Source organism: Candidatus Nitrospira nitrosa (assembly GCF_001458735.1).
Lineage (GTDB): Bacteria > Nitrospirota > Nitrospiria > Nitrospirales > Nitrospiraceae > Nitrospira_D > Nitrospira_D nitrosa.
This window is the reverse complement of the sequence record NZ_CZQA01000001.1, coordinates 345,292-457,391: the sequence shown is the minus strand read 5'-3', so window position 1 is coordinate 457,391 and position 112,100 is coordinate 345,292. Positions and strand designations below refer to the sequence as shown.

Annotated in this window: 115 protein-coding genes (2 of these 115 only partly in view); 45 read left to right on the top strand and 70 right to left on the bottom strand. The window is 55.6% G+C overall.

The window, feature by feature from the left end; genetic code table 11:
- Positions 1-2,718: the 5' portion of a transcription-repair coupling factor gene (gene mfd / locus COMA1_RS02180; RefSeq protein WP_090743126.1), read on the bottom strand. Its footprint begins 732 nt before the window's first position; the window shows 2,718 of its 3,450 coding nt (coding positions 1-2,718); its start codon is at positions 2,716-2,718; its stop codon lies beyond the left edge, outside the window.
- A 24-nt stretch (positions 2,719-2,742) separates the two neighbouring features.
- Complete coding sequence (gene rfaE2 / locus COMA1_RS02175; RefSeq protein WP_090743122.1) at positions 2,743-3,225, bottom strand: D-glycero-beta-D-manno-heptose 1-phosphate adenylyltransferase; 483 nt, start codon at positions 3,223-3,225, stop codon at positions 2,743-2,745.
- A gap of 214 nt (positions 3,226-3,439) precedes the next feature.
- On the opposite strand from rfaE2, the gene COMA1_RS02170 reads away from it, so the two are divergent.
- Positions 3,440-6,628, top strand: a complete 3,189-nt coding sequence (locus tag COMA1_RS02170; RefSeq protein WP_176697783.1) for a response regulator — start codon at positions 3,440-3,442, stop codon at positions 6,626-6,628.
- A gap of 30 nt (positions 6,629-6,658) precedes the next feature.
- On the opposite strand, the gene COMA1_RS02165 is transcribed toward COMA1_RS02170, so the two are convergent.
- The 11 genes from COMA1_RS02165 to COMA1_RS02115 form a co-directional block, all read right to left on the bottom strand.
- On the bottom strand, positions 6,659-7,345 hold the full coding sequence (locus tag COMA1_RS02165; RefSeq protein ID WP_090743117.1) for a SprT-like domain-containing protein: 687 nt from the start codon (positions 7,343-7,345) through the stop codon (positions 6,659-6,661).
- Complete coding sequence (locus COMA1_RS02160; protein ID WP_090743114.1) at positions 7,342-8,331, bottom strand: GSU2086 family protein; 990 nt, start codon at positions 8,329-8,331, stop codon at positions 7,342-7,344. The genes COMA1_RS02165 and COMA1_RS02160 overlap by 4 nt, the downstream gene beginning before the upstream one ends.
- A complete protein-coding gene (locus COMA1_RS02155) occupies positions 8,315-8,893 on the bottom strand; it encodes a D-sedoheptulose-7-phosphate isomerase (RefSeq protein WP_090743111.1) in 579 nt (192 codons plus the stop codon). The genes COMA1_RS02160 and COMA1_RS02155 overlap by 17 nt, the downstream gene beginning before the upstream one ends.
- A 98-nt stretch (positions 8,894-8,991) precedes the next feature.
- On the bottom strand, positions 8,992-9,708 hold the full coding sequence (locus COMA1_RS02150; RefSeq protein WP_090743108.1) for a M48 family metallopeptidase: 717 nt from the start codon (positions 9,706-9,708) through the stop codon (positions 8,992-8,994).
- Entirely contained in the window at positions 9,708-12,848 is a 3,141-nt protein-coding gene (locus tag COMA1_RS02145) for a type I restriction endonuclease subunit R (protein ID WP_090743105.1), read from the bottom strand. The genes COMA1_RS02150 and COMA1_RS02145 overlap by 1 nt, the downstream gene beginning before the upstream one ends.
- 178 nt (positions 12,849-13,026) lie before the next feature.
- Complete coding sequence (locus COMA1_RS02140; protein WP_090743102.1) at positions 13,027-13,287, bottom strand: hypothetical protein; 261 nt, start codon at positions 13,285-13,287, stop codon at positions 13,027-13,029.
- Positions 13,269-14,600: an ATP-binding protein gene (locus COMA1_RS02135; protein ID WP_090743099.1), complete on the bottom strand. Its 1,332-nt coding sequence runs from the start codon at positions 14,598-14,600 to the stop codon at positions 13,269-13,271. The genes COMA1_RS02140 and COMA1_RS02135 overlap by 19 nt, the downstream gene beginning before the upstream one ends.
- Before the next feature lie 58 nt (positions 14,601-14,658).
- The gene (locus tag COMA1_RS02130; protein WP_090743096.1) at positions 14,659-15,015 is read right to left on the bottom strand and encodes a four helix bundle protein; all 357 of its coding nucleotides are present in this window, start codon (positions 15,013-15,015) and stop codon (positions 14,659-14,661) included.
- A gap of 6 nt (positions 15,016-15,021) precedes the next feature.
- A complete protein-coding gene (locus tag COMA1_RS02125; protein ID WP_176697782.1) occupies positions 15,022-16,248 on the bottom strand; it encodes a restriction endonuclease subunit S in 1,227 nt (408 codons plus the stop codon).
- Positions 16,239-18,638, bottom strand: coding sequence for a type I restriction-modification system subunit M (locus COMA1_RS02120; protein ID WP_090743090.1), 2,400 nt, complete (start codon positions 18,636-18,638; stop codon positions 16,239-16,241). The genes COMA1_RS02125 and COMA1_RS02120 overlap by 10 nt, the downstream gene beginning before the upstream one ends.
- Before the next feature lie 99 nt (positions 18,639-18,737).
- Positions 18,738-19,874, bottom strand: coding sequence for a cell envelope integrity TolA family protein (locus COMA1_RS02115; RefSeq protein ID WP_090743088.1), 1,137 nt, complete (start codon positions 19,872-19,874; stop codon positions 18,738-18,740).
- A gap of 239 nt (positions 19,875-20,113) precedes the next feature.
- Here COMA1_RS02115 and COMA1_RS02110 point away from each other — a divergent pair, with 239 nt between their 5' ends.
- Positions 20,114-21,370, top strand: coding sequence for a TIGR02710 family CRISPR-associated CARF protein (locus COMA1_RS02110; RefSeq protein WP_090743085.1), 1,257 nt, complete (start codon positions 20,114-20,116; stop codon positions 21,368-21,370).
- Between the two features lie 237 nt (positions 21,371-21,607).
- On the opposite strand, the gene COMA1_RS02105 is transcribed toward COMA1_RS02110, so the two are convergent.
- On the bottom strand, positions 21,608-22,705 hold the full coding sequence (locus COMA1_RS02105) for an acyltransferase family protein (RefSeq protein ID WP_407921310.1): 1,098 nt from the start codon (positions 22,703-22,705) through the stop codon (positions 21,608-21,610).
- Positions 22,706-23,456: 751 nt separating this feature from the next.
- On the opposite strand from COMA1_RS02105, the gene COMA1_RS02100 reads away from it, so the two are divergent.
- Both COMA1_RS02100 and COMA1_RS02095 read left to right on the top strand, forming a co-directional pair.
- Positions 23,457-23,870 (top strand): acyl-CoA thioesterase, encoded by a 414-nt coding sequence (locus COMA1_RS02100; protein WP_090743079.1) that lies wholly within the window; start codon positions 23,457-23,459, stop codon positions 23,868-23,870.
- Positions 23,871-24,068: 198 nt separating this feature from the next.
- Positions 24,069-24,662, top strand: a complete 594-nt coding sequence (locus tag COMA1_RS02095) for a protoglobin domain-containing protein (RefSeq protein ID WP_090743076.1) — start codon at positions 24,069-24,071, stop codon at positions 24,660-24,662.
- Positions 24,663-24,780: 118 nt separating this feature from the next.
- On the opposite strand, the gene COMA1_RS02090 is transcribed toward COMA1_RS02095, so the two are convergent.
- The 14 genes from COMA1_RS02090 to COMA1_RS02030 form a co-directional block, all read right to left on the bottom strand.
- Positions 24,781-25,674: a methyltransferase domain-containing protein gene (locus COMA1_RS02090; RefSeq protein ID WP_176697781.1), complete on the bottom strand. Its 894-nt coding sequence runs from the start codon at positions 25,672-25,674 to the stop codon at positions 24,781-24,783.
- Positions 25,671-27,842 (bottom strand): OmpA family protein, encoded by a 2,172-nt coding sequence (locus tag COMA1_RS02085; protein WP_090743070.1) that lies wholly within the window; start codon positions 27,840-27,842, stop codon positions 25,671-25,673. The genes COMA1_RS02090 and COMA1_RS02085 overlap by 4 nt, the downstream gene beginning before the upstream one ends.
- A 360-nt stretch (positions 27,843-28,202) precedes the next feature.
- Positions 28,203-28,529 carry a hypothetical protein gene (locus COMA1_RS02080; protein ID WP_090743067.1) on the bottom strand — a complete coding sequence of 109 codons (327 nt, stop codon included), beginning with the start codon at positions 28,527-28,529 and terminating at the stop codon, positions 28,203-28,205.
- 632 nt (positions 28,530-29,161) lie between these two features.
- Positions 29,162-29,338 (bottom strand): hypothetical protein, encoded by a 177-nt coding sequence (locus COMA1_RS20865; protein ID WP_176697780.1) that lies wholly within the window; start codon positions 29,336-29,338, stop codon positions 29,162-29,164.
- A 146-nt stretch (positions 29,339-29,484) separates the two neighbouring features.
- Positions 29,485-29,946 carry a hypothetical protein gene (locus COMA1_RS02075; protein WP_141654183.1) on the bottom strand — a complete coding sequence of 154 codons (462 nt, stop codon included), beginning with the start codon at positions 29,944-29,946 and terminating at the stop codon, positions 29,485-29,487.
- 457 nt (positions 29,947-30,403) lie between these two features.
- The gene (locus COMA1_RS02065; RefSeq protein ID WP_141654182.1) at positions 30,404-31,111 is read right to left on the bottom strand and encodes a hypothetical protein; all 708 of its coding nucleotides are present in this window, start codon (positions 31,109-31,111) and stop codon (positions 30,404-30,406) included.
- Complete coding sequence (locus COMA1_RS02060; protein ID WP_176697779.1) at positions 31,059-31,799, bottom strand: N-acetylmuramoyl-L-alanine amidase; 741 nt, start codon at positions 31,797-31,799, stop codon at positions 31,059-31,061. Before COMA1_RS02060 ends, COMA1_RS02065 begins: the two co-directional genes overlap by 53 nt.
- Before the next feature lie 183 nt (positions 31,800-31,982).
- Positions 31,983-32,429 carry a hypothetical protein gene (locus COMA1_RS02055; protein WP_090743051.1) on the bottom strand — a complete coding sequence of 149 codons (447 nt, stop codon included), beginning with the start codon at positions 32,427-32,429 and terminating at the stop codon, positions 31,983-31,985.
- A gap of 338 nt (positions 32,430-32,767) precedes the next feature.
- A complete protein-coding gene (locus tag COMA1_RS02050; RefSeq protein WP_090743048.1) occupies positions 32,768-33,310 on the bottom strand; it encodes an IS30 family transposase in 543 nt (180 codons plus the stop codon).
- A complete protein-coding gene (locus COMA1_RS22095) occupies positions 33,279-33,359 on the bottom strand; it encodes a helix-turn-helix domain-containing protein (protein ID WP_141654269.1) in 81 nt (26 codons plus the stop codon). Before COMA1_RS22095 ends, COMA1_RS02050 begins: the two co-directional genes overlap by 32 nt.
- A gap of 112 nt (positions 33,360-33,471) precedes the next feature.
- Positions 33,472-33,795, bottom strand: coding sequence for a hypothetical protein (locus tag COMA1_RS02045; RefSeq protein WP_090743045.1), 324 nt, complete (start codon positions 33,793-33,795; stop codon positions 33,472-33,474).
- Between the two features lie 120 nt (positions 33,796-33,915).
- A complete protein-coding gene (locus tag COMA1_RS02040; protein ID WP_090743043.1) occupies positions 33,916-34,158 on the bottom strand; it encodes a hypothetical protein in 243 nt (80 codons plus the stop codon).
- 339 nt (positions 34,159-34,497) lie between these two features.
- Positions 34,498-34,806 (bottom strand): DUF2442 domain-containing protein, encoded by a 309-nt coding sequence (locus tag COMA1_RS02035; protein WP_090743039.1) that lies wholly within the window; start codon positions 34,804-34,806, stop codon positions 34,498-34,500.
- A gap of 69 nt (positions 34,807-34,875) precedes the next feature.
- The gene (locus COMA1_RS02030) at positions 34,876-35,463 is read right to left on the bottom strand and encodes a thermonuclease family protein (RefSeq protein ID WP_090743036.1); all 588 of its coding nucleotides are present in this window, start codon (positions 35,461-35,463) and stop codon (positions 34,876-34,878) included.
- 212 nt (positions 35,464-35,675) lie between these two features.
- On the opposite strand from COMA1_RS02030, the gene COMA1_RS02025 reads away from it, so the two are divergent.
- Positions 35,676-35,906, top strand: coding sequence for a hypothetical protein (locus COMA1_RS02025; RefSeq protein WP_090743033.1), 231 nt, complete (start codon positions 35,676-35,678; stop codon positions 35,904-35,906).
- Between the two features lie 312 nt (positions 35,907-36,218).
- On the opposite strand, the gene hemL is transcribed toward COMA1_RS02025, so the two are convergent.
- The 3 genes from hemL to COMA1_RS02010 all read right to left on the bottom strand — a co-directional run bounded on the left by hemL (position 36,219) and on the right by COMA1_RS02010 (position 39,085).
- A complete protein-coding gene (gene hemL, locus COMA1_RS02020) occupies positions 36,219-37,502 on the bottom strand; it encodes a glutamate-1-semialdehyde 2,1-aminomutase (RefSeq protein WP_090743030.1) in 1,284 nt (427 codons plus the stop codon).
- Between the two features lie 564 nt (positions 37,503-38,066).
- Positions 38,067-38,627 (bottom strand): barstar family protein, encoded by a 561-nt coding sequence (locus COMA1_RS02015; RefSeq protein ID WP_090743027.1) that lies wholly within the window; start codon positions 38,625-38,627, stop codon positions 38,067-38,069.
- Between the two features lie 26 nt (positions 38,628-38,653).
- Entirely contained in the window at positions 38,654-39,085 is a 432-nt protein-coding gene (locus COMA1_RS02010; RefSeq protein ID WP_218055289.1) for a ribonuclease domain-containing protein, read from the bottom strand.
- 330 nt (positions 39,086-39,415) lie between these two features.
- Between COMA1_RS02010 and COMA1_RS02005 the strand changes: the two genes are divergently transcribed.
- From COMA1_RS02005 to COMA1_RS01980, 6 genes are all read left to right on the top strand, one after another.
- A complete protein-coding gene (locus tag COMA1_RS02005) occupies positions 39,416-39,880 on the top strand; it encodes a hypothetical protein (protein WP_090743023.1) in 465 nt (154 codons plus the stop codon).
- Entirely contained in the window at positions 39,880-40,527 is a 648-nt protein-coding gene (locus COMA1_RS02000) for an HAD family hydrolase (RefSeq protein ID WP_090743020.1), read from the top strand. Before COMA1_RS02005 ends, COMA1_RS02000 begins: the two co-directional genes overlap by 1 nt.
- The gene (locus tag COMA1_RS01995) at positions 40,524-42,197 is read left to right on the top strand and encodes a M16 family metallopeptidase (RefSeq protein WP_245630814.1); all 1,674 of its coding nucleotides are present in this window, start codon (positions 40,524-40,526) and stop codon (positions 42,195-42,197) included. Before COMA1_RS02000 ends, COMA1_RS01995 begins: the two co-directional genes overlap by 4 nt.
- Positions 42,194-43,666, top strand: coding sequence for a M16 family metallopeptidase (locus COMA1_RS01990; RefSeq protein ID WP_090743017.1), 1,473 nt, complete (start codon positions 42,194-42,196; stop codon positions 43,664-43,666). Before COMA1_RS01995 ends, COMA1_RS01990 begins: the two co-directional genes overlap by 4 nt.
- A gap of 112 nt (positions 43,667-43,778) precedes the next feature.
- Positions 43,779-44,621 carry an MBL fold metallo-hydrolase gene (locus COMA1_RS01985; RefSeq protein ID WP_090743014.1) on the top strand — a complete coding sequence of 281 codons (843 nt, stop codon included), beginning with the start codon at positions 43,779-43,781 and terminating at the stop codon, positions 44,619-44,621.
- A 242-nt stretch (positions 44,622-44,863) separates the two neighbouring features.
- Positions 44,864-45,844, top strand: coding sequence for a site-2 protease family protein (locus COMA1_RS01980; RefSeq protein ID WP_141654181.1), 981 nt, complete (start codon positions 44,864-44,866; stop codon positions 45,842-45,844).
- Between the two features lie 308 nt (positions 45,845-46,152).
- On the opposite strand, the gene COMA1_RS01975 is transcribed toward COMA1_RS01980, so the two are convergent.
- The 4 genes from COMA1_RS01975 to COMA1_RS01960 form a co-directional block, all read right to left on the bottom strand.
- Positions 46,153-46,848, bottom strand: coding sequence for a PEP-CTERM sorting domain-containing protein (locus tag COMA1_RS01975; protein ID WP_176697778.1), 696 nt, complete (start codon positions 46,846-46,848; stop codon positions 46,153-46,155).
- A gap of 597 nt (positions 46,849-47,445) precedes the next feature.
- Positions 47,446-47,847, bottom strand: coding sequence for a putative toxin-antitoxin system toxin component, PIN family (locus COMA1_RS01970; RefSeq protein ID WP_176697777.1), 402 nt, complete (start codon positions 47,845-47,847; stop codon positions 47,446-47,448).
- 413 nt (positions 47,848-48,260) lie between these two features.
- Positions 48,261-48,605, bottom strand: a complete 345-nt coding sequence (locus tag COMA1_RS01965; protein ID WP_090743006.1) for a DUF2442 domain-containing protein — start codon at positions 48,603-48,605, stop codon at positions 48,261-48,263.
- Positions 48,586-48,822 (bottom strand): DUF4160 domain-containing protein, encoded by a 237-nt coding sequence (locus COMA1_RS01960; RefSeq protein WP_090743003.1) that lies wholly within the window; start codon positions 48,820-48,822, stop codon positions 48,586-48,588. The genes COMA1_RS01965 and COMA1_RS01960 overlap by 20 nt, the downstream gene beginning before the upstream one ends.
- 154 nt (positions 48,823-48,976) lie before the next feature.
- On the opposite strand from COMA1_RS01960, the gene COMA1_RS01955 reads away from it, so the two are divergent.
- From COMA1_RS01955 to COMA1_RS01920, 8 genes are all read left to right on the top strand, one after another.
- On the top strand, positions 48,977-49,729 hold the full coding sequence (locus COMA1_RS01955) for a zinc ribbon domain-containing protein (RefSeq protein ID WP_090743000.1): 753 nt from the start codon (positions 48,977-48,979) through the stop codon (positions 49,727-49,729).
- Between the two features lie 219 nt (positions 49,730-49,948).
- Positions 49,949-50,038, top strand: coding sequence for a K(+)-transporting ATPase subunit F (kdpF, locus tag COMA1_RS01950; RefSeq protein ID WP_090742997.1), 90 nt, complete (start codon positions 49,949-49,951; stop codon positions 50,036-50,038).
- The gene (gene kdpA, locus COMA1_RS01945) at positions 50,038-51,834 is read left to right on the top strand and encodes a potassium-transporting ATPase subunit KdpA (RefSeq protein ID WP_090742994.1); all 1,797 of its coding nucleotides are present in this window, start codon (positions 50,038-50,040) and stop codon (positions 51,832-51,834) included. The genes kdpF and kdpA overlap by 1 nt, the downstream gene beginning before the upstream one ends.
- A 32-nt stretch (positions 51,835-51,866) precedes the next feature.
- Complete coding sequence (gene kdpB / locus COMA1_RS01940; protein WP_090746745.1) at positions 51,867-53,990, top strand: potassium-transporting ATPase subunit KdpB; 2,124 nt, start codon at positions 51,867-51,869, stop codon at positions 53,988-53,990.
- Between the two features lie 40 nt (positions 53,991-54,030).
- Complete coding sequence (gene kdpC, locus COMA1_RS01935) at positions 54,031-54,603, top strand: potassium-transporting ATPase subunit KdpC (RefSeq protein ID WP_090742991.1); 573 nt, start codon at positions 54,031-54,033, stop codon at positions 54,601-54,603.
- 126 nt (positions 54,604-54,729) lie between these two features.
- Complete coding sequence (locus COMA1_RS01930) at positions 54,730-57,423, top strand: sensor histidine kinase (protein ID WP_090742988.1); 2,694 nt, start codon at positions 54,730-54,732, stop codon at positions 57,421-57,423.
- A gap of 48 nt (positions 57,424-57,471) precedes the next feature.
- Positions 57,472-58,164 (top strand): response regulator, encoded by a 693-nt coding sequence (locus tag COMA1_RS01925; protein ID WP_090742982.1) that lies wholly within the window; start codon positions 57,472-57,474, stop codon positions 58,162-58,164.
- A gap of 164 nt (positions 58,165-58,328) precedes the next feature.
- A complete protein-coding gene (locus COMA1_RS01920; RefSeq protein WP_245630811.1) occupies positions 58,329-59,558 on the top strand; it encodes an outer membrane beta-barrel protein in 1,230 nt (409 codons plus the stop codon).
- Positions 59,559-59,581: 23 nt separating this feature from the next.
- Here COMA1_RS01920 and COMA1_RS01915 read toward each other — a convergent pair whose 3' ends face one another.
- The 4 genes from COMA1_RS01915 to COMA1_RS01900 form a co-directional block, all read right to left on the bottom strand.
- Positions 59,582-60,304 (bottom strand): hypothetical protein, encoded by a 723-nt coding sequence (locus COMA1_RS01915; RefSeq protein WP_090742979.1) that lies wholly within the window; start codon positions 60,302-60,304, stop codon positions 59,582-59,584.
- A gap of 13 nt (positions 60,305-60,317) precedes the next feature.
- Positions 60,318-62,090, bottom strand: a complete 1,773-nt coding sequence (locus tag COMA1_RS01910; RefSeq protein ID WP_141654180.1) for a DUF2207 domain-containing protein — start codon at positions 62,088-62,090, stop codon at positions 60,318-60,320.
- Positions 62,091-62,098: 8 nt separating this feature from the next.
- A complete protein-coding gene (locus COMA1_RS01905; RefSeq protein ID WP_090742973.1) occupies positions 62,099-62,659 on the bottom strand; it encodes a LemA family protein in 561 nt (186 codons plus the stop codon).
- 106 nt (positions 62,660-62,765) lie between these two features.
- The gene (locus COMA1_RS01900) at positions 62,766-63,302 is read right to left on the bottom strand and encodes a hypothetical protein (RefSeq protein ID WP_176697776.1); all 537 of its coding nucleotides are present in this window, start codon (positions 63,300-63,302) and stop codon (positions 62,766-62,768) included.
- Positions 63,303-63,349: 47 nt separating this feature from the next.
- Here COMA1_RS01900 and COMA1_RS01895 point away from each other — a divergent pair, with 47 nt between their 5' ends.
- From COMA1_RS01895 to COMA1_RS01880, 4 genes are all read left to right on the top strand, one after another.
- Positions 63,350-64,717, top strand: coding sequence for a M20/M25/M40 family metallo-hydrolase (locus COMA1_RS01895; protein WP_090742968.1), 1,368 nt, complete (start codon positions 63,350-63,352; stop codon positions 64,715-64,717).
- A 315-nt stretch (positions 64,718-65,032) separates the two neighbouring features.
- On the top strand, positions 65,033-65,362 hold the full coding sequence (gene cutA, locus COMA1_RS01890) for a divalent-cation tolerance protein CutA (RefSeq protein ID WP_218055288.1): 330 nt from the start codon (positions 65,033-65,035) through the stop codon (positions 65,360-65,362).
- Between the two features lie 131 nt (positions 65,363-65,493).
- The gene (locus COMA1_RS01885) at positions 65,494-66,519 is read left to right on the top strand and encodes a M23 family metallopeptidase (protein ID WP_090742965.1); all 1,026 of its coding nucleotides are present in this window, start codon (positions 65,494-65,496) and stop codon (positions 66,517-66,519) included.
- Positions 66,520-66,686: 167 nt separating this feature from the next.
- Positions 66,687-68,369 (top strand): formate--tetrahydrofolate ligase, encoded by a 1,683-nt coding sequence (locus COMA1_RS01880; RefSeq protein WP_090742963.1) that lies wholly within the window; start codon positions 66,687-66,689, stop codon positions 68,367-68,369.
- 107 nt (positions 68,370-68,476) lie between these two features.
- Here COMA1_RS01880 and hflC read toward each other — a convergent pair whose 3' ends face one another.
- The 9 genes from hflC to COMA1_RS01835 form a co-directional block, all read right to left on the bottom strand.
- The gene (hflC, locus tag COMA1_RS01875) at positions 68,477-69,337 is read right to left on the bottom strand and encodes a protease modulator HflC (RefSeq protein ID WP_090742959.1); all 861 of its coding nucleotides are present in this window, start codon (positions 69,335-69,337) and stop codon (positions 68,477-68,479) included.
- Complete coding sequence (hflK, locus tag COMA1_RS01870; RefSeq protein ID WP_090742956.1) at positions 69,334-70,458, bottom strand: FtsH protease activity modulator HflK; 1,125 nt, start codon at positions 70,456-70,458, stop codon at positions 69,334-69,336. The genes hflC and hflK overlap by 4 nt, the downstream gene beginning before the upstream one ends.
- A gap of 190 nt (positions 70,459-70,648) precedes the next feature.
- Complete coding sequence (locus COMA1_RS01865) at positions 70,649-71,470, bottom strand: ATP-binding cassette domain-containing protein (protein WP_090746737.1); 822 nt, start codon at positions 71,468-71,470, stop codon at positions 70,649-70,651.
- 14 nt (positions 71,471-71,484) lie between these two features.
- On the bottom strand, positions 71,485-72,348 hold the full coding sequence (gene pstA / locus COMA1_RS01860) for a phosphate ABC transporter permease PstA (RefSeq protein WP_090742953.1): 864 nt from the start codon (positions 72,346-72,348) through the stop codon (positions 71,485-71,487).
- Positions 72,341-73,219 (bottom strand): phosphate ABC transporter permease subunit PstC, encoded by an 879-nt coding sequence (pstC, locus tag COMA1_RS01855; protein WP_090742950.1) that lies wholly within the window; start codon positions 73,217-73,219, stop codon positions 72,341-72,343. Before pstC ends, pstA begins: the two co-directional genes overlap by 8 nt.
- Positions 73,176-74,039, bottom strand: coding sequence for a phosphate ABC transporter substrate-binding protein (locus COMA1_RS01850; protein WP_090742948.1), 864 nt, complete (start codon positions 74,037-74,039; stop codon positions 73,176-73,178). The genes pstC and COMA1_RS01850 overlap by 44 nt, the downstream gene beginning before the upstream one ends.
- A 35-nt stretch (positions 74,040-74,074) precedes the next feature.
- Positions 74,075-75,112 (bottom strand): arsenosugar biosynthesis radical SAM (seleno)protein ArsS, encoded by a 1,038-nt coding sequence (gene arsS, locus COMA1_RS01845; protein WP_090742945.1) that lies wholly within the window; start codon positions 75,110-75,112, stop codon positions 74,075-74,077.
- Positions 75,113-75,132: 20 nt separating this feature from the next.
- Entirely contained in the window at positions 75,133-75,507 is a 375-nt protein-coding gene (locus COMA1_RS01840) for an ArsR/SmtB family transcription factor (RefSeq protein WP_090742942.1), read from the bottom strand.
- The gene (locus tag COMA1_RS01835; RefSeq protein WP_090742939.1) at positions 75,507-76,694 is read right to left on the bottom strand and encodes a methyltransferase domain-containing protein; all 1,188 of its coding nucleotides are present in this window, start codon (positions 76,692-76,694) and stop codon (positions 75,507-75,509) included. Before COMA1_RS01835 ends, COMA1_RS01840 begins: the two co-directional genes overlap by 1 nt.
- Before the next feature lie 299 nt (positions 76,695-76,993).
- On the opposite strand from COMA1_RS01835, the gene COMA1_RS01830 reads away from it, so the two are divergent.
- From COMA1_RS01830 to COMA1_RS01815, 4 genes are read left to right on the top strand one after another with little or no spacing between them, the layout of a single operon-like run.
- Positions 76,994-77,464 (top strand): heavy metal-responsive transcriptional regulator, encoded by a 471-nt coding sequence (locus COMA1_RS01830; protein ID WP_090742935.1) that lies wholly within the window; start codon positions 76,994-76,996, stop codon positions 77,462-77,464.
- Positions 77,465-77,494: 30 nt separating this feature from the next.
- Positions 77,495-77,860 carry a mercuric transporter MerT family protein gene (locus COMA1_RS01825; protein WP_090742932.1) on the top strand — a complete coding sequence of 122 codons (366 nt, stop codon included), beginning with the start codon at positions 77,495-77,497 and terminating at the stop codon, positions 77,858-77,860.
- 33 nt (positions 77,861-77,893) lie between these two features.
- Complete coding sequence (locus COMA1_RS01820; RefSeq protein WP_218055286.1) at positions 77,894-78,238, top strand: heavy-metal-associated domain-containing protein; 345 nt, start codon at positions 77,894-77,896, stop codon at positions 78,236-78,238.
- Between the two features lie 43 nt (positions 78,239-78,281).
- A complete protein-coding gene (locus tag COMA1_RS01815; protein ID WP_090742929.1) occupies positions 78,282-78,653 on the top strand; it encodes a carboxymuconolactone decarboxylase family protein in 372 nt (123 codons plus the stop codon).
- Between the two features lie 2 nt (positions 78,654-78,655).
- Here the strand turns inward: COMA1_RS01815 and COMA1_RS22090 are convergent, their stop codons facing one another.
- The 4 genes from COMA1_RS22090 to COMA1_RS01795 all read right to left on the bottom strand — a co-directional run bounded on the left by COMA1_RS22090 (position 78,656) and on the right by COMA1_RS01795 (position 82,037).
- Positions 78,656-78,823, bottom strand: coding sequence for an HDOD domain-containing protein (locus tag COMA1_RS22090; RefSeq protein ID WP_176697775.1), 168 nt, complete (start codon positions 78,821-78,823; stop codon positions 78,656-78,658).
- A gap of 30 nt (positions 78,824-78,853) precedes the next feature.
- Positions 78,854-80,398: a DUF4403 family protein gene (locus COMA1_RS01805; RefSeq protein ID WP_090742922.1), complete on the bottom strand. Its 1,545-nt coding sequence runs from the start codon at positions 80,396-80,398 to the stop codon at positions 78,854-78,856.
- A 250-nt stretch (positions 80,399-80,648) separates the two neighbouring features.
- On the bottom strand, positions 80,649-81,506 hold the full coding sequence (locus COMA1_RS01800) for a DUF1295 domain-containing protein (protein ID WP_245630809.1): 858 nt from the start codon (positions 81,504-81,506) through the stop codon (positions 80,649-80,651).
- Between the two features lie 174 nt (positions 81,507-81,680).
- On the bottom strand, positions 81,681-82,037 hold the full coding sequence (locus COMA1_RS01795) for a DsrE family protein (protein ID WP_090742919.1): 357 nt from the start codon (positions 82,035-82,037) through the stop codon (positions 81,681-81,683).
- A 237-nt stretch (positions 82,038-82,274) separates the two neighbouring features.
- Here COMA1_RS01795 and COMA1_RS01790 point away from each other — a divergent pair, with 237 nt between their 5' ends.
- Positions 82,275-82,484 (top strand): hypothetical protein, encoded by a 210-nt coding sequence (locus COMA1_RS01790; RefSeq protein WP_090742916.1) that lies wholly within the window; start codon positions 82,275-82,277, stop codon positions 82,482-82,484.
- A gap of 497 nt (positions 82,485-82,981) precedes the next feature.
- Here the strand turns inward: COMA1_RS01790 and COMA1_RS01780 are convergent, their stop codons facing one another.
- The gene (locus COMA1_RS01780; protein WP_218055284.1) at positions 82,982-84,574 is read right to left on the bottom strand and encodes a sigma-54-dependent Fis family transcriptional regulator; all 1,593 of its coding nucleotides are present in this window, start codon (positions 84,572-84,574) and stop codon (positions 82,982-82,984) included.
- A 210-nt stretch (positions 84,575-84,784) separates the two neighbouring features.
- On the opposite strand from COMA1_RS01780, the gene COMA1_RS01775 reads away from it, so the two are divergent.
- From COMA1_RS01775 to COMA1_RS01740, 8 genes are all read left to right on the top strand, one after another.
- The gene (locus COMA1_RS01775; protein WP_090746724.1) at positions 84,785-85,354 is read left to right on the top strand and encodes a carboxymuconolactone decarboxylase family protein; all 570 of its coding nucleotides are present in this window, start codon (positions 84,785-84,787) and stop codon (positions 85,352-85,354) included.
- Positions 85,355-85,428: 74 nt separating this feature from the next.
- Positions 85,429-85,803 carry a DsrE family protein gene (locus COMA1_RS01770; protein WP_090742913.1) on the top strand — a complete coding sequence of 125 codons (375 nt, stop codon included), beginning with the start codon at positions 85,429-85,431 and terminating at the stop codon, positions 85,801-85,803.
- 70 nt (positions 85,804-85,873) lie between these two features.
- Positions 85,874-86,473, top strand: coding sequence for a pyridoxamine 5'-phosphate oxidase family protein (locus COMA1_RS01765; RefSeq protein WP_090742912.1), 600 nt, complete (start codon positions 85,874-85,876; stop codon positions 86,471-86,473).
- 56 nt (positions 86,474-86,529) lie between these two features.
- On the top strand, positions 86,530-87,774 hold the full coding sequence (locus tag COMA1_RS01760; protein ID WP_090742911.1) for an ABC transporter substrate-binding protein: 1,245 nt from the start codon (positions 86,530-86,532) through the stop codon (positions 87,772-87,774).
- 137 nt (positions 87,775-87,911) lie between these two features.
- Positions 87,912-88,592 (top strand): Crp/Fnr family transcriptional regulator, encoded by a 681-nt coding sequence (locus tag COMA1_RS01755; RefSeq protein ID WP_090742909.1) that lies wholly within the window; start codon positions 87,912-87,914, stop codon positions 88,590-88,592.
- Between the two features lie 121 nt (positions 88,593-88,713).
- A complete protein-coding gene (locus COMA1_RS01750; protein WP_090742906.1) occupies positions 88,714-89,001 on the top strand; it encodes a hypothetical protein in 288 nt (95 codons plus the stop codon).
- A 299-nt stretch (positions 89,002-89,300) separates the two neighbouring features.
- On the top strand, positions 89,301-90,068 hold the full coding sequence (locus COMA1_RS01745) for an SDR family NAD(P)-dependent oxidoreductase (protein WP_090742903.1): 768 nt from the start codon (positions 89,301-89,303) through the stop codon (positions 90,066-90,068).
- A gap of 102 nt (positions 90,069-90,170) precedes the next feature.
- A complete protein-coding gene (locus COMA1_RS01740) occupies positions 90,171-90,479 on the top strand; it encodes a carboxymuconolactone decarboxylase family protein (protein ID WP_090742900.1) in 309 nt (102 codons plus the stop codon).
- Positions 90,480-90,621: 142 nt separating this feature from the next.
- Here the strand turns inward: COMA1_RS01740 and COMA1_RS01735 are convergent, their stop codons facing one another.
- A complete protein-coding gene (locus COMA1_RS01735) occupies positions 90,622-91,104 on the bottom strand; it encodes a sterol desaturase family protein (RefSeq protein WP_141654179.1) in 483 nt (160 codons plus the stop codon).
- 284 nt (positions 91,105-91,388) lie between these two features.
- On the opposite strand from COMA1_RS01735, the gene COMA1_RS01730 reads away from it, so the two are divergent.
- From COMA1_RS01730 to COMA1_RS01710, 5 genes are all read left to right on the top strand, one after another.
- Positions 91,389-91,724, top strand: coding sequence for a BufA1 family periplasmic bufferin-type metallophore (locus tag COMA1_RS01730; protein ID WP_218055283.1), 336 nt, complete (start codon positions 91,389-91,391; stop codon positions 91,722-91,724).
- A 192-nt stretch (positions 91,725-91,916) separates the two neighbouring features.
- Positions 91,917-92,237 carry a BufA1 family periplasmic bufferin-type metallophore gene (bufA1, locus tag COMA1_RS01725; protein ID WP_090742893.1) on the top strand — a complete coding sequence of 107 codons (321 nt, stop codon included), beginning with the start codon at positions 91,917-91,919 and terminating at the stop codon, positions 92,235-92,237.
- Positions 92,238-92,265: 28 nt separating this feature from the next.
- Complete coding sequence (gene bufB / locus COMA1_RS01720; protein ID WP_090742889.1) at positions 92,266-93,111, top strand: MNIO family bufferin maturase; 846 nt, start codon at positions 92,266-92,268, stop codon at positions 93,109-93,111.
- Positions 93,095-93,868, top strand: a complete 774-nt coding sequence (locus COMA1_RS01715) for an HvfC/BufC family peptide modification chaperone (protein WP_176697774.1) — start codon at positions 93,095-93,097, stop codon at positions 93,866-93,868. The genes bufB and COMA1_RS01715 overlap by 17 nt, the downstream gene beginning before the upstream one ends.
- Positions 93,865-94,398: a DoxX family protein gene (locus COMA1_RS01710; protein ID WP_090742883.1), complete on the top strand. Its 534-nt coding sequence runs from the start codon at positions 93,865-93,867 to the stop codon at positions 94,396-94,398. The genes COMA1_RS01715 and COMA1_RS01710 overlap by 4 nt, the downstream gene beginning before the upstream one ends.
- 92 nt (positions 94,399-94,490) lie before the next feature.
- Here the strand turns inward: COMA1_RS01710 and COMA1_RS01705 are convergent, their stop codons facing one another.
- From COMA1_RS01705 to COMA1_RS01695, 3 genes are read right to left on the bottom strand one after another with little or no spacing between them, the layout of a single operon-like run.
- Positions 94,491-95,261 (bottom strand): DUF3047 domain-containing protein, encoded by a 771-nt coding sequence (locus tag COMA1_RS01705; protein WP_245630807.1) that lies wholly within the window; start codon positions 95,259-95,261, stop codon positions 94,491-94,493.
- 56 nt (positions 95,262-95,317) lie between these two features.
- The gene (locus COMA1_RS01700; protein ID WP_245630805.1) at positions 95,318-96,898 is read right to left on the bottom strand and encodes a mercuric reductase; all 1,581 of its coding nucleotides are present in this window, start codon (positions 96,896-96,898) and stop codon (positions 95,318-95,320) included.
- A 45-nt stretch (positions 96,899-96,943) separates the two neighbouring features.
- Positions 96,944-97,726: a TVP38/TMEM64 family protein gene (locus COMA1_RS01695; protein ID WP_090742880.1), complete on the bottom strand. Its 783-nt coding sequence runs from the start codon at positions 97,724-97,726 to the stop codon at positions 96,944-96,946.
- A 325-nt stretch (positions 97,727-98,051) separates the two neighbouring features.
- Between COMA1_RS01695 and COMA1_RS01690 the strand changes: the two genes are divergently transcribed.
- Entirely contained in the window at positions 98,052-98,753 is a 702-nt protein-coding gene (locus COMA1_RS01690) for a Crp/Fnr family transcriptional regulator (protein WP_090742878.1), read from the top strand.
- A 55-nt stretch (positions 98,754-98,808) separates the two neighbouring features.
- On the opposite strand, the gene COMA1_RS01685 is transcribed toward COMA1_RS01690, so the two are convergent.
- The 12 genes from COMA1_RS01685 to COMA1_RS01630 all read right to left on the bottom strand — a co-directional run bounded on the left by COMA1_RS01685 (position 98,809) and on the right by COMA1_RS01630 (position 107,288).
- A complete protein-coding gene (locus COMA1_RS01685) occupies positions 98,809-99,009 on the bottom strand; it encodes a DUF2934 domain-containing protein (RefSeq protein WP_090742874.1) in 201 nt (66 codons plus the stop codon).
- A gap of 269 nt (positions 99,010-99,278) precedes the next feature.
- On the bottom strand, positions 99,279-100,055 hold the full coding sequence (locus COMA1_RS01680) for a TVP38/TMEM64 family protein (protein WP_090742871.1): 777 nt from the start codon (positions 100,053-100,055) through the stop codon (positions 99,279-99,281).
- 16 nt (positions 100,056-100,071) lie between these two features.
- Positions 100,072-100,725 carry an acyloxyacyl hydrolase gene (locus COMA1_RS01675; RefSeq protein WP_090742868.1) on the bottom strand — a complete coding sequence of 218 codons (654 nt, stop codon included), beginning with the start codon at positions 100,723-100,725 and terminating at the stop codon, positions 100,072-100,074.
- 173 nt (positions 100,726-100,898) lie between these two features.
- Positions 100,899-101,642: an NAD(P)H-hydrate epimerase gene (locus COMA1_RS01670; protein ID WP_090742867.1), complete on the bottom strand. Its 744-nt coding sequence runs from the start codon at positions 101,640-101,642 to the stop codon at positions 100,899-100,901.
- 58 nt (positions 101,643-101,700) lie between these two features.
- Entirely contained in the window at positions 101,701-102,000 is a 300-nt protein-coding gene (locus COMA1_RS01665; RefSeq protein WP_090742864.1) for a hypothetical protein, read from the bottom strand.
- 179 nt (positions 102,001-102,179) lie between these two features.
- Positions 102,180-103,166: a hypothetical protein gene (locus COMA1_RS01660; RefSeq protein WP_090742861.1), complete on the bottom strand. Its 987-nt coding sequence runs from the start codon at positions 103,164-103,166 to the stop codon at positions 102,180-102,182.
- A gap of 79 nt (positions 103,167-103,245) precedes the next feature.
- Positions 103,246-104,238, bottom strand: coding sequence for a DUF3179 domain-containing protein (locus COMA1_RS01655; protein WP_218055282.1), 993 nt, complete (start codon positions 104,236-104,238; stop codon positions 103,246-103,248).
- Between the two features lie 15 nt (positions 104,239-104,253).
- A complete protein-coding gene (locus tag COMA1_RS01650) occupies positions 104,254-104,772 on the bottom strand; it encodes a carboxymuconolactone decarboxylase family protein (RefSeq protein ID WP_141654177.1) in 519 nt (172 codons plus the stop codon).
- Positions 104,736-104,981, bottom strand: coding sequence for a hypothetical protein (locus COMA1_RS01645; RefSeq protein ID WP_090742855.1), 246 nt, complete (start codon positions 104,979-104,981; stop codon positions 104,736-104,738). Before COMA1_RS01645 ends, COMA1_RS01650 begins: the two co-directional genes overlap by 37 nt.
- A 159-nt stretch (positions 104,982-105,140) precedes the next feature.
- Complete coding sequence (locus COMA1_RS01640) at positions 105,141-105,329, bottom strand: type II toxin-antitoxin system HicB family antitoxin (protein ID WP_090742852.1); 189 nt, start codon at positions 105,327-105,329, stop codon at positions 105,141-105,143.
- Between the two features lie 204 nt (positions 105,330-105,533).
- Entirely contained in the window at positions 105,534-105,854 is a 321-nt protein-coding gene (locus COMA1_RS20860) for a hypothetical protein (protein ID WP_090742848.1), read from the bottom strand.
- A 561-nt stretch (positions 105,855-106,415) separates the two neighbouring features.
- Positions 106,416-107,288 (bottom strand): PEP-CTERM sorting domain-containing protein, encoded by an 873-nt coding sequence (locus COMA1_RS01630; protein WP_090742844.1) that lies wholly within the window; start codon positions 107,286-107,288, stop codon positions 106,416-106,418.
- A gap of 699 nt (positions 107,289-107,987) precedes the next feature.
- On the opposite strand from COMA1_RS01630, the gene COMA1_RS01625 reads away from it, so the two are divergent.
- A complete protein-coding gene (locus COMA1_RS01625; protein ID WP_090742841.1) occupies positions 107,988-108,512 on the top strand; it encodes a hypothetical protein in 525 nt (174 codons plus the stop codon).
- Between the two features lie 205 nt (positions 108,513-108,717).
- Positions 108,718-110,577 (top strand): RecQ family ATP-dependent DNA helicase, encoded by a 1,860-nt coding sequence (locus COMA1_RS01620; protein WP_090742838.1) that lies wholly within the window; start codon positions 108,718-108,720, stop codon positions 110,575-110,577.
- A gap of 348 nt (positions 110,578-110,925) precedes the next feature.
- Here COMA1_RS01620 and COMA1_RS01615 read toward each other — a convergent pair whose 3' ends face one another.
- On the bottom strand, positions 110,926-111,147 hold the full coding sequence (locus COMA1_RS01615; RefSeq protein WP_090742836.1) for a hypothetical protein: 222 nt from the start codon (positions 111,145-111,147) through the stop codon (positions 110,926-110,928).
- 568 nt (positions 111,148-111,715) lie between these two features.
- Here COMA1_RS01615 and COMA1_RS01610 point away from each other — a divergent pair.
- A protein-coding gene (locus COMA1_RS01610; protein WP_090742833.1) for a DUF2868 domain-containing protein crosses the window boundary here: on the top strand, positions 111,716-112,100 show its 5' end (the start). It continues 1,112 nt past the right edge of the window; 385 of the gene's 1,497 nt are visible here — the first part of the coding sequence; it begins with the start codon at positions 111,716-111,718; its stop codon lies beyond the right edge, outside the window.

Sequence of the window (112,100 nt, the reverse complement as noted above, 5' to 3'; positions counted from 1 at the left end):
CTGATCACCTCCCCGTCCGACCCGCCCACGCAACTGGTACAGTTGCGCGAGTCCAAAAAGATCGGCGCGGTTCACGATGATCGTATTCGCGCTCGGGACGTCGAGTCCGGACTGAATGATGGCCGAGGCGATCAGAATGTCGGCCTCGCGCTTCACGAATTTCAGCATGACGGCTTCCAACGGCTTGGCGTCCATCTGCCCGTGCGCCATGACCATTCTGGCCTCAGGAATCAGCTGATGCAGCCAGGCGCCGATCCGCTCCATCGTTTCCACACGGTTGTGGACAAAGTAGACCTGCCCGCCTCGTCCAAGCTCGCGCAGGACGGCATCCCGTACAGCTTTCTCGCTGAACCGAACCACCTCTGTTTTGATGGCCAGCCGTCCAGCTGGAGGGGTGTCGATGATCGAGAGGTCTCGGACACTCGACATGGCCATTTGTAGGGTGCGTGGAATGGGCGTGGCGGTCAACGTCAAGACGTCGACCTGTGTCCGAAGTTGCTTGAGTCGCTCCTTGTGTTTGACCCCGAACCACTGTTCCTCGTCGATGATGACCAGACCGAGATGGCGAAACGTCACGTCCTTCTGCAACAGTCGGTGAGTACCGATGACGACATCGACGGTTCCGGCCGCGACATCCTTCAGAATGGCTTTCGTTTCCCTGGGCGATTGGAATCGTGAGAGCAGTGCGACGCGCATGGGAAAGGGGGCAAACCGTTCGGCAAAGTTTTCATAATGCTGGTGGGCCAATAGTGTCGTGGGAACCAGGACCGCCACCTGCCGATCGTGCTCCACCGCCTTGAAGGCGGCGCGCATGGCGACTTCGGTCTTTCCATACCCCACGTCGCCGCACACCAGGCGGTCCATGGGTTTAGTTGATTCCAGGTCTCGGCTGATGTCTGCGATGGCTTTGAGCTGGTCGGCGGTCTCCTCGTATTCAAACGCGGCCTCGAATTCGTGGTAGAGAGTCGTGGTTACGCCATAGGCATTCCGTTTCACCAGCTCGCGGTTGGCATAGAGGTCGATGAGTTCTTGGGCCATTTCTTCGATGTCTTTCTTGACTCGGGCGGTCGTCTTGGCCCAACTGGTGCCGCCCAATCGATCGAGTCGAGGAACATGACTCTCGGCGCCGCTGTATCGTTGCACTTGATTCAATCGGTCGAGCGGAACATACAGGGTATCGCCGCCTGCGAACTCTAGGATCAAGTAGTCACTCTCGAAGTCTTGGACCGAAAGGCGTTTCAGGCCCCGATACTTCGCGATGCCATGTTGCACATGCACGACGTAATCGCCGACGCTCAGGTCTTCCAACGAGGACAGGAACGTGGCGGTTCGACTTTTGGGTTGAGGTTTATGGCGCGCGCCTTTTGCGAAGAGTTCCTCTTCAGTCAGGAGGGCGAGCCGGAGTTCTCCGGATAGAAACCCTACCGAGAGATCTCCATGCAGCACATAAAACGGCGATTTGCCGGCTCGCTGGTTTGACCAGGTGGAGGGATTCCAGGATTCGGCCGGTAGGTCATGTTCTCGGAGGAGGGCGAGCAGGCGATCGACTTGCCCCCGGCTTCGGGCAACTAGGACCACCCGATGCTCACCGCGGAGGCCCTCAAGTAGGCTCAGTGTCTGGCTGAAGGCGGTGCCTCTGATCCCAAGACCGATACTGCCAGGAAGCTGGGTGGACCATGAAAAGGTCGGCTCCCAGGATGAGTCCGGGGCTGCCAGCGGTTCCAGCGCCATCATCGGGCAGGCGGCAATCCGTTGTTGGATGCCGTCCCACGTGAGAAAAAGACGCTCGGGTGACGGATAGGGATTGGCAATGTCACGATCGACGTGACGGAGGTATCCGTCATCGATTTTGCTCCAGGCAGCCTCACAGGCCTTCTTCAAACTCTCCGGTTGATCGAGAGCGAGGGAGGGATCCGAGCCAAGATAGTCGAACAACGTGTCCATGGCCTCATAGAGGTCAGGACTTCGCCATTCTGCATCGGGAGGAACCGGTGCAGTCGCGTCCTGGGTTTGTGAAGGCCTGATAAATTCTCGTGCGGGTAAGACCCACCCCTCGTTCAGTTTTTCAATCGATGTTTGGGTCGCCGGGTCAAACAGCCGCATCGATTCGACTTGATCCCCTAGAAATTCGACTCGGACCGGGTTCGGGTAGGCGGTCGAGAAGATGTCGACGATTCCCCCACGAATGCTGAATTCCCCTGGAATTTCCACCACGGAAACCCGCCGGTATCCAATGCGAAGCAGGCTTGTGACCAAAGATTCCCGTTCGAAGGTTGCACCGGTCTTGAAACGAATCACCGCTTCCTCGAAAAGCGAGCGTGGGATCACACGATGCATGGCCGCAGCGACGGAGGTCACGAGAATCGTGGGTGGCTTGATCAACAGGCGATGAAGCGTCGTCATTCGCTGTGCAATCAACGCGACATGTGGTGCCGTTGCTTCATAGGGGAGGGTCTCCCATTCCGGGAACCAGGCGAGGCCTTCGACAGGTTGTCCCATGAGCGAATGGAAGAAGTGCAAGTCATTGAAGATTCGTTCTGCGGACTCGTCACTTGCGGTGAGCACGACCCATGGGCCGGCGTTGTTGTGAGAATGACGGCGGAGACGGTCCAGTAGTGTGACGGCGCAAGCCGAAGTCGGGCCATGCGCCCCGAGTAGGCACACACGCGCCTGCTTGTGATCGAGGGCCGATCGAAGTGGGACAAGCCAGGTGGGCATGTGAGCGGTGGTATCAGACACGAATTACGTCGCGGTTGAGCGGATACGTTGAAGGAGTTCAGTGGTTGATAGGCCGGGAACCAGCGGGATCGTCCTGACGATGCCGCCGCGGGCTTCGACCACATTGCGACCGACGATCCGGTCGAGGGGCCAATCCCCACCTTTTACCAGGATGTCCGGCTGGATAGCCGTGATGAGCTCAAGGGGGTCCGGTTCGTTGAAGATCCCGACATAGTCGACACAGGCCAAGGCCGCCAGCACTTCGGCTCGCTGCGCTTCTGGAACGATCGGCCGGTCCGGCGCTTTTTCTAACGCCCGAACAGATGTATCACTATTCACCCCGACCACGAGGACATCGCCCAGTGCCCTTGCCGCTTGGAGGTATCGAGTATGCCCGATGTGCATCAGGTCGAAACACCCGTTGGTGAACACGATGCGCTTCCCCTTCGTCCGATCCATGGCCAGAAGGTGGAGAAGTTGCTCTCGTGGCAGGATCTTCGAGCTCATGGCCCCATCATACCTGGCTGCCGGTGCGAGTGAAAGAGCGATTCCTGCCGTTTGAGCAGGGTATCGTCCGGGGAGGCTCCGGATGACGGAGAGCCTGTTCAGACGGTGATCATCGGCTCAAGTTCTCACCTAACGAGCCGATACGGCACATAACGGAGTGTAGGGGCTGGTACCAGTCTGGCCGTAGGGTATGGGTGTATCCGGAGTCTTGCCGATGAGTGATGGGGACATAAACCTGTTTTGGGCTATTGGCCTTGTCAATCTCCTACTGGTCGTTCCCCTGATTGTCTATCTCGTACAGCTATTGCACCGGGACCGGACTCGTCGACTTCAAGCAGAAAACGAGAATGCTCGGCTCCAAGAAAATGAACAAAGACTCAGGAGTATCCTGGAGGCTGAGCCGCAGGGGATCCTGGTGGCGGGACTCGACCATCGGGTCGTCCAGATTAACCCCGCCGGATGTTTGCTTTTCGACGCCGGGTTTTCAGAAGAAATCATTGGCCGCGATCTCCGGGATTTTGTCCATACGGGTGATCATCAGCAACTCGACGACCTGCATAAGGCTGCCCGCGAGGGACGTGAAGCCCGTGGACGGTGCAGACTGGTTGGATTGTCTCGTCAAATTCGATGGGTCGAAATGACCACCGTTCCGCTTCCAGCTGAAAATGGGTCAATCGGATCTGTCCTGAGCGTGCTTCAAGATGTGACAGAGCAAAAGCGTGCCGATCGTCGCCAAGCTCTCCAGCATGCAGTGGCGAAAGTACTGGCGGGGTCCTCTACGGTTGAGCAAGCCATCCCGGACCTCTTGCAGGCGATTGTGGTCAGTCTGGATTGGCAGGTCGGGTTGTTCTGGAGAGTACAGGACGATCGACGATCGCTTACCTGCGCGCATGGGTGGTCCGTTGATTCGACGGTGGTCCAGGAGTTTGTACGCAACAGCCGGCAACAGGATCACGGTCCAGGCTCCGATCTGCCGGGGTGCTGTTGGGCGCGTGGTGAGCCCTTGTGGATTGAGGATATGACAGGAGCTCCCTTCTTTACGCGTGAGTCTCTTGAGACACCAGGGGTGCTCCGTGGAGCCTGTGCCTTTCCGATTTGGCTCAGAGCCAACGTCTATGGCGTGATGGAATTCCTCAGCCGAGAGGTTCAGGCGGAAGATCGGGATCTGTTACGCGCGTTGGGCACGACCGGAAGCCAGATAGGCCTCTTCGTCGAGCGGACCGAAGTGGAAACGGCGTTGCATCAGAACGAGGCCCGCACCAGCTTGATAATCGACACGGCCCTCGATGCAGTGATGACCATGGATGAAAGCGGTTGTATTACGGAGTGGAATGCCCAGGCGGAACAGATCTTTGGGTGGTCTGCGCTGGAGGCCATCGGGAGAGATGCCGCCGACACGCTCTGTCCGCTGTCCCATCGCTCCAGCTATCGAGCGTACGTTCAGTGCCTGCTCCAGTCTCGGGATGTGCCCACCGCTCAGCGACTGGTAGAAATGATCGGGCTTCGACGAGACGGCCGGGAATTCCCCATGGAACTCGCCATGACTCCGTTGACGATCGAGGGGACCACCATTTTCAGCGCATTCATTCGAGATATCACCGGACGAAAAGAAGCGGAGCAGGCGCTGAAAATTTATGCGCAGCAAATGGAGCAGATCAATCATCAATTAGACGGAGCGTTGAGGGAAGCCAAAGCTGCAACCGAGGCCAAGTCTCTGTTTCTTGCCAGCATGAGCCACGAAATTCGAACGCCGATGAATGGGGTGATCGGGATGACCGGGCTCCTGTTGGACACCCAACTCACGGAGGAGCAACGTGAATATGCTGAAACGGTGCGGACCTGTGGCGACCATCTGTTGACGATTATCAACGATGTCCTTGATTTTTCCAAGATTGAGGCTGGGAAACTCGATTTGGAGACGATTGCATTCGACCTTCGTCTCGCGATTGACGAATCGCTGGATCTTGTGACGGAGCGAGCGTCCTCAAAAGGACTCAATCTGGCTTGTCTGTTCCATGCCGATGTGCCGAGACATTTGCTGGGTGACCCAGGCCGTCTCCGTCAGATCGTCATGAACTTGGCTTCGAACGCGATCAAGTTTACCGACCAGGGAGATGTCGTGGTGGAGGTGACCGTTGAAGCTGAGTCGAATGAAGAGACCACGATTCGTGTGGCGGTCACGGATACGGGGATTGGTATTTCTGAAGCGGCCCGTGAACGGCTGTTTCAGTCGTTCAGTCAGGCCGACGGATCTACGACAAGGAAGTACGGCGGAACCGGTCTCGGTCTTGCGATTTGCAAACGTTTGGTCGAGTTGATGGGGGGAGCGATCGGAGTGACGAGTCAAGTAGGAGTCGGGAGCTGCTTCTGGTTTACAGTGAATTTGCGCAAGCAGATCAGCGGGTCGCATGTGATCGAGAAGGATTCCGTCTTGTTGGCCGGTCTCCACATCCTCATCGTGGACAGCAAAGCCATCAACCGAAAGATCTTGGAGCTGATGACGAAAAAATGGGGCATGCAGCCGACGCTCGTCACGAGTGGACCCGAAGCGCTCATGGCCCTAAGTCAGGCACACCGTCAACCGGCATTTGATCTTGTCCTGTTGGATGTGGATATGGGACCAACGGACGGACTCGAATTGGCGCGCACCATACGGACCCAAACGGGAGGGACCGAAGTTCAATTGGTGCTGCTGACCTCGTTCGGTCGGCGGGGAGATGCGAAAACCGCTAAAACAGCCGGGATCTCCGCATACCTGACGAAGCCAATTCGTGAGCGGCAATTGCACGATTGTCTCGTTGCAGTCATGACGCAGTACGCTGCGAGAGCCGGCGTGTCGGCGGTGAATCAACCGGCTCCCCTCATTACTCGTCATACCCTTGCCGAGACGAAAGCCAACGTGGACCTTCGCATACTGCTGGCTGAGGATAACGTCGTGAATCAGAAAGTGGCGGTCCGCCTCTTCCAACGATTGGGGTATCGTATCGACGTGGTGGCCAACGGGCGGGAAGTGGTCGAAGCGCTGTCTCGGATACGTTACGATGTCATCTTCATGGACTGTCAAATGCCGGAGATGGACGGCTTTGAAGCGACACGAGTAATTCGAGAGCGTGAAGCGTCAGGAGCTGTTTCTAGTTCCGAGTTCCAGGTTTCAAGCCAAAGACCGGTTCATTCGAGCCTCCAACCTGAAATTCGAAACTCGAAACCCGAGACTCCCCATCGTGTGCCGATTGTGGCCTTGACTGCGAACGCCATGCAGGGAGACCGTGAGCAATGCCTGGCTGCAGGGATGGATGACTATCTTTCCAAGCCGATTTCGGTCGAGGACTTGGCGACTGTCCTTGAACGCATAAAGAATGTACGTGAGTCGTCCCGATCAGAGAAGAACCGGGAAGCCGCGTAGCAAGGGTGCCTTCCGTATGCTTCGCTCCTGTCACGCCAGTTTGAGCGTCAACTGCTCCGGTGATCTGGTGGGGTTTTGTGGTGGTCGCGGTTGCGCGCGCGCTTCAGAAGCCTGATCAGCGGATGGGTGGTGATCCTTTTTGTGCTGCACCGGTTCTGAGGTGAGCTCTTGCAAGGTTCCTCGGCAGGCTCCGCAGTGATGTCGTTGAGGCTGGATCGTTTTCCGTTGCCGCCGATAGAGCTGCCCGCAGTCGAGGCATTGCCAGGAGAATCTCGACAAGGCGATGACTTCCTTCTCCAGTGAGTGGTACGTCGTAACCGCAACCTCTCCTGAACGATTGATCTGGGTCATTTTTTTTAGGAATACCAGTCCGTGGTCAGGCCGCCGTTTGAGAATATCAAACTGCCATTGATGGATCATTTCATGCGCGAGGGTGTTGCGTAGTTCCTGCTCGATAGACAGTGTCCGGTGAGCGAGTTGTTCGAACAGCAGAAGTGAGAGGCGAATCTGGCGGCAATTCCGATGCGTGAAGGCGGCTCGTGGGCCTCCGCGACTACTGAACATCCCGACCGAGGAGGTCAGGCGACGACTCCAGAGGATCGCAATCGGCGGGAGCGAGCTGGAAAAATATTGCGCATTCAACTGCTGCCAATAGGCTTGTAATGCATCCGAAGACGGGAGGCCTGAGGTGGGTGAAGCAGTTGAGGCCGGTTTCATCCCAGTTCCTCCAACACTGCTGCCGCGAGCAACGGCAACATAATCTCATGGTGCCCGGTCAATGAATAGCCATGGCCGCCTTTTTGTGTCGGACGTCGCACGACGTTGGTCTGAGGGCGGTAATGAACCAAGAAATCCATATTGGCGGTGGTAATGTTCGAAATCGGATGACCAAGGTTTCGCCCTAACGACAGCGTTTTGAGAAAGACCTCCGGAAGAATGACGGAGGATCCGATATTGACGTACACCCCGCCTTCCATCTTGGCAACCACGGCCGTCAGGCGCCGAAAGTCGAGCAGCGACGTGGCCCCGATGGCGGCTCCATCGGCCGAGGGGTGCATGTGGATAATATCGGTTCCGACCGCGACATGGACGGTGACCGGTATGCCAAGCCGAACGCCGGTGGCGAGAATGCTGGTCTTGCGATTCGGGAACTGATGGGCCGCGTGGTTCATGTAGTTCCCAATGGCTTCCCCTAATCCATGGCCTGCCGAGGCGCCACGGCTGATGGCGTCGTTCAAGATCCGTCCCGTCTCCTCCGCCATACCAAACCGACCTTCATCGATTTCCGCATCGACTTCCTCGGAGGTATGCCCCATGAGGGCCAGTTCGAAGTCATGAATAATCCCCGCCCCGTTCATGGCCACTGCTGTGACGATCCCCCGTTCCATCAAATCCGTGATGATTGGGGCGAGCCCTACTTTGATGACATGGGCGCCGATTCCGATGATCACGGGACGGCGCTTGCGATGAGCCTTGACGATGGCTCGCGTGACGGCCCGCAATGACTTGACTCCGAGGATATCGGGCAAGCCGTCGCAGAACGTTTTAAAAGAATCGCCACGTTTCCACGGCATCGCAAAGTCGGAGACCCGGACCTTGCTGTACCGTTTCTTCAATGGATAGGTCTTGAGATCCGATACATTGATCGGGGCAATCAAGGCAGGACGGCGTGCTGGAGTTGTCCGGTCAGGGCGTGTTCCCAAGGAGATGATCCTCTATCAGCTCACATAGGACATGACCGAGCGTAATATGACTTTCTTGGATCCGGGATGTCAGGGTGGACGGCACGATAAACGGGTAGTCGACAAGTCCGGCTAGCTTGCCTCCAGATCCGCCGGTCCAAGCCACGGTGATGAGTCCGCATTCACGCGCCGCCGTGACGCCTTTCAGGACATTGGGAGAGTTCCCGCTCGTACTGATGCCGATGGCAATATCGCCCGTTCGACCATGCGCTCGAACTTGGCGGGCAAAGAGCTCTTCATACCCATAATCATTGGCAATGCACGTGATCGCGGCGATGTCCGTCGCGAGGGCGATCGCGGGGAGAGGCACCCGGTCGCGCCGATAGCGTCCGACGAATTCGGCGGCGATGTGTGCGGCATCCGTGGAGCTTCCCCCGTTGCCGAAGAGCAGAACTTTGTTGCCGTTGTCGAAGGCCTTGGCGATGAGTGTGGCGACTTGCACGATACGATCGACATGCGCTCGTGCAAATTGCTGTTTGACGTCGGCACTTTCTGTAAAAGCCTTCAATACCACTGTTTGCATGGGCGCGATTCTAGGCGAGGCGGCTCAGCCTGTCAAACTAAGGTCAGATCTGAGAAGTGCGCACAGAAAAAAGATACGCAGATCTTGGGATCTTTACGTTAATAGCTCCATGTCTCATGTCGAACCGGCAAGCGGTTGAGTACCCCACGGTAGAACTGCCACTTCGGCATAAAGCGATTCATCAAGGCAATGAATCGTTGCGTGTGAGTCGGCTCAATGAGATGCGCCATCTCGTGCACGACGATGTATTCAAGACATTCCGGTGGCTTCTTCGTCAACTCTGTGTTCAGGCGAATATGCCTTGCCGTGGGGTTGCAGCTTCCCCATTTCGTTTTCATCCGTTGTACAAAGAAGCGGTTGACCGTCACTCCTATCAGTGGTTGCCACTTGGTAATCAGAAGAGGCACGGCTTGCTTGAGTTGCTCGCGATACCATTCCTCGAACAGCGCCTGCTTCCTTTCCTCGCTCGTTCCAGGGCGCACATGCAGGAGAATGCGGCTATGCTTCAGTTCAATAGACGGTGCCTCGTCGTCTTCCCGCACCGTGAGCAAGTAGCGCCGTCCCCAGAGATAATGGCTTTCGCGATTGAGATATTCCCGAGGAGTTTCTCGTTCCTGCTCCCGCAATTTCTTTTGTTGCTGCTTGATCCAGCCCAACTTTGAAACGGCAAAGACACGGATGGTATCGAGACTCATGCGCGCCGGGGCAGCAATGCGCACGTGTCCGTTCGGGGGATAGACACTGAGATGAACGTTCTTAATGTCCTTCAGCACGACATCCGCCGTGATGTTGCCAAGCTGCACCTGCGCCATCATCAGTATTCTCTCTGCGCTTTGACGATGAGAAAGATGCGCTCCACCTCAGTCTCATCCCGCAGCAGGTCATACAGCGCCTGCTTGATCACTTGCTCGCGTGTCTGAACTCCGCGCCAGCCATCGTGACGCACCTTTTTCACAGCCTCGTCGATCTTCAACGCCAGTTTCAATGTCGGATCACCGGCAATCCTGTATTCGGTCTGCGTTTCCGCAGCGCGATCGGCATCCGGATGTCTTCCGTGGGTAGCCTTGAGGTTGTTATAGAGCGCCCGTAGAGCCGGGCTCTTCTTGAGCGGCTCCGGCGTATCCTCTGCCTGCCCGGCCTCCACTTGTTTGGCGAGGTCGGCAATGCGTTTCAGATACTGCTCATACTCGATAGCCTTCGCCTTGCGCGCAGCAATGATCTCGTCCAGCAACGCCGACATGGTCTCGTAGTAGGCGGGATCGTTCAGATGCTCCTTGATGATTTTGCGACGCACGTTGTTCTCGATGGTCTCGGCAATCGCATCCTTGTTGCCTCTCAGGCCGCCGAGCTGCGTGGCGATGGCATTTCCGATTCCGGTCTTCACGATCAGGTCAAGCAAAGGCATCTCATCGAAGGGGGAAATCTTTCTCGGCTCATCCGCCTCGATATAGGTATCGATGAGATGGCGCATATCGGCTTCGTAGGCCTTGAGGTCGAGACTCTCCCCGCTAGCCTTTCGTACAATCTCGCGGACATTCAGATACTGATCCATCTGCTGCTTGATACGGCTGATGTCGGCTGCACTGTAGCCGGCAAGATCGAGTTCATCAGCGATGTTCGCGTAGGCGCGCACTAGGGCGACGGTTGCCTTATAGAGTGCGGCCCGTTGCGGTTCCCGTTCTTGGAGGTCAGCCGGAATCTCCGTGTTCCCACAGAAATAATGGATATGCTCCAGCTCCCCTTTCGGAGGAGCCACCGGTTCGCACAGGAGATCCAGAGTCTCCAACGCTTGGTCGAGCCGCTCCTTGCCTTTCTTCAGCCGGTCTTGCAGCAGAATCTCAGGGGCAGCTCCCCCGGCACTGTGATCTAGCTCGGAGCTATAGACTTGTAGAGCCCCAGTGCCCTTCTCGTTGACCAGTTTCTTGAATAGATCCTTGTAGTCCACGATGTAGCCGTAGTCTTTGTCCTCACCGTCAAGACGATTGGTGCGGCAGATTGCTTGGAACAATCCATGGTCCTGCATCGATTTATCGATGTAGAGATAGGTGCAAGGAGGCGCGTCGAATCCGGTGAGCAGCTTGTCCACGACCACCAGTAATTTCATGTTCGCCGGTTCCTTGACGAAGAGGGCTTTGGCCCACTCCTCGTACGTTTCGGTTTTGGTCATACCCGGCTTCGCGTCAATATCTTTCAGTAGCTCGGTATAGATGTTGAAGATGAACTGCTTGTCGGTTTCCGTGTTCGCGCCGACTTCTTCCTTGGTCACGTCCTGAGCATGGGGATTGTAGGAGGTCACCACCGCGCACCTGCCCTTGAAGGGGGTTTTCTGAAAGAGCGTGAAATACTTGCAGGCTTCATAGATGCTTGAGGCCACGAGGATAGCGTTCCCCCGTTCACTGGATAAGCGCGGCTTCACCCCGAAATCGAAGACGACATCACTCACCACCCGATCCATGCGGGACTTGGAGCTGAGCACCTGCTGCATCGTCCCCCACTTTTTCTTGAGTTCATCCTTCTGCCAATCATTCAGCCCCTTGGTCTTGGCCTCGAACCAGGCGTCGATCTTCTCTTGAGAACCCAGGTGCTGATCGATATCCCGCGCCTCATAGACCAAATCGAGCACCACCCCGTCCTCTACACCCTCGCTGAACTTGTAGGTGTGGATGTATCGGCCGAATACTTCGTGGCTGGTAGCCCGATCCTTGGCGAGCAGCGGCGTCCCGGTGAAGCCGATGAAGACGGCATTCGGCATGAGTGCCTTCATCACCCGATGCAGCTTGCCGCTCTGCGTGCGGTGGCACTCGTCCACGAACACGAACACCTCGCCCACGGTCCGGCTGGGCTGGGCCTCCAGGTCTTTGATAAAGGCGTCGAAATCATCCACGTCCTTGCGGCCGAACTTGTGGACGAGTGAGCACATGAGACGAGGTGTCGCACGGCCAAGCTGGCTCATCAAGTCGCGACCGCTGCTGGTGCGTGTGATCGGCTCGCCGACATCGGTAAAGACCCGTTCGATCTGCTTGTCCAGTTCGTCGCGGTCGGTGACGATGGCCACGCGGGCATGGGGGGAGTTCTCCAGAATCCACTTGGCCAGCAGCACCATGACGATGCTCTTGCCGCTTCCTTGCGTATGCCAGATGATGCCGCCCTTGCGTTGGCGTACAGCGTTCTGCGCGGCCTTGATGCCAAAATACTGGTGCACCCGTGGCAGCTTTTTGATTCCGCCGTCGAAGAGCACGAAGTCATGGATTAGCTCGATCAGCCGGTCCTTCGCACACAGCTTGAGCAGATACTTGTCCAGCTTGAAGCGGGAGTTGTCCTGCTCGTCCTCTTTCCACTTCAGGAAATACTTCTCCTGCGTGCCGATGGTCCCGTATTGCAGACCTTCCGAGTCGTTCCCGGCGAAGATGAATTGCATGGTGCTGAAGAACCAGGCGTTGAACTCAGGCTGTTGATTGGAAAGGCTTTGGCGGATACCGTCGCCAATGGACACGCGGCTGTTCTTGAGTTCGATCACGCCGACCGCAATGCCGTTGACATACATCACGAGATCGGGCCGCCGCTCGTGGGTTCCCTTGAGCGTGATTTCTTCGGCTATCGCGAAGTCGTTCTTCTCCGGCTCATGCCAATTGATGAGATGAACGGTCTCCGTGACCTTGCCTGCCTCGATCTTGACCGGCACCCCGTAGCGGAGAAGCTTGTAGACAGCCTGATTGTTTCCGTAGAGATTGCGGCTGTGATTGTCTGCCTCGGTCTTCAGTAGATACAGTGCCCGGCTGATCTGGGCTGAGGTATAGCCGCTCTTAGTGAGGGAGTCGGTGAACAGCCTTTCTTCAATGTTGCTGTTGCCCTCACGGTCGGTCCAGTCACCGAGATAGCGGTAGCCTAGCTCGTCGCGGAACAGAGCAATGACGCGATTCTGCGTGGCTTGCTCAGGTTGACCGATGTGAGTCATGCGTTCACCGGTTGATCTCGTCCTGCAGCGTTGTCAGAGTAGTCATGATGTCGTCGAATTTCGGGATGGTTTAAGTAGCAATTGATGGATGTCGACCTCGCAGAACTCAGCCATGAAATCAACTTTGGTGAATGCCCAACCCCTCACCACGGCCATACACCATGAAAAGTACATTTGTTCAATTGGTTGCATGTCTATAGTGGGAGATATTTTTCAGGAAAATGAGCATGTTTTCGTGAAAACATGCATGGGTCTGAACAATAGCAGCACGGGTTTCATCCAACCTTTCATCCAACTTTTCACCCAACCGGTTTTGGCCGGTCCAGTCGCCCAGGTAACGGTAGCCCAATTCCTCCCGGAACAGCGCGATGACGCGGTTCTGCGTGGCGCGTTCAGGCTCGCCAACCGTCCCGAAGGCACTCACTTCAGCACCTCCCATCTTCCAGCTTTGGTTGGACCCACGTGCCTGATGCGCCCCTCGGCCCTTAATTTGCCCAAGTGGTATTTCACGCCGTCCGTGCTCAGGCCGAAGCGTTCGGCGAGCGCATTGCGAGTTAATGTAGGGTCGCCGTGTAGCGCCGCCAAGATCTTGTCCCTCGTCGTTTCTTGGGTAGTTTCTTGGGTAGTTTCTTGGGTAGTCCGCTGAGCCCCTTCGGCATAGGGAAACACGGCCCACAGTCCGGCGGCCTCCGCGCGGAACTCCGGCGCCGGCGTGCGGGCAATGCTGCAGGCCTCCAAGATTCGCTCGATGCCACGGCCCCAGGCCTCGATCATCCCGGCGCGGAAGAACGCATTGGCAACATTCGGATTGAAAGGCTCCGACGAATGCTTGCCGAGCAGGCGCGCAAGAGTCCAGGACGCCGGTAATTGGCCAGGGTTCCAGATCATCAATTTATCGGCGTACACGCTGACTTGGACCGGGATCGCGCTGGCGTAATCCTTGTGAACCAGGGCATTGAGTATCGCCTCGCGCAGCGCGGCCTCGGGTACCGGATAGGTCTCGATGCGCTGTAATCCCTCGTAGGAAATCAGCGCCTTCATGTATTTGAGCCGAATCAGTTCGACCGCATGATTCACCTGGGAAAATAGGTCACCGCTGATAACGTCCTGATAGCGCAGATCGGTATTGCTCTCGAAGAACCCGATCTTCACGTAGGCGCCACCGAAAAACCGCTCGGGCAAAGGGTGAAACAGCATGACGGCGGCGCGCGTCAAATACGTGCCTTCTCGCAGGTGCAGCTTGTCCAGCAGCACACCATCCGGCTCCTTGATAATCGTTGCGGACAGGCGCCCGCTTCGCGCCGCCTGCGCGCGGAAGAACGCGAGCGCCTTCTTATCGAGGTCTTTCAGTGCGACGCCGGGAAGCGGCACCCCGTCCCAGGTGCGGCCGTGCTTGCGCAGCAGCAATCGCTCCAGCCCCGCACCCTTGAGCATCTGATTGGTGCTGCCGCTGCGATAAAAATATTCGCCTCGGTAACTGATCGCGTTCGGATAGGGCGGCACCACGATCTCAAGATATTCTCGCGGGGCCTTCCCACGCAGGTTCACATCCACCATGATGCCAAGGATGTCGCGTACCTTGTTGGGCAGATCAACCAACAATTTCTTTGCATCAGCAACGCCCGAAACCTTGCCGAGGTCGTTCTTGCCGATGACGAGCACCCCGCCCTCGGCGTTGGCGAAACCCGAAATCCATTTCAGGTATTCGTCCCGCCAGGACTCCTTCCATTCGATGTGCTGGGTCTCTTTCATGCGAGGCACATTAATGGAGAATTGATAATGGAGAGATGAAAATGCTCGTCATTCATTTTCAATTCTTAACTGTTCTGGATGTTTTTACTATCGAGACCAGAAGTTTGACGAGTTCTTCGCTATCCATTCGGATGGACTCAAAGCCCTGCGCAGCGATGTATTCGGACTGATAGAGCAACTCCAGCCAGTAAAGGGTTTCGTTGGCTTCCTTGAGCGCAATATTCATTTTGTGCGTGAAGTCGGCTTTACTTTCCGCATGTTCCGCTTCGCGCACCAACGCGCCAATGGCTGTGCCGCTGCGTAATACTTGCTTTGATAAGACATACTCCTTTTTCTCGCCTTGCAAGTGTTTCGTCAACGTCACCACTCGGAGCGCGAACGCAAACGATTTCGCTTTGACGACATTCTCTTTCATTCTCGATTATTCATTATCCATTCTCAATTTATTAGCCGGATACGTCCGGTTAATAACTCCTGCATCATGCCCTGCTTGAGCTGGCGGGCTTTGGCGGGCTTTGGCGAGCTTGGCTTTCAGCGCGACAATCTCGGCGTCCATGTCGGAGAGGATGGCGGCGATCACGGCTTGTTCGCCCAAACCTGGGAGACGAACCTGATAGGCCTTCCGGATAACGCTGGGATGAGCCTTAATGAGATAATCGAAGCTCTTTCGGCTATGCAATAGTTGCAGCTGTGCGGCGAGAAACTGGCTATTAAGCTTCACGGGGTCCACGCGCATGAAACCACAAACATTGGTTACTGAAAACTTGTGTCTGGGACGATAAAAGAAATTTCCTCCACCATCGACAGACCAAGTAATCAATTCTTCATTAAACATGAACTCGCCGTAGCAGCCAAATAACCCGTTGTTATTCACCGACGAAGAATAGATGGGGTAATCACCTGGCACTCGCTCAATATCATTTTTCGAGATAACCTTTCCTCTTGAAAGTTTCACCAACTTGGCTTTTTCAAGTTGTTCTATGGTGTAAGCCTCCCACTTCCCGCTGAATCCTGGCAGACGCTTCTTGCCGGTGAGGAGTTCCTGCATGGCGCCTTGTTTGAGCTGGCGCTTTTTGGTGAGGAGTTGCTCCAGCGATTCGATGAGGACATCCGCATCGCTCAGCGCCTCGGCAATAGCTTCTTGTTCGGCTTTGGTGGGTGGGAGGGGGATTGGGATAGTTTCAAACTTGTCCTTTGGCAGATGAGCGATGCTAGTTTGCGTGACAAAGTTCAGCAAGAAACCAGTTGAGGCCAACCGTTGAAGTATGTTCAACATCAGTTGCACGTTGTAACCGCGAAGTGGCCGCAACCGATGCAATGCCTTCTGATAGTAGCACTCCTCGATAGGCTGCTGCCAAACCGTCGCCCGACCAATCTCTCCTCCTTCGCACACAAGTAGATCGCCCTTTCGGAGACGGAAGCGTTGGAGGTCAGAAGGAGTCAGCTTGATCTCACCGATATCAGTTAGGTCAATTTTCCCCCACTGAACAGCCCGATTACCCAAGAACGGCTTTGGCACGCCAACGTTCTTTTCTGCATCGAGCATCTTGCCAAGCTGAATAGAAAACTCGGCACCCACCGACGAAATAGTCCAATCCTCCGGGATTACCCCTAGCTCGGTCTGCTTGTAGCCGGATCTTACTTCCACGAGAACCCCATCTTCTTCAGGTGGCGGTTCACCTTGGCTTCCAGATCGGCCACGCGGTTGACCATCTGAGGCATTGGGGTCTCGTAGCATTCGGCCAGTTCTTTCACGCGCTGGGTGAGCTGCTGGCTCACACGGTCCATCTCGCTGTGGATATCTCTGTCGAGCGCCGCGAGCCACTTGTCGTCCACCACCAGGGTCTTGATCTCAGTCTCCGTGAGCGTCGGATACTTGGCGTAGGCCTTGGCGTCGAGCGATGCCTCGGCCTCCTTGAGGCGCTTCTTGAAATCGGCCTCTTCGTCGCTGAGTTTCAGCCATTCGTTCAGCACGGCTGCTTCGTCCTTGGCGTCCTTATCGCCTTTGATTTCCTTCAGGCGTTTGGTGACCTCCGCCTTGTTCACCTTGTCGAGTTCGGAGAACGCCCCTTCTTCGCCTCCGTGCTCTTCCTCTAATTCCGTGAGGCGAGCGCTGACACCCTCCAACTCCGCCGTGAGCTGATCGATAGCCTCCTGCTCCTTGGCAAAGTAGCGAGCGACGATGAGCGACTTAGGCACAAGGTCGCAGGTCCAGCCCTTATCTTTCTTCTTGCCCTTCTTGTCCTTCTCAATGATGCGAGTGGTCTCGGCCTTCCAGCCGTCTGCGGTGATGAGGTAGCAGTCGTCCTGCATGGTCCCGGCCCAGTAGTCCATGAGGTGCTGATAGACATCGTACCTATCGATGAGCGGCTGACCGACGTAGTGGGCGAGCAGGTCTTCGGATAGCTTGCCGATGAGTTCCTTCGGATGGAATCCGGCCTTCAACTGCCGGAGTGACTGGGCGGTCTTGTCCTTCCACGTCGCAAAGTGGGCGTTCATCCTGCCGATGAAGGCGGCGAATTCAGGATGCTCGTAGATCGTGGTCTTGATCGCCGACTTCTCCACGGCTAGGTCGAGGTAGCCGGACCGGTTGGCCTTGAAGAGGGTCTGCCGGAGCTTGGGACACACATCCCAGTAGCGCTGAAGTGCCTCCACATCCGCTTGTGGAATGCCGCCTTTCAGGTGGCTTTCGATGTCTTGCAGGTCTTCCGTCTGCTGGCTGTCGATGTAGCGAGGCAGATTGAGGTTGAACTCGTTCTTCTCGATCTCGTCCACACTCACCATGCGGGAGTACTTCGGCATGTCGAGGCGCTTGTTGAAGACATCCACGATCTGATGAATATCCTGTGCGCGGAGGCGGTTCTTCGGACCGTCTTTCATGAAGCCGGCGCTGGCGTCGATCATGAAGATGCCTTTGCGGGTGTGGGCGTCCTGTTTGTCCACGACCACGATGCAGGCCGGAATACCGGTGCCATAGAACAGATTAGCAGGCAGACCGATGATGCCCTTGATGTAGCCCTTGCGAATCAGATTGCGGCGGATGTCGGCCTCGGCATTGCCCCGGAACAAGACACCATGGGGCAGGATGCAGGCGCCTTTGCCGGTGCTCTTCAGCGAGCGGACGATGTGGAGCAGGTAGGCGTAGTCGCCCTGCTTGGCCGGCGGCGTGCCGAAGGGCTGGAAGCGCTCGTACGGGTCGTGCAGCGGATCGAGGCCGGTGCTCCACCGTTTGTCGCTGAAAGGCGGATTGGCCACGACGTAGTCGAAGGTCTTGAGGGTATCACTGTCCTTGAACTTGGGGTCAGCCAGTGTGTTGCCCTGGACAATCAGCGCTTCAGCATTGTTGTGCAGGATCATGTTCATCCGTGCGAGGCCGGCTGTGGTGGCGTCCTTTTCCTGGCCGTTGAGTGTAAGCTTTGTCTTGGCCTCATCGGCGACCTTCAGTAGTAGCGAGCCTGATCCGCAGGTAGGATCGTAGACGGTACTCGAGGCGCTGGTCTTCGCTTCGCGGATGCCGATGACCTGCGCGATGATTCGGCTCACTTCAGCGGGCGTATAGAACTGGCCCTTGCTCTTGCCGCTCTCCGTCGCGAAGTGCCGCATGAGGTATTCATAGGCATCGCCCAGAATGTCGTCGCCTTCGGCGCGGTTTTTTGAGAAGTCGAGGCGCTTGTCCTCAAAAATGGCGATGAGGTCGGTCAGCCGCTTGACCATTTCAGGGCCACTGCCGAGCTTGTTCGCATCGTTGAAGTCCGGCATGTCGGAGAGCTTGTTGCCGTTCGCCAGCGGGGCGATGATCTTCTTGTTGATCTGATCGCCGATATCCGGCTTGCCCTTGAGCGCCACCATGTCCTTGAAGCTCGCGCCCTTGGGAATGGTGATCGGGGCGTACGGGACGTCGGCATACTTATCGCTGATGTATTTGATGAACAGGAGAACGAGGACATAGTCCTTGTACTGGCTTGCGTCCATACCGCCACGCAACAGGTCGCAGCTAGACCAGAGAGAGGAATAGAGTTCGGATTTCTTGATGGCCATGGATCAAGCTTCTGAACGAAGAAAATGTTCCGAAGAATACCCCTTTCCAAGCAGGAAATCACCACAGCTCAAAGGCCGGGAGACTCAAAGTAGGCGTCATTATTGGGACGGTTCGCGGATTAGTGGATCAAGCCGATCGGCATGCTGATGGGCCCACGAAAGCCAGTGCTCTGCCGGGCTTCCCGGCTGGATCTCCCCATGCTTGGCAATCAGCATTTCTTTGAGAGCGGCCAGATACCCTCGAAGCTGCTGTGCCTTGGCCCAATTGACCGCTTCCTGTTCCAACGCTTGTCGTCGGGCCGATTCCTCTTGCCGCTTTCGCGCTTCTTCCTCACGCTTTTGCTGAGCTTCACGTTGTGCTTGATGTTCCAGTTCACGTTTGAGCCGGGCTGCTTTCACTGCTTCTGCCGCCCTGAGTAGTCCGACGATAAACTCATTCAGGTAACCTTCGATTTTTGCCGTCTTGCCATCGCTCCAGTTTTTTTGAAGCCCATCAGCCCACACTTCTGTGATCTTCAGGGAAAGGGTGCCGGTCGGTGTATATTGGTAGCGCTGTCGTTGCCACCACTGTTGCGTTAGATCCTTCTGATCGGGATGGTTTATCCGCTGAAATCGTTCTTCGAGCCCAAACGTGATCGGCTCTCCATTGATGCGGACACCCAGTGTCTTGTGATAGCCCTGCTGAATTCCGACCGGATACCCACGCGATTCAAGCGCTTTAAAGAGGGTGTCCATGATCCGCAGCGCTCGGCCTAAACTTGTGGGGCTCACGCGTATGTTGCGCTGTTTGATGTTGCCTGACCAAATAGCACCGTAGGCATCCACTTTCGGTGATCGCCACTCGGCCAAATGTTCTTTTAGTAATTGATGCGGGTTGGTCAGTCGGTCTGGCACAACAATCTTCTGTTCAGGAGCCTGCTCCGCGATGATCCGTTGCGTGGCATCTTCTGAGAGTGGCGCCACAGATTGGGGTCTGATGGTGCGGTGAATGGTGACCCCCTGCTTGGCTGGGTCAGTGTTTGGTGGGAGCGGCAGTTGTTTGACGGTTTTTCCGGTCTCCTTTCGTCGCCAATACCCACGCCGAGGGTAGGGCACATTCAACTTCTTGCAGATCTTGGCCAAAGCAACATCTGAAATGCCGTACTCTTTGGCGAGTCTGGTCATGGGTGTCGACCACACCTGATCGTATAAGGCTTGCCGAGTTACTTCTATCCCGTTGCGGCGCGTATCGAACATCGTTCACCTTCCCGTTCTAGATAGTTGTGGGTTGCCTAACAGAAGGAGAGTGCAAATTCTTAGTTGACCGTAAAACGAGGGGAAATCGGACGGAGCGAATCTTCCATTTCTGATGTTTCAGAGAGCGTGTCTTTGGAGGATAGGGCATGCAATTTGTGACAGATACTTGCGTTGATTGCCGTTGTACACCTGTCAACCGAATTGAATGGGAATAGAGCCAGTGGTATAGTCGTCGCGCTATGGCGCAAGATCAACCCATCAAGGCACTCGTGGTGGCATTAGTCGATGATGCTGCGGCCGCGGCGTATTCGATCAACCGGCTCAAACCTGAGGCCTTGTGTTTTGTCCTGCCGGAAGGCAGCAAGTCGCTGGTTGAGTCAGCCGTCCAGCCGAATATCGATCAGATGCCCAAGCGGTGGGATTGGATCGTGCTGGAAGATGTGACGGAGTTTTCATCAACCTTCAAGACGCTCGCCTCCTCACTCCCGGAATTGTTTCGGACCTGGGCCATCCAGCCAGGTGAACTGGTTGTGGATATGAGTGGAGCCAAACCCGCGATGGCGGCCGCGCTCACGTTGGTGGCCGTGCCCTGGACCTCTCGTGTGGTGGCGTTGGTCCCAGCTCAAGAGGGGCAGGAGGATGACCGCGTTGACGTGAACGGGAAGTCCTTTATCTGGACCCACAGCAATCCCTGGGATGAACAGGCGGCCGTGTCACGTCGTGACGGATGTGAGCTGTTCAACCGCGGTCTCTTCCCCGCTGCCGCCAAGACTTTTCGCGATGTGGAGGTGCGGGTCAGCGGTGGGCAGAAGCCGCTGTATCGGGCATTTGCGGATTTGGCTGAGGGGTATGACTTGTGGGAGCGGTTTCACTATCGTCAAGCGTGGGAGAAACTGAAGACCGCCACCAAAGCTCTGGAGATGGCGTCACTCTGGGGTGGGCCGCCCGGCTTAAAGGCCATCATCCCTCCGATTAAGGCCAATGCCGGTTTTCTTGAGAAACTCGTGCTCGATCCGGCAGAAGTCAAGGAGTCGCTGATCCTGGACTTGTTGGCCTCTGCCGGGAGACGACTGCATGCTCGCCATGATCCTGAAACAGCTATGACGGCGCTCGTCCGGGCGCTGGAGGTCTGTGCTCAAGTCCGTCTGTATAAATCACACAAGATCAAGAGTTGGGATGCGCTGCCTGCACAACTGCCAGCTGCGCTTCAGGAAGTCTGTCAGACCTGCTACCTCGAAGATATCGACGGCAAGTACAAGTTGCCACTCCAGGCGCAGTTTCGTGTCTTAGCCGGCTTGGGCGATCAGCTCGGGCAAGCCTTTCTCAGGGAATGGCCGAAGATGAAGCCGTTGCTTGATGCCGCCAATCACGCTGTCCTGGGGCACGGCTTCGAGCCCATCAAGTCTGAGCGGGTCCAGCAGCTGTATGAGGTTGTGCTTCGACTGACGGGTGTTGTGGAGTCGTCGCTGCCAAAATTCCCCGTTCTGAACTTATGAGTTTTCGAATAGAATGCTTCGGCAGTGGACTCCCCAATAAAATGAATCATATGCGAATCATTTGTGCGGTACCCGCTGTAAACTCATTTGCCGGTAGTTCGAATTTCTAGACTCCCCCTACGATTCTTGTGTTGGATGTTCCGTAGGCATACACATATATATTCTGACGGCACGCTTCAAGCGTGAATAACAAAACAAGATTCGCCATAGTCACAAATGCCGCTGATTTTAGAAATCTCATTGGTTGTGACAACTTCTCGGGCATAAACCATTTTCAAACCAGCGCGCACGCAAACGATGTGAGACTTGCAGTATTGGTTGCTCAACCATCCGATAACCTATCCACCCATAACCCACAACGACCGCCAGCATCATGATGCAGGCAAGCACATTGTCTAACAAGCTGTTTGGCGCCGGAGATGCTATCAGCCATAATCGGCCAATTGCAGAAAGAACGAGAACATGAGACAGGTAAACCGTATATGAAATGTCACCGATGAATTGCAGTGATTTTGGAGCGGCTAATTTATGAAATTGTTCCAGTGTTACAACGGAGAATACGAGAAATCCGTACAGAGTACCAATGATGCCCGCTCGCAATATGCCTTCTTGTTTTAGAATATCGAAACCATAAATGATAGGAAGTCCAATCGATAGAACAAAGACAATTGTCAAGACGGCGTTACGCGCAGACAGTTTTGGAGCATGCTCTTTGGAAAGAGAGATGCCAGTCAATGCGCCGATGATGAACTCAAGCGAATATGGATGAAGAGCGATACGGGCAGTTGCTGACAAGTCAGCAACTGTTACGAGTAGATTGAGTATCGTGACGATTGCTCCCCATACGAGCAATGATGGGAATAGGAAGCGTTCATGAAATCTTAAAAGAATGGTGAATGCGAGATAGAACCATAATTCGTGAATGAGTGACCAAGCAACCATGACAAGCGGTAGGTGGTTGCTAGGTAATAAAAGAAAAGAGGAAATAAGCTGGGCTTGATGCCCTTGCGAGGAATTGACCCAATTGGGTTTGACTAAGAACACGGCAGCCGTCAAAAAGAAGTAGAACCAGTAAGTTGGATAAATGCGGGTAATCCGTCCCCAAAGAAACCGCATTATTTCGCTGCTGCGTTCGAAGCGACCTTCCGTTACGGTAACCATAACAAAACCGCTAATCACAAAAAACAGATCAACGCCTGATTGCCCGACACGTAACAAATCGGGAAGTAGTATGTCTCCACCGGAGTATTTTTGTTCGATGGATAAAGAGTGAAACGCTACGACGCCTAGAACGGCAATGCCTCTGAGCGCCTGAAGTGATGGCAATTTGTTCATGGGAAAGATAAACAGCCTAACTGTAAATCTGTCATAGGGGGGCAGCGCAGGTGTCTCTGTGGTCACAGGAGAAGCAACTCTACTTGAAAACCAAACGCTCGTCCAATATTGCTGGCCAGCCATCACAGGCTTTCCTGTAAAGTCTGCCTCTTGTAAGTAATCTTGCTTTGTTCCGTTCCCTGCCACTAAGGATACGCATGTTGTCGCATCCCCGTTCTTAGACTCGGCTTTTAATTGTTGCGGGTTGTCTGCGGCTTCAGGCGGATTCACGCGCTGCTGAAGCCAGCGCACCGAGGAGTATGTGGGTAAGAAGAATGGAGCGAAGCGTCATAGCGGAACCTCCGAGAAGGAAGGACGGGCTCTGGAGCGTGACAAAGTCCAGCCTAAGGCTAGGGGTCAGAATAAGCGGCAGAATACCATCAGCTCTCATATGCGACAATTGCCTTGCCTCGACAGTCCGACTTACTAGTTCTTCGGATTTCTTTCTGGCTGTCAGGGGTATCCCATGGTGCTGAGAAATGATCTTTAGAGAAGTGACCGTCGGTAGCAAGTCAGAAACCACACTACCCAAACCGAATCGCTTGAGGGAAGGTGAAATTCTTGGAGACTGGCGCAAGCAGGAATGTCATACCCAAGTGGACTCTGCTACAATTCCACGCCGTTTTTGAAACGCTTGCGATGAACGGGACAAGAAGTAATCGAAAAATCACTGAAAACTCACTGTAAAGTTATAAATGAACAAGGTAAACAGTTGGAAATAAAGATTTACTACGAAGATACCGATTGCGGTGGGGTCGTCTACTACGCCAATTATCTGAAATATTTTGAGCGGGCTCGGACCGAATACCTCGAGATGCGTGGGCATTCGGTGACTGCGTTGATGGAGCAGGGCATTATCTTTGTTGTCGTGCGGGCAGAGGTGGACTATTGCTCACCTGGTCGGTATGGAGACACGTTGGTCGTCGAAACGGCAGTCGACGATGTGACTCGAGCGGCGTTGACCTTTTCACATGTCATCCGTGAGAAAGTGAGTGGGCGTGTCGTGGTGAAAGGCTCAGCTCGGTTGGCGGCGACGGACGGCAACGGCAAGGTAAAGCGTCTGGACAAGGTGATCATCGCCGCGATACAGTCGGAGCCGCATACTGTGGAGAGACCTCATCCGTAATGTGCACTGCGAGGAGCCAGCGGCCGTCCGTTGCTTTCCGCAATGGACGAACGACGGTCCCCACGTTTGGCCCTGTTCGGTCATCGTTCCATGATGAGCGCGGTGCCTGGATCTAGCGGCTGCTCTCAGCCAGCGCGTCGTCGCCATGCCCTGATTTGTGAGAGCGGCCATTGCAACAAGATGAAAGGAGTGTCCCGTATGAGCCAGCAGATTCCCGGATATACCTATGGCACCTCGGCGGTCACAAAGTCGCCGGTGAGCCTTGCCGATTTCGAGCTGATGAAAAAGAGTGCGTTGTTCGGCGACGAGGACGTGAAATATTTACGTCTCTCGCATGACGTGGTGAAGGACCAGGTGGAAGCCATTTTGGATGTGTGGTACGGCTTTGTCGGGTCCCAGCCGCATCTGCTTCAATCGTTCCTTGGTAAGAGCGACGGCAAGCCTCTCGGCGACTATTTGGGTGGAGTGCGTAAGCGGTTCGGCCAGTGGATTCTCGACACCGCCCGTGCAGAATTCGATCAGAAGTGGCTCGATTATCAACATGAGATCGGCCTGCGTCATCATCGTACGAAGAAGAACCAGACGGATGGTGCGTCAGCGTCGGCCGCGATCGTGCCGTTTCGCGACCTCTTCGCGCTCATCTTTCCGGTGACCTTTACGCTGAAGCCATTTCTTGCAAAGAAGGGCCACTCGGCCGAGGAAGTCGAGAAGATGTATGCCGCATGGATAAAGTCTTGCCTGCTTCAGCTTACGCTCTGGAGCCACCCGTACGTGAAACCCGGCGATTTCTAAGTGCAGGTTCAAGCGAATTGTGGGGACATTCTCACCGAAACCGAGGTAGTACGTGGAGTGGTTGAGGATGTCCCTCCTGTTCTTGCTCGATTGGAGAAGGCTTGCGGTCAGGTATGATTCAAGAGAGACTTCGCTGGCCCCAGCAGGCGTGGATCGGGGCCGTCATCAACCAATAAGATGGGTCGTTCAGCGGGGCTGTTAGCGAGTCATACTCCTTATCGCGATCTTCTGTGAGGCTCCCATCGGCCTGTTCGGAAGCACGGATTCCTTCCAAACTTTGTCGCCACCACAGTCCCCACGGGCTATCGCTCCTGACAACCGATGCACTCGCCTTATGGCGGAGATTGACCAGGCCACAGCGCTCAAACAGGACCGGAAGTTTCCGCCCAAATAGTGGGTCATACCCTCGTGCGGTCCACCACTCACCGTTCTTCCAGGCACGATGATACGGTTCATAGTGAGGATGCGCAGGGTCTACAGGGGCGACCAGACCCCAATCACCATCCTCGTCAATGAGCCATCCCCCTGGCCGCAAGCACTCCACCATACGGCGAATGGCGTTCTCCTGTTTCCCGGCCAGCCAGAAGAGCAGGAGGCGAGCACAGACCAGATCAAATGAGCCGGGGCCAAGCTCGTCCAAGGGATCGCTCAGAATGTTGTGCCGGCGTATGTCGAGGTTTGGGATACTGAGGCGTTGAAGGTAGCTGGTGTCGACATCAGTGGCGACCACCCGGCCATGTTCACCAACTTGCAGGGCCAGCCATTTCGCCATGGATCCACGGCCTGCACCTACTTCAAGACACCGCCACCCTGGCTGGACCAAGGTGCGTCTTTGACGGGACAGCGGGTCGAAGATCTCTTCGAGCAGGCTGAGCCGTTCATCTTCCACTTGTTGACGGCCTTGTGCCGAAAGGCGATAGCCGGGAAGCGATCCACCTTTACCCGATGGAGGTGGATGGTCTGCCAACGTGGCAGGAAGAGGCAGAGGGTCCTTCCCTGTCGAGGAACTCACGGCCGACGAGGCGAACTGAGTGAAATGGATTGGGGTGGCTTCTTCCCCGTTTGTAGCTTGCCGTGAGCTGAATGCCCTGCTGTGGATGAACTCACGACGATTTCGATTCGTCGGTTTCTGTTCCGGCTTTCATCGTTGTCGGGTGACTTCGCTGTCGTATACACGACAGCTTTGACGCGGTCGGCATCGACCCCGCTGTTGATGAGGGCTTGGCTGGCATGCTCGACGCGGGCGCGCGAGAGCTCCAGGTTGTCCTTAAACAGCTTTCGTGCGTCGTTGCGGATCGGCTTTGTGTCGGTATGGGTGGTCACTTCGATGTTCCGATAGCGAAATTTCTGCAACACCGTCCCGATCTGCCCAATCAGTGAGTTGCCGCTCGGTGTGACGGTGGCTTCCCCTGGGGGGAATAACTCACTGCTGATTAACGCGAGCGTGAGGGCGGTTCGCTCCTGTCGCAGGGCCACGGTGCCTCGCTTCAGCTCCTCTCCCAGCGTGCCGGAAAGCGCTTCGCCGATCTTGGTCAGGTCGATGCCTCCGGCGTCCGTTCCATCTCCAGAAGACGCACCCGGAATGGGGAGATCGGTCACCGATAAATTACTGTCGGGAGGGAGCTCGGCGACGGGATTTTGAGCGGCAGGACTCACTTCCAGGGAAGGGAGGGCTTCATCCGGTTTCGGCAAGCTCCGTTCAAGGTCCTCCAGTAAGCGTTTCGTGCGCGCAATCTCGGCATCTCGATCCATCAACATCGGACCGAGATCCGCATATTTTTGTGTCACTTGTTTGAGATTGTCCCTGATCTGCCCCAGCTCTTGTTCTTTCCCAACCATTTGCTGTTCGAGTTCGGTGACACGGCGTTTGATCTGTGCGGGGTCCTGCTCCTTCCCAGCCGTCTGCTGTTCAAGTTCAGCGATGCGGCGTTTGGTCTGAATCAGTTCCTGTTCCTTCGCAGCTGTCTGTTGCTCCAATTCAGTTGCCCGCCGTTTGGCTTGCGCGGATTCAGACTCTTTCCCAGCCAACAATTGCTCAAGGTCGGCGATCCGTCGTTTGGATTGAGCCGGGTCCTGCATCTTCCCAGCCGTTTGCTGTTCCGTTTCGGCAGGCTTGCGCTTGGCCTGAGCTGACTCCAGGTCTTTCGCTGTCATCTGTTGCTCGAGGTCGGTGATACGCCGCTTGGCTTGTGCCAGCTCTTGTTCTTTCCCGGCGGTCTGTTGTTCAGCGTCGGCGGTCCGACGTTTCGCCTGGGTCAGGTCCTGCTCTTTGCCGACCAGTTGCTGCTCAAAATCGGTCGCCCGGCGCTTGGCCTGCGTCGATTCGTACTCCTTCCCAACGATCTGTTGTTCGATCTCAGCGACACGCCGTTTGACTTGGGCGAGGTCCTGCTCCTTCCAGGCCATCTGCTGTTCGGCTTCCAGCACCCGGCGCTTCGTTTGGGTCAGGTCCTGCTCTTTTTTTGTCAGCTGTTGCTCAAGGTCGGTGACACGGCGTTTGGCCTGCGCCGATTCCTGCCCTTTTCCCGTGGACGCCATCTGCTGCTCGACGTCGGAAATACGGCGCTTGGCTTGGGCGAGTTCCTCAGTTTGTGCCGCAAGGTCTTCTCGAAACTTTTTGGAGTTTTCGTGAACGCTGGCACGCAGGGTTGCGATCTCACTCTCCTTGGCATGGAGCTGGATAACCAGTTCGCCGATCCGTCGTTTGGCAGTTTCCAGATTGCCTTCAGCAAGTTGTCGTTCCAACTCATCGATACGTTGTCTCGCCTGCTGGAGACTATTCCGCGTGGTGCTCAGCTCCTGCGACAGCTCTTTTTCCGAATGTCCCCTTGGCGTGGAATCCTGTTCTCTTTGAGCCAGCTGAGCGACGAGCTGCGGCTGATCCGTTGATGGTTTCTGGGCGGCTCCAACTCCGGCGGTCTGGATGAGGGAGGCCTGTTCGTCCACGGACAAGCGACCCACTGCTCGAGGTCCGATCTGCTCGTGTGGATCGGAAGGGATCTCGGCTGTGGGAGTCGGGAACGAAATGAAATGAGGTGTCAGAGGCTTGTGCGCATGATCCGGCCGTGATTCAGATGTGGCGTGTATCACAACCGATGGAATGCCGGCCACCGCGAGCAGAGGATTCTCGCAAAGCAGGGCAACAAGTCCGATCATGAAGATGAATACTGTGCTGATCATGTCTCACTCCCAACGATGCGGTGACTGTTCATGAGGTCAGATCCTACCGGAGACCGACGTGTCATGCCATAGGATGTGTCTCTCAAGAGACCAGGGGGCATCACAGGTCAGCGTACCTGACACGAACGGGAATGCGATGTCGGACGTACATGAAACAAAGGCGCTTGGCGATCCTATCGTCTTCCTGATTTGCTTTGCAACCCACGAGATTCACGCGATGGGTTCAGGGGGGAGACTAGCCCTCAACAGCTTCATGTGGATGGACCTCCGCAAGAGGGCATGGTTCGTGAGTCGTGACGGGCGAGAACGGTGCGTGTCAAGCGAACGGGTTCGTGTGCTCAGTTTCCGATGCGGCCACGCTCAATCGACAGGGTACAGATTGTCTCGCGTCGTGACCCGTTTTTGGCGCTCGACCACCACGCCAGTGCACTGATAGCCCTCTTGATTCAGAAATGGGAACATCAGGAGGAGGATATTGGAATTCACTGTGACATCGTCCGGATTCAACCGAACGCGTTGCTCACGTGCCGCCAGCTTCAGATTCAGAAAGCACCCTTCTTTCGTGTATCCATTCGCGGTGACTTTCCCGAGCTGACCGGCTCCTCCTGGCACCTGGTCTGTCTGTGAGGCACAGGAGAATAGCAACAACGAAGCGAGGATGCTCAATACTCTGACGGCTGAATGCATACGAGACCTCAACAGAGTTTCAACGTTCACTGTGTCTCATGACCCGAGTGAGCCATGAGGGAAGACCGTCCTGGTTTAGTCTGGCAGGGACTCCTCTGAGAGGGGTGGATCGCACACCTTGAGAGATCCCACGAGATTGTCAGAGAAAGATCAGGAGAGAGTCAAGCGGAGAAAGCCCCTTGCGTGGCGCAGGGAGGGATATGATCCTTAGTCCGGTACTTTCAGGGTTGATCTGACGGGCTTAACATATAGTCGCCATACCCTGTGGATAAGGCTGTTGATACTGAATCATTTTGGAGAACAATCGAGCCTGTGGCGTATTGATTTATCACCTTGCCTATTTATTGTGCATCCGCACGAGATGAAAGTTGCTACAACTAATTGTGGTTTTAGCGGCCATTGTGACCATTTTCACGCATTCCTAGATGTGAGTGCTCAAGAATGCCGACGGTTTTTGGCTAAGGGTAGCGAATGCAACCACCCTTGAAGCTATCCACAGGATTGCCGGAGTTTTTGGGATTTTCCGTCTCTTGTGTATACCTAGTGTCCTGTTTCAATCTGTCATGGGCTTGTTGAAAGAGGGGTGGCCTCCCCTTACCCGAAGGCGATGGGGCTCGATGGCCGAGCCAGCCCTATTTTTTTCGATACACATTGAGCCCGATTTTCTCTTGCCTATCTGGGATGGAGACGTTGCCCTCCGTTGACGCGACAATGATTGTTTTGCCTGTTGAGGATGGGCCGAACTCTTTCGAAAGATCCACTTTGATGGTTAAGACAGTACCGTCAACGCTCATTTCGACGTTCTTCATGATCTGCTCCTTTTATGGCTCAGTGTGAGGTTGGGTTTCTCGGTTTCGAGGAAATCGACGGAATCATGTTTCAGCTTCCTGGTTTTATCGTTTCTCGATAGAGCAACAAGCGCTAAACGGGTGTTTGTTTTAATAGAGTCGTCCCGTCAATGGACTAGCGTCGTGCCGGCGAGTTTTTTGGCGATGCCGGGTAAATGGCCTTGGGCGTCCGCACCTTGAAAGCTGAACGTCAGGACGAAACCAGAACATTGGGTATAGCCGGTTCCCCCAGGGCCTTTGCCGTTTCGAAAATCACCGACGACCATGTCGCCTCCTGTACAAACCGGGAAAGTCGTTCGCTTGAAGGCAGGATTCTGCATGTAGAGCTCTATCATCTCTTTGGTTTCTGCCGTGGTTTCGCTCTGTAGCTCACGGTGCACATAGATCGACAGCACTTGGGCATTAGGCCATTGCCATGCACAGCCTTCACCCGTTCCCATTCTGGACTGGACGGCCGATAGCTTCGGAGATGTGAGTAAGCTGCAGACTTGAGCCGCCATAGGGCTTTCGGCGTGACTCGGGGACGCGATCAGCAGTCCACAGAGGACGATGAACTGTCGGAGCTTCATGTTGCGTGTTCCCATGAAAATAAGGTCAGCGGTCTCCATGTATCAATGGCACAGGATGAACCATTTGCGGGAATTGTAGTCCCTTGGGGCCTTCCGATCAATGACTGTCTATGAGGATGCTGAAAAAACCCGCCAGCAGCGTTCTCACGTCACTCAGAGGTTCAGCGTACCGAAGCTTACGCCTCACCTCTTTGCTCACTGTGGCCTTGCTGGACAACCTTTTTGAGCATCCTCAAGTTCTTGTGGCATGAGTACGGCATCGAACATCTCAACGACGTTCTTGGCAATAACCGAGTTTTTATGCAACCCGCTATGAGCGGCCCCAGGAACGAGGCCAACTCTGAGGCTACTCGGTTCAAAGCAGGTATTTCGTGGGCAATGGTTCAAGATCTTCCCATTCATATGGTTCACCCTCGTGAGGTTGGCCACGCATGATTGGCGGTGCTACTGCCGTGACTTAAGGGCTTGGGGCGAGTTGTGTGATTGAGATCAGTGTGATCGTGGTGGTCCGGGATTCGCCGTTGTGTCTATTTCTGATGCTGACGACGACTTCGCGTGGCTGTGATCCCCATTGCTCAAATACGAGATTCGCGTCAGAACCGTGCTTGGTATGGGGTATGCCCAATCGTTCGCCGGATTGGACATCATAGCCCCGTATGCGTTGAGAGCCGCTTGCCGGCAAGTAGTCGTATGCGAGCACTTGACCATCGTTTGCCCAATGAAAGCTCAGAACCTCTCCCTCCGTGACCACGTCGATTTCTTGTGCCGCCCTTGTACGAAGGTCCAAGAGGCCCACGAGCGTATGGTGGTCCATCGTGGAAAATGCTGCAAATCGCCCATCCGGTGATACCTGAACAAGATCGAATCGTTTTGGATGGAAATACAGGCCGGGCGCAATCTTGGATTCAGTCGGGAGGTGTTTCACCGTGAATTGATCAGAGATGGCTGGATCAACGGAGGTGATAACCAGGGCTTGCTGATCCGAGGAAAGGTTCACGGATGAGGGATTAACCAGAGGCACCGGGTTGCAGGCCAACAAGCAACCACTGATTGCGAGGATGCCTGCGGAGGGCCACTTGCCGGCACAATCGGTCATCGGACGAGTGGGTCGCTCAGAGCCCAGGGATGGGCTGCGCTGTCGCACCAGCCCAGAAGTAGTTCCCATCAACGTCTTTGTACCAATGGGCATTGCCGTTGACGCTAAGTCCATTGCTCGTCCAGCCTTGATACTGTAGCCGCCTTCCGCCTTTGATCGTGCGGACAAGGGGAGCGGCTGATGTCGGAGCTTTTTCACGGATGTTGAGGTCGACGCGAGTTTGTACGATACCCGGTTTCTTCACAAAATTAAACGTGGACGGACTCTGTTGGATGTCCTTGGCCATGTCGACGAGCTGGTCGAGATCCACTTCCAGACCAGGGCACGTCTTGTCCGCGCGAATCTCGCGATGGCCGATGATATGATCGCGATCGCAAGGGATCGCCCATCGTCGGCTAATGGCCTCAATCAAACCGGCACTGGCCTTGTACAGCGCGTCGGACCAGGGGCTATCTTCTGTCCCTTCGTGCTCAATTCCGATCGTATACCAATTGGGGTTCACGTCGGCCTTCAATAATCGCCACGTCGGAGAGACGATGCGGCCTGCGTGCCACGCTCGATCGCTTTCTCCTACGTATTGATGAATCTCGCCGGACTTCCCGATCCCATAATGAGCGGACACACCCGATTCCTCATTCGTGAACCACGCGTCTGTCCCCTTGAGTGTGCCCTCCATGATATGAATGACGATGGCTTCCGGTCTGTACCCCTCTCGCCCTTTGTCCTTGTTGGGACTGCCGATCCATTGAATAGCCATAAGTGTCTCCTCAATACCCTTTCGCATACTCTGAGTGCCTGCAAGGGGGAGATTCTGTCCCCATTCTGAACGCTACTGGTAGTCATCCTCAAGCGCTTACCAGCGACCATAAGCCTGAGAGTCCCACGTTAAGTGCGACCGCGATGGCTCATCGCAACACGTTTAAACCATTAAACCACACGACTAGGACACGATAAACTGCGCGGTCCCTCTCAAATATACAGCTGAGTACAGAAGTTCTGGCCCCGGTGGCGGTCCGGCGATTGTTGTTGGAGCAGTCGTTGTGATGCCGAGCACCTTCACTCGTGCCCCGTTGGATTGCGGCATGACCGTTACGGTGGGCACGATCAGCGAAAATGAAACGGTGCGGAGATCGGGAACAACTTCGAGCGTGACCGTGACGATCTCACCCAACGCCGTCTGTTCGATCTGAATGTCATCACCCCGGAAGGTGAGACTCCGCAGATCATCCCGATAACTGAGAATCGGCCCTCCTAGGATACTTGTTGTGGAATAGGTGACATGAATGGTCTTGCTGCTGAGCTCAAATAAGTTGGCGCGTGTAAATCCTTCCATGGTCGATCCCCCCGTACAGCGAACGCGATGAAAAAGATAGTCCTGTCGCTTCATTGACATCATTGTCTGCAGACATTCTCAAATGGATGTCCTTAAAATTTAGATGTGCAATAAGCAGACCTCTATGCAGTTGCCATTTTTCTGGGGATTTGTCGCGTTTCCACACTGAGCTGTATGGCGATGAATCGAATTCGATACAGACTGAATCTCATTCGATACATATAGACCTATCGTCCAACCTCCTTGTGAGGGTTCTCTTTCCGCTTTGGGTGGGCGGGCTCAAGTTCCAACTGCAAGGGGTGAATGAGAGCGCAGTTGCGCGTGGATCTCCATCGGCCTCGCAAAGCCGAGGCATTTCCGTGGGCGCGTGTTGAGCTGATGGACAATGACATTCACTCCCGCTGGGTATCACCCGATGGATCCGTGCCCTTCGGCAAGTATCGGTATGGCTGGCCATTGGTATTCTCGTTGGTCCCGCGTTGCCAGGGGCCGTGCGGATCGGCAAAGAGCATCTGGATCGCGAGGCGGGGTGCCGACTGCTCATGGTCCACTATCCCTTTGCCCCGATCATAGGTCAGCGTTTTCCGCGGTGGGGTGGGCACATGCGGGAGCTTCTTCGTAAAGCCCCGATACGCACCGGCGGCAACCGTGCTGTCCATGCGGACCAGCAGCACTAGGCGCGTCGTCCGTTCCACTTGGGTGCCCACGGCCGAGCCATTGTGGGCATCTTTCAGCAAGTCGCCTTCCCAGCAACCGGGGACGGTCTGGGTGGCGACGTCGGCAGGCTGTTCGGTGATCGGGGTCATATTGAGAATCTGGCCCCGGCGGTCTTGGCCGCGCACCCGATGGCGACGGGCCTTGCAAGCCTGCCACAAGGGAGCCACTGATTCGCTCCGCAGCGTTTCACGTGGCAACACGTACAGCGCCGTATACATGGTTTCTGGCCACTTCCCGGCTCAGGGTACTCGGGGCCCGTCCTAGGATCCGCGCCGTCGTTCAGAGCGAATGCGTGTGGGGCAGGCCTAGCCCCAGGGTCTTCCTTCCTCGGGTGTCGGTGTCGATCCTGAGTGTGGGGTATGAATGCCTAGGCAGCAACTCATGTTTTGCAGCCGTGGCCTGTCTTCACGGGCAGTCTACGGATATCCGAGCATCCTTCTTTGGGCTGTTCAGCAAGGGGCTGTTCAGCAAGGGGCTGGTCATGGCATCGTTTGAGCAGTGCGGTGAATAAATCGTCGAGTGCCATCAATGCCTCTCCCACGACATGACGAGCTTCTCGTTCTGAATATTGTAAAGGAATCAGTCTCCGGCGCTGCCATCTCTGGAGCAGAAACGTTCGCCCAATTTGGGCATAGGGTCGTTCACATCCCATCACAAACTCTCGGCCTTGGTCATCTTCGAGAATGAACCCTTTCACATTCATTTTGGCTCTCCCAACTCTCCCGGCAGTGTTCGCTTCTGGAATGTCTGTAGAATCTGCCGGTTCTCAACATGTTTTAGCCTGTGCGGTGATGGCCTCAAGACGGGATGCTTCCTTGCCTCGTCATGAGAGAACTGTCGGAAGACCGGGACGTCGGAAGGCGCCGATGACAACCGATACGTTGTCTACTTCGGACCACGACAGTCTCGCGATCTCCGGTTCGGTGCCGAGCGATTGAAGCAGCAGGAGAATCCCGAGAAACGCGGCGATGATGGCAGGCCAGACCATCGAGAGCGCGCTAAGGATAAACGCGAGAGTGATTGCTGTAAACACAATCTGGACGAACTGGCTTTTGAGCATGATCATGGGGTTCTCCTTCGTATGCCCTTTCGGTACATCATCAATCTGGTGATGGAGTTTTTGTCATGATAAAGCCCCGCAACAGGTCGGCTATCGTTAACCGGATATTTCAGAAATTGGTCATCCTGTTACAGCTCATTGCAGCTGCGCATAACCATCGATTCTGAGGACACGAGGCACCGTTGAGAATACACTTCGCATGAACCATGCCTTGGTGCATTCTCAGGGCGTAGTAATCTTTCAAAGAGTTATCAGTGGGCATATTGCGTAATAGAGCGTGTATGCGTATCTTTTTCGATCCAGTGAATCAGAAAGGATTCATCGAGAGGGGTAAGAGGCTGTCCCTTAGGCTGTGACGGATCTTGTCTTCGTTCGTCGAGCGGATTGTCTGGATGGGTGCGGTTTCACAAATGTGAGGGGGAAGTATCGTGCCCGTTTGACGGGGATCTCAATATTCAGATCCGGCCAATACAGAATGTCGGGATGGAGTTGCACCACGTGGTTGAGCTTTATTGAAGAGGCGGTTCGCAGTTGAGGGAATTCGAGAAACGAAACAAAGAGCTCACTGTTGTTGGTCAACAGCCAGAGTCCATGCGTAGAGACAAGGGTTACATTCACTTTCAAATCGGTTTCGCTTTGGATGAGAGGTTGCATCTGGCTGCTCCTTGGAAAAAGGCATGTTCACTCTTGGTCGAACCTGTTCGTGAATCATGCTGATGTCAGCTATCCTGCTTTTGATAGTCCTTCACTTCGCAGAATACCGGCGACATTTTGTCCATTCACAAACACATCGGCGATGAGGCGATGGTAGACGTCACGGCCCTGTGGCACGATCCGAATAGAGCCACTGCGCAAGAGCTCGTCCAGCCGTTGTTTGGCGGCCGGCCCCGCCGGCTCATTCATTTCTGGTGTATCGATGCCGCGCAGTCTGATGCGCTCGCCTCCAACGCGAATGGTGTCTCCATCGACTGCCCGTACCTGGAGGGTGCTCAGTAGTCTCATCTCGTGTCGTGTGCTGGATCGAAGAGTAGAGGGCCGAATAGATTTGTGGTCGGCTCTCAACTTGTACCGTCCTTTGGGATAGCGTTGTGGGCGGCTGTCCGGTGGGCGCTTGTGTCGTGGCTGTTTGTAGGTGGGGAGCCGATCAGAACGGTCTTCGTTCGGCGAGGGATACCAACAGAGGTCACATTGCTGGTTCAGGGTTGATCCAAGGTCGGACTGTTCAAGCCGCGCTGCAGAGGCGCTTGATGATATCTGGAGAGACCACCAGCCGATGAGTACCCAGGTTGTCAGAATCAAATACGGTTTCATGGTGTACTCTAGATAAGAGCAGGTGTTGTGCCAGGTTCAGACCAATTGACAATGGTCAAAACGGCATGCTGGAATGGTTCCCGTGAAGGTGTGGATGGCTGATGGTAAGTGGCTTATGGCATGAACAAAGAAGATCACGTTTCTGCGTGGTTGGGTATGTTCTTAGCTATTCTCTATCAGTTCTTGGTTTCATGTAATGGAGGTTTCAAGCCATGGATATGATGGGACGGGTGGGGTTGATTGAAATTCCTATGCTGATCGCCCCCGATCAGAAAGCCTGGATGGATCGCATGATCAAGGAAGGGAAAATTGCCATTCCACCCGGGGGGACGTTGGAAAAAGGGTCGTTATATTCAATGTTTGTCCGCATGCTGCTCCATAACGCCATGGAAGAGCAGAAGCGGCAAGAAGCTATGGAAGCAGAAGATGAAGATGATGAATAGTAAGGGGAGCGAGCGGTGAGTAGAGACTTCTAGAGAAGCACGCCTGAATCTAAACAGATACGCCCTGTATCTATTTGGATTCAGATATCTGTCTCAGGAGGGGACCACTAACAGGTTGCGGGAAAACTCGTTTTGACCTCTGTAGCTGTCTCAGCGATCGAGGGATAAGAGGACTCTGAACAGCTCAGCAGGATGCGCAAAAATGCTGTCCGGCAAGGCCGTAGCGAGCGAAGAGGCGAATCCTACTCAGTGCCGTACGGTGAGCTTCTGAGCGATGCGAGAACGCCGCTGGCGGACTTTATCCGCATCCAGCTAAAGCTTCTTGAATGCAACCTGGGCCGCGCGGATGGTTTTCTCGATGTCTTGCGCACTGTGGGCAGTGGAAAGGAATGCCGCTTCGAACTGAGAGGGGGCAAGATAGACGCCCTGCTCCAACATGTGGTGAAAAAACTGGCCGTACCGTTTTGTGTCAGATTGTTTTGCCGTGCTCCAGTCCACCACCGGGCCTGGAGTAAAGAAGGTCGTCAGCATCGATCCGACGCGTGTTTGCGTCACGGGAACTCCTGCCCGTTTTGCGGCTTCACCGATGCCCTTGGCGAGGGTCACGGATCGTTGCTCTAACTGCTTATAGACTCCCTTCCCCCGTAATTGCTTCAGCGTCGCCAATCCAGCTGAGACGGCCAGGGGATTTCCCGAGAGGGTTCCTGCCTGGTAGACCGGTCCAACTGGGGCGATGAGATCCATGATATCTTTCCGTCCGCCGTAGGCACCGACAGGCAGCCCTCCCCCGATGATTTTCCCTAATACCGTCAGGTCCGGCTTGATGCCATACAGCGCTTGAGCTCCGCCATAATTCACGCGAAAACCTGAAATGACTTCGTCAAAAATTAATAGGATTCCATGCTCGGCAGTCAATTGTCGAAGAGCCGGCAGAAAGCCCGGTGCGGGCGGTACGACACCCATATTGCCTGCGATTGGCTCGATGATGATGCAGGCGAGTTGCTTGTGATTCGCTTTGATGAGCTCTTGAACAGTCCGAATGTCATTATAGGGTGCGGTCAGGGTGTGTTTCGCGAAATCCTCAGGCACACCTGGTGAGTCCGGAATTCCCAATGTCGCCAGACCTGAACCGGCCTTTGCCAATAAATAGTCGCTGTGTCCGTGGTAGCACCCTTCGAACTTGATGATTCCAGTGCGTTGGGTGAACCCCCGAGCGACACGAATGGCGCTCATGACGGCTTCGGTTCCAGAGCTGACCAACCTGAGTTTTTCCATCGATGGGAATGCGTGGCGAATTTCTTTCGCCAGCGCGACTTCCAATTCCGTCGGTGCGCCGTAACTGGTGCCTTGTCCAGCCGCCTTCTTGATCGAAGCAATGACCGCTGAATGGGCATGCCCCAGGATCATCGGCCCCCAAGAGAGCACGTAATCGATGTAGACATTCTTATCCACATCGTAAAGGCGCGATCCTTTCGCACGTGCGATGAAGCGCGGCTGTCCTCCCACCGAGCGGAACGCCCGGACAGGGCTGTTGACGCCGCCTGGAATCAGCTGTTGGGCTTCCGTAAAGAGTTTGGCAGAGCGGGATGTCTTCATAACGGGGGCGCACCCTACCATGGAGGACGAGAGTCGGTCAAGAAACTGGAGGGTAGGTCATCGGATATCAGTTCCTTAGAAGGCCAAAAAATGTCGATAGGATCCACTTCTTATCAATATGGATACAGCAGAAGGCGGGGTCTTTCGATCGAACGGTCAAATTCCTTTGTAATTGTCTACTGGGTTGTCAGGTATGGCTGGCGGCGCGATTCTTGCTGTATTTACATATGGAAAGTGAGATGGCCATGAAGGTTATTTGTTCTTGGTGCCGAGGGGAAGGTCAGGATGGTTTCGTCGGGGAAAAAGCGCCGTTTGATGATCCTCGGGAGACGCATAGTATCTGCCTCACACATGAAACAGCAGTCAGGGCTCGCTGGGAGGCGCGTCGACAGACGACAGGGGGCTTGTCCCTTCCTGCCAGGCTTATCCGAAGTCCTGCCTGCTGTATGAGCTAGTTGGTGCTCTTTACACCGCAGTTGGGGCGGGACTCTCAAACGGCTGGTTCCTGCGGGTCTTTTTGATCTCTGCCTGCCGTATCAGACTCTGAACAGCTTTGGCGGAACTCTATTTCTTGGTGGGTTTCTGCTTAGAAGTCGCGGAGCGTGTTCGGACTGGGTTTTCTGCAGACTTTCTCTGCTTTGTGGCGCTGAACTCTTCCAACTCCCACCGATGTCGCGTCGACTTATCCTGTGCCGTCACGGCAAACACCGCATGAAACGGGGCGCTTCGACCGTCCGCCGTTTGTCCCTTGCTCCAGGCTTCTCCGGCGTCGTTGAGGACTTCCAGCAGCGTTTCATACTCCTCTTCGTCATTGGGGAGTACCGCCTGGGCGTTCGAAATGAGGAGAATGTAGCCTTTGGCGGGTAGCCACTCGAAATCGGCGAGACATTCTTCCAAGGCATCCCAGTTGTGCCCAAAGTATTCCGGGAAGGACAATGCCTGCGCGAATTCATCGAAGAGGCTCGATGTCGTTCGACATTTCTTGCCCTCGATCGTGCGCACCAGAAATCCGGCGGGAGCAGTGATTATCGTTGTGGCCGAACTCCCGCGAGGTAAGACGAGCAGTCCTGACCAGGGAGGTACTGAAGCGCTGAGATGGGTGCGGAGGGACAGTTTTACCGGCATAGGGCGCTCACCTGCTGCAGTGTCTGTCAATTGAGGGGGACAAACGTTCTGTAGTGATCTCCGGTATAGTAGGCTTTCCCGGTTCGCTGCTCGATCACAATCCGCTCGGCGTCACGCCCGCGGCCGTGGATCTTCGGGTTGACATCATACTCCCGATAGCGACCGGGAGGAAGACGGCGTTCTCGGTTTTGGAAATCACGCCCACCAACATAGCCTGGAAGCGGACGCCCGCCTCGCTTTTCCAGTTGTGTGAGGAGATCGTAGGCTTTTTCAGGCGCTGTTGCAAACCATGAAGGATCGTCGGTCTGCGGGGAAAGAAGAATCGAGGCGTTGGTGGTCAGGGTGTTGGGATTGAGGTTGTGAGTTGCGATGCCGATCGATGGAACGAGTGCAAGCGTACAGCAGAGGGTGACGAGTAGGCCGAAGAATTGAAGTTGCTGCCATCGATGGGTGGACACAGGTCCTCTCATGTGTGGATCTGGGGGGCAGACGAGAAGACCGTAGCATTCTCTTTTCGCGAAGGTCAAACATCCTCCATAGGGATTCACGTACTTGCCTGGATGTCTTCAGCCCTGTTTGCTAGAATGAGCGAACTGGGTGTGCCGCGGACAAAACCGAAACAATCATCCATATCGCCATTGATTATCTTGCGGAATGTACGTCCTGTGCTGAGGAGTGGTTTGAGCGGATCGGTCTGTGTATCGCGGGCATGTGTTTCCACTCTACTTGTGCTGGTACTCCTCACGTTGTCGGGGCCGTCGAATGCGCAGATGAGTCCGAGCGGTTCGATGCGGAGATCTCCGGCAGACGTCGTCAAGCGCTATGTGTCGTTGGATCAGAAGGGGGCACGCCTCGAGGCCGCCTCATTCGATACGGTCATGCCCTATATCGAGTGGAAAGAGGAGCCAGCCTGGGGGCGCATCGTGGTGGTGCAAAAAACGACCGTGTCCGAGGATTACCGGCAATGGGAGATCGTGAATAATCTGGAAGTTATCATCCCGGTGACCTTTCAGGTACGGGGCTCGGTGTATCTCGAGACGGCCAGTTTCGTCCCTGAGGACAGGACCGAAGAGGTTCGTTTTCATGTGAAAGTGGTGGGTCATTACTGGCGTATTCTCTCACCGGTCATCCCACCCCATGTCGGATTGAAGCGGATGGTGAGCTTTGCTCGAGATGCGGCTCTCCACGAATCGGACGACACACAACGCACAGTACTCACTGACCTTATCGAATCGTTGCGAAAGGCAAACTAATGGCACAGACGCCGGTGGATCTCCTGATCTTTGACTTGGACGGAACGTTGATCGAGTCTAAATGGGACATCGCTCATGCCGTCAATTTCACGTTGAAAGAGTTGGGACTGCCTGAGCGTCCTCTCGAAGAGATCTTCGGATTTGTCGGAGACGGGGTCAAGCGGCTGCTGCGTCTGGCGGTTGGGGAAGGCAATCAGGAGAAATTTGAAGAAGCCTTGAAAGTATTCCGAGGCCATTATCTCGAACACTGCTTGGACCGGACGACCTTCTACCCGGGAATCGAGCCCATGCTCGAGCATTTTGCTCACAAGCAGAAAGTGATCGCGACGAACAAGTCGATTGAGTACACGCGCGTAATCTTGAATGGGTTGGGGCCACAACATTTCATGTACATGGTGGGCGGAGACAACGGCTTCGGATTGAAGCCGGAGCCAGGGATGCTCCTCCACATCATCAGCAAAATGGGCGTGCCGAAGGATCGGACGGTCCTTGTCGGAGACAGCACGAACGATATCAACGGCGGACATAATGCAGGCATTCGGGTCTGTGCCGTGGGGTACGGCATGGGCAATCGACAGAAGATGGAAGCCTGTCAGCCTGATTGGTTCATCGAAAAACCGGAACAACTCACGGAGCTGTTTATATGAAAACTCAACCATCACTCGTATCTGATGAAGTGCGTCTTCCTTGGCTCCGCCTCTCGCGTCTTGCTCCGCATATCTTGCAAGCGTTCGGAGTACGCCCCACGTTTCACGAAGGACGCTTCACGATCTGTGCTGTTGTCATGGCCCTCAGTCTTGTCTGTAACGTCAATGCGCTGTCGGCAGCCTCACCAAGCTTTGCCGATCGGGTGATCGAGCATCGGCTTGCCAATGGGTTGACGGTGCTCATGGTCGAGCGGCATCAGACGCCGGTTGTCTCGATCAACATTACCTTCGCCGTGGGCGGTATCAATGAGCAGGTCGGTCAGACGGGCATTGCCCATCTCTACGAACACATGGCCTTCAAGGGCACGCGTGTCGTGGGAACGACCGATTACGATAAAGAAAAACCGATCCTCGCCGAGCTGGCCGTTGTCGGGACGGAGCTCGATCTGCGGGAACGAGAAGCGGCAGGGAAAGGGGGAGGGGCGACGGCGGACGAACGAGCGACAGTCGAATCGCTGCAGAAGCGATTTTTGGCCTTGCAAGCACAGGCCGGTCAGTATGTGGTCGGCAATGAAATGGCACTGCTGTACCAGCGTCACGGTGGTGTGGGACTCAATGCTTCAACAGGGAAAGATCTGACGCGGTACATGATCAGCTTACCTTCCAATCGACTGCCCTTGTGGGCGGCGATCGAGTCGGATCGGATGGCCAATCCTGTCTTGCGCGAGTTTTACAAGGAGCGCGGCGTCGTGATGGAAGAGCGGCGGATGCGCAACGACGACAGCCCGAACGGGCTGTTGTTCGAAACCTTCACTTCGGCGGCATTCCGAGCCCATGGGTACGGGATTCCGACCATCGGATGGGGATCCGATATCCTGTCGTTGACACCGGCGGCTACAGAAGCCTTTTTCAAGACCTATTATGGTCCGAATCGCGCCACGATTGCCTTGGTGGGGGATATCAATCCCAAGGAAGTCATCGCCTTGATCGAGCGGACGTTTGGAAAGATTCCTGCCGCGCCGCCGGCACCATCCTTGGTAACGGTGGAACCGGAACAACGAGGTGAACGCCGGGTCGAAGTGGAATTTGATGCCGAGCCGGCGATCGTGATCGGTTATCACAAGCCGACCCTGGGCCATCCGGATGATGATGTGTGCGATGTGATCGATGCAGTGCTCAGCGATGGCCTGACGTCCCGCTTGCACCAGAAATTGGTACGGGAGAAACGTCTGGCCGTCTCGGTCGGGTCCGATGCCAGTCATCCCGGAGTTCGTGCGCCGAATCTGTTTGTGATCACGGCCACGCCATTGGCTCCCCACACGACGGCGGAAGTCGAAGCGGCGATTTATGAAGAGGTTGAACGGCTGAAGCAGGAGCCGGTCTCAGCACAGGAGCTGGAGAAAGTGCTGAATAACTTGGATGCGGATCTCGTGCGCGGACTACGATCCAACAGTGGGTTGGCGTCTCAACTGGCTCTGTACCAGGCTCTCGCTGGTAATTGGCGCTACGTTCTCACGTCACGTGACAACGTAGCGAAGGTCACGGCTGCCGAGGTCCAGCGGGTCGCCGCGCAATACTTTACCCGGTCGAATCGAACCGTCGCCGTGTTGGTCAAGAAAAGCCACAGCAAAAGTGTAACGGCCATGTCGGGCAACGAGGTGCAGCCATGAGGATGGTGAGGAGTGAGGGCCGATGGGTGAAGGGATGGCGCATAGCCGGATTGTTGAGCCTGGCCGTACTACAGGCCTCGGCCATCACGGCGTACGCAGGGGAACCGGTACTTGGTGATCCTCGGACCATGACATTTCAACCCGTGGAGTTTTTACCGCCGGAGCCGGAGCGGATGACTTTAGAGAACGGCATGGTCGTCTATCTTTTGGAAGACCATGAGTTGCCGCTCGTGTCGGTGACGGTCACGATGCGAACCGGAAGCTGGCTTGATCCCATCGACAAGATCGGATTGGCATCCATGACAGGGGCGGTCATGCGGACGGGCGGCGGAGGAGGGCTGTCGGCCGAGCAAGTTGATGCGGAGCTAGAGCAATTCGCAGGCGATGTGAGCATCGGAATCGGGCGGCAATCAGGGTCGGCTTCGTTGGATGTGTTGAGTAAGGATGTGCCTCGTGGGCTGGAAATCTTGGCTGGCCTCTTGCGACGACCCACATTCGAGCCGGCTCGCGTGGAGTTGGCCAAGCTGCAGGCGATCGAGGGGATTCGCCGAAGGCAGGATAATCCGGGGTCCATCGTTGGTCGAGAATTTGCCAAGGTGCTCTATGGAGCTGATCATCCTAGTGCCCGAGAAAGTTCCCTGGATTCGATCACGCGGATTACGAGAGAGGATCTCCTCACCTTCCATCGCGATACCATTCATCCCAATGGGATGATTCTCGGTGTGACCGGCGACTTCAAAAAAGATGAGATGCTCGCCGCACTGCGCAAGGTCTTCGGAGACTGGAAAAAGGGAACGGTGCCGGAGTTGAAGATTGCCGATGTGCCGGACGCGGAGCTGTCCAGACCGGTGGTCCGATTCGTCAGTAAAGAGACGTCGCAGACCCATCTTCGTCTGGGACATCTCTCGATTAAGGAAAATGATCCCGACTATGTCGCCCTGGCTATCGCCAACGACATTTTAGGGGGAAGTTCGTTTCGTAGTCGCCTGTTCAATGATGTACGGACAAAGCGGGGGCTGGCCTACTCCGTCGGCAGTCGTCTCCATACAGGTACGCATGATCAAGGAGTCTGGCTGATGCGGGCAGAAACCAAGCTGACCTCAACCCAGGAAGTGATTGAGCGGTTTGTGGCGAATATCGAACGGATGCGTGCGGAGCCGGTGAGCGATACCGAACTGGCCGAGGCCAAGGAAGCCTATGTGAACTCGTTCGTGTTTTCCTTTGCCAGCCCTTCGGCGATTGTCAGCCGGCTGGTCGAGTTGGAGTACGATGGGTTGCCGAAGGACTTTCTGCAGCAGCTGCGAGCCAAGGTCGTGGCGCTGACCAAGGAGCAGGTTCAGGCCGCAGCCAAGAGACATTTGCGTCCGGATCGGTTGAAGATTGTTGCGGTTGGGTCCGGTGAGACCTTGCCGAAAGCGCTCGCAACCTTTGGAGATGTAAAAGAGATTAAGTTGAGTCCGGAAGGGTGAAGGGGTGGCGTAGCTGGTGAGAGTCGATCACGATGTCAGCGCCCACCATCGCATAGCCTCGCCGCTACGCCTAGGATGAAGGGAAAAAGAACTCATTGCTCATGGTTAATATATGCCGCTAGAAGACGATTTCTGTGACATCCTGAAAAAATCACGTATGGGACAAGGGTTGTCGGTCGGCGACGTGGCCCGAATGACGGGTTTACCTGGCGGCGATATTACGGCGTTGGAACGAGGGGATCAACCGAAAGATCGTGCCGAGGTGCGCGCGTTGGCGAAGGCCTTGGGCTTGCGTGTGGAGCCGCTGGAGCAGATCGCGATCAATAAGTGGGAGCCGGTTGCCCAGTGTATGCCACCATGGGTGGAGATGGTGCAGGGGTCCGTCAGTGGGTATGGGGTCCAGGGGTACATCGTCGATGATGAGGGCGACGCGCTGTTGGTGGATACAGCCTATAACGCACCACTCATGCTGGAGCAGCTTCGCCGTCGTGGGTTGAGACTCCTCGGCATTTGTTTGACCCATGGCCATGCGGATCATGCCGATGGGATCGAACAGATTCTCGACCGGTATGAGGTTCCCGTCTACCTCGGACCAGAGGATGTGGAACTCCTCAGTTGGCGGCCACGGCGGGAATTGCTGGTGGCCCCGGATAATGATCTCATGATCAGGTTCGGCCGTCGCACGCTTCGATGTATGACGACGCCTGGCCATACGCCGGGGGGGATCTGTTACTGTGCGGATGATGTACAGGTACCGGTCTGTTTTGTGGGGGATACTCTCTTTGCTGGATCGATCGGGCGGTCTAATCCCAAAGCGTTGTATCCATCACACCTCAGTTCAGTCACTCACCGTGTGCTGACACTCTCGCCCGACTATCGTCTTTTCCCAGGACATGGACCGGCCACAACCGTAGAAGAAGAACTCGAGCACAATCCGTTTGCCGTGCTTTCCTAACCCGCATGATTCATGAACACTTCTGCTGCTATCCCTGATCCGCTGTTCCGACGAGCCTGCGGCTGGTGGGCTCGTCCTGCGGATCCTCGACGTACTGGACGAGTACGCCTCAGATTCTCCAGACTCCGCGCGCCGGTCTCACCACGCGGCTTGAGGGTTTCGTCCCTCGACGGTATTCAGGACCCCGCGCTAGTCGATGAGCAACGAACTGTCATGAATCATGCGGGCTAAGCAGAGTTGACATGGATGGCTTGGGACGAGAGGAACATCGAGAGCGTGAGAACAGGAGCGTTCTTGATGTGGGGGAACAACTTCCACCCCAGATCGTGAATGTCACGGAGGACGAAGACGAGGTTCCGCCGTCGTTTTTCTCCAAATGGACCTTGCCGATCGTCCTCTTTTTCCTGACGGTTTTTACGACGTTGTGGGCCGGCGCCTACCAAACCTACAATGGGCCGGCGCGCGGCCCGTTGAATTTTCTCCTGACGTCCCCTGAGATGCTCTGGCGGGGCATTCCGTTTGCCGGAGCCTTACTCTTTATCCTCACCACGCACGAGTTGGGGCACTATGTCTTGTCCAAGATTCACCGTGTGCCCGCCTCCTTGCCATTGTTCATTCCGGGCCTGCCGCATTTTATCGGGACCTTCGGCGCCATTATTCGCATGCGGGGTCCGATTCTGAGCCGCCGTGCGCTGTTCGATATCGGCGTCGCCGGTCCCTTGGCAGGGTTTGTGGTCGCCGTCGTGGCGTTGATCGTCGGTCTGAATCTCTCGACCGTGGTCGATCGAACCGCCACGTTGGGACTACAATTGGGTGAACCGTTGCTGTTGCAGTTCCTGTCCTGGCTGGTGATCGGGCCCCTTCCGCCGGAAGCCGACGTGGTGCTCCATCCGATCGGCTTTGCCGCCTGGTTCGGGCTCTTTGTGACGTCACTCAATCTCTTGCCGATCGGTCAACTCGACGGTGGCCATGTCGCCTATGCTCTCTGGGGCCGACGACAACGGATCATGGCGATGGTCTTTGTCCCAATATTATTGGTCTTGGGATTTGTCGGCTGGCCAGGCTGGTTGCTCTGGGCCTTCATGGCGGGATTTTGGGGCCTCGGCCATCCACCGGTCATGGACCCCTATGTGCCGTTAGGCCGAAATAGGACGATCGTCGGATGGATCGCCTTCGCGGTGTTTGTCGTCACCTTTGTGCCGGTGCCGTTTTCCATCCACTGACAAATTACTATGAACGTCTGATAGCGGCATTCAGTCAGTCTCACCCTTGCAACCAGATCATTGCGTATCTACGCGAGATGTACAGAAAAATTGGCTCTCAGCAGGCTCCATGCTGTTTTGACAGGTCACTCTTCGTCGGTTGTAGGGAAGGAGAACGTTATTTGATATGTGGATTCATACATGGCTACTCTACTCATAGCGCATGCCACGATAGCTGCACGAATTCTTCCAAATGTTTCAGACAATACAGAACGGGCCACAGGGATACCCTGTGGCCCGTTACTATCCACATATAAAGATCGAGGTCGTCACTCATCCGTGCGCATGAGCCGACGTACCCGCGGTACGAGGCATAAGAGCCCAGATCCCAATAGGAGCAAGGTCGACGGCTCAGGGACTGGCGCAGCTGAACCTGGTAGGCCCACAGTGAACCCGTGCCAAGCTTCCCCAGTCGGATTGATCCAGCTGATCGATGTGAATGTCCCTGGGAATAGAATGAGACCGTGCCCTTCTTCGCCTAGGAGTAGATCTCCAGGAAGAGACGCGAGAAACCCACTGCCCCAATAACCTGGTCCGGTATTGAGGACATTAAAGGGAACGGAAAAGTCGTAGGTCACTGCAGTTCCAGGCGCTCCCACACTTAAGAGGGCCATAACAGGATTTACGACGGGCGTAGAGAATGTCAATGTTTGAATTCCTGTCCCTGGGCCACCCGTCAATGCAATGATGTCACTGGACGGAGGCGGATTATCGACTGCAGGAGGTTGCGTGTAGGTGCTGGGGCTTACTGACCAATAATTTACCCCGCCGCCGGCTTGGGTAAAATAAATGTCTCCAGTAAAACTGACGGTGACTCCATTTGCGGACCCAGTACTTGTTGCACTGGGTCCAGAACCTGCCGAAGTCCAGTCCACCCAGGTGGTCGGCAACGCCAAGACATGTCCTGAGCTCAGAAGTGAAATCGAAAGAAAGACCCACATGCCCATACGTACTTTAATTCCCATTTCCTCTCCTCCACTTGGTTGATGCACACACGCCCCCACTCCACTCATGTCAAGAATTAGAAAAGGTCTGACAAATTGAATCTTTCAGCAAATCAACGCTCAAAACACTGGCGATTTGAATGGTTTGTTCTCGAAACTCCGAATTAAATCTGACTTTGTTTAAGCAGATATCATGCTAATTTGTAAGTATTTGTTATGTCTATCTATCTATCTATCACTTTCTGAGCGAGTGTAAAAACTCTTGACAAGACCAGCTTCTACGAGTGATGTCAGGTAAGACTACTAGTGATGTAAGTAATCGAAGTATTAGTATATTTATACAATTCCAGGTGGAGGGTATGGACTGTAAAAACTATTTACAGCGAGAAAAGACTCTTTACATCCAGTCCGAGTTGAAGGCAGGGAAAATCAACAGTTGGACAGGTCACAGGCTCGAAGACAAGTCGACAGCCCGGCTATGGTGTCGATTGAACGGATTGGCAAGGGCGAGCCAGTAGGCCGTGTCGGCAAAGACGACGTTCAAGAGGGAAGATGTTAAAGGGGCGGTTACCTTTATAGGCATCCAATCCAGATCACCGCTTGCTTTGCAGGACTTTATCATTCGGCTTTCAGGAGGCAGAGAAATTCAGTGATCGAAACGATTTCGACCGATTGAATCCGGCGAAGACTCAAGAGATCGTCGTCTCTGCTGACAAGCCAGCGGACTCCTGCCGCTGCCGCGCAGGCGATGAATTTGGCATCGTCTGGGTCTCGAACATAGGCAACAGTTGTCGGAATAGCTTTGACGGACTCTATAAAGGGGAGGAATTCCTCTTCGATCACGCTACGGATCTCCGCAGGTGTGAGTTCAAACTTTGGATAGGCGAGTACACGAATGTATCCATCGAGTATGGGAGCTGAGACGACCGGTCGAAGACGGCTGGAGTGCCAGGCCGAGACGAGTTGCGACGGTGGTCCAGAGAAGAGCAAGGCCGAGATGATGACGTCCGTGTCGAGCACGGCGCCGGTTTCGGCGTCCTCGTGCCCAGGCGATGGCGCGATCGACGTCAGCCGGCTCCATGCCTCGATTGTTGATCTTTCTCCGTACGGCCGCCAGTCGAGACCCTGTTTCTGTCATGGTGACAGGTTTGAGGATATCAGCACCCCGTCTTTGGTGGTGACATCGAAGTGCTCCGTGTTCGGAATGCCTTTTAGCGCATTCTTGGGCAACGTGACTTGATCCTTCGAGGTTTTTGGGGCCAGCATCATCCCCTCGCCAGTGAAGTAAGGATGTCGTATCCCACGGTATCCTGGCAAGTCAGAGACCAAGGGGGTGCGAGTAAGGTAGGAACAGAAGAATGCTCTCTGTCCAATGAAAGCATTGCGGTTGTTTATAAGATAGACAAATTCAGGAAGGAAAGCTTGTTGATTAACTAGTGACGGCCATTCCTGGCACGTCGAGGAGAGCGTCGTGCTCCATTGGACCTGCGAGCAAGGAGCCATTTTTTAAATGAAACTTGGCTTTCGCCTGACGGTCTACCCGCGAGGAGGCCTTCCACACTGATGTCCTCATCAAGCTTCTCCCAGTGAATCCCGTGCCCTCTACCGATCAATCGCCAACCCTTGCGCTCGACAGGTGTGGCGTGAATGAGGCGTGGGAACCAAGCAAGTGGCACGGAGAGGCTCCGTCCATCGCTCAAGTGGACGGTGAGCGTGTCTTCCGTCACGGTTACCGCTTTGGCTACCGGCAATGAGATTTCAACGGCCGAAGTATTCATTCCATGCCTCCACAAGGCTGCCCTCATGCTCGGTCACGAGTGTATGAATGCGGAGGATTTCCGAACGAGAAAATCCTCCGCTTTCTTGTAGCCGAATTGGATCAAGCCACAACTTTGCTACCTTATCTTCCCGTTCGATGTGTATATGCGGCGGTTCTTCTCGATCACCCGCATAAAAGAAAAACCGATACGGACCAGCCTTCAGAACTGTCGGCATGAATGTGCACTCACCTGCTCATGTTAGCACGTCTGTGTTCTCAAGCTGAAGTGATCTGCTGCTTCTCTTCGGATAGACTGGTTGGAGGTGGGAATAACTGTAGCCTTCTTGACATTTTCTTGTCCGATTCATCTCCCACTTTTAGAGTGGAGACATGATTGCCAGTGAGGCATCCACGGACCTCTGTCCGAAATGTCAGGCGCAACGGTCTGATGGAGCAGAGGAATGTATCCGCTGCGGGATTATCTTCTCAAAATACAAGCAGCTAGCGGCGAAGGGGCGTCTTTCACCATCTCGGCCAGCATTCACAGAGTCTAGGTGGTTCATAGCAGCCAAGGAATGGCTGATCGAATCAGACCAGACGACCGATTCGATGACGTTCTATGGTCGAGCTGCGGTGTTTCTGGGCATGGTCTGTTGGGGATGGACGTTCATGGTGACCCCGCTCGAGACTAATGACACCGGTGGATCATTTCTTCACCTGATCAATCTGCCGTTTCATGAGGCCGGCCACATTCTCTTTATCCCCTTTGGGCACTTCATGACGATTTTAGGAGGAACACTTGGCCAGATTCTCATGCCGATAATCTGTCTCGGCACATTTCTTGTGAAGACCCGTGATCCGTTTGGGGCAGCCGTGGCCCTCTGGTGGACGGCAGAGAGCCTGATGGATATCGCGCCCTACATCAACGATGCGCGGGCGATGGATCTGATGCTACTTGGTGGAGTAACCGGCAAGGAAACGGACGGACACGACTGGAACAACATCCTGACGATGCTGGACTTGTTGGAATGGGACCATCGCTTGGCTCACCTGACCTACAACCTTGGAATATTTTTGATGGTCGCTTCCTTCCTCTGGGGAGGCGCGCTCTTGCTACGGCACTATCGTCGGCTATCTACCTAGATCATCGTTCCACTCTCTGCTAATTCGTCTCGCTTTCAAGTCTTCATCATTCTTTGATGGCGCTACCAATCATTTTGACGCCATTTTTATGTCGAGGGGAGTAGCTTAATTGCTCATGGGGGATTTCGATGGACCTGATTTATGTTGGCCTGATTGTGGGCTTCTTCTTCCTTTCAAGATGGCTAATGTCGTGTTTGGAACGGCTCTGAGGGGGCAGTCATGAGGGCAACCTACGTGCTAGACGGAATTGTGTCGTTGGGCCTGTTGATCTACCTCTTCATCGCGTTGCTGAAGGCGGAGTGGTTCTGATGACGACGAATGCAATCCTCCAGGTGATTGTGTTTTTTGCCGTGCTGCTGACACTCGCGAAGCCCCTGGGCTGGTACATGACGCGAGTGTACGAAGGCAAACCCTGTGGCTTGGATCGTCTCTTCGGGCCCGTTGAACGCGTCATGTATCGGCTCGGTGGGATTCGATCTGCCGAGGAGATGAGCTGGAAAACGTACAGCCTGGCCATGCTGGTCTTCAATGCAGCCGGACTCCTATTTCTCTATGGCATACAGCGCCTACAGAATGTCTTGCCCCTCAACCAGGCCAATCTTGGCGCGGTCGCACCTGACATGGCTTTCAACACGGCCGCAAGCTTCACGACTAATACCAACTGGCAGGCTTACGGCGGAGAGACGACATTGAGCTATTTCACGCAGATGCTGGGCCTCACGGTACAGAACTTCCTCTCTGCTTCGACGGGAATGGCGGTGCTTGTTGCATTGATCCGAGGGTTGAGCCGTAGCACGTCCACGACACTTGGAAATTTTTGGAGCGACCTGGTCCGCGGCACGCTCTATATTCTTCTGCCTCTCGCTCTGCCGTTATCCGTTCTCTTGGTATCGCAGGGCGTCGTCCAGACCTTTGAGTCATATCAGACGGCGACTCTGCTGCAGCCGGCCGGTTACGACAAGTCCATGACCGACACGAACGGCATGCCGGTGCTCGATGAGCAGGGGAAACCGAAAACCGAGTCTGCCATCGCAATCGAGCAGATCCTTGCGGTGGGCCCGGCGGCATCCCAGATTGCCATTAAGCAACTCGGCACGAACGGAGGCGGTTTTTTTAACGCCAATTCCGCCCATCCGTTTGAGAACCCAACACCCTTGTCAAATTTCTTTGGAGTCTTGGCGATCCTCCTCATCCCAGCCGCGCTGTGCCACACGTTTGGCCTCATGGTGGGCGATACCCGCCAAGGCTGGGCGATTTTCGCCGCCATGACGTTCCTCCTTCTCAGTCTTACTCCGCTGGGCTTATGGGCCGAACAGCGGGGGAATCCCCTGCTGGCCGCTGTCGGAATCGATCAGCAGGCCCAGGTCAGCCAGGCCGGGGGCAATATGGAGGGGAAAGAAACGCGGTTCGGCATCGCCGAGTCGGTCTTGTGGTCCGCTGCGACGACCGCCGCTTCCAATGGGTCGGTCAATTCAATGCACGACTCGTATACGCCGTTGGGTGGACTCGTGCCCCTGTTCCTCATGCAGTTCGGCGAAGTCGTGTTTGGCGGTGTCGGCTCCGGATTGTACGGCATGATCGTCTTTGCGATCATTGCGGTGTTCATCGCAGGTTTGATGGTGGGACGGACGCCCGAATATCTCGGGAAGAAAATCGAGCCCTACGAGATGAAGATGGCTGCGCTGCTCATCCTCATCATGCCCCTTATCGTTCTGGGCTTCACGGCCGTCGCCGTCGGGACCGAAACTGGGCGATCGTCTCTGCTGAATCCCGGACCTCATGGGTTCAGCGAGGTTCTTTATGCCTATACGTCACAGGGCAATAACAACGGAAGCGCGTTCGCGGGGCTCAATGCGAACACTCCCTTCTACAACCTCACCGGCGGCGTCGCGATGCTGATTGCTCGGTACTGGCTCGCGATCCCGACCTTGGCCCTGGCAGGGTCCTTGGTGCGGAAGAAAGCGGTGCCGCCGGGATCTGGCACGCTGGCGACTCACACGCCGCTGTTTGTCACGCTCTTGATCGGAGTGGTGATTGTGGTTGGGGCGCTGACGTTCTTGCCGGCCCTGGCCCTCGGGCCATTGGTTGAACACCTGCTTATGTGACGGGGACAAATGAAGAGAACAGGGCTATGCGCATGGCAACGGAAGTGAAAAGACACCAGACCCGCTCCCTCTTTGATCAGAACATTCTTCGGCAGGCCTTATTAGATGCTTGTCGAAAACTGGATCCTCGCCATCAGGCCAAAAACCCGGTCATGCTCGTGGTGTGCGTTGGAAGCGTCTTGACGACCCTCCTGTTTCTGCAGGCGCTGGTCGGGGCGGGGGAAGCGCCGACTTGGTTCATTCTTGCCATTGCCCTCTGGCTCTGGTTCACCGTTCTGTTCGCAAACTTTGCGGAAGCTATGGCGGAAGGCCGTGGTAAAGCGCAAGCCGATTCGCTCCGGCGCACGCGCCGAGAGCTCACGGCCAAGAGGCTTGGTACGGTCGATCCGGGAAACGAGCACTATGCCATGTGGAACCGACAGTTCCAGCGGCGCGATACGTTCAGCGTGGTGTCGGCGAATCAGCTCAAGAAAGGTGATGTGGTTCTGGTCGAGGCAGGAGACATCATTCCAGTCGACGGCGAAGTCGTGGAGGGCGTCGCGTCAGTGAACGAGAGCGCCATTACCGGCGAGAGTGCGCCCGTCATTCGAGAAAGCGGCGGCGACCGCAGTGCCGTCACAGGAGGCACGAAGATTCTGTCCGATTGGCTTATCGTTCGTGTTACGGCCAGTTCAGGAGAAAGCTTCCTGGATCGGATGATCGCCATGGTGGAAGGAGCCAAACGCCAGAAAACGCCGAATGAAATCGCCCTCACTATTCTCCTCGCTGCTCTCACCATCATCTTTGTCTTGGCAACGGTGACTCTGTTGCCGTTCTCGCTCTACAGCGTGCAGGCCATGGGGAAAGGGACGCCGGTCACTGTCACTGTGTTGGTGGCACTCTTGGTCTGCCTGATCCCGACGACAATCGGCGCTCTTCTCTCCGCAATCGGGATTGCCGGCATGGATCGCATGGTGCAAGCCAACGTCATCGCGATGTCGGGAAAAGCCGTTGAAGCGGCGGGGGACGTGGACGTTCTGCTGCTGGATAAGACCGGTACCATCACGCTGGGAAACCGTCAGGCGACCGCCTTCCTTGCAGCGGAAGGAGCAGACATCCAGACGCTGGCCGACGCCGCCCAACTCTCATCGTTGGCGGATGAGACACCGGAGGGCCGCAGCATCGTTGTCTTGGCGAAAGAAAAGTATGGATTGCGCGCGCGCGATATTCATGAGATGGGCGCCACATTTATTCCTTTCACGGCTCAGACGCGGATGAGCGGGGTCAACCTTGACGGACGGCAGATCCGCAAGGGATCGGCGGATGCGATCGAAGCCTATGTGACGTCGCAGGGAGGACAGTTTTCTCAGGTTGTCCGGCTGAATGTCGAAACGATTGCCAAACAAGGCGGAACACCACTGGTGGTAGCAGAGAGGGACAAGGTGCTCGGGGTGATTGCGTTGCAAGACATCGTTAAGGGGGGGATCCGGGAGCGGTTCGGTGAACTACGCCGGATGGGCATCAAGACCGTCATGATCACCGGCGACAATCCACAAACAGCAGCAGCCGTGGCGGCGGAGGCCGGGGTGGATGATTTCCTGGCGCAGGCCACGCCGGAGGCAAAGCTAAAGTTGATCCGCGATCTTCAATCCGAAGGCCGCCTTGTGGCCATGACCGGGGACGGAACAAACGACGCGCCGGCCCTAGCACAGGCCGATGTGGCGGTCGCCATGAATACCGGAACGCAAGCAGCCAAAGAGGCTGGAAATTTAGTTGATCTGGATTCCAACCCAACAAAGCTCATCGAAATCGTGGAAATCGGGAAGCAGTTGCTCATGACACGCGGCGCCCTCACCACCTTCAGCATCGCCAACGATGTGGCCAAGTACTTCGCCATCATTCCCGCAGCCTTCGCCACGACCTATCCAGCGCTCAATACATTGAACGTGATGCAGTTGGCGACCCCCCAGAGCGCCGTCCTCTCCGCGGTCATCTTCAACGCGCTGATCATCATCGCGCTTATTCCGCTTGCGCTACGAGGCATCAAGTACCGACCCAGTGGCGCAGGATTCCTATTGCGACGGCATCTCTTGATCTATGGATTGGGGGGTATGGTGGTGCCCTTCGTCGGCATCAAGCTAATCGATATGATTCTGGTGGCCTTGCATCTTATTTAACATGGAAAACGATTAGGTCGTGAGGAGACAGGAGAGAGCTATGAAAGACCAAATAAGGCCCGCCCTGACCATGCTGTTACTTCTGACTGTCTTGACGGGGCTGGTCTATCCGCTGGCGGTTACCGGGCTGGCCCAACTGTTGTTCCCGGATCAGGCGAACGGCAGCTTGATCGTGCGTGAAGGTAGGGTGATCGGATCTAGGTTGAGCGGACAGTATTTTGACAAACCGGAGTATTTCTGGAGCCGACCGTCGGCGACCGCTCCATTTCCCTACAACGCCGCTGCGTCGGGCGGGTCGAACCTCGGACCTACCAACCCGGTGTTGATCGAGGCCGTCAACGCGCGAGTGGCCGCCTTGCGAGCCGCAGATCCGGGCAACGATTTGCCCATACCAGTCGACCTAGTTACCGCCTCCGGAAGCGGACTGGACCCTCACATCAGCCCGGCCGCAGCGTTCTACCAATTGGGAAGGGTGGCTCGTGCTCGAGGGATCGAGGAATCGGTCCTGCGGGATCTCGTTGCCCAATACACACAGGGCCGCCAGCTCGGCGTTCTTGGAGAACCACGAGTTCATGTTCTTCTACTGAATCTCGCCCTGGACGAGAGGCGTTAGTTGAAGCAGGCTCAGCTCTTGTTAGGATCAATCGTGCCGTTGACGCTCCTCTGAGCCTTCCCTAGAATCAATCGCCGGTCGTTCGTCTTAAACTTTGCATGCCTCGTTGCACGAAGAGCTGCTCGTATGAACCTACAACGACCAGATCCCGATGCACTGCTTCAGCGAGTTCAGGCCGAGGAAGCTCGGCAACACCAAGGAAAATTCAAGGTCTTTTTTGGTGCCAATCCCGGCGTCGGGAAAACCTACGCTATGCTGGAGGCGGCGCACGAGCAACGACGTGAGGGCATCGATGTCGTCATCGGTGTCGTCGAGACGCATGGTCGGGTGGAGACGGAGTCGCTGATCAATGGACTCGAGATCATCCCGCGCCGGGCCGTCGACCATCGTGGCACCGTACTGCAGGAATTCGACCTTGACGCGGCGCTCGCCCGCCACCCCACTGTTATCCTCATCGATGAACTCGCGCACAGCAATGCGCCGGGTATGCGCCACGCCAAACGCTGGCAGGATGTGCAGGAGTTATTGAAGGCCGGTATCACGGTCTATACCTCGGTGAACGTACAGCACTTGGAAAGCTTGAACGATGTGGTCGCGCAGATCACCGGCGTGCGGGTTCGTGAAACCCTACCGGATTCCGTGCTTGAGCGGGCTGATGACGTGGAGCTGATCGATCTCCCGCCGGATGATTTGCTTCAGCGCCTCAAAGAGGGGAAGGTATACGTCCCGGAGCAGATTCAGCATGCCATTCAACATTTCTTTGCGAAAGGTAATCTGATTGCGCTTCGAGAACTCGCTCTTCGCCGCACCGCCGAACGGGTCGATCAGCAGATGGAGGTCTACCGACGCGACCATGCCGTCGTACGAACCTGGCCGGCTGCGGAAACGATCTTGGTTTGTGTGAACATGAAGCAGCGTGGTCCGCGTTTGATCAGAGCCGCACGCCAGATGGCGACGGATCTTCATGCTAAATGGATCGCCGTGTACGTGCAGGTTCCTCGGCATCTCCGATCACCCCAGTCTGAACGCGACCGGCTGGTGCAGACCTTGCGGCTGGCGGAGCAGCTTGGAGCTGAAACGGTCACCTTAACGGGAGAGAATGTGGCTCAGGAGCTCTTGAATTACGCCCGGAGCCGGAACGCCACAAAGATTATCGTTGGAAAACCGGTGCGGGCTCCCTGGAAGGAGTGGATATTCGGATCCGTGGTCTCAGACCTTGTTCATCAGAGCGGCGAGATCGACATCTATGTCATCGCGGGAATGGGCGATGACAGACAACCCGCCGTAAGACGTGCTCATCAGGGTGCCGGGGATGTCGATGTATATGCTTACGGGGTTGCTGGTGTGTTGATGGCGACGGGGATCGACTGGTTGATGTTTCCTTATTTCGCGGCTGCGAACCTGATCATGATCTATCTCATTGCCGTGATCGGCGTTGCGATTCGTTGCGGTCGTGGGCCGTCGGTGTTCGCTTCTGTCCTGAGTGTGGCGGCGTTCGATTTCTTTTTCGTGCCGCCCTACTACTCCTTTGCCGTCTCCGATATTCAATACCTGTTGACCTTCGGCGTCATGCTGGTAGTGGCTCTGGTCATCAGCAACCTTGCCGTGCGTCTGCGCCAGCAAGCCGAGCTCGCCCGCTATCGAGAACGACGTACCGGCGTGCTCTATGCCATGAGTCGAGATCTCGCCACTCATCGGGGAACAGGGATGTTGGCCCAGCTCGCGGCCAACCATCTTCGAGATGTGTTCGACGCACATGTGGCCGTATTTCTTGCGGATGCTGACAATCGGGTGCAATTGCAGCGCGGAGAGCTCCTGTTTTTTGAGTTAAACCCAAAGGAGTCGGGTGTTGCTCAGTGGGTATACGACCACCATGAGCGAGCGGGACTCGGAACCGATACGCTGCCGGGAGCTAGCGCCCTCTATATGCCGTTGGTGGCTTCGTCCGGCTCGATCGGTGTCGTGGCGGTGCGGCCGAAAGACCCCGTGCTGTTACTCGATCCAGAGCATTTGCATTTGCTGGAGTCCCTGGTAAATCAAGTGGCCTTGGCAATTGAAAGGACTCGTTTATCCGATGAGGCTCAGCAAGCGCACGTGGCGGCAGAAGCTGAGCGGATGCGCAGTGCCATTCTCAGTTCGGTCTCTCATGACCTGCGAACGCCGCTTGCAACCATCAGCGGTGCTGCCGGCAGCTTGGTTGAAGGTCGGGAGGAGCTCAATGCCGCTGCCCGGCGGGAACTTGCTCGATCCATCTATCGAGAGGCTGATCGTCTTGATCGATTGCTCAAGAACCTTCTTGATATGATGCAACTTGAAGCCGGAGCCGTACGACTCAATAAAGAGTGGCACTCCCTGGATGAAATCATCGGTGCTGCCCTGGCCAGGCTCGAAGGACGATTGGAGGGTCATGCGGTCAGTACGGCGTTTCCGACCGATCTGCCGTTGGTATTTGTTGATGGAGTGCTTCTGGAGCAAGTCGTGATTAATCTTGTTGAAAACGCAGTGAAGTATACACCTCTGAGAAGTACGATGGATCTGTCTGCGTCGGTCAGCGATCACGAAGTCATTGTTGAGGTTGCTGATCGTGGACCTGGAATCCCTCCCGGAGAGGAGTCTCGTATTTTTGACAAGTTCTATCGTGGCAAATCTGCGCGAGAAGGAGGCGTCGGACTGGGGCTGACGATTTGTCGCGGCATCGTTGAAGCACATGGCGGGCGTATTTGGGTGGAGAATCGGCCGGGAGGCGGCGCTCTCTTTCAGTTCACCATTCCATTATCGGAGAAGCAGCCGGCCGTCGAAATGGAGCAGGCACAGGTTTGATGAGCCGACCGGCTTATCCGAATGTGGTAGTCCAGTCCAGGAAATCTCATGTCTCAGGAAGCAGCGATCCTCTTGATCGAGGACGAACCAGAAATCCGACGTTTTCTCAGGACGACCTTGCCTGCACATGGTTTTCGACTCTACGAAGCCATGACGGGCAAGGATGGACTCGCAGAAGCGAAAGCAAGGAATCCGGATCTCATCCTGCTTGACTTAGGACTCCCTGACCTCGAGGGAAACGAGGTGATCCGCCAGATAAGGGATTGGACCACAACGCCTATTATCGTCCTGTCTGCTCGCGACCAAGAACATGCAAAAGTCGCTGCCCTCGACCTTGGTGCCGACGACTATGTGACGAAGCCATTCGGGGTACAGGAACTTCTCGCACGGGTGCGAACAGCGCTCCGACATGCGGCACAATCTGCCGATGCCCCTGACTCGGTATTTGTGCTCGGCGATCTGAAGGTCGATCTCGGGCGGCGACAGGTATTTGTCTCAGGGAAGGAGGTTCATCTCACACCGATTGAATACAGGCTTCTTACTACGCTGATCAGGTACGCCGGGAAAGTGCTGACTCATCGCCAGCTGCTAAAGGAAGTCTGGGGGCCCCTCCATGTGGAGGAAGGACACTACCTACGGGTCTACATGCGTCAGTTGCGTAACAAATTGGAGAGAACTCCCGCCCATCCTCGGTATCTCATGACGGAACTGGGGGTTGGTTATCGGCTCCGGATGGAATGACCCACGTCCTACTCCTTCGCGTTCCGCCGACATTCACCTCTTCGGTTTTTATCCCATTTTGATACCTGACAACGTATAGTTTGTGAGCGAGGCGTGGAAATAGGTTTTTCGCACTTGGTGAACGTTTATGATGCGGACGCCGTGCATCTCTTTGGACAATTAATATGAAGATCGTGAACCATGGGCGCCGTTGGGCCAACGGTATCGGCTGGTTTTTGGTCGTATGGGGGGGGGGCGCGACGATGTCTGTGTGTGAGGCTCAAGATCTCAGTCAACGATCAGCAGAACGCGCAGCAACTATGCCCAGTCCTGTCGGCTCCACGGAGACTGTTACGACCGGCTGGCACTATGGGGCGTATGTGGATGTGGGGTATATCGGGAATTTGAATACCCCCGACAACCATCTCTGGCGAAGCCGCGCCACCGCTTCTCATCACAACGAGCTCTCTCCCAACATGGGACTGGCCTATGTGCGCAAGGATGCGAGAGAGACGTCACGTTGGGGTATGGAACTGGGTTTCCAGGGAGGGCGAGACTCCGAAGAGTTTGCGTTCTTGGTGGGCGAGAGACGCGTCGAGGGATCGGATGTGCTCCGACATCTTCATCGTGCGAATGTGTCGTATCTTGCTCCGGTCGGCAAAGGGCTGGCGATCACCGCCGGTCTATTCAACAGTTTGATGGGGTATGAGTCGCTCTATGCAAAAGACAATGCCAACTACACGCGATCATGGATTGCGGACAACACGCCGTATATGATGTTTGGCGTGAATGCCCAGTATCCTGTGAGCGACGTTCTCACCGTCACGGCCTTTGTCGTGAACAGTTATTATCATCTTGCCCATCCTAACGATCACCCTAGTTATGGAGGTCGATGGATCTGGAAAGCCACACCACGATTCACCCTCATGCAGACACTTTATGCAGGACCGGACCAAGCAAATACGTCGATGGAGTTCTGGCGATTGTACGGCAATCAGATCCTAGAATGGAAAGGCGACGACGTGACTATCGCGGCGTCTCTCGATATTGGAACTGAACGCATTGCAAGTCAGTCGGGTAATCCCCGAGCCTTTGTTATGGGTGGCAACCTGGTTGTGAGGTGGCATGTCACCGGTCCCTGGTCTGTGGCCCTGCGCCCAGAATTCTACTGGGATCGGAATGGTCGATGGACCGGTGCGGAACAGTTCGTGAAAGCCATTACTTCCACAGTCGAGTACCAGCTCTCTTATAAATGGGCGAATACGATTGTGCGGGTGGAACATCGTTATGACGACTCAACTGGGGTGGGAGGTGGGTTTTTCAAGAACGGTGAGATCCGTCCCGGTGTCGCCGGTCTTACTCCTGGGCAGCATCTCTTCTTGCTGGGGGTCCTGTTGAGCTTCGATTCGCCCTAATACCCTGCCGTGTGACACAATTTCTATCTAAGGAGTCGCAACTGCTCGGTGACATGTCTGCTAAGTGTCTGGATAGCCAGACTCTTCGCGTCGCGCAATGGAGTCTTGTCCTCGATGAAGGCCGCTGCCCCTACCGTCTTCGATCGTCCTTCCACTGCCTGAATAAGAGCATGCCAGTCGGAGCGAGTCGCCAACAGGCTTCCTGTGGCCATCACGAGTGCAGCGCTTTCGGTGCCAGGGACAAGATAGGCCCCGAGGAGGGTTGGGTACAACCAGGCAAGGCGGTTGTTGTACCGGTCGATGGCCGCGATTCCATCAATGATGAGCACGACGTCCGCTCCAAACCGAGCCCCTGCCTGTTTGATTTCTTTGATGTCATCACCGCGTAATCTGACATCCGTCAGTACGAACATGTCCGCAAGGAGCTGTTCATCGCGTAATGGTGCTAATTCGCGGAGGAGCTGATCCCGATCTGCGCTCAGCCACTTGACCTTCCTGATGGATGGTGTATCGGGAACATCATGTTTAGCAAAAAAGACTCCGAGGCGAAACGGCGGGGAGGGATGCGCGATTTGATGTAAGACCGATTGGTTTTCTAGGTTTGAGAGAGAATCGAGATGGAGAGCTTCGCGCATCGCAGCTTGATCAAACCCTCGACTGCCCGCACAGCCAGCCAGCCCTGCCGCGATCAGCGCCAGGGAAATTCTAAAGGAATATTGGGTTATCTGCCTGCAGAGCCGTCGCATCTTAGGCCACCTGTTAGAATCCGCTTCCCCCTCCGCCACCAAAGCCTCCCCCCGACGATCCGGCGGATGACCTCCCGCTACGGAAGCCGGACCCACTAGAACTTCTTGGTGCAGAGGTCATCATCGCCCCGGTTGTGGTCGACATCCGCGAGAGATTGTCGACAAAGCGGTGAGGGCGAAAGTCAGCGAGATCCCGTCCTTGATACCAGGTGGGCGGTTGCGTGTAAATGCCCTCGAAGGCGCGGGCCCAATTGTGCTCCACGCCCAAAGCCATGGCAAAGGGCAGGTACTTCTCAAACATCTGAGGAGTCTTGATGACTCGATCAAAACGATCGGACTCAACTCGGGTCAGGAATTCCTCGAAGCCAAGTATCTGCTCCAACACCCAAGTGCCACGAATCGTTCTCGCAGGCATCAACCATCCGAATCCCATGATGATCGTGCTGGACAGCAGCCCCCCTGCGAGACCGGTCTGGAGTGCCAGCCCATAGTGCTCCTGGAGGAATGCTGCTCCGTAGAGTGACGCGACTACAGTAGCGATACCGATGGCCACATAGGTGTACCGGACGCGATCCGGCCGACTCGCATAGTATCCCTTCTGCAGGAGTTGCTCGAGAAGGGATGACTTGATTCCATCAAGATAGGTGTAGAAGCGATGGTTCAGATCTGAGAGGGCAACGACTGTCACCTGACCGTTCGCAAAGATTCCGTTCATGATGGTCTGTTCATGCGGCTTGAGCTCCGTCCACTCCCCGGAGAACTTCACTTGGTGCAGAGAGAACTCTGTGCTTGACCACAAGCCGAGGAGCTGGGGTTCCTGGCATTCCTCAATGCGGACAAATCCGCGAACGGCGAGGTCCACCACGGTTGCCGTGATATCGCGAAGATCCGGCGAGTTGTCAATAAGAGTTCCGATCTCGGCGGGTGTCAGCTGTCCCGGAGGTTCATACGCGACCGTGATGGGACGTCGATGTGGATCACGGCCTCGCAGATACCACAGACGCCACATCAGACCAAAGACGCCGATCGGGAGGACCAACGGCCAGTTGGATCGGAGAAAGAAACCAGTCAAGTTCAGCGAACTTGGCTCGATGACGAGTCCCTTATCCCAGCCGACCACAGCCGTGAGCCCCTCACGAAAGCCGAGTGGGCGCGTCATCCGATAGCGAATTTCAGGGCCGGTAATACTGACATCCGCTTGTTGCTCACGTGCTCCGTAGGCACCGCTGAACGCGAGAGCTTTGATACCTGTCGCTCTGGGAGGAAGAAGAATTCGTGCCTCCGCTGATTCGATCGGCACGTCCCATTCGTCGCCGGTCACGTTCCAGTACAGTTCGTCGTGTTCTTCAAAGTATTTCAGCCCATTAGATACCCTATAGGTCAGAATCAGCGTCTTGGTGGTGTCCTGAGCACCAGGCAACCAGATCGTAAAGACTTGATAATGCCGATCGTGAGCACTCTCATATTTCAGCGGGACATGGTGCTCGTCCGTGGCACTGACGAGATTCAACCATAAGGTGTAATTGAATCCTTGCGGAGTTCGATATTCGATCGGGATCTCACGTTTCAACCCGTTCCACGAACCTGTAAATCGAGGGCGGATCGTTTCGGTGACGATGAGGTCCCCATCCGTAAGCACCTGAATCTCGGTGTGGAACTGTTCGATGACCATCGTCCGTCCCTGTGCGGGAGGACTGACGATCAGGACGACACCGACCACAAGCCACAGGGTGATGAGTATGGGGGGAAATCCGGATCTGAGGATCGATGCGGTGTGCCTTATCACGGGGCCGATCAGTGTGTCTGCTCAAAGCTGACTTGTGGCACGCCGCGCTCTGCGCTCTCGACGAGCTCAAAGAATTCACGTGTCTTAAAGCTGAAGAGATTTGCGATCATATTGGAAGGGAATTCCTGGATCTTGGTGTTCAGGTCTCGGACCACGGCGTTGTAGTAGCGACGAGCATTCTGCAGGGCTTCTTCTATTTGGTTGAGGGAAGTCTGGAGGTGTGTGAAGCTTTCGACCGCACGCAGTTGCGGATAGGCTTCGGCGATGGCAAACAAGGATTTCAAGGATTGCGCCAATATGCCTTCTGCTTCAGCCTTTGCGGAGGGAGTAGTCGCTGACATCGCGCGGTTGCGGGCCGAGATTACCGCTTCGAGGGTCTGTTTCTCATGGCCTGCATAGCCTTTTACCGTTTCGACCAGATTGGGAACGAGATCATGCCGTCGCTTGAGTTGTACATCGATGTCTGCCCAGGCATTCTCAGACTGAACCTTCAACCGCACCAGGCTGTTATAGGTACCGATGACAAGCAGTACACCCAATGCCACAATGATCAAGGGAATCCATGTCATGGGTGCTCCGTTGCAGGGGTATTCAGAAGTCGGGAACTTGCAGAAACTATATCGCTGGGTCGGGGTGCTGTAAAGAAAAGGGAGGATAGCCGACACCAGGCAGGAGTTATTCCACGATGGGAAGAATTCGATCAACGACTGCCTGCACGACCGCCTCTTCGTCGGTCACCGCTTTAGGACCCTTGAAGCTCAACACCATTCCCCCGTGACTCGGCGCTTGAATCGTGACGCTGACTTCGACCCGATCACCGTCTTCGACCTCCGGGTCGCGGACGACGGGTCTGCCACAGATCCCCAAGACGGCCATTGAGAGGGTGGACTCGTCCTCTTCCAAGCGAAAGAGGTAGGCTCCATAACAAGGATCCCCATTCGCGAGGGTATAAGGGGCCAGTGGTTGCACATCTCGCACTGTGCCTCGCACGGTCACGTGGCGAAGATGGTAGATCTTGGGCGCTTCAAGGATCTGTTGGATGCTGGTGGGTTCCTCACCCCAAACCAGGGCCGAAGGCATGATTGAGAGAGAGAGCGCGAGGTAGTAGAGGCAGTGAGTTGCACGACGAATCATGAGTAGAAACAGTTTGGGATTGAGTGTCATTCTAGCATGTTCTTCGTATGAAACCCGCAGCGGCTTTCTCTTAGGCACCCGCCTCGTTATAATCCAGCCCCGTTGAGTCAAGGAGGAGTATGGGTATGGAACATGAACAACGACTGCGGGCCTTTATCGCGGAAACGCGACCGAGGTTTGAGGATCTCTTGGGCCAGATGGTGGAAGTGCCATCGATCAGTATGGATTCGTCTCGTGCAGGCGAGATGCGGCGTATGGCGGAGCTCGCGAAGCAGTATCTCGGCGATTTAGGGGCCAATCCGCACATCGTCGAGACCGGTGGGGCCCCTATTGTTTCGGGCGGCTGGACAGTGGGGGCTGAGTATCCCACCGTCACGATTTACAATCACCTGGATGTACAGCCTGCGCAAGAGCCTGAGTGGAAACAGGCTCCCTTCGCGTTTCGGAACGATTGCGGGATCTACCATGGCCGGGGGGCTACTGATGATAAGGGGCCGGCCCTGACGGCGCTATTCGCTGCCAGATATGCGATCGAGCAAGGGGTGCCGATCAATATTCGGTTCTTATGGGAGCTGGAGGAAGAGATTGGTAGCCCGAATTTTCGGGTGGGTCTTAAAGATCGTACGGCGATCCCGAGGCCGGACTCGGTGATCGTGTCGGATACAATCTGGATCGCCAAGGGGCGGCCTGCGGTCCCCTATGGTTTGCGTGGCCTGCTCGGAGCACGCCTAGTTTTGCGCACCGGAGAAAAAGATGCGCATTCCGGCGTGACAGGGGGGGCGGCTCGGAACCCACTGGCTGAGCTGATTGAGGTTGCACACGCCTGCCTTGACGCGCGAACCGGGAGAGTGAAGATTCCCGGCTTCTATGATGATGTGCTTGAACCCACGAAGGCCGAGATCAAGAGCTTCCTGAAATCAGGTTTCCGGGTCAAGGATTTCAAGGAAGCCTATGGCTTCCGATCACTACGGGTTCAGGATCCTGCCGATGTCCTGCGGCGGATTTGGGCTTCGCCGACGTTCGAAATTCATGGTCTCAGCGGGGGATATCATGGACAGGGTGTGAAGACTGTCGTGCCTGGGCATGCTGAACTTAAGATAAGTATGCGCCTGGTTCCAAACCAGGTTCCTGAACGTGTATTTGCCCTCTTCAAGAAATACGTTGCCAAGATCAATCCGACCATCAAGGTAGAGCGAGAGGGGATGCTCCATCCATTTCAGGGGAGCTTTGCCGGGCCTTATGTGGATTGTGTGAAGCGGGCCGTGAAGGCAGGATTCGGAAAAGAACCAGCCTTCGTACGAGAGGGAGGATCAATCGGGGCGGTTGTCACGATGAAGAATATGTGGAAGGTTCCAATCTTATTCATGGGGCTGAGCTTGCCGGAACATGGCTATCATGCGCCCAATGAATATTTCGACTGGGGGCAAGCTTCCGGTGGAATGAAGGCATTTGCCTGTTACTTTGAGGAGTTAGCACGAATGGGAAAGGGTTAGGGGTAGAAAGTAGCTCTAATTGTGTAGTTCGCTTGCGTGACCTACAAGGGCCAGTTTTGAACAGAGTTTCACAAAAATTGGTTGACTGTGCTGTTTCTTCTGCAGTGATAGGATGAAATTTCCCAACGCGTAACGATTCCAATCCCATAAGTCATTGAAAGTGCGAGCGAGGCAAAGCCTGCCGCCTCAATGATAGGGCATAGAAGTTGCTCAATGGTGAAATGGGTATACGGTTTTCAATGGGTTTCTAATGACGAGGGGTCAAGTATCGGGACGGTTGAATGTACGAGGATTGGTTAGGTATCCTGGCGGCCTATGGGTACCGAATCCGCTGAGGTAGTTGTTGTCATGGTCAGTACGGCAAATCAAGAGGAAGCAGCAAAGATTGCCGACCTGGTGGTACAGTCTCGCCTTGCGGCTTGTGCATCGACCATTCCCGCAGTTCGGTCAACTTACTGGTGGGAAGGAAAGATTGTGAACGATCAGGAAGTGCTTATTTTAATGAAAACAACATCCGATAAAGTCTTGTCCCTTCAAGAGATGATTCTGAAAGCTCACTCTTATAAGGTGCCTGAAATTATAGCGATTTCTGTCGCACATGGATTTCAGCCGTATCTTGACTGGGTCCGGAGTGAGGTATCCTAGCTCCTGGGGTTGAGATGGCTTCAGGGGCACCCCGGTTTTTAGGGGGGTTGACCGGAAGGAAGAGAAGTCGGTAACGTGGCGGTCTCCACAGGGTCAACCGACCGGGATCAATTGGTAGGGGGGCGATCATTATGGCTCAGACAACGAATCAAGACGGCGGGACCTATACGGTTGTCGTCTTTCGAGGGTCCACGGCAAAACCACTACGATTCAGCTTTTCGAAAAAGCTTCTCCGGACGCTGCTGACCTGTGTCGGCCTTCTTGTTGTTGCCGATCTGCTTGTCGTTTCCCACTATGTTGTGAGGACAGGAGAGGTCTGGGAGCTGTCTGCATTCCGCAGTGAGGCAATGAGTGCGCGTGAGCAGACTGCGGCGTTTACGGCAGCCATTGATGATCTCAAGAAGCGAATTGGGGCCATGAACGAGGTCAATCAGCGCCTTCGGGTGATGCTCGGGATCGAGGTTCCAAAATCAGGTGATATGGTGAATGGCCGAGGCGGTGAGGACGTTCCCCTTATTGAAGGAGGAGCCATGCCAGGCCCAACTGGAAACGTGGGTACGGGTCCAGCAAGTTCGGGAAGTTCCAAGGATAGCGGAGAGAGACCCACCCAGGATTCTGCTTCGGGCGTTGATCCATCTAAAGATCATCTTGAAGCGGTTGCTGCCGTGAAGGATGGCCTGGAATGGCTCTCGAAAGCCACGACAGCCCAAGAACGCATCTTGTCTGAGTTATCAGACGCTGCGGAACAACGCTCCTCTCGATGGGCTTCGACGCCTTCTATTTGGCCGGTCAAGGGTTGGGTGACATCAGGGTTTGGTCCACGGGTTTCTCCCTTCACTGAGAAGCCAGCATGGCATGATGGGTTGGATATTGGGGCGGCCCCCAATACTCCGGTTCGTGCGCCGGCACAAGGCCGGGTGACCACAACAGGCTATGATCCGAAGCTCGGGAATATGGTCCGCCTTGACCATGGGTTCGGGGTTGAAACGCTCTATGGGCATTTGGCCAAGTCCTTGGTCAAAGAAGGCCAGAGAGTCGACCGTGGCGATGTCATTGCGTTAGTCGGCAGTTCAGGTCTGTCGACTGGTCCCCACCTGCACTATATGGTGAAGCTGAACGGACAGGCGCTCGATCCGGCCAAGTACATCTTGGAATAGCACGGTGAGTTTAGCGCTAAGGAAGCTCACTGCTCTTCCTGTGTCGGTTACGTGCTTCTCATCATTGAGAACCAAGTCAAATTGGTTTCCTCCCACCCTTCATTGTTGAACGAATGGTGATACACTCCGGCCCTATCTGATTAAACTCAAGTTAGAGTGAGAGCCTCTTGACCGACCTCGAAATTGCCCAATCCGTGACCCCTCGTCCCATTCTTGAAATTGGGACTCAGCTGGGGATCAATGCAGCCGAGCTGACCTGCTACGGACAGGATAAGGCCAAAGTTTCGCTGCAGATAATGGATCGGCTTCCTGACAAGCCGAAAGGCCATTATGTCCTGGTTACCGCAATTAATCCTACGCCCCTGGGCGAGGGAAAAACGACGACGTCAATTGGTCTGGCTATGGGGCTTGCCAGGCTGGGCCATCGCGCTGCTCTTACACTGCGCCAGCCCTCGCTCGGTCCGGTGTTTGGAGTGAAGGGTGGTGGCACCGGTGGCGGGCATGCCCAGGTGATTCCCATGGAGGAGATCAACCTTCACCTGACCGGGGATGCCCATGCGGTGGCTGCCAGCCATAATCTGCTCTCTGCCTTTGTAGACAATCACCTGTTTCATGGAAACCAGCTCTCGATTGATCCACAGAAGGTCAGCTGGCCACGAACCTTGAATGTCAACGATCGGGCCCTTCGGGAAATTGTTCTCGGCGAAGGGACGGGCGGACGGCACGGCCAGTTTGTCATTACCGAAGCATCAGAGATCATGGCTGTCTTGGCCTTGGCCAAGGACCAACGAGACCTGCGGGAGCGTCTCAGTCGCATCGTCATTGGGCTGACCACTTCTGGAAGGCCGGTTAAGGCTGAAGAGCTGGGGTGTGTGGGGGCAATGGAGGTCCTTCTGAAGGACGCGTTGAAGCCGAATTTGGTTCAAACCTTGGAAGGAACCCCGGCGTTCGTGCATACGGGTCCCTTCGGGAATATTGCCCACGGCAACTGCTCGGTCATCTCGGACGCGATTGCGTTGCGATGTGCCGATTTCGTTGTGACGGAGGCAGGGTTTGGGAGTGATCTTGGAGCGGAGAAGTTTTTCAACATCAAGTGTCGGGTCTCGGGATATACACCGACGGTGGCGGTAATCGTGGCGACGCTACGGGCGTTGAAACTTCATGGCGGGGGAGGTGTAGCAAAAGCTGGTGTGCCGTTGCCCACAAGCCTGACGGGGCCGAACCAGGAAGCCTTATCAAGGGGTATCGCGAACCTGGAACAACATGTGGCTAATGTACGGGCACATGGAGTACCAGTGGTTGTGGCGGTGAATGCATTCAAGGATGATCCGCAGGACGAACTCGATTGGGTATGTGAACAGTCAATGAACATGGGAGCGGTAGATGCCGCGGTCTCAACGCATTGGGCGGACGGAGGTAAGGGGGCAGAGCAACTAGCGTCCGCTGTGGCGAAAGCTGTCCAGCAGCCGAGGCAGTTCACGCATCTCTATGACGTGTCCTGGCCGATCAAGAAAAAGATTCAAACGATCGCCATGAAAATGTACGGTGCAGCGGGGGTGCAATTCGAGCCTGAGGTTGAACGCCAGATAGATACGGCGGAGGCTCTTGGGTATGGCAACGTGCCGGTCTGTATGGCTAAGACTCCGCTCTCGCTCTCACACGACTCAGCACTCAAGGGGAGACCAACGGGGTTTATCGTTCCAATCAAAGAACTCAGAATCCTGGCTGGGGCTGGATTTGTAACCGCCGTTTGTTCAGGGATTCAGTTGATGCCGGGGTTGCCGAAGAAGCCAGCTGGTGAGCGGATCAGCCTTGATGCGACCAGTGGAAAAATTGTAGGGCTTTCATAAGCAGCAGCCCAACATTCCGAAGCGTAGGCCTCGCTACTTGGATCGCTCCGACCTTGCTGGGTTGGCTGAATTCTTGAGCAGCTGCAGGCGTTCATGCCTGTTACAAGTCAGCGTTGCTTCAAGTAGCGGAAGAATTCCGAGTCCGGACTCATCACCAGGGTTGAGCCGTCCTTAAACGCGCTCTTATAGGCCTCCATCGAACGTGTAAACTCGAAAAACTTTTGATCCTGTCGGTAGGCGTCGGCATAGATTCGGAAGGCTTTGGCGTCCCCGCCGCCACGAAGCTCTTCCGACTCTTTGTAGGCTTGGGCGAGGATAATCTCCCGGTCTTTTTCTGCTTCCGATCGAATCTTCTGGGCTTCTTCGGCGCCTTCTGCTCGATATTGTTTGGCCTGGCGCTCACGTTCCGCTTGCATGCGCGCGAAAACCGCTTTCTCGTTTTGTTCCGGCAAATCGGCTCGCTTGATCCGTACATCCTGAATATCGATGCCGTACCCCGCAGCCTTTTCCTTGGCTCGTTCGGTAACTACTTTCATAATGTCCGCTCTCGTGCTCGAGACGATTTCGAGCAATTCGTGCCGACCTAACTCCACCCGGAGCTCGGAATAGATGATATCGTGCAGGCGTTGGAGCGCGCCTCGCTGGCTCTGGAAGTTCTGATACACCTTCAAGGGGTCGACAATGCGCCATTTCGCAAAATTATCCAGCAAGAGGGTCTTCTTGTCCGAGGTAATGACGTCCTGGGCGTTCGAGTCATAATCCAAGAGCCGTTTGTCGAAGTAGGTGACTTCTTGGACGAACGGAACTTTCAGGTAGAGCCCTGGTTCGGTGATGTTTCGAACGGGTTTCCCGAGCTGGACGACGATCGCGGTCTGGATGACGTCTACAACGAAGAGCGGAGAGGCCCCCAGCACAAATAACGCGATGATCACGGCAAGGAGTGTCAGTGCGAATCCCTGCTTGGTCATGATCGTGAGCCTCTCGGTTTCAGCGTGGGCGATTCCGGCCTCGACTCTTCACCCTCTGCCTGTGGGGGTGTCTTGGCTCCGGTCAGGGACGTCGGTTTGGAGCGGCGATCCAACGGAAGATACGGGAGCAAGCGCTCTCCACCCTTCCCATCGATGATGATCTTCTCCATGCTCGGCAGGATCTCTTCCATTGTCTCGATGTAAATCCGCTTGCTGATCACATCTTTTGCCTGATTGTACTCTTTCAGGGTGGCGAGGAACCGGTTTGTCTCTCCCTGGGCACGGTTGAGGCGGGCCTGCGCAAACCCCCTGGCTCGGTTCACCAGTTCAGCCGCTTCACCCTTGGCTCTTGGAATGATGTCGTTACGATACCCCTGTGCTTGATTGATGAGCTTTTCTCGATCTTCCTTGGCGTTCGTCACATCCTTGAAGGCGGCGGCGACCGCTTCCGGCGGATCCACGTCTTGCAGCTGCACCGCAGCAATCTGCACACCGGATTGGTATTGATCCAAGATCGTCTGTAAGAGCGTCAGGGTGTCTTGCTGAATGACGGCTTTGCCGGTGGTTAAGGCTTCGTCGATCTTGCTCTTCCCCACCACTTCCCGCATGGAGGCTTCCGCAGCTTTGCCGATGGTCTCATGGATATCCGCCACGTTGAACAGAAACTCGCGGGATTCTTTGATCTTGTATTGCACGATAAATTCGATTGCCAGGATGTTCATATCGCCGGTCAACATCAAGGCTTCTTGGGGCACCATTTGCTGGCGGCCCTGCTGGCTGGTGCGAAAGCCGACCTCGACCCGGTAGAGTTTTGCCACCTTGGGTTGGAGGATGGTCTCAGCGAAGGGGATTTTGAAGTGGGGACCCGGCTCGACCGTCCGAACCGGCACACCGAACCGCTTGACGACACCTTCTTCATCCGGCGCGACGATAAAGACCGCCTGCCAGACGAACAAGATGAACACCGCAGCAATGATGAGATTCCAGACTCCGCCGGAAGGCAAAAGATTTTTGAGCCCACCTGAGGGGAAGAGATCTTTGAGTTGAGACTGCGCCTGTTTGAGCGCGTCCTCAAGCGGATCAGGCTTCTTGCCCCACGGATCTTTTGGGTCCCAGACCATTCAGTAATGTATAAATGCAATGTGTGATGAAACGACCTCATCGCACCATAGCAGACTGTAGCCAGGAGTGACAAGTCCAGATAGACACCTCAAGACGGAGAACAGAGATGGAGCAATCTCATTGAGTCTAGAGGTATGCCTGATCAAGGATCCATCGAGACGACAATGATACGAATCTCCATCTCACTCACTATCCTCGCATCCCGCTCACATACGCTGCCGTCAGTGGATCATGAGGTTCCTCAAAGATTTGCTTCGCGGTTCCGGTCTCAATCAGCCGTCCCGCTCCCTTTTGAACCCAGAAGAAGGCGGCATAGTCTGCGATCCGTCGCGCCTGGGCCAGATTGTGCGTGACGATTAAAATGGTATAGCGGCCACGGAGACCGACGATCAGATCCTCAACTACGCCGCTGGAGAGCGGATCGAGCGCGCTGCAGGGTTCATCCATCAGGAGGATGTCGGGCGAGAGCACGAGCGCCCTCGCCATGCACAATCGTTGTTGTTGGCCACCCGACAACGCCAGGGCCGGCGATTCCAAACGATCCTTGACCTCGTCCCAGAGGCCCACGTCCCGTAATCCGGTCTCGATCGTGCCGGAGAGCCGTGTCCGATCCCGAATCCCGTGCTCACGCAAGGGGAACTCCAGGTTTTTCCGAATCGAAAGCGGAAATGGATTTGGCTTTTGGAAAACCATACCGACACGGCGGCGCAAGTGGATCACATCGGTGTCCGGAGCCAGCACATCGAGGCCGTCGAGGCGGATCTGCCCCGACAGCCGGCACTCAGGGATGAGATCGGTCAGACGATTCAGCGAGGAAAGGAAACTGGTCTTGCCGCATCCTGACGGACCCACGAGCGTCGTGATGCATCCTTGATTTATCACAAGCGTCACATCATGGAACGCAGGCATTTGACCATAGTGCAAGCTGAGCCGCTCGACCTCGATGAACGGCTTGGGAACACAACAGACCGGCCGTTCTTCAAGTGCAATCCACGGCTGTGTACCCGACATGGACAGCGAGGGTTTCATCCTGTGACGATCCTCCGGTGGAGCCAATATTCCGTCAGCCATGACGCCACTCCATTGATCATCAGCAGCGAAGTGACCAAGACCAGCGCGGAGGCATAGGCGTTGGCATCTCCGCCTGAGACATTCATCGAAAGGTCAAAGATGTGGACGGATAGCGCTCGGCCTGAATCGAGCAGCGACTCCGGCATCCGATCCACATAGCCGCTGGTGAAGATGAGCGCTGCGGTTTCTGCAATCGCCCGGCCGACGCCAAGTACCAAGCCCACCAGGAGTCCAGGCACTGCTGCCGGTAGCAAGAGATGAAAAAGCGTCGTGGTACGTGACAGTCCAAGCGCGGCGGCGGATAAGCGATAGTTAGACGGCACAGCACGAAACCCCTCCTCGGTAGAGCGGATTAAAATCGGCAGCACCATGCAGGCCAGAGTCAGCCCACCGGAGAGGATTGAGAAACCGAGGCCTAGCGTCTTGCAAAAAAATGCGTTGCCGAAGAGACCGAAGACGATCGAGGGCACACCGGCCAAAACGTCTAAGCTTCGACGAGTTAATCTTCCAAACAGACTGTGGTCCGACGTAAATTCGGCGAGGAGGACGGCGGTACCGATGCCGATAGGGAGTGAGACGGCAAGACAGACTCCCAAAATTAAGAAGGTCGAAACTAAGATCGGGCCGATCCCGCCTCGGCGTCCAGCGTTCTCAGGCGGTGTCGTCAGAAACGTCCACGAGACATGGCGCAGTCCGTGCCAGATGATATCACCCAATAGCCAACAAAACGTTGCGGTGACGAGTACTGCTGATCCCCAGACCAGGACGAACGCCAGCCATTCGCGCGTATTCGGCTGTTGTGTCGCAACCTCAACCATAAATCCTTCCACGACTGATCCATTCCGCAGAAATGGTAAGCGCTATGATCAAGGCCATCAACACGAGTCCGCTCACGAACAGCGCGGCGCGATGGTCTCCGAGGGCATAGGCCATTTCTAGGGCGATATTGGCGGTCAGCGTCCGGATCGGGTCGAAGAGGTTAGAAGGGGTCTGGACCACGTTCCCACACACCATCAGAATGGCCATCGTTTCGCCGATGGCTCGGCCGGTTCCCAGAATCACCCCGGTGAACAACCCCGACTTTGCTGCCGGAAACACCACGCCTCGGATCGTCGCCCATCGCGGCAGCCCCAAGGCGGCAGCACCACGTACGTATTGTTGTGGCACGTTGGCAAGACTGGCATCGGCCATCAAGGCGATGGTGGGGAGGATCATGATCGTGAGGACCAGGATGCCGGCTAGGAGACTGGGACCGGGCGGGTGGATCTCTCCGATCAGCGGGACCAGCACGACGAGTCCCCAGAATCCATAAACCACGGAAGGGATACCCGCTAGCAGCTCGATCAGGCGTCGGTATGGCCGTGCCAGTATCGTTGGTGCATAGTACTGGCAGAAGACGGCGGAAAGAATGCCCAAGGGTGTGGCGATCAGTACAGAACCGGCCATGGCGAACAGCGTTCCCCACAATATCGGAGTGAGGTTGTAGAAGCCCTCAGCTGGGTGCCAAGACGGGTCGGTAAAGAATCGGAGTACACCGACGTGACGGAGAACCGGCAGCGCTTCCACGATCAGGAAGGTCACGATGAGCATGACAATGGTGCCGGCGATCACGGCGATGCCGCGCAGCAGCCAGAGCAACAGGCGGTCAGTCGGCCAGAGGAACGAAGGATTGCTGTGTGATGATGTCATGCACGGCTCTTGACTGTGCGTAGTCGATAAAGGTCTTGGCTAATCCCACTGGTGGAGTCCGAGTGACGATATGTAACGGACGGGACATGGGAAAGGTGCGGTTCCGTACGGTTTCGGTAGAGGCGGCCACCCCTCCTGTTGGGAGCAGTTTAATCGGCACGCCTTGTGATTCGTCATATTCTGCCGTCCCGATAGAAACATATCCGATGGCGTTCCGATTGCCTGCGACCGTCTTGACGCCCTGCTCATTGTCGCCGATGACCACCTGCGCTTTGATGTCCGTATTCTTGAGCCTAAAGTAGTGCAAGAACACTTCGAGTGTAGACCGGCCTTCGGCTTTGTTCACGACGGCAATGGGCGCATCCTTCCCTCCGACGTCCTTCCAATTGATAATCTTTCCTGTATAGATGGCGACCACCTGTTCGTCCGTGAGAGTCCGAATGGGATTATCTTTATGGAGAATGATTCCCACACCGTCGCGGGCCACCGGAAACGCGTACAGATCCTTCTCCTCATCCTTCATTGCGCGGGAGACCATCCCAATGTCGGCGAGCCCCTGGCGGGCGTCGGCCACCCCGCGGGAGGAGCCGCCGGTCTGCACGTCCACCCGTACGTTGGGGTAGAGACTTTCGAAGCGTTTGCCGATCTCGGTGATTAATGGAGCAAGAGTGCTGGCACCCGTGATCACCAGTTTGCCGGATAGTTGATCCTGGTTTGCCTGAGCCGTCGCGGATCCCCCGATCCCTAAATAGGAGACGCACAAGAACGCGACGAACGAACCCAATGTTTTCTGCGGAAATATCTGAAGTAGTTTATACATTGAGATATCTCCATATCTTAATCGGCGGACATTCTTCAAGTGACGGATCCACCACAGGATGAACCGGAGCCGGCGGTGCAACCAAAGCAATGGTTGCGCGTGACGATCTGTCGATGATGGAGCTGTGCCGGATCGAAGTTCCGGATGTGCGACGGCGCACCATGGTCAACCGGAAGGTCGAGCACCTGGTTGAAGTCGCAATCGTAGAGTCTGCCGTCCCATCCAACCGACAGCGTCGAGCGACACATGACGCCGGCAGCGGCTGCCGGATTGAACGCGTTCGCGAGACGGGTCATATACTGCTCATAGTTCCCGCTTTCGATAAGAAACTCCAGGAACCGGCTGATGGGCATGTTGGTAATGGTGTAGAGCCGGTTGAACTCAACCCCATGCTTGGTCCGTAATTCTTTCTTAAATTGTGCTTCGATCGACTCCTGCTTCGGAGGCAGGAATGCACCGACGGGATTGTAGACCAGATTCAAGGCAAGGCCGCTGTCTGGTCGTCCGTAGCCGAGTCGATTCAAGAGGCGAAGCCCGTCCAAGGATTTCTCAAAGATCCCCTCGCCTCGTTGTGCATCAGTTTGGCTGGCTCGGTACGACGGCAGCGACGCGATGATCTCGACTTGATGATGAGCCAGGAATTCTGCCAAGTCGGCTTGTGAAGGAAGCAGTAAGACGGTCAGATTGCAACGATCGATGATGTGGCGCCCGAGCTTACGGGACTGTTCAACGAGCCACCGGAAATGGGGATTCAATTCCGGTGCACCTCCCGTGATATCCACCGTAGGAATGTCGGTTTTGGCCAGAGCATTCATGCAGTGCTCTGCTGTTTTCAAGGACATGGTCTCGGGACGATCTGGACCGGCATCGACATGGCAATGGCGACAGGTCTGGTTGCACAATTTCCCCACATTGATCTGGAAGACCGTAATGCCTGTTGCGCACAGAGGAGCTAAGCCCACTCGATTAAGCTGAGCCTCAAAGGAAAGATGGGAACCGGCTTGATCCAATAGTTTGAGTTGCTCGGAAGGGGAGGCGAGGGGATTGTGTTGTCCCAACAGAGTCAGTGGCATGGCTACGGCCGCATCATCTTTCAGGAGTGGACCATATGCAGTGCACGAGACTTGGCTGTGGCCAAGACGGATTCAGGGAATCGCAGTTCACAGCATCCAAAGTTGAGGGCTTTCCCTTCCTGCTTAGCCAATGCCCGCTTGACGATTGGTGCAATGCGGTAGCATACCTGCTTTCCTTCCCGTAGGCCTTCTACGACACCGGAATTTCGCAGAATGCGCAGGTGGTGCGACACGTGCGGTTGCGGGCAACCCAATTCCCGCACCAGGTCCGAGACGCACTTCTCTTCGGCCAGTAGCGACTCCAGAATCCGAAGTCTGGTTTCATCTGCCAGAGCTTTGAGCACCGACGCACATTCCCGTGGGCTGAGGACATCTGTTTCCAGAGCGGATTTCATCAGCAACAGCCTCCATCAGGGGAGCAAGTTACGGCTTCACCACCCGCGCCTTCACCGGCACGATTCAGAAGGACGAAATGGGGCTGGTATCCATCGGTCCCTAGGACGGCCACCGTCTTGGAGCAAACCTCCAAGGGCTCACCTCGGCGATACACATGGTGATCGTCATCGGCGGCTTCAACGAAGGGACCGGCCAGCAGCGCATAATGGCCTTGCCAGGTGCAAGGAGCATCGGCGGGGAGGACGGCACGCCAGCGCGGATCGTGATTGTCTAGTGGGATTGGTTCGGTTGTTAGCAGGAAGTGTTCAGAGAAAGAAGGAAGGCTTAATAAGCGCGACTCATCCGGTGTGATGGATTGTGGAATTCCACGGTAATAGGTCATCCCTCGTTCGTCCACAAGTCGGCTGAAGGGGCCGCGAAGGGTGGCATATCGGACTGAAGAGGCCGTTGTTGCCGGAGGGACCTTGTAGCCGGTCAAGGTGACAGAGAAAAAGTGGATGCCGTCGATCACGCGCCAGGGTGAGAATTTCACCAGATGAATTCCCAAAAAGCCGGCGGTCGTCATGCCGTTCATGTAGTCGGTCAGTGTCAAGGCACCGGAAAGACAATCGCCCCACTTCTGGGTATCATGGACGAGATATTGTGGAACGGTCTGATCCGCGACGATATCAGAGATCGTAAACCGGCCACCTGGTTTGGCGACCCGATACATTTCCCGAAAGACCTTCCGTTTGTCCGGTGCCAGATTGATCACGCAATTCGAGATGATGAGATCAATCGTCCCGTCATCGACCGGCATCGCATCCGCAAGACCCTTTCGGAACTCCACGTTTGACGAGGGATAGCCGAGATTCGTCGCGACAACGACCGCATTCTTTCTGGCGATCTCCAGCATCGTATCGGTCATGTCGATGCCGATCACGCGCCCGGTGGGGCCGACCAGCCGAGAGGCTTCAAAGCAGTCAATGCCGCCACCCGATCCAATATCTAAGACCGTCTCACCGGCACGCACAGTCTTGAGTCCAGCCGGTGTGCCACAGCCATAGGAGATCTTCAGGACTTCTTCGGGAATGAAGGTCTTGAGGTACCCCATATCGTAGCTGGTGGGGCAACACATCTGCTCGCCGGTACTGGCTGCATTCGCATAACGCGCACTGACTTTTTGCGTAATATCCTCGATGGGCATGGCCGACCTTATCCTTTTTGTGACATATCGAGATAGTTCTATGTATCAATCATCCTGATCGACGTCAATGAGGTTCTTTTAGAATCAGTACGACGAACTCCGCAACTCTACACGACTGAACAACGTGCTTCTGTAAGCTGGCTTACAGTGGATCACAGGTCGGTGCTCGTAATACCAGTGAGGTGTCATCTAGAACAAGAGCACGTTGACACGACTAGGGATATGCATCAGAGCTATGCTTTCCTTGACTCGGTACCGTAGTACAGGGTCTAAGGTTTCACATACAAACAGGTGATGCGATGGCAGCAGGACGCACAATTGGTCGGTTGGCGAAAGCCGTCGGGGTCAACGTTCAGACGGTGCGGTATTACGAGCGGCTGCACCTGCTCGGTCCCGCAGGGCGAAAGCCGTCGGGGTATCGATTCTATGGGTCCGATGAAGAACGGAGGCTGCGGTTCATCAAGAACGCGCAAGCGCTGGGGTTCTCCCTACGTGAGATCCAAGGTCTGCTGAATCTCCGTGTTAGTTCCACGGCTCGCTGCGGCGACGTGCAACGAAAGGCGCAGGCGAAATTAGAGCAGGTGATGGAGAAGATGCGAGAGCTGCATGCACTGGCTCGGGCTCTGCGGAGTTTAATTCGGGACTGCCGGGTCGGCCAGCCGACTGAGCAATGTCCGATTCTGGCGAGGTTGGAACATGAAGGTAGGAGGTCAAGAAAAGTTTCGAAGAGGCACAGAGGCAATGAAGTGAAGGCTACGCTTGACGAATGACGGCATGTTGCGAGCGAACCCAAGGTTGTCATGACAAAAAGTGGAGCAACGACAATGATCGGCGGGCTTGTAGCGGCGTTCTTCGCATCACTTTGCTGCATTGGGCCATTCGTGCTTGCAGCTTTAAGCATCGGCGTTGGGGCCACCGGATTTTGGGCCGACACGGCTGGTGCCCTCAAAGGCATCTTGCCCTATCGGCCGGTCTTCATCGGTCTGACGGTACTGTTATTGGGATTCAGCTTTTATCTGGCTTACCGAGAACCAAAGTCCGCCGTGTGCGCATCGGGGGAAGTATGTGCGTCGGGAGCGATGAGCGGGGCAAAGCGGACAGTGTTGTGGATAATGGCAGTCTTCGCGCTTGTGCTGCTCTTGGCGCCGTACTGGCTGGGACGGTGAGAATACGTACAGGCGAAGAGGAGGTGAATAAGTATGTGGCGTCAGTATGGATGGGTTGTGCTGATAGGCGTCATGGGCTTGGCTGTCCCTTCTGGTTTTGCGGGCCAGGGATTTCAGAGGGTCACATTGCACATAGAAGGCATGACCTGTGGGGCCTGTGTGAAGGATGTGAAGGCCGCTCTGGCCAAGGTTCCCGGCGTCAGCACCGTCGAGATCACGGTAGGGAAGAAATGGGGCTTCCTCTCCGATTACGCAGACGCCCGCGCATTGGTAACCTACGATCCGGATAAAGCGGGAGTGGAGGCGTTGGTCAAAGCCGTGGAAGCAGCAAGTAGCCCTCTGTCAGCATACAAGACACGAGTGCTCCAAGAGAGGTGAGAGGAAGGCATAGCGAGGGTACAGTAAGGAGGAAGGCGGCATCATGAATCAAGCCACGAAGGTTGAGAGTGAATTATTTACCGAGTTAAGGAAGTTAACTCCGAAAGTTACCGGCGGATTATTGCGCATGCGGCAGGAGGCGTATCGCGATGGGGCCGTGGCTGCGAAATACAAACTGCTCACGGCCATGGCCATCTCTATCGCGATTCGTTGTGAGCCCTGTATCCGAGCCTACGTCCAGATGGCCTGCGACAAAGGTATCACACAAGAGGAATTGATCGAGTTCCTCGAAGTCGCCATGACCATGCAAGGCTGCCCGGGGGAAGAATGGGCGGTGAAGGCGTACCAAACGTATAAAGAACAGGTGGGGGGAGGCCAACCAGGCGATAGTAGTGGTATATGCTGTGCGCACTGAATTCAGTACAGGGGGACGTCTATGAGCTGAGCCGGCACCCCGACAATCGTCTGACCGAGGGTGGTCGAAGTAACGAGATTGCAGACGGTCTGTGTGCCGAAGAGCTTGACCGCGTGCACGATGGTGTCGATCTGTTTGAGAAACCCATAGAGTGGGTTGTTCGCGATCAAAGGCAGCCACGAGGTCTCCGGACAAACGAGTTAGGGCTTGTTGCCTACCATCACATTGAGCGTACCCTCACTCATCATGCGAACATGGAGCGTATCCCGCTCGGCGAACACGGCAATCCCTTGCATCGACGTGACTGTTCCCTGCATTGAAACGGTCGGAGTCAGCGTTCGATTCAATCCGGTTCTCAGAGAGTCGCGTATGCGATCGATCGTCGGCGTCACCCCAAGCGCGATGTCGGGAGCAATAGTTTCTCGGAGCGCCGCGTCATTGAACCAGTGTGGGGCCGTTGTCTGAAGCAGGCGTGTGGTTCCAAGATCATACCGAAGGCCACTGAGATAGACCGCCTGTGTCATCACGTTGATTTCCGGCTTCCCGATCAAATACACGTAGCCCCGCGCATCTCCTGTGAACTCCACGCGTAGGAGCACTTGGTTATCGCCTAGACCGAACAGTCCTGCACCGGTAATCGTGATGACATTCCCCTTACTTTCAATGCGTCTCCCTCTCAGCCGCTTCGATAACGCCTCGGAGAGTGTACTGTAATCGACCTGGGCATCGGCTAGGACGTGAAACTGCCCGGCAACCGGGAGTCCCCTAGAATAGTCTGTTTCGATATCAGCGACGCCACGAAAGTCTGGAGAAGACACTTGCGTCTCCAGTTGAGGAAGTACTGAGGACGATGCCGGTGGTTCAGCTCCATGAACGATCACCGGATGTGCGGTGAGTTGAAGGGTGTTTTTGACGACGTAGCCATCTTTTGAAAATCCGGCATGCCGCACCTTGTCGAGGTTGAGCAGGAGCCAGGTGTCGGGCTCTAACTGGATGGGATTACGGAGCGCCGTCCAGACCTCCTCTACTCGAGGTTTGATACTGAGCGCATTGAGACGCGAGACAGCGTTGCTGAAACCTCCCTTGACCTGATCCGAGAGAGCCGTATTGACGACCTGCTGCAGATCCCTATCCGTCATGCGGAACTGGCATGGCTCCGCAGCATGCACGGTCACGCTGCGGAGGGAGCCTGACACACCGTAATTCTGTGTCATCCCAATCGCAATATTTCCGTTGAGTGTGCCCTGTTTCGGCAATTCGTTCCCATCACCACATTGTGCTGCTGGATCAGGACCCTGCGAATGTGCACGTACCGCGATCTTATAGCGAAGAGGCGCACTCACGAAGAGGGTGCCTCCCGAGAGTTCTATGTCCTTCCACCAGTCTCCGATCGACAGACGCGGCTCCGTATTCCTGCCCGGGTGCGCTGACTGCTCGATCACAAAATCATCCCGTTCCGCATAGTATTTGTACTCCACGCCTTTCGGGTGTTTGAGCACGTTGCCCCAATGATCAAACTTTTTAGCGATCACGCTCGGATCGTTTGCGGCATGGAGAAAGTCTGAAAGGTCCAGTCGAACCGGTACGGTAATGATGGACTCCGTGATCTGAGAAGGCGGCACTTCTGCGGGTGGAAACCGCTCTGGTGCGGGTGGGCGGATGACAAATTCGGTATCAGCACAACTCGACAGGGACAGGACCAACGCCATCGTCGCTACGACATGAGATCTGGACGTGAGAAACATCAGCAGCCTCCTTTTCCCATCACCCGCGACCGCGGGGCCGTCTCTCGAAAAGTTGGACGACTGGACCTAAGGAATGTCTAACGAATGTATGCATGCGCGGGCACGCTACTCCCTTTCCTATCAATCCATCTGTAAGCTGGCTTACAAGGCTATCTTGCCGGTTGAATCAGGAGAGTTTCTAAGAAGTCTTGCCGGCAGGTGAATGTTTGCAGGAAAAGTGAGAAGGAAAGAACTGGGACCGGGCTTAGCTTCAGCTTTTGATGCGGCTACGGTAGGAACGAGGAAGCGTGTCCGGCCTCGCGCGAGGAAACCATGGGAAAAACGCGTTGGTCGTAGCCTGATAGGCTTTGTATGCTTCTCCTCGACTGAACTGTGCCTGCTCTTCTGCTCGGGGAATGCCTGTCACCTTAAGCAGCGCCACCCCCATTACAATCGGCCCGATCCAGGTCAATACCCAGCCTGGTGTTCCCCATGCCATCACGACATAGGAGCACCAGTGCAGCCATTCACAAAAATAGTTGGGATGACGTGAGTAATTCCAGAGGCCCTCACGACAGACGCGTCCTTGATTGCTCGGATCGGCGCGAAACCGGGCGAGTTGCCGATCGGCCGCCGCTTCGCCAGCCACGGCCACGCCCCAAATCAGCAACCCGACCAACTCGACCCCCGCGGTCGGAGTCTGTGGATTCCAAAGTAGCACCATAAACGGGAGAGAAAAGGCGACCAGGGCCAGGGCTTGCAGCTGAAAGTACGCGAACATCTTTGACGGCTCTGTTTCACCCCATTCCTCCCGGAGTCGGCGATACCGAACATCTTCCGGTTTCCCCTTTATGCGATTGAACAGAATGTAGAGCCCGAGTCGCCCCGCATAGAGCGTCACCAACATCACGGTCAGGAGTCTTCGCTCGATACCACTGGGCGCTTGTGTGGCATACCACCACACGACGACAATCAGCCCCGCGCACCATCCGACGTCCCCGATGGCGGCATTCCTCATTCGGCACTGCACAGCCCACAATACGGCCATGACAATCGCCATGACGAGGTAAGCCGCCACAATGAGGGGTAGCGGATCTGATCCAAGCATTCCGCCTGTTGGTTCCATCATTCATTCTACCTTGGATTGGCAGCCGCGATCGTCGTCTTGTACTCCCAAGCAGTAGAGAACGGACAGAGCATTTCTGGCACGTGTGAGACCTCCTCATGTTGTCACGATATCTGTGAAAGATACGCGGCCTGTGCAGGAAGGGCATCACCTGCACAGGAGCATGCGTTGTTCGTCTCAGAACGTGATGACCTGGTAGCCCTGGGCCACGAGCTTCTTGAAGCTTGGATGACCTTCGAACTCCCCCGCCAGTTTGACCCCGCAGGCCGCGACAGCGTCCTTGACGCCGAAGGCTCCGGCGCAAAACTCGCAGACTCCACCGATTCGATCTTTCACGGCTGCGTAAAGCCCGTGGAGTTTATGATCAGGTTTCTCCAGTTCGGGAATCCATTGCGCCCCGGCGCCGTCAAAAATCAGTTGCACGTCCTCGTGGCCGTCCTTGAACTCCTTGACCGCTTCCAGCGCGTTCACGACACGCCCGAGCCCTTCATGCGTTTCCGTACCGGCCAGCACGACGATTGCTGCTTTGGACATCATGCACTCCTTTCAAATGGTAGCTGGTGATGAAGAAACCGCTTCCATCTCATGTGAGAGGGCGGATGAACCGTCATGCTAGTGCATGTCCGGTAAATCCATCCGTGAGCTAGCTTACAAACCCGCCCAACTATTTTTCTTTGGCAACTGGTGAGCTGCCTTACAGAGTAGGGGGCGCGTCAGTAGGTAGAATCGCCTCATGAACACACAGGTCTGTCATGGATATGGAGGCGCATCATGACCCGCGAGCGATGCGATGGGCTGATGATCAACGAACGGATTGACGATCTTGGGATGAACCACGATCTCCGCGTGGACGCGTATCGCTGTCTCCTGTGCGGCGAGATCGTCGATGCGATGATCCTTGAAAACAGGAGACGGTCTGCTGAGGCACTACAGTCGGTTTCAGGATTCACCGATCGAGCCGTGGGGTTTACGGCAGCATAGAGTGGGTGAGTGAATTGATGGGATCATGCCCTCTTCATTGAGGATGGAGGGATCATCGAAGAAGGAGATGTCGCATGTCGCGCTACGACGAGCCGATCATGACACTTCGCCTCCAACTCCGTCACCTGCCCTGTCCCTCGTGCCGCAAATCTGAACTGATGCCCATGCTCCAATGCGATTACTATCCCGATGGATGTCTCTGGGTTGTGCGGTGCAGGAGTTGTCTGACTCCGTACCACCTGGCAGGGCAGCGATTATCATCAGATTCTGTTGTCGACGAGGGGACGAAAGGTGGAAGGGGATCCGATGATCAGGGGAATGAATCGTAGCCCGTCAGGGGAAATAGGATGAGGTTAAATTTTAGACGATCCTATACGGCTATGGGTTCGCCTGCCCGGCATGTCAGAGCCGTACATCGAACACCACGAGCTATTGTGAAAGACTCAGACCAAGACCATTGGCTCATATCCATCCATACTGGCGGAGGACTGCCGCAGTTAGGGTTCCGGCTTTGCCTTCTTGATGCCGAGCGCTTTGATACGTGACGCAAGCGTGGTCGGCTTCATGCCCAACAAGACCGCCGCGCCGTCTGCACCGAAAATCCTGCCCTTGGCCAGCCGGAGTGCCTGCACGATGCTTTCCCGTTCCTGACGTTTCAGGTCGTCGCGTGTGGCGACTTTCACCGGCACGGGAACGGCGAGAGTAGGGGCATTGACTGGTGCGGGTGAAGCCGGCAAGTGGACCTGTAGGGCCTTGCCTTGGGAGAGGATGACCGCACGTTCGAGGACATTTTGCAGTTCGCGCACATTACCCGGCCAATCATGACCCGCCAGTTGAGTGAGCACAGCTTGTGTGACCCGTGGTCCCTGCCGATTCATGCGCTGTGCGCTCTGCGCGACGAAATGCAGCGCGAGTTTTGGAATGTCGTCACGACGTTCGCGCAGGGGAGGGATGTGGATTGGAAACACACTGAGCCGATAGAAGAGATCCTGACGGAACCGGCCGGCCTCGACTTCTCGTTTCAGATCTCGATTCGTCGCGGCGACGATTCGCACATTCACCTGGCGTGTGCGGGTATCGCCCACGCGCTCGAACTCTCCTTCCTGGAGCACGCGCAGCAGCTTCGCCTGCATCGGCAGCGGTACTTCTCCGATCTCGTCGAGGAAGAGCGTGCCGCCGTCCGCAAGTTCGAAGCGCCCAGGGCGGTCGCCGAGGGCGCCGGTGAAGGCTCCTTTGATATGGCCGAAGAATTCGCTTTCGAACAACGCGTCCGGCACGGCGCTGCAGTTGACCTTGATCAAGGCTCGTCCTGTGCGCGCACTCCGGTCATGGATGGCCCGGGCCACCAGTTCCTTACCCGTGCCGCTCTCTCCGGTAATCAGGACCGCGGCATCGGTCGGCGCCACGAGCTGGATTTGGCGCAGCACGTGTTGGAGTGCCTCGCTGTCTCCGACGAATTCACCCATCCCGAGAGCGGCGGTGACTTCCTCCCGTAGATAGTGATTCTCTTCCTCCAAACGTGCGCGAAGGAGGTTGATCTCCTCACGAGCCCTGGCGTTGGCAATACTCACTGCCGCATAGTCGGCGAACATGCGCAGCCACTCGAATGCCTCCGTATCCAGCAGGCTGCGATCAAAGAGTGCCAGCACTCCCAGCACCTCTCCCTGGAAGATTAGAGGCTGCACTGCGAAAGTTCTGACTTCCTCACGCGCAAACCAAGCCGGGTCGGCGATCCAGTCTTCATCGCCTCGAACTCCGGCAAGCCAGAGCGGTTCACCGCTTATGGCGACGCGGCCGATCTTGCGTTCACCGATCGGAAACCGGTGAAAGCCTCCCTCGACACGGCTGTAGTCGGCCTGTTTGTCATGGGGCACGCCGGCGCTCGCGGCAAGGTGGAGGGCCTTGATGTCGGTCTGGTCTTCGACGTCCCGACACAAGGGACAGGATCGGTCGGGGATCGCAAGCCAGATGCGTGTCAACACGGTGTTCGGGCATTGAGCAATGCCGTCGGTGATGGTGCGCAATACTTCTTGGAGTGTTCCCTGACGAGCGGTGGCGACCATGACTTGAGGCAGCTGGTGGGGATTCATGACATTCAAGCTACGACATTACGTTGTAGGATTCAACGAATAATCGTAGATTACGAATAGTTGTAGGGCTTTGTTTTCATGATTTGCTCAGTAGGTAGTTAGTTATCAATGGCTTAGGCATTCATGCTCCATGGCACAGCTTCTGCTGAACAGGAGAATCAATCGCGCGAATTGAAGCGCGGGCAACTCTCACTGTTCAAGGAGGTTCTCATGACTCGCATCGCACCGCTCGATCCTCAGACCACAAGCGGCCAGGCCAAACATCTCTTCGACGGCGTGCAGGGAAAACTCGGCGCCGTGCCTAACCTCATTCGAGTGCTGGGTAATGCGCCTGCCGCACTGAAGGGATATCTCAGCTTTAGTGCGGCCCTCGCAGACGGAGGTTTCAGTCCTAAAGTCCGTGAACAGCTTGCCCTGACGGTTGCTGAAACCAATCAATGTGCCTACTGCCTCAGTGCACACTCGTTTCTTGGGGGCAAGCTCGGGTTGACCCAGCAGGAGCTGGCCGATGCTCGGAAGGCCACTGCGGTCGATCAGCGGACCGAGGCCATCCTCAAATTGGCGCAAGGTATCGTTGCCCGGCGAGGGGTGCTGGAATCGACCGAGCTCAAACAAGCGCGTCAGGCCGGATTAACAGACGGCGAGATCGTGGAGGCGATTGCCCATGTCGCGCTGAATATTTTCAGTAATTACATCAATCATGTCGCCGGGACCGTTATCGACTTTCCGGAGGTCTCTCTCTCAAACGAGTGCGCCTCTTCGTCCTGCGCCTGCGACTAAGGGACAGAGGGTTTGAGGAGATTCAGGAAGTACGTTCTTTTATTCACTCATGATCAGTTGAAGCAGGAGGAACAATGAAAACAGCAATCGTCATATTGTCCGATCCCAAGAGCGGCGCGGAGGAGGCGCTGGGACGCGTATTCAATGCGCTTGCCCTGGCTGCTGAATCGAAGCAGAAAGGCGACGAAGTCGCCGTGTTGTTCAACGGGCCAGGCACCAGGTGGCCGGCGGAGTTGACCAAGCTGACGCATCCGGCTCATGCGCTCTATCAATCCGTACGCGATGTGGTCCAGGGCGCATCGTGCGCCTGTGCCGAGGTATTCGGGGCGACGGAGAGCGTGAAGTCCTGTGGAGTGGCGAGCGTGAACGACAATGCGTTGCCGGGAACTTCGGGCCTCTTGAGTCTTAGGCGCTACCTGGCGGACGGATGGAGCGTGCTGGTGTTTTGACCGGTCGAGCAGGGGTGGTGGGAAGACGGCCTCAGCCCGCCTTCCCACCCGCCCGACGGAGGGCAAGACGATGGCGGGAAAATATCTACAGATGACGATGACCGAGTCGGTCCGCTCAGCGCAGCGACGGTACTACGGACATGCATCGACGATCACCGATGTTCCTGACCGCGATCCACTCGGCGAAGCCGAGGCTCGCTTCATCGCGGATCGCGACAGTTTCTATCTGGGTTCAGTCGGCGAACAGGGTTGGCCCTATGTCCAGCACCGGGGCGGGCCGAAAGGCTTCTTAAAAATCCTTGATCCCGCCACGCTCGCGTTCGCTGATTATCGGGGAAACCGACAGCTCCTCAGCACGGGAAACCTCCATGTGAACAACCGGGTGGCGCTGTTTCTCATGGACTATAAGAACCGGGAACGGTTGAAAATTCTTGGTTATGCGCGGGTGGAAGATGCTCAGGGGAATGCGGCACTCGTTGAGCGCCTCACGCAGGGAGACACGCGGAACAAGGTGGAGCGGGTCGTCACTATTGAGGTGGTGTCCTACGACTGGAACTGCCCGAAGTACATCACCCCGCGCTATTCCCTCGACGAGGTGGAGGAGGCCGTTGCGCCGTTGAAATCTCGCATCGCCGAGTTGGAAGCACAGCTCGGGTCAGTTCGAGCGTAGAGGCGCGGTGGTGCGATCGGGCTTCCGCCGTTGCCAACGCCGAGGAGACAGGACCCATGCATAATATCTCGCGTCGAAGGTTTTTGACGCTCACAGCTGCAGCGGGTGGCGCGCTCGCGTTCGGAGATTGGCCAGATTTACTCCGGCGTCATCGGGCAGGACCTATAGCCTACGCCTCGGAACCGATCAAGGTTGGGATCATCGATCCGCTCTCCGGTCCATACAGCACGTCTTCCATCCACGACGTGCACGGCGCCAACGCGGCGGTGGAGCATTTCAATAAGAGCGGCGGAGTGTTGGGGCGGCCGGTGAGACTTGTGGAGGCCGACGATGCCTCGAATGTCCAGACCGGACTCAAAGCTGCGACCAAACTCATCAAAGAAGACCGCGTAGACTTCCTGATGGGAGCCTTGAACGGAGAGGTCGCCCTTGCAGTGGCCGATCTTGCGATAGCGGAACACACCCTCTTCATGGTGACCGGGGCACATGTTCCGGAGTTGACGGGAATCGGCTGCAACTCACACACCTTCGTGTTCATGCCGAGCGCTCGGATGTTGTCCGGATCCGTCACGCCTCATCTCGTAAAGGCTTACGGGAATCATTGGTTCATGATCACCGCCGAGACGATGGATGGGCAAGCGGCAGAACAGGCCATGACCGACGCTCTCATGGCCGAGGGCGGCGCCGTGCTCGGTTCGCTCAACACACCCTTCGGGGCAACCGACTTCACGGCAGCATTGACTCAAGCCAAGGCTGCAAAGCCCGGCGCCGTGATCCTGAATCTGTATGGCTGGGATCTCGTTCATGCGCTGAAAGCCTACAGCAGGCTTGAGCTGGCCAAAGAACAGATCGGTGTCGGTGGAATGATCAGCGGCGAACAGATTGGGCGCCCGCTTGGCTACGCCGACCATGCCGGCATCTGGGGGCTGATCTGGGATCCAAAAGTCCGGAGCGAAAGCTCTCGACGATTTATCCAAGGTGTGATCGACAAGTATCACCACACTCCCACCTCTCGCTGCTACCACGGCTATGCGGCCATGACGCAGATGCTGGAGGCAGTCCAACGGGCCGGGACCACCGACACGCAGGCGGTCATCGAAGCGCTCGCGGGACATGAATTCGACGGGTTGAAAGAGGGACGCTCCTACTTCCGCCGTTCGGATCACCAGCACGTGCAAGATGTGTTGGTGGGGAAGGCCTACGGCAAGGAACTGGGATTGGGGCACTACCAACTGCTGGACAGGGTTCCGGGCGACTCGGTTGTGAGCGCGCCCGATCAGCCGGTGTGCCGGATGCCCTGAAATCACTCCATGGCAGCGATCAACTCGCTTGCATCAGCATGCTCTTGAAGCAATTTTGAGGTAGGGATTAAGCTGTTCACTCATTAACGAAACTCGCGAACGGCAACGGAAAGCATGAGGGACAGGTGACAAGACAGATGAGCAAGCCAAATGAATTGAAGGGGTGCCCGCTTTTAGCAGGGATTCCACCTGAGGATCTTCGCCGTGACTGCCCGACGGCTCGGATTGTGGCGATCCGGCACCGTGGCACAATCTATCGGCTGGGCGATCCCACGCGTGCGATCTTTTGCGTGCTCAACGGTCAAGTCGCTCTCGCGAGGGTCAACTCGGACGGAACAGCGCTCACCACGGCGATGTTGAGAACGGGGGAATTCTTCGGCCCAGCGCTGAGTGGTGCCGCTGAAACCGAAGACACGGCGAGCGCGATCGGAGCTGTTTCGATATGGCAAACCCCGAACGATGAGTTTCGGCGCCTGTTGCTGCACCATCCCGCCGTTGCCTTGGAATGTGTATCGCTGCTTGCCCAGCGCCAGCGCCGGATGGAACGCCGGCTCGAAAGTTTCGCGTTCAAACGAATCGAGGCACGGCTCGCCGAAACCTTTCGCGAGTTGTCAGGCGGGTTCGCCGCTCGCTGCGATCATGGCTTCGGAGAACACCTCCGCCTCACCCAACAGGAGTTGGCCGACCTTGTCGGCGCAACCAGGCCGGTGGTCAGCACGATTCTCAACCGGCTCCGTGACAAGGGAGTGCTGGCATACACCCGTGACTATGTGTGCGTGCGCGGGTTCGAAGAGATTGCGAAACTGATCGATTCTTAAATCGATGCAGCACTGTTATCTAGAGAACAGCGCCATCCTGTCCCACCTGGTAGTGTGACCGTACGCTCCCATTGCGAGAGCGGCGGCGCGGCGATTCTGCGCAAACCGACAGGAGGTCACGATGAGCAAAGTCTATTTGGAGATCACGGCGAAGGTGCCCGCGAAGGATCGCGTGAAGGCGGCCGCAGTCTACTCGAAATACAAAGATCCGTTTCTCACAACGATTTGCGGCGCGGAATCCAAGGAACTCCTTGTCCGTGAAGAGGATGTGCAAGTGCTTCACGGGTTTCATTCATTAGCTTCGGCAGAGGGCTACCTCAAGAGTGCCCTATTCGGCAACGACGTCGTGAGAGAGTTGAAGCCCTACCTTGCGGCGGATCCGGAAATCCGGATTTACGAACGACGATAGAGGTTTCTTTTCGAGTCTAGCCGGTCAACTGATTGCGGCGGCGCTGATACGCCTCCTCTGGAGGGACGCAATAGCCTTAGGAGGATGGAATACATACATTAAAACATGGGAGCCTGTATGCGAAGGGTCTAGGTGTGACGAGATGAAACGGAATTTGGTGTGATGAGAAAAGGTCGTGAGGTCCATTCGTTCGTTCTTCAGGGAGTTGGGGGCCAGCTCAGCCTGGGTTCTGGTGCACAATATGTTGTCGGAAACTCGCGTCACCTCATGACAGAGGTCTTATCCATGGGAGGTTATCAATGGAACAGTCGAATCACCCCATCGCCCTTATTGTGGGAGGATCCAGCGGAATTGGTTTTGCCACCGCGAAGCTCTTGCTTGAGCGAGCGATTTCAACAGTGATTGTGGGCCATCGGTCGGACAAGCTCAACCAAGCGAAGAGCGACCTCGCCTCGTCCGGTCCGGTAGAATCCTTTCAAGCCAACTTGTATGAGCCACAGGATGTGCAGCGTCTGATCGCATTCATTGGCCATCACGACCGCTATATCAAATATTTGGTAAATGCTGCAGGCTATTTCAAGCCGACACCGTTTCTCGACCATACCGGCGAAGACTACGATGCGTATCTGAGTCTGAATCGGGCGCTCTTCTTTATTTCGCAAGCCGTCGCCAAGAACATGGCATCAAATGGTGGGGGCTCGATTGTGAACATCGGATCTATGTGGGCACGACAAGCCATTAAAGCGACGCCGTCCTCTGCCTATTCGATGGCGAAAGCAGGCCTGCATGCGCTTACGCAGCATATGGCCATGGAGTTGGCCGACCACAAGATTCGTGTGAATGCCGTCTCCCCGGCCGTGGTACACACTCCGATTTACCAAGCATTCATCGAGCCCAGTCAAGTTGACGAGACGTTAGCTTCTTTCAACGGGTTTCATCCGATCGGCCGGATCGGGACGGCTGACGATGTGGCGCGAGCCATTACATTTCTGCTCAGCGACGAGGCCAGTTGGGTAACCGGTGCGATTTGGGATGTCGATGGGGGTGTGATGGCGGGCCGGAACTAATCAGCTGCCGGGAAAGAAGCTCCTTTTTAGAGTGCAAACCTGTTACTTATCTGGAGGCATAGCAACGGTGACTCAACAATAGACCAAGATAAGGAGGTTCATATGTACGAGAGGAAGAATTTGAGCAAGCTCAAGGAACTAGAAGCCAATACCCCCGAAGCCATGAAAGCCTTTGCAGCTTTCGACAAGGCTGCGTTGTCCGGCGGCGTGATTCCACACAAGTATAAGGAACTGATGGCTATTGCTGTCGCGTTGACGACTCAATGTCCGTACTGCATTGACATTCACTCGAACAAAGCACGAGAAGTGGGTGCTTCTGAGCAAGAAATCTCCGAAGTCGTGATGGTCGCTGCAGCATTACGCGCGGGTGCAGCCATTACACACGGCACACACGCCTTGAAGGGGGTCTGAACCGCGTTCACGATTGTGTGCGGCTTGTGTACCGTCCCAGCTGCATCACGAAAGGGAAGCGGAGCCTCATGAAGAGGTTCAGGCAGACCGGCGGACCGAGGTGTTCAAGGCCGATCTTCATGCCGGTCTGCCCCAAGGCAGGTTAGGGGCAATAGGTGCCGAACGGGCGATCCCACCAGGGCCCGTTGAATCCGTAGTTGCTGTTGGTTTCCTGCACATCCGTCGAATGGTGAATCCGATGCATGTCCGTCGTGACGATGACCCACCGGAGCACCCGATCAAAGGAGGCAGGTATCCGAACATTGCCGTGGTTGAAGAGGGCCGTACGGTTGAGGACGATCTCGAAGATCACGACCGCCAGCGGAGCCATGCCCAGCACAAGGATCGACAGGGCCTTCACCGCGGTTGAAATGACGATCTCCACCGGGTGAAAACGCACCCCGAATGCTGCCAATAGGTGATGAAATCGAGGGTGATAACTGCCAAGGCGATTTCGAGCTAGGCTGGCCCTTCGACCCAGTTCAAGAGTCCCCAGCCACGGTTCTGGTCCATCACCCCGAGAATGGACAAATACGATCCAACGACCGACCTCTTTCCCATCATAGACCGTAGACAACGCGATCATACTCCTGTTCCCGAGCGTCAGAGGCACGAAACGTAGAATGGATTCTGGCAACCGGAACCATATCCCTCGATTCTTTTCAGGAATTGTAAGCTGCTTCACAGTACGGGTTTGTTCCTGTGAGTAGACTGAGCTGGTCGTGCTGGGACCCGCACGGACCTGTCCACATGGGAGCGTCGAGTTCCCATGATCTGAAAGAAAGGAGGCCTGCTGAGACACCTGTCGTGATCCCGGTCCCGCAACCAGAGAGATAGTACATACTTCATAGCTTATAAAAGGAGCGACGCATGAACATGAACAAGAAGAAAACAGCCATGATCCAATCCGCACTACTCGTTGCCCTGAGTGTGGTAGGGGCACAGACCGTAGGGGCCGAACCAAAAGCCCCGACACTTCCCAACGGCTGGGAAGCCTGCGGAGGGGTGGCCAAGGCTGGGATGAACGACTGTGCTGTCAGAACCAGTCTTCATGCTTGTGCGGGCATGGCAAAAGGTGACAACGAGCCCGATTCGTATGTCTTCTTGCCGAATGGGTTGTGCACCAAGATCGCCAAAGGCACGGTGCTGTCCATCACGAAAGACGATCTCGAAAAGATGAAACAGATGCAGATGAAAAAAATGTAGGACGGCGATCGATCTCTGTTCGCCGTTACGCATTTCACCGCGAACCCGGTATGTTTCTTGACCGGGGCGTGGTTTCCTGGGAGCCGAGAGAGGTGTCTAGCATGGAGTCACGCAGGGAACCAGCACTCGCCGGCGAGCGGTGTGCCATCAGAGCGAATCTCAGCAACGATATGTCCGAAAGGGAGATTTTCAATGAACGTCAAGATCAAGAAAAGCGCCATCGTCCATTCCACGCTACTCGTCGCATTGAGCTTGGCAGGAGCCCAATCGGCATCGGCCGCTAAGGTTCCGGAACTACCTGTAGGCTGGGAGGCCTGTGGCGGCGTCGCCAAGGCCGGGATGAATGACTGTGCCACTAAAGCCAGTCCGCATGCTTGTGCGGGTATGTCCAAGACCGACGGAGCGGCCGATTCCTATGTTTTCTTGCCAAAAGGGCTGTGCGAAAAAATCGCGAATGGTGTCGTCCTGGCCGCTACGAAAGAGGACCTGGCGAAGATAAAGGAAAAGAAATGAGCCTGAAGAGGATGTAGGTCACCTATCGATGTCTGTGTATAGTTCAACTCCGATCCCGGCTCAGGCCGGGATCGGACTGCGGTCACAACATTATCGTGAGATTCTGGAGGAGCCGCCTCCCGTCGCCTGGATGGAAGCTCATCCGGAGAACTACTTCGGAGAAGGGGGCGCGCCGCTCCGCATCCTGGAGCGGATCAGAGCCGGTTATCCCTTGAGCTTTCATGGAGTCGGGCTCTCGTTAGGCGCCATCGATCCGCTGAATCGGGCTCATCTCGCTAAACTCAAAGGCGTGATCGACCGCTTCGAGCCGTCGTTCGTATCGGAGCACCTATCTTGGAGTTCCGTCGATGGGCGCTTCTTCAATGATCTCTTGCCGCTTCCGTATACGGAAGAAAGCTTGAGTCACATCTGCGCCAGAATCGATGAAGTCCAGACTGTCTTACAACGGCCGATACTGATCGAAAATATCACCCGGTACCTGACTTGGCGAGACTCCAGCATTCCGGAGGGTGACTTCATGGCCGCAGTCATCCGGCGAACCGGCTGCGGGATTCTGCTGGATCTCAATAATCTCTACGTCAATGCCGTGAATTTCCACCTGGACCCCGTGAAGTTTCTCGAGGCTATTCCACCCGATGCCGTTTGGGAGATCCATCTGGCGGGTTTCGATCATGTCGGAAGATGGCTGGTCGATACCCATGGGCAAGCGGTCTATCCGGAAGTGTGGAGTCTGTATCAGTGGGTGCTCCACCACTTCGGCCCGAGGCCGACACTCATCGAATGGGATACGAACTTGCCGCCGTTGCCTGTGCTGCTCGAACAAGCCTCGCAGGCCGATGTCCTTCTTGGAGCCTGTTATGCCACGACTGCATGAGTTACAGAGTGCGTTCGCCGCAGCCATTGTTGAAGGGAAAAGCTTGCCGACCATCACGTCGATACAGGCTGGGTCCTCGTGGCGAAGTTTAGCCCTCTACCGTCGATTGATTCGAAACAACTACGTGCAGGCACTGACGATTACGTATCCAGTCCTCCATCGGTTGGTCGGTGATCGCTATTTCAAAGTGTTCGCACGCGGCTATCTGAAGCGGTTTCCCTCGACGAGCGGCGATCTGTTCGCGTATGGGCGGCATCTTCCGCTGTTCCTCTTTCAACTCGGAAGTCCACGTCTGCTCATTGAACTCGCCCGATTGGAGTGGGCCTGCCACGAGGTGTATCAGGCTTCCGACTCGCCGCCGCTCGTCCCCGACCAACTCAGCGCGGTGGCATCGGCCGATCCGTCACGCGTAACGTTTCATCTCAACACGGCCGTGCGACTGGTACGCTTGTCCATGCCGGTCCATCACCTATGGCATGCACTGCAATCGGACGATCCCACCACGATGGTCGCTGATCGGCCACTCCCAGATGAGGAGACCGACGTGGTCGTCACAAGAGCCAGAGGGAATATTCACGTGACCGCTCTCGCGGCGCTCGACTTCCGATTGCTGGACGCCATGGCCGACCGGAAGTCGGTCGCTGAAGTGGAGCAGATCGCCATGGAATACGATTCCGAGTTCGATTTCTCCAGGTTTTTGGCCTCCATTCTAGAGTTGAACCTGCTCAGGGGGGTCTCCACGGAGGGGCGCACATGACACGCGGCACCGGCTTGTTGACTCGCGCCCTCGATCGGGTCATTCCCATATACCACCGATTGGTCTGGGGGCTGGAGGCCTTGATTCCGCTGTTCGACCTATCCGTGCGTCTGTATCTGGCGCATATCTTTTGGAAAGGCGGGATGGTCAAACTCTCCAGTTGGATGTCGACAGTGATGCTCTTCACCATGGTCTACGATGTGCCGCTGCTGCCGCCGGAGATGGCCGCTTACGTAACGACGGCGGTTGAATTAGGCGGATCGTGCCTGTTGGCAGTCGGCCTGGCGGGCCGGTGGGCGGCCCTGGCGCTGTTCGGCCTCAACATCGTCGCCTCGATCTCGTATGGACAGGTATCCGAAGCCGCGCTCCAAGAAGCGTTCTATGTGGGGGTGTTGTTCCTGTATTTCGTCCTGCACGGGTCTGGCCGCTTATCGGCCGATTCCCTTGCGGAGTATCTGATTCGACGAAGGCACTCGACACGCATTGCCGAGGGAGATGGGGCCTCACATCCTGTCCTTGGCGGAAGGTAGGGGAGAGCAGGTACATACGGTGGGCGAAGGAGTTCCGATCATGACTCTGGCGAGGGCTCACCGCAGGAGGAACGATAAAACGCAGATTCGAGTCAGGGTCTGGTTTGCTTCTTGAGTATGATATCCCCGTAATAAGCGGTGGCCGACTCGCCGGTGTTGTCGGTATCCGTCATGATGGCGATCCCGGAGATCATGGGCGGCTCTTCCCCAAACGCGAGCTTGTAGTCTTCATAGACGTTGCGCTCTTCCGTCATCCAGGTGTTCAGCTTGGCTGGTCCGCTTTCCACGACAATCATGTGTACCTGTTCAGTGTAGGGGTTGGGCACCGCCGTTCCCACCGGGGCCCGACTTTCCCAGATATAATTGAGCGCGCCGAGCGGTGGATAGCGCCCATAGATCAGCTTGGCCGCTTCGTACTTCGCCTTGCCGAAGAGGCCGACTTTCGCACTGTCGTATTGGAAGGTGACGTAGATGCGGGCCGGGTAATCATCGCCGTCTTTTTTTGCCACGTTGCCGGCTTTTAGGATATTGGAAACTTTCCACTGCCATTGGATGATGGGGTATTCCTTCGGATCGATCAGGATTTCTTTTGTATATCCGGACGAGGAGGCCTGACTGGCGGCCTTGACGACCACGCGATCACCGTCTTTCACGAGCTGGTACGTCGTATGCTGAGCAATTTTTTGGAACGTGAGCGGCTTCCAGCCGTCCGGCCATGGTCCATCCGGCGCAGCGGTCGAAAAGGCGCCGACTTCGATGGTGGGAGGAGATCCGGCTTGGAGCCGGGCCGGATCTCCGAGGATGATTCCGACCAACAGGCACGATGCGAGACCGACGATCATGGAAGAATGAGACGCTGTCATGGGTTGGATCCTTTTCAAGTGAAGAGGTGAAACATTGTTGTTCATGATGCGCCGCGCTATCGCCGCATCCAGGCAAACAATTTGAGTAAGAGATCTTTGGTTCTCTGCGTGAAATGCGCCTTGCGCCAGAGGTTTACCACCTTTTTGTTCACTTCAGCTTGGGTGGGATAGGGATGGATGGTGGCCGCGATTGTCTTCGCCCCGGCTCCCGCCTTCATGGCGACGGCAAATTCGCCGATCATCTCGCCGGCATGATGTGCCACGATCGTGGCGCCGAGGATCGTATCGGTCCCCTTTTCGATGTGAACTCGGGCAAAGCCTTCGTCTTCTCCGTCCAGGATCGCTCGATCGACCTCGTCCAGTTTGTAGGTATAGGTCTCGACTTCGATCCCTTTTCCCTTGGCATCCCGCTCGTACATCCCGACATGGGCGACTTCCGGCTCCGTGAACGTGCACCAGGGCATGATCAATGAATCGACATTCGCATAGCCCAAGCCGAAGGGATGTGGAAACAACGCATTCTGAATGACGATCTGCGCCATGGCATCGGCGGCGTGCGTAAATTTGTACCGCGAACACACATCGCCTGCCGCGAAGATCTTGGGATTCGTCGTCTGCAATCGGGTAGTCACCGTGATCCCGTTCTTGTCATAGGCGACTCCCGCCGTCTCCAATCCGATTCCCTCCACATTCGGGGTTCGCCCGATTGCGACGAGGAGTTCATCCACCGTCACATCGTACTGACCGCCGTGCGACCCGACCGTCAGGCGCTTGCCACCTTCGGTCTTCTCGACTTGCAGGTGTTTCCCACAGCACAGTAGCTTCACCCCATCACGCGCAATCTGTTGCTCGACGATCTCCGCCGCATCGCGGTCCTCGTTCGGCATGATGCCATGTGCAGCCTCGACTAAATAGACCTGACTTCCAAAGCGGGCAAACGATTGAGCCAACTCGCATCCGATGGGACCGGCTCCGATCACTCCGATGCGCTGTGGCAACTCCGTCAATGAAAAGACCGTTTCGTTCGTGAGGTACCCGGCTTTCTGCAACCCGGGTGTTGGAGGAGCCGAAGCTCGTGCGCCGGTGCAGATCGCCGCTTTCGCAAAGGTCAAGGTCCGATCACCAGATGGTCCCGCGACGTGGATACGATCGTTTCCGACGAAATGGCCGTTGCCGATATAGATGTCTACGCCCAATTTGGCATATCGATGCGCGGAATCGTTCTGACTGATCCGCGCACGTAACTTCCTCATGCGCGCCATGACGGCGCCGAAATCGTACGTCACGCCGGCCGGAATCTCGAGCCCGAACTCCTTGGCGCGTCGCAGATCGGCCCAGGCTCTGGCCGCGCGGATCATGCCTTTCGAGGGAACACAGCCGACATTGAGACAGTCCCCACCCATCAAATGCTTTTCAATCAGGGCCACTTTGGCGCCCAGGCTTGCGGCCACGACCGCCGTGATCAGTCCCGCCGTGCCGGCTCCGATGACCACGATGTTGTAGCGACCGGTCGGCTCCGGGTTGACCCAATCGGGAGGATGCACGTTGGCGATGAGTTGCTGGTTGTACTCGTCATTGGGAAGAACCAACGACTGCTCGTGCGTACTCATTTCGACGATCCCTGGTAGAGGCTTCATTATTGCGTAGCATCCTTTCTTGTCAATCGTTACTCGAAGACGCATTCATGACGCTGGTTTGGCTGCAAACCGCTTGTAGACGACCGGGATGAGCGCGAGCAGTCCTAAAAGGACAAAGGCCCCGATCACATTCGGCGATGCGATTTCTTTGAGGGAGTTGATGGTGCCGAGTTGGCGTCCCGCATAGGCGTACACGAAGGATCCAGGAATGATGCCGAGCGCCGTAGCTCCAATGTACGTTCCCGCGCGCACGCGGGTCAGGCCGGAGACCAGATTGACCACGAAGAACGGAAAGAGCGGAATCAGTCGCAACGTCAGCAGGTAACTGAAGGCGTTCTTGGTGAAGCCTTCTTGGAACGGTTTCAGCGATGTCCCAAACTTTCGCTCCACGGTGTCCCGCAACACATACCGTGCGGTGAAAAACGCGAGGGTTGCGCCGGTCGTTGCCCCGAGATTCACGAATACTGTTCCCAGGACGGCACCGAACGTGAAACCTCCGGCGAGCGTGAGAATGACCGCACCCGGTAAGGACAAGCCGGTGACGATCGCATAAGCGGCAATGAAGACACCAACCGCCGCGACATAGTTGGCCTCCGTAAACGCCAGGAGATGATCGCGATTGTCCTTGAGGGCGTCCAACGATAAGAACCGCCCAAGATCGAAATAAAAGAAGGCGCCGATCGCCAGTCCGATTACCAGCGCGAGGATCACCTTGCCAGACAGATGCGCCTTCGTGGACGTGGAGGATGGCGTATCCTGGTCCAAAGGAGGGATCGGATCGTGTGTCTCAATCTGAGGCTGAGGTCCGTCCGCGCACGGTGTTTCCATCGGTTGGGCTCCCTTCGTGTAGCTGGGTGAAACCAGGTAGAGATTCGGTTGCGGCGCAGGTGTTCTGGAATCATCTTCTCTCAACATGATGTCACGATAACCCACTCACCGCTGAAGTTCTGTGAGCCAGTTCACAGTTAGAAGCCAGCCAGGAGGAAAAACCTATAACCAACCGTGATTTTGGAGTTATTTCACGGATATGTCGGTGAGATGACAGCGCCCGCTTGGGAAAGACCGTCCAACTGCAAGAACCTCCCATCAGGCGATCTATTGCCTTATAAGGGAGAAATCTCTAGATTGACGTTCTGAACCGACAGGAGATGTGATGGAACAGCCTTCTTCCTCCACGAATAAGCTGTGGTACCTCAAGCATATTCGCTTGTTCGACGGGATCTCTCCATCTGAAATGCAGGAAATGGAGAAGATTACACGCATGGAAGAGGTCAAAAAGCGCCAGCCTCTCTACCTTCCCGGTGATCCAAGCAGCAACGTATACCTTCTGAAAAAAGGGCGTGTCAAAATTGCCAATAGCGCGCCCAGCGGCAAAGAGGTCACATTCGACATCCTGGAGCCGGGCGAAGTGTTCGGTGAGCTGGAGGTGTTGGAAGACGCTCCTCGCTCGACATCTGCGGAGACGCTCGATGACACACTGATCTGTGTGATCCCTCGAAAAGACTTCGATCAGTATCTCGCGATGCATCCGAACGTGACAGTGAAGCTCACCAAGCTCATCGGCCTACGGCTGAGGAAAATCCAGAGCCGCGTCGAAGATCTCGTTTTTCGTGACGTGCCGGCGCGTTTGGCTCATCTGCTTGTCGAACTCAGCAAGAGCGACGGCGTGAAAGAGGCCACCGGCATACGCCTGAAGGCCAAGTTGACCCACCAGGAGATGGCAAACCTGATCGGCTGCAGTCGCGAAACGGTGAGTAGTACCCTGGGACAATTCCGTGACGACGGTCTGGTTCGGCTCGATGGTCGTACCATTACCATCGTCGATGAAAAAGGGTTATCACGGGTCTTCGCGTAACCCTAAGCCCCACTTCTATCTCCTACGGACAAACGTGTCAGCGGCGGACAACGGGCTAGCCACGAGGCGGTGTCTTGCTCTCGTACCGTTCAAGCACTCGTCGCTCGGCTTCCACCCAATGCTCAACATCACGCCCGTGTCCGCACCCGCCCTCACAGAAGAGCTGGTAAGCTAGCGCACGGATTTCATCTTGTACGATCTCGGGGTCCGTCACGGACGGGTTCTCTTTCTTGACTGCTTGTTTCTCTTTGCCCATAACCCCTCCCTCTTTCTGTGAGATGGCCAGGTTGTTCCCGCTTGTCCGTCCTTTTGCCAGCTTTTTCAAGATACGACTGTAAGCCACCTCACAACCAGCAAGAGATTTCACCAAGGGTAAGGCCCGGTGTCCGAGTCGAGGTGGATGGTGCCCATGCTCGCTAAGCAGATGACTATGAGGACTGCCCGGCTGGCGGAGCGGGGAGTGCCGACGGGGACGAGCACAGTCGGGACTATCGGATGGAGCAGGAACAATGACCGTTGATCACTTTAGCTCAATGGTCGCCCGCAGGAGTCGCATCGAGAGGAACTGTCGGGACCGGAAGTTACCGGCTGTGTAGGAGAAATATGGAGCGGCGTTGCGACCGGCATATCACCTCGCAGAAGACGAACCCAACGAGCGGTAGGATACCGGGTGACCAACTTTGGGACGAGCAGGAGCATGGCCACCATGGTCAGCCCCAGTACGATCAACAGCCACTCCCCGGAGATTACGGTGCTACCCGCGTACGTCAGCGCGTAGGTGGGAACAATCATTCCCAGCAGCGTCGCCAGGGCAAAGGCCTTCAGTGACATGTTCGTCAACCCCGCGCCGTAACTGATGAGGTCAAAAGAAAACAGTGGGATCAATCGAGACAAGAATACGAAGATGGCCAAGTGCCGATCCGAACAGCGCTCGCAAAAACTGATTTCGGTTCGAAAGATCCGAGTCATGGCCTCCCGTCCCAGAGCTCGACCGATAAGAAAACTGAGGATGGCTCCAATCTCCGCACCGGTGACGGCATAGATCGTTCCAAGGGTCACGCCGAATGTCGCTCCTGCGGCCAAATCCAAGGGTAGACTAGGGATGGGGCTGATGACGACGGCGGTCGCCATCAGCGTCATAAACAGGATCGGGCCGAAGGGGCCGGCTGCGCGCAGATGGTCGGTTATCTGTTCAGGTTTCCGCAGTTCTCCAAGATCAAACCTGGATGCCGCTGCGTACGCGCCGATCAGAACGGCGAGCAGTACGCCAAGTTTGATCCAGCCGGTTCCTGTGGCCGCCATACCGTCTTTCGATCTATCAAAAGAACCCGGGTGTGAAGAATGAAAGCCCAATATAGGGCAGTATTCCGTTGACCCCGGTATTTCGGTCGCCGAGATTGGAGTTCGAAATGTGGTGCAACCGTACGCCCATAGTCCAGATCATACGATCGGTCGCAAAATAATGCACACCGGGTCCGGTTTCCAACACAAATTCGAACTGCGTGCTTTGCTCAGGGATTCGCGGAGCGAGATTGGTCCAGATCATACCCGCGCCGGCGTCCCAGAACGGCACCCATCGCCCGAACGACAGAAAATTATATTTCAGGAGGAACGACCCTCCTGCCGCTTCTGCCGCAAACGGTTCGATAAAGCGTGCAAACACCGGTTGAACGAGGAGTTCGACGTTGCCTTTCCACCAACTGTTCCCCAAGGGATCGGTCAAGACCACACCAAGACGCGGCATCACAAAAACGGCGCTGCGATTCGCGGAGGGGCCGTTTCCAACTACGGTCGTGCCCTGCGCATATCCCAGCGTCCCGCCGAGTTCGACCGTGCCTTTCGACAGCCGATCGCCAGCCTCGAAGGAGGATTGCGCTCTCGCTCCACTGACCTCGACCCAGAGTATGACGAGTACGAAGGCCAAGAACGATACAAAATAGCCGATCGGTCGAGCTCGCTCAGTACTTAGCATTATTCAGCTCCTTGCGCCATTCAATGTGGTACTCCTGACGTATACCCATTCGAGCGTGTGTATCATCCTCCATTGGAGATGGCATGTTACGGCACAGGCATACTGCTGGTCTGTTACGTGTCTTACAGAACAGGCGTTGTCAGGATTGAGCCGTGTCCGGCGAGGGTGAATCACTATCGGCAGATCAACGGGATCCAGAAACTCTTTGCGAACGGATTGACGTACGACAATCCCAGACGACGATACGTCTGCTCGGGAATGCCGATGTCGGCCAGGAAGAGCTGTCCTGTTCGCTGAGGCAGTAGGCCTGTTTTTGGCAGAGCCAAGGTCATGGTCCAGTGGGGCCTGATGCACTCACCAGGCGTTTGGCCGGTCGTGGCGTCCAATCCGGAGGGAACATCCAGCGCCAAAATCGGCGTTCCTGTGCCGTTCGCCCAGTGAATCAGCTTCGCGACCGGATTTCGAGGCGCAGAGCGGAGTCCGTACCCGATGAGAGCATCGATAATGAGATCGGCCCGCTCACCACCCAAGGAGTCCCTCGCGATCTCTTCTCCGTTCGTCGACTGGAAGATCTTCCGCTGAAACGCCGGAACCTCCTCAAGACAGTCCGGTTCCGCAATACAGAGCCGGACATTGATTCCATGATTGGCCAGATGACGGGCGGCACAGATTCCTCCGCCGCCATTGCCTCCGCTATCGGTCAGCACGACGATGGTTGCCTTGCTCCACACGTCGCCGAGCACTGCAATGGCGAGCAGTGCCAGATTGCGCCCGGCGTTCTCCATCATTTGGAACAGGTTGGGCCCAGTCTCTTCACCGGCGATGTGGTCCACATCACGCATCTGCTCAGCCGTTACTGCGGGAACTTCAATCCCGCTGTCCGTGAAAAAGCGCAAGGGCTGGGGAGTGGGTATCATTCAGCGTATACCAGCAACTGCATGCCGATAATTACGACCAGGAGTCCCCAGGCTCGGTTCATTCAAATGCCGCCGTTTCAGCAGAGACCGTCTGTCCTGTCTCCAGGAGATGCATAATGGCAACCGCACCCGTCAGTAACCCTGCGTTCCAGCGGCGAACGAGCCGAAGATAATTCGTATCCCCATAGCTAGGATCCAAGCGAATGGCCTGGCGGTATTTTTGGAGCCCTTTCTCGACGGAGCCAGAGGAGAAGCATCCTAGCCCCAGGCCAGCCCAGGCAGCGGCGATGGAAGCATCCTGACTCACTGCGGTCTGCCACTGCTCGATGGCGGATTCCAATTCACCGTATTCGAACAAGGCGAAGCCGAGATTGCTCCTGGCTACTGCATTGTTCGACAGGAAACTAAATGGCCTTCTGGATCAGCATGAAGCCCGACACTTCTATTGGTCGAATCCAACTGGATCACACGAAGATCAACTTCAGTAATTCTCACTTCCTTTTTTCGACTCTCGCAAGAAGACACGTCATGTAAGGCTTACCTCTCAACCAACAGTGCCAAAATGAACAACTTGCCGATGATATCCAGATAGGTCTTCAGATCCTGACTGGATGTGGGACTATTTCGTACCCGCACATCTCTGAGAAGGCGCACGAAGGCATTCCCGCCCTGAGGCGGTGTCTGTCTTCCGAGAAGGTGATGGCTCGTCGGGGCGCCTGGTGTTCGGAAGGCCAGATGAGTCTCTCCGCTCCCGACAATCGTGTAGCCTTTGATCGGAAGCGTCCCTTCAAGCCATTCAGCCTCTAGGTTGCTCTGCAGAGGCCTCACTACGTAGTAGGCCTTCACCAGCGTGGCGTTCAGCTGGTTGGCCAGGTTTATTTCGGCCTGGCTGACAGCTTCTCCACCCAGGAGTCCACGTCGCACAAGACGGATGTCCGAGCCTAGACTCGCAAGGGTCTCGCCAAGGCGCGACCCGACTTCTCCCACGGGTGGGGAATACCACCTCGATCCGGTTGGAGCAAACACCAACGCTTCACCTTGGATCACATGATCAGGGTAGCCCAACTTGAACGTCATGGGGGTCGGCGACTCATTCCCGACAAGGTCACTCAGTAATCGATAGGCTGGAAGGTTTTTGAATGTGTCGTAGGGAACAATGTCATAGCCGGCAGCCTGTAGATCTTCCACGAGTTGTGTATAGGCTTGATCAGCCAGCGATTGCATCCGATCTTCGGCGAGATCCAAGACGAGTGCTTTATGCACGTTGGGAGCGATGTGGCTCTCTCCGGGCAATCGATGACGTTGACCTGTGGTGAGGGGGATCAGCAGTTTCGTGTCGAATTCCATCCCGAACGAGGTGATCGCGAGCCTTTGATGAGGCAGGTGGCTCAAGCCCTCCGTTTCAATAAACCGCTCAGCCAGTGCCACGTACGATGGCTGGTCGGTGTAGAGACTCGTATCGGCGCAACCGGAGACCGATGAGCCAATCAGAAAAAGGATGATGACTATGCGGAGAGGTGGCATCGGATGCCTCCTTTTGATACGTCACTGGAGTGCAACTCGGCGTCTGTCTCGGATGTCGGTTCACTACCGTCTCCACTCCTCAAGGTGGATTGAACACCAACGTGTCCGGATGGAATGCATACCAGGCGAACCAGAAGGCCGTTACGGAGGGGATCGATTTCCCCTGTTCGTCGAGTATCGAGGCGCTGCGGGACGCGGTGTTGAAACGCACAGTCACTCGCTGCCCGTTCACCTGGTCGACTATTGGCGACGACACTTGTTTCAACTCGACAAATGGATAGGCTTTGGCCGTCCCGTCGATCTCGATGCCTACGACCCACTCCTTGGGGTGGTAGCGTGAGTCGACATGGGTGGTGTCAAAAAACAGCTCGGAGCTTTCGCCATATCCTGCATACGGATCGCGACCGTAGTTGCGAAATGACGCAGCTCTCATCGAGAGGACGACGGTGGACGGGTGTGCGGTGCGCCATTCCCCCCAGATCGTATGTGCCAGGACAATCGGCGAGAGCTTCTTTCCAGTCAGTGGGCCAGCAACCGCATGCATCCCGACTTGTGACCAGAGGCTCTCCGTCTGGTGGTCATACATGAGTAGGTCGCTTTGATAGAGCAGGCCGGAGACGCCAAAGGTATGTCTCCGTCCCTGTGCCTCAGCCTCGAAGGCCATGCCGGTGCCGCAGAGGGGGCAATAGGTGACGACGACGGCCTTCCCACCGATCCCGTCGTTGACGATTTCATGCCAATTGAGAATCTTTACCGGATAGGCCTTAGCCTCCTGGCCTGCGGCGAGCCCAAGTACTCGATCCTCATTGTGGAGGAACGTGGCTTCCTGGGCGGATATGAATGTGGGAGTCAGAATGGCCGGAATACCGTCTTTCCCAGGACCGCCGTCGACGAGTTGATCCAAGGGGACGCTGTGGTGTGTCAGATCGAAAGTGGTGGTTGGGATCTTTCTGAGTCCCAACCAGGCGATCAAGATTACTACGGCGCCACCCGTGAGGATTAAGGCCCAGCGCCACTGTGGGGAAGTGAGACGGTGCCACCAGGTCCTATTCATCGGCGAAGCGAATGTCATCGGTGGTCATTCGGGTTATCGGGCGTTTCCGTGACCTATTTCGTCTGTCTCAGTATGAAGAGCCTCAACGTCTGAGAGATATCGGCTGAACGCCTGAAATATCTCAAGCAAGGACAGAATTATGTCGCATCGCTGATGGCCCATCGGACTCATACGAAACGCATTGGGGAATGCGCTGATCAGGTATGTGCCATTCCTATTCGTAGTGATGGCCAACGCGACCATTTGTCTGGTTCGAGTATCAAGAGCTTCAAGATCGATAGCATCCTTAAAGAGTTCCCAAGCTGCGTCGAGATAGGCGGGCATTCTCTCCAGCGAGGCGAACAAGTCGGGCACGAACGTAGTCCTGAATGTCTCGGTGATGTTCAGAAAGACCGTCTGTGCGGCCAAACGGCGTGAGCCTTCAGCCTCATGTTGGAACAATTCCAACGGCTCGATTGTTGTCCGGGGAAAAGTCGACTTGACGTGCTCCACTTTGTTGTTTCCTGCCGTCGGGTTCACTGGTCGCACATCCGAATGATCTCCGATAGCCATTCTCTGCTCGGTGTGCCGAACAGGGTCGTTACCCCATTGATCACGATAGCCGGCAGAGCCTTAAAGCCAATTGCGTTCGCTTCATCCGCAGAGAGCGGATGAAGCGTCACGGTCCATGTCGGATACGCCGCCTCGATATCTTTCGCGAGTGAGAGAATCGAGGGCTGTGACAGGCATCCGTTATGGAAATATAAGTCCACTCGCCGCATGGGCACAGCATAGGGCGGCCCAGGTAATGGAATCTGTAAGCTGGGTTACAGGAGCGGGATCAAGAGATCAGGAATGAGCAAGGAGGAGCTGAGCGAATGGCGAATTTTCGGATTCAGATACTGCTGCTCTCACATTGGCAGAAGGGTGCTCTGTAGCTCTTATAGTAGAAGGCTGAGTTCGGACACCTTTCGCAACGCTTCCATGAGTGTGAGATCGAAGTTCAAACGATACAGGTTGGCTTGGAGCGCTTCAAGTGTTTCTCCGTGGGCCCAGTGGTCCGGAAAGTTCGGGAGATAGCCTAGCCATTGCTTCTCCTCATCCAAATAGTAGCATTTGATGCCTTGCATGACTTACCCCATTCGTGACGACGGACATGAGTCGAAGAATGAACAGATCAAAAGGCTACAGGCACCTTCCAATATGCGATCCAGGATCGGTCAACGAGTTTTTCTGAGAGCATCTCCATGGCCGCGTTCTAGGTGGCACAGGCTTGTGTCACGTTCAGCAGGGGACACGATGACAGGATCATGGAGAGTCGAAGTCAATGGTCTTCAGCGGTTGCTGATCATCGCAAACATGAGCTCTTCAACTCGTGCGCGGCGCTTGCTCTGTGCGCGCGACATGGGGCGAGGTAGGGTCGGTGTCTGACTATGAAACCGAGCGTGCTCTTTCGGATCAGACGGCTGATAGTGCTCTAGATCCTTGACGAGTTCTGGTTCTTGATGCTGGCCGGTGAGCTCTTGGTGCAGTTGCCAGAGTTTCACCTGTAGCTCTTCGAACGACTCCCCTTGTACCTCGTACTCAGGGTAGCCTTCTAGGTAGCCGCGCCAGCCGTTGTCGTCTTGCCAGAGGATGTATTTTGAAGAACGCATTTGGAAAGTATAGCCGGACATTTTATATGCGCAAGTGAAGAGGGGGAAACAACCGATGGGACGGGCCGAAGCGATACTTTTCGCTGGACGACCAATGACTTAAGATCTGGAACCTTCTTGCGATCCCAATCCTATGTATATGCGTCCTTGTATCATGCGGCGTTCCTTCAACGCCTCCAGGAGTTGGACGAAATGGCTGAGTGAATCGGGGAATGTGCTGTGGCACTGAAAGCACGTTGATGATTCTCGCTCCGTCCTGGAATCGGATCGTTTTATGAACAGTGAAGCACTCAGTTTGAGCCGCATTGATGTGGAGAAGTATCCAACCCTCACCTGGAACCCCTCTCCATGGATGCACGAAGTCAGTAGGCCCCGGTACTCTGTTTTGGAAGAGGAGGGGCGTATCTGCAAGCATGAGAACGAATCAAACTGAAGATCGGCGGCTTAATGTGGGTAAGTAAGAACGATGACATGCTTCGCCTTGCGCGCAGCGATCTGTACTGGAAATACCGGAAGCCCCAGCCGTGTCATGCTGGGGCTTCCGTCATGAAGCGATAGCGGCTATTGCCGACGAAGCTGTCTCGATAGTGCCAACGCGGCTAGTCCGGTCATCATCAGGATAAGGGTTGTGGGTTCGGGGACGGCCGAAACCCGTGCCTGTGGCTCAGCATAGATAAAATCATCCATGACGACGAGATCAAGCGACCCTATCTCATTCACTCCGGCGCCGAGAGCCGTATTTCCATTGGTAATGCGAACGCGTGCGATCTGTTCTCCTGCGTTGAATGCGACTCCGGCAAACGAGAGGCTCTCATTCCCTGTTGTTCCAACCGGTGCGAATATGCTCGTAAGGAGACTGCCGCTTGGATCAAAGTACTCAATCCTGGTTGTGTTGGCGAGATCGACATCGGTAAATACAGAACCAAATGCACTCACAGCTGCCGGTGTACTGCTACCAGAAACAAAAAAGTTGATATCGACAACATTACTGCCGATCGCGGTGAAGAGCCGTTGCGGGCTGAAGGTGGCGAAGAGGTCAGGATAGGTCGGGTTGATCGTGCCGAACTCGACCGCGTCGATCCCTGCATTTGCGCTCACTTGAACTGCCGTCCCTGGGGTGGAAAATTCGGCACCACGCGGGGAGTTGGCATTGAAGAAATTGTTCGGAAGGTTATTGGGAGCGGCGAACCCATTCGGGACACCGTCCCAATTGATCTCACGACGCCCGCTCGGAAAGCTCCCTGCTACGTTTGGATTCACCGGATTACCAGCCGCATTGCGAAAGGCATCGACGGTTGATTGGATTGACGCGGCTGTATTGTTCCCTCCGACGGAGAACGTGATCGGCGTGGCAACCGCGGTGTCTGTGAATCCAGTGGTAAGAGCAACGATTGCGAGAGTTGCATATTTCAATTGATTTGAACGTTTCATCATAAGGGAAGCTCCTCTCTGGGTTGAAGAATGGTGTAGTCCTTCACAGTGTCAACGATCTGCTGCACGGCCCGGATTCATGGATACGAGGACCGGTGAGGCTCGTGCGGGATTCATGATCAGGCCCACATCTTCCATAATCAAAACCACCCATTCCCGGACTCTGAATTCATTTCACGATGTGTTCAACAATGGGACAATGCCGGAACTGGCGGTTTTTGAGTTGTTAAGGGATGCATAATAAATACCAAGCATAAGAATCATTACATATCAGTCCGTTACACTTTCAGGTACTTTACTGGAGGAGCCAGAGTGTAAATTGTTCTAACAGGTCGTTGATAGCCCGTTTTGTGCTAACCGGATAAGTCTCTTGTGAATCATTAGGTTGCACGAAACTTTACCTGTCAGATTCTTTTACATGAATGAATAATCCTGCGCTCCTTCACGAGTACATACATCTGTGCTTGTGTGTGAGCTTCCTCTCAATCTCTTCGTGGTAGGCAGCGCGTGTGCGTCTCCGGTAATGGAAAAGCTGAGAGGCGAATTGTTCCCAATAGAGTTGGGTCAGCCGAGAGTGTGGTCTATGGCCCTGTCGATTTTTCAGAAACCATCGACAAGCACGGCGTTCACGGTTACATTTCGAAACAGGTGGTTAGAATTTCACTTTGAGTACGCTGGTCACGCCAAAAGAGGAGCTAAACAATGATGCCAACTCACACACCTACCGATGAAGAGCTGAAGAATCAGGTGATCAGGCAAGTGCTGGCGGGGGATACGGCGGGAGCACAACAGACGGCGAACGAGATTGCGGATACACGGCAGTTGCGAGATGCCTGGCAGATGATGCTCTTTGTCGAGTCGGAACGAGGGAATGTGCAGGCTCTGAAACACACGATTCTTTCCTGTCCCGATCCAGCGCTCTTGGCGAGCCACTTTTATCTTGAGCTTCCGCAACTCTTCATTAAGGCCGGTGATCGGGCAGGGGCCGTCGAAATTGCGAAGGCGATGGGCAACGCGGGGGTCCTCCCGCTCATCGGCATCGCCGCGCACATGGCACAAGACGGAGATATGGATGGGGCTCACGATGCGCTATCCCACATCGAGGATGAAGACTTGAGAGCCATGATTCTCAGGAAGGTGATTGCGTATCAGCCGAGGATCCAGCGACTTGATGGAATAAATCTGGACGGAGACCGGGCCACGGAAGACGATTCCCTCGCAGCGTGACCATTTCTGCGAGGACATCCATCCACTCAATCGGTTCCTTGCTCTATTCCCACAGACGGCGTTCTCTGAAGGCGTGGTATGACCGCCGATAGGGAGGCAGGTACGGCTTGTTCTGTCTCAGCCACCTCGACTTGCCCGTGCTGGGTCATCTATACTCCTTGGCGGTGTTTATCTCTGTTCTCCTCATGCGGCGTCGCCTCATTCCGTGACTGATCTGACTCAACAGCTCAAGGACCGATTCGGGTTTTCGGCATTCCGACCCGGCCAGGAAGACGTGATCCGTGCCGTGTTGGCTGGGCGCGATGTCATGGCGGTGATGCCGACGGGCCAAGGCAAGTCGCTCTGTTATCAGTTGCCGGCGACCATGCTGCCGGGACTGACGCTGGTCATTTCGCCGCTCATTGCGCTCATGCAGGATCAGGTGACGGCCATGAAGCAGCGCAAGATTGCGGTTGCGGCGTTTCACTCCGGACTCACTGGGCTGGAAAAGAATCTTGTGCTGGAGGATCTCCAACGGAAGCGAGTGCAGCTGCTCTATCTCGCACCGGAACGGATGCAGCATGAAGGGTTTCTCCGACTGTTGCGTTCGCTCTGGGTATCATTGCTGGTGGTCGATGAAGCGCACTGCATTTCCCAGTGGGGCCATGACTTCAGGCCCGACTATATGAAGATTGGTCGGCTGCGCCAGGAGCTCACGAATCCTCCCTGCTTGGCCTTGACGGCGACGGCCACCGCTCGTGTGCAGACGGATGTGTGTCGACGGCTGTCGCTTCAGGATCCGTTCCGATTGGTCGCCGGATTTCGACGGAAGAATCTGGCTCTCTCTGTCCAACATTGTCAGTCTCTCCGTGAGAAACTCGAGATCGTGGAGCAGCTGGTTCAGGGAACGGAGAGAGGCACGATTCTGGTGTATGGCGCGACGCGCCGAACGGTGGAGGAGGTCGCGAGTTGGTTGGGACAATCTCATCGGTCGGTTGGCTTCTACCATGCCGGTTTGTCCGATGAAGAACGGCGACTTGTGCATGGTGATTTCCGTCGAGGGACCTTGCGAATCTTGGTGGCGACGAATGCCTTCGGTATGGGCATTGATAAGCCAGATGTCCGACTGGTCGTCCATTTCGATATTCCAGGAAGCATCGAGGCCTACTACCAGGAGGCTGGTCGAGCCGGACGTGATGGCCAGCCTGCCCGCTGTGTGTTGCTGTTTCATGAACGGGATGTGGCCACGCAGGACTATTTCATTTCGCAGGCATCCAAGGATTCTGACGGCGCAGAACGTGCGGGACGCATGACGACGCTCTTGCAAGAGCTCCTGGGGTATGTGTCGACCTCGACCTGCCGACAGCTGGCGATTTTGGACTACTTTAGCGATCAGACTGAGGTTGCCTTGGGCCCTTGCGGTCTGTGTGACCGCTGTGTGATGCCGGTGCGGCAGTTAAGCCGAACGGTTCCTCAGGACCATGCGATCGCACAGGCAATTCTGGACACGGTGGCCTGGTGCGGAGGACGGTTCGGGATGGGGCGGATCGTCGATATTCTTCGCGGAAGTCGGTCGAAGGTGCTGGCGGCTTATGGTGTCGCAGATTGCCCAACCTACGGCGTCTGTCGAACGGAGACGAAGCTGTCCGTCACAAGCCAGGTGAAAGCTCTTGTCGGCTCCGATTACCTGCGTGTTGAAGGGGCGGAGTACCCCACGCTCGAGGTGACTCCCACAGGGCGAGAAGTTCTGCAAGGGCTTCGTACGGTTGAGTTGGAACAGGGGGAAGCCGTTTCAGCCCGTGGGCCAGTACAAAAACCGCGTCGCTCGGATGCTGCGCTCACGGGTGTTCCGATGCCATTGCCGCCGGATCGACTGCTGGTTGAACGGCTCAAGCAGCTCCGCTCCGAACTGGCCGCGGAAGAGGGCGTGGCGCCGTTCCTGATTTTTCATGATAAGACCCTGAAGGCTATTGCCGGTTCAAAGCCAGACACGCGAGCGGCGCTGTTGGAAATTCCTGGCATCGGCGAGCTGAAGGCCGAACGGTACGGGCGACGGGTGTTGGCTGTGGTGAATGGCCTTCAGTAACCTTGGCCAATACCAAGATTGTTCTCATATCCTGGGGAAAAATCGTGTGAGGTTGGGTGAGAGTATTTCGCCACACTTCTAAGGCGGATATGTCTGCGGACCATGCGGTGTAAGGTGAGTACATGGAGGGGAGTCCCGCAGTCCTCATTCAGCCTTTGAGAGGTGCAAGGGAGTTTGGAGTAAAAATGTTGCGCAGGCGAAGGTTATGCCCTGCGAATAAAACCTACCCGTCGCGAATTCGTAAGGTGGGCAGTGCTGCAAGACGTGAATGAGATGGCACAGGCCCAAGAAGAGGTGCGGCACAGGCCATGGCCTATCGTTCATGAGTCCTGAAGCACTGCCAAACGATTACGCCGCCACGGCTGGTCGACTCATCTTTCTTGCAAACCCAGTTGCGAGCCGACCGGCTCTCTGTGCCTGCTGGGTTGCACGATGAAAATGGATCAGCGGGTCCACGATGTTGCCGCAGGTCAGGCACCGAAGGGCCTGCATCCACATCGGCAGATAACTTTCCTTCATGTCCAGTAAATGATCCACCACCATCAGACCACTACATTTCGTGCACCTCATGGGAATCCCTCCTTCGTGAATGAATGAGCGCGGATGATCTTGCTCAGTATGTAGTGAGTCCTCTACGCAATGATGATGCCAGAATGAATTGTGTGTGGCTGTGTAGACGCAAAGGCTCGCTAGTCCTGAACCAGCGCCACAATCCTTGTGTGCAGTTCGAGATGCCCTTCGGCCTTGTGGCTCCGCCTCGTATCTTTCTCGATACAGCTGGTGTGACAAAACGATACATCCTACCTACGTAGAAGGTTGGGATGGGGGGCTGACGAAGGAAACGGTTGCCTGGTGATTCCATCTCTTGCTGAAACCGTCTGGCGGGTAGCCGCTATTGGTTATGGCTGGTAAATGTGCTGTGAAGCGTGCTGTGTCTCTGAGACCCCCTGCCGGGATGTTGTGGTATCGGCATGATAGGGAGAGAAAAATCAAGAACATGTCATTGACGGAATAGTTTCGGGCTCCGATAATGCAACGATTCATGGCAAAGGGGTGGTGAGGGTAGCGGTGTAGCTGTGAGCAGAGTAGGTAATTCCTCGGCACCGAGTGCGCAAACGAGAACCTAGCCTGACCATCGATGACGCTTGTCCAACTTGCTAAGGTGCTCCTGGTTCAGGCCTGCGAGGAACACGACCCAGACCATAAGTTTCTCCTACGGTACGAACGGGAGCTGTCCAGTCATGGGAACGAGCCTCAAGCCCAATCAGCTGCAGGGGAGGCTCCGCATAGCGAGGAAGCGTGGGTCATTGAACGAGCTGAGCAGATCTCCGATCGATTGTCGCAAAAACATTCTCTGTTCAGTTCAGCGGTAGCCGTCGCTCAAATCAAGACTCCGATCACCCCCCTCATTGGCTGTGCATTGATAGGTGGCTTTCTCGCCGACCCTATCGGGCCTACCGGGCACATTAACCTTCTAAATTTTCCCCTTCTGACACTCCTGCTCTGGAATGCCGTTGCGTACA

What these genes read in the sequence shown, in the direction of transcription:
- COMA1_RS01925 (WP_090742982.1), top strand. Translation starts at nt 57,472, where the DNA reads ATGTCTCAGGAAGCAGCGATCCTCTTGATCGAGGACGAACCAGAAATC.
- COMA1_RS01840 (WP_090742942.1), bottom strand. Translation starts at nt 75,507, where the DNA reads ATGAAATCCGCTCTGGAAACAGATGTCCTCAGCCCACGGGAATGTGCG.
- COMA1_RS01645 (WP_090742855.1), bottom strand. Translation starts at nt 104,981, where the DNA reads ATGCGGCGAGTGGACTTATATTTCCATAACGGATGCCTGTCACAGCCC.
- COMA1_RS01735 (WP_141654179.1), bottom strand. Translation starts at nt 91,104, where the DNA reads ATGATCGCGTTGTCTACGGTCTATGATGGGAAAGAGGTCGGTCGTTGG.
- pstA (WP_090742953.1), bottom strand. Translation starts at nt 72,348, where the DNA reads ATGGTTGAGGTTGCGACACAACAGCCGAATACGCGCGAATGGCTGGCG.
- COMA1_RS01775 (WP_090746724.1), top strand. Translation starts at nt 84,785, where the DNA reads ATGACTCGCATCGCACCGCTCGATCCTCAGACCACAAGCGGCCAGGCC.
- COMA1_RS01700 (WP_245630805.1), bottom strand. Translation starts at nt 96,898, where the DNA reads ATGAAGCCTCTACCAGGGATCGTCGAAATGAGTACGCACGAGCAGTCG.
- COMA1_RS01830 (WP_090742935.1), top strand. Translation starts at nt 76,994, where the DNA reads ATGGCAGCAGGACGCACAATTGGTCGGTTGGCGAAAGCCGTCGGGGTC.
- COMA1_RS02045 (WP_090743045.1), bottom strand. Translation starts at nt 33,795, where the DNA reads ATGAATGTGAAAGGGTTCATTCTCGAAGATGACCAAGGCCGAGAGTTT.
- COMA1_RS01625 (WP_090742841.1), top strand. Translation starts at nt 107,988, where the DNA reads ATGATGCCAACTCACACACCTACCGATGAAGAGCTGAAGAATCAGGTG.
- COMA1_RS02120 (WP_090743090.1), bottom strand. Translation starts at nt 18,638, where the DNA reads ATGGCCATCAAGAAATCCGAACTCTATTCCTCTCTCTGGTCTAGCTGC.
- COMA1_RS20865 (WP_176697780.1), bottom strand. Translation starts at nt 29,338, where the DNA reads ATGAAGAACGTCGAAATGAGCGTTGACGGTACTGTCTTAACCATCAAA.
- COMA1_RS02145 (WP_090743105.1), bottom strand. Translation starts at nt 12,848, where the DNA reads ATGACTCACATCGGTCAACCTGAGCAAGCCACGCAGAATCGCGTCATT.
- COMA1_RS01650 (WP_141654177.1), bottom strand. Translation starts at nt 104,772, where the DNA reads ATGGCTATCGGAGATCATTCGGATGTGCGACCAGTGAACCCGACGGCA.
- COMA1_RS01895 (WP_090742968.1), top strand. Translation starts at nt 63,350, where the DNA reads ATGGAACATGAACAACGACTGCGGGCCTTTATCGCGGAAACGCGACCG.
- COMA1_RS02035 (WP_090743039.1), bottom strand. Translation starts at nt 34,806, where the DNA reads ATGCAACCTCTCATCCAAAGCGAAACCGATTTGAAAGTGAATGTAACC.
- COMA1_RS01760 (WP_090742911.1), top strand. Translation starts at nt 86,530, where the DNA reads ATGCATAATATCTCGCGTCGAAGGTTTTTGACGCTCACAGCTGCAGCG.
- COMA1_RS01975 (WP_176697778.1), bottom strand. Translation starts at nt 46,848, where the DNA reads ATGGGAATTAAAGTACGTATGGGCATGTGGGTCTTTCTTTCGATTTCA.
- arsS (WP_090742945.1), bottom strand. Translation starts at nt 75,112, where the DNA reads ATGCCACTGACTCTGTTGGGACAACACAATCCCCTCGCCTCCCCTTCC.
- COMA1_RS01680 (WP_090742871.1), bottom strand. Translation starts at nt 100,055, where the DNA reads ATGGCGGCCACAGGAACCGGCTGGATCAAACTTGGCGTACTGCTCGCC.
- COMA1_RS02105 (WP_407921310.1), bottom strand. Translation starts at nt 22,705, where the DNA reads ATGAACAAATTGCCATCACTTCAGGCGCTCAGAGGCATTGCCGTTCTA.
- bufB (WP_090742889.1), top strand. Translation starts at nt 92,266, where the DNA reads ATGTCTGTGTATAGTTCAACTCCGATCCCGGCTCAGGCCGGGATCGGA.
- rfaE2 (WP_090743122.1), bottom strand. Translation starts at nt 3,225, where the DNA reads ATGAGCTCGAAGATCCTGCCACGAGAGCAACTTCTCCACCTTCTGGCC.
- COMA1_RS01715 (WP_176697774.1), top strand. Translation starts at nt 93,095, where the DNA reads ATGCCACGACTGCATGAGTTACAGAGTGCGTTCGCCGCAGCCATTGTT.
- COMA1_RS02150 (WP_090743108.1), bottom strand. Translation starts at nt 9,708, where the DNA reads ATGATGGCGCAGGTGCAGCTTGGCAACATCACGGCGGATGTCGTGCTG.
- COMA1_RS02060 (WP_176697779.1), bottom strand. Translation starts at nt 31,799, where the DNA reads ATGGCTATTCAATGGATCGGCAGTCCCAACAAGGACAAAGGGCGAGAG.
- COMA1_RS01955 (WP_090743000.1), top strand. Translation starts at nt 48,977, where the DNA reads ATGATTGCCAGTGAGGCATCCACGGACCTCTGTCCGAAATGTCAGGCG.
- COMA1_RS01825 (WP_090742932.1), top strand. Translation starts at nt 77,495, where the DNA reads ATGACAAAAAGTGGAGCAACGACAATGATCGGCGGGCTTGTAGCGGCG.
- COMA1_RS02080 (WP_090743067.1), bottom strand. Translation starts at nt 28,529, where the DNA reads ATGCATTCAGCCGTCAGAGTATTGAGCATCCTCGCTTCGTTGTTGCTA.
- COMA1_RS02130 (WP_090743096.1), bottom strand. Translation starts at nt 15,015, where the DNA reads ATGAAAGAGAATGTCGTCAAAGCGAAATCGTTTGCGTTCGCGCTCCGA.
- COMA1_RS01780 (WP_218055284.1), bottom strand. Translation starts at nt 84,574, where the DNA reads ATGAATCCCCACCAGCTGCCTCAAGTCATGGTCGCCACCGCTCGTCAG.
- COMA1_RS02065 (WP_141654182.1), bottom strand. Translation starts at nt 31,111, where the DNA reads ATGGGAACTACTTCTGGGCTGGTGCGACAGCGCAGCCCATCCCTGGGC.
- kdpC (WP_090742991.1), top strand. Translation starts at nt 54,031, where the DNA reads ATGAAAGACCAAATAAGGCCCGCCCTGACCATGCTGTTACTTCTGACT.
- COMA1_RS01820 (WP_218055286.1), top strand. Translation starts at nt 77,894, where the DNA reads ATGTGGCGTCAGTATGGATGGGTTGTGCTGATAGGCGTCATGGGCTTG.
- COMA1_RS01805 (WP_090742922.1), bottom strand. Translation starts at nt 80,398, where the DNA reads ATGTTTCTCACGTCCAGATCTCATGTCGTAGCGACGATGGCGTTGGTC.
- COMA1_RS02025 (WP_090743033.1), top strand. Translation starts at nt 35,676, where the DNA reads ATGGATATGATGGGACGGGTGGGGTTGATTGAAATTCCTATGCTGATC.
- COMA1_RS01755 (WP_090742909.1), top strand. Translation starts at nt 87,912, where the DNA reads ATGAGCAAGCCAAATGAATTGAAGGGGTGCCCGCTTTTAGCAGGGATT.
- COMA1_RS01705 (WP_245630807.1), bottom strand. Translation starts at nt 95,261, where the DNA reads ATGACAGCGTCTCATTCTTCCATGATCGTCGGTCTCGCATCGTGCCTG.
- COMA1_RS01640 (WP_090742852.1), bottom strand. Translation starts at nt 105,329, where the DNA reads ATGCAAGGCATCAAATGCTACTATTTGGATGAGGAGAAGCAATGGCTA.
- COMA1_RS01630 (WP_090742844.1), bottom strand. Translation starts at nt 107,288, where the DNA reads ATGATGAAACGTTCAAATCAATTGAAATATGCAACTCTCGCAATCGTT.
- COMA1_RS01795 (WP_090742919.1), bottom strand. Translation starts at nt 82,037, where the DNA reads ATGTCCAAAGCAGCAATCGTCGTGCTGGCCGGTACGGAAACGCATGAA.
- COMA1_RS01750 (WP_090742906.1), top strand. Translation starts at nt 88,714, where the DNA reads ATGAGCAAAGTCTATTTGGAGATCACGGCGAAGGTGCCCGCGAAGGAT.
- COMA1_RS01995 (WP_245630814.1), top strand. Translation starts at nt 40,524, where the DNA reads ATGAAAACTCAACCATCACTCGTATCTGATGAAGTGCGTCTTCCTTGG.
- COMA1_RS01655 (WP_218055282.1), bottom strand. Translation starts at nt 104,238, where the DNA reads ATGACATTCGCTTCGCCGATGAATAGGACCTGGTGGCACCGTCTCACT.
- COMA1_RS01985 (WP_090743014.1), top strand. Translation starts at nt 43,779, where the DNA reads ATGCCGCTAGAAGACGATTTCTGTGACATCCTGAAAAAATCACGTATG.
- COMA1_RS01740 (WP_090742900.1), top strand. Translation starts at nt 90,171, where the DNA reads ATGTACGAGAGGAAGAATTTGAGCAAGCTCAAGGAACTAGAAGCCAAT.
- COMA1_RS01790 (WP_090742916.1), top strand. Translation starts at nt 82,275, where the DNA reads ATGACCCGCGAGCGATGCGATGGGCTGATGATCAACGAACGGATTGAC.
- COMA1_RS01695 (WP_090742880.1), bottom strand. Translation starts at nt 97,726, where the DNA reads ATGGAAACACCGTGCGCGGACGGACCTCAGCCTCAGATTGAGACACAC.
- COMA1_RS02050 (WP_090743048.1), bottom strand. Translation starts at nt 33,310, where the DNA reads ATGTATACGGCGCTGTACGTGTTGCCACGTGAAACGCTGCGGAGCGAA.
- COMA1_RS01965 (WP_090743006.1), bottom strand. Translation starts at nt 48,605, where the DNA reads ATGAATACTTCGGCCGTTGAAATCTCATTGCCGGTAGCCAAAGCGGTA.
- hflK (WP_090742956.1), bottom strand. Translation starts at nt 70,458, where the DNA reads ATGGTCTGGGACCCAAAAGATCCGTGGGGCAAGAAGCCTGATCCGCTT.
- kdpF (WP_090742997.1), top strand. Translation starts at nt 49,949, where the DNA reads ATGAGGGCAACCTACGTGCTAGACGGAATTGTGTCGTTGGGCCTGTTG.
- COMA1_RS01765 (WP_090742912.1), top strand. Translation starts at nt 85,874, where the DNA reads ATGGCGGGAAAATATCTACAGATGACGATGACCGAGTCGGTCCGCTCA.
- COMA1_RS01800 (WP_245630809.1), bottom strand. Translation starts at nt 81,506, where the DNA reads ATGATGGAACCAACAGGCGGAATGCTTGGATCAGATCCGCTACCCCTC.
- hflC (WP_090742959.1), bottom strand. Translation starts at nt 69,337, where the DNA reads ATGACCAAGCAGGGATTCGCACTGACACTCCTTGCCGTGATCATCGCG.
- COMA1_RS01730 (WP_218055283.1), top strand. Translation starts at nt 91,389, where the DNA reads ATGAACATGAACAAGAAGAAAACAGCCATGATCCAATCCGCACTACTC.
- COMA1_RS01930 (WP_090742988.1), top strand. Translation starts at nt 54,730, where the DNA reads ATGAACCTACAACGACCAGATCCCGATGCACTGCTTCAGCGAGTTCAG.
- COMA1_RS01660 (WP_090742861.1), bottom strand. Translation starts at nt 103,166, where the DNA reads ATGCCACCTCTCCGCATAGTCATCATCCTTTTTCTGATTGGCTCATCG.
- COMA1_RS02165 (WP_090743117.1), bottom strand. Translation starts at nt 7,345, where the DNA reads ATGAAACCGGCCTCAACTGCTTCACCCACCTCAGGCCTCCCGTCTTCG.
- COMA1_RS20860 (WP_090742848.1), bottom strand. Translation starts at nt 105,854, where the DNA reads ATGCGTTCTTCAAAATACATCCTCTGGCAAGACGACAACGGCTGGCGC.
- cutA (WP_218055288.1), top strand. Translation starts at nt 65,033, where the DNA reads ATGGGTACCGAATCCGCTGAGGTAGTTGTTGTCATGGTCAGTACGGCA.
- COMA1_RS02075 (WP_141654183.1), bottom strand. Translation starts at nt 29,946, where the DNA reads ATGAAGCTCCGACAGTTCATCGTCCTCTGTGGACTGCTGATCGCGTCC.
- kdpA (WP_090742994.1), top strand. Translation starts at nt 50,038, where the DNA reads ATGACGACGAATGCAATCCTCCAGGTGATTGTGTTTTTTGCCGTGCTG.
- COMA1_RS01710 (WP_090742883.1), top strand. Translation starts at nt 93,865, where the DNA reads ATGACACGCGGCACCGGCTTGTTGACTCGCGCCCTCGATCGGGTCATT.
- COMA1_RS01770 (WP_090742913.1), top strand. Translation starts at nt 85,429, where the DNA reads ATGAAAACAGCAATCGTCATATTGTCCGATCCCAAGAGCGGCGCGGAG.
- hemL (WP_090743030.1), bottom strand. Translation starts at nt 37,502, where the DNA reads ATGAAGACATCCCGCTCTGCCAAACTCTTTACGGAAGCCCAACAGCTG.
- COMA1_RS01865 (WP_090746737.1), bottom strand. Translation starts at nt 71,470, where the DNA reads ATGTCGGGTACACAGCCGTGGATTGCACTTGAAGAACGGCCGGTCTGT.
- COMA1_RS01960 (WP_090743003.1), bottom strand. Translation starts at nt 48,822, where the DNA reads ATGCCGACAGTTCTGAAGGCTGGTCCGTATCGGTTTTTCTTTTATGCG.
- COMA1_RS02040 (WP_090743043.1), bottom strand. Translation starts at nt 34,158, where the DNA reads ATGATCATGCTCAAAAGCCAGTTCGTCCAGATTGTGTTTACAGCAATC.
- COMA1_RS01675 (WP_090742868.1), bottom strand. Translation starts at nt 100,725, where the DNA reads ATGCTAAGTACTGAGCGAGCTCGACCGATCGGCTATTTTGTATCGTTC.
- COMA1_RS01690 (WP_090742878.1), top strand. Translation starts at nt 98,052, where the DNA reads ATGGAACAGCCTTCTTCCTCCACGAATAAGCTGTGGTACCTCAAGCAT.
- COMA1_RS02135 (WP_090743099.1), bottom strand. Translation starts at nt 14,600, where the DNA reads ATGAAAGAGACCCAGCACATCGAATGGAAGGAGTCCTGGCGGGACGAA.
- COMA1_RS01920 (WP_245630811.1), top strand. Translation starts at nt 58,329, where the DNA reads ATGAAGATCGTGAACCATGGGCGCCGTTGGGCCAACGGTATCGGCTGG.
- COMA1_RS01815 (WP_090742929.1), top strand. Translation starts at nt 78,282, where the DNA reads ATGAATCAAGCCACGAAGGTTGAGAGTGAATTATTTACCGAGTTAAGG.
- COMA1_RS01745 (WP_090742903.1), top strand. Translation starts at nt 89,301, where the DNA reads ATGGAACAGTCGAATCACCCCATCGCCCTTATTGTGGGAGGATCCAGC.
- COMA1_RS01615 (WP_090742836.1), bottom strand. Translation starts at nt 111,147, where the DNA reads ATGAGGTGCACGAAATGTAGTGGTCTGATGGTGGTGGATCATTTACTG.
- COMA1_RS02170 (WP_176697783.1), top strand. Translation starts at nt 3,440, where the DNA reads ATGAGTGATGGGGACATAAACCTGTTTTGGGCTATTGGCCTTGTCAAT.
- COMA1_RS02155 (WP_090743111.1), bottom strand. Translation starts at nt 8,893, where the DNA reads ATGCAAACAGTGGTATTGAAGGCTTTTACAGAAAGTGCCGACGTCAAA.
- COMA1_RS01915 (WP_090742979.1), bottom strand. Translation starts at nt 60,304, where the DNA reads ATGCGACGGCTCTGCAGGCAGATAACCCAATATTCCTTTAGAATTTCC.
- COMA1_RS02115 (WP_090743088.1), bottom strand. Translation starts at nt 19,874, where the DNA reads ATGTTCGATACGCGCCGCAACGGGATAGAAGTAACTCGGCAAGCCTTA.
- COMA1_RS02000 (WP_090743020.1), top strand. Translation starts at nt 39,880, where the DNA reads ATGGCACAGACGCCGGTGGATCTCCTGATCTTTGACTTGGACGGAACG.
- COMA1_RS01980 (WP_141654181.1), top strand. Translation starts at nt 44,864, where the DNA reads ATGGATGGCTTGGGACGAGAGGAACATCGAGAGCGTGAGAACAGGAGC.
- bufA1 (WP_090742893.1), top strand. Translation starts at nt 91,917, where the DNA reads ATGAACGTCAAGATCAAGAAAAGCGCCATCGTCCATTCCACGCTACTC.
- COMA1_RS01885 (WP_090742965.1), top strand. Translation starts at nt 65,494, where the DNA reads ATGGCTCAGACAACGAATCAAGACGGCGGGACCTATACGGTTGTCGTC.
- COMA1_RS01835 (WP_090742939.1), bottom strand. Translation starts at nt 76,694, where the DNA reads ATGCCCATCGAGGATATTACGCAAAAAGTCAGTGCGCGTTATGCGAAT.
- COMA1_RS02110 (WP_090743085.1), top strand. Translation starts at nt 20,114, where the DNA reads ATGGCGCAAGATCAACCCATCAAGGCACTCGTGGTGGCATTAGTCGAT.
- COMA1_RS02030 (WP_090743036.1), bottom strand. Translation starts at nt 35,463, where the DNA reads ATGAAACCGTATTTGATTCTGACAACCTGGGTACTCATCGGCTGGTGG.
- COMA1_RS01850 (WP_090742948.1), bottom strand. Translation starts at nt 74,039, where the DNA reads ATGTATAAACTACTTCAGATATTTCCGCAGAAAACATTGGGTTCGTTC.
- COMA1_RS01990 (WP_090743017.1), top strand. Translation starts at nt 42,194, where the DNA reads ATGAGGATGGTGAGGAGTGAGGGCCGATGGGTGAAGGGATGGCGCATA.
- COMA1_RS02140 (WP_090743102.1), bottom strand. Translation starts at nt 13,287, where the DNA reads ATGGGAGGTGCTGAAGTGAGTGCCTTCGGGACGGTTGGCGAGCCTGAA.
- pstC (WP_090742950.1), bottom strand. Translation starts at nt 73,219, where the DNA reads ATGACATCATCACACAGCAATCCTTCGTTCCTCTGGCCGACTGACCGC.
- COMA1_RS02005 (WP_090743023.1), top strand. Translation starts at nt 39,416, where the DNA reads ATGCGGAGATCTCCGGCAGACGTCGTCAAGCGCTATGTGTCGTTGGAT.
- COMA1_RS01905 (WP_090742973.1), bottom strand. Translation starts at nt 62,659, where the DNA reads ATGACATGGATTCCCTTGATCATTGTGGCATTGGGTGTACTGCTTGTC.
- COMA1_RS02015 (WP_090743027.1), bottom strand. Translation starts at nt 38,627, where the DNA reads ATGCCGGTAAAACTGTCCCTCCGCACCCATCTCAGCGCTTCAGTACCT.
- COMA1_RS01670 (WP_090742867.1), bottom strand. Translation starts at nt 101,642, where the DNA reads ATGATACCCACTCCCCAGCCCTTGCGCTTTTTCACGGACAGCGGGATT.
- COMA1_RS01685 (WP_090742874.1), bottom strand. Translation starts at nt 99,009, where the DNA reads ATGGGCAAAGAGAAACAAGCAGTCAAGAAAGAGAACCCGTCCGTGACG.
- kdpB (WP_090746745.1), top strand. Translation starts at nt 51,867, where the DNA reads ATGGCAACGGAAGTGAAAAGACACCAGACCCGCTCCCTCTTTGATCAG.
- COMA1_RS02055 (WP_090743051.1), bottom strand. Translation starts at nt 32,429, where the DNA reads ATGAAGCGACAGGACTATCTTTTTCATCGCGTTCGCTGTACGGGGGGA.
- COMA1_RS02085 (WP_090743070.1), bottom strand. Translation starts at nt 27,842, where the DNA reads ATGATCAGCACAGTATTCATCTTCATGATCGGACTTGTTGCCCTGCTT.
- COMA1_RS02095 (WP_090743076.1), top strand. Translation starts at nt 24,069, where the DNA reads ATGAGCCAGCAGATTCCCGGATATACCTATGGCACCTCGGCGGTCACA.